Raw genomic sequence first — 115,343 nt, forward strand, 5'->3', positions numbered from 1 at the left:
ATACACCTATACCATGTATTCAAGAAATCCATTATTATATCCATTAAATTGGCTATTTACCAATATTTTTTGGAAAAAATATATGCAACATGTATTGGAAAACATAAGGCAGTTAACAATCAACAATGAACCTTATTTATACGCTTAAAATAGGCTGAAGTTTTACATCCGGTTCTGCTGCAGCACAGCGCTTTACGCTGCAAATCCTCTCCAACGAAGCGGATGCGGGTTTTCTACTGCAATCGCTTTCCCGAGGTTTGTGTGTAAATATGAAGCTACCGCTAAAGAAATTGTCGGAAACTATATTTAAACCTTAATATATTTAATACGTATTTCTAAGGGTAAGTATTAAATTTATTAAACATTACATACTGAAACTTACCCTTGGCATGGCTACTAATAGATACTTAATTTATTTACATAACGAAATTTATCGTTCTGAACAACAATAATATAAATACCGTTTAAAAAAATATCAGCAGAAATTGAAGTGTTAATATTTTCTATTTTGTCGTTGAAAATTAGTTGCCCGGTAATAGCATAAATAGAGATATCGGAATTAATCATTTTATCTGGAATGTTAATCGATATTACATTTCCGCTATATGTCGCAGTAAGTGTAGACACATCGCTTTTAATTTTTCCGGCATAAATACCATGCCCACAATCAGTGTTAAAGGCATAATCTTTAATACTAATAAATTCTACGGAATCAATTATGGCGTACCTCATCCATCCATGGTAATAACAATTATCAATATTTAACCTGAACCCAAGTAGCAAGTCTGCTTCAGTAATTGCAGGCGATTGTGAAGAAAAATGCCAATCTTCAATAATAGATGATGCAAAATCACAATCCACCTCCCGATGTTTTTTAGTAATACCTAAATATTGACCGGAAACAAATTGTGCTGAGGAATTAATTAAATAACCTGAATCTAATCGGTTAGCCCAGCAGGAACCATAAGAAGGGTCCACGCCAACTATAGCATTTCCATCACCCACCGGAATCACACCAAACTGATCAACAGTATAGCAGTGGTCATAACCCAAGGTAGAGTCCCAAAAATGCGATTTAGTAAAGCGGAAATCATTATTGCCATCTAAATCCAAATCAATAAGAATATCATCACCATAAACTAAATCCGGATTAACATCTTCATAAATAATTTGTGCGTTTATATCGTTACTTATTGCCAATAATGCAGTGGCAACGGAAGAATATTGTAACACTGAAAAAGTCTTATTGCTCATTTAAGGTTTGGGGCATTAAACATCAAATATAATATAAATCCGGCTTGCAATACATTGCCTTGGCTTTTTAATGATGTGAGGTAAAGCCTAATTTAAGCATTTTATAAAATTCATTTCTATCTGCACTATCAGGAAGTCCTGATACTTGCCCATCTCCTAGTTCTATAATAATTAACGCTCCAGTTTTTTGTCGGGCTATGTCCATGCTGAAAAAATTACTTTCCACGCCTTTTGCAATTTCCTCAAATTCTATTATATCCGGCTTAGGGAAACTGTATTCACCCTCCTCCCAATAGTTATATATGCCTACCAATTTTTTATTGAAAAAAAATAACCGATATTCTTCTGTTAATGGCATCCCGCTTTTTGAATGAATGGTTAAATCGTTAAGTTCCACAAACTCCCTGATTACGATTCCTTCGTTTAAATATTTGTCGCGGAGTTCTATAAGTTTACGTATCGATTGTTTTAGTTTATTTATGTCAGAAGCATGTTTAACGTAACACGCAGTTTCCCAATGGTGTTTTTCAGATTTCACATAGTCCTTCAATATAACAGCTTTATCTCCAAATATTTTCGATTTTTCTATTAAGGTCTCTATACTACTTTCATCTTCATAGTTTTCAAAAATCGTATGTGGCGTTCTACTTTTAATAAATTTTAAACTATCAGGCAAATAATGGCAATTTTGATATTCTTCAACTGTGTTAATCAGTTTATAATTTTTTGACAATAACTGATTATAAAGTATTTTATATTGCGCTGGAGTCAACATCCAGCCTCTATAAATCACGCTGGCTATTTCTTCATTTTGTTTTATTCGGTTGGTTGCAATTGACCATCTGTCGGCACTTATTAAGTCGTCATAATTAAACAAAAGTGTTTTAAATCCATTTTCACTTGCCGAAACAAATTGGTCATTAAAATCCTCATCAACCAGATTCGATTGAATCGGATTTTCACAAAATAGAATGTGTGGTTGCATTGACATTTTTTTATTCTCTATTTTAAAATTAAAATATTAAATCATGTCCAATAATTTGACTAATGCTCAAACTGTTTTTATTAATGACAATATCCTGAATTTGTGTGTTAATGACAAATGATATTCTGTCTCTGTCCGTAAAACATAGAAAATATGTTGAGGTGCCAAGTGAAAAAACAATACGATTTGTTGTTAGGCTAAAAACTGTTACCTGCAAATCCACCCCAAAAAGAAGGAAATTATGCTCTTTAATATATAAAATTTCCACCTCAATGCTGCTACTTTGCCAACCCAAGTAGTATTTAGAATTGTTTATTTCAACTGAGGCAAATTTATGGTTGTATTCATGGCTAATTAATTTATAAATGCCAGGCGCGTTGTTAAATTCAATTTCATCTATATAAGTTATTTTCGGAATCATTTGGTTTCTCCAAAATTTTAATCTTGTTAAGAATTTATTTCTATTTGCGATGTCCGAAAATTCTGGTTTCGTGTCATTTTTCTAAGATATATGAATTCAACCGCCATTTTAACATACATTTTCTTTGTTATTGCTTGCTTTTAGCATTTAGTATTTTTGTTAAATCTTTTTTAACTTTCAAATGTGTAAATAGTATTGGTACATTTAATTTAAATTGTTCTTTAATAATTGTAAAGAGCACTAAATTGTCTTTTAAAATAAAGATATAATAAATTTTGAAGTTGGAGCTTATATTGAAATCCGCATCTGCAGTGTAAACCATTACACTTTTAAATGCTCTGTATTCAGCAAAATTCTCCTCTCTACTATAATTGCTAACACGTATTTTAATATCCGGAAGTTTAAAATTGCTGATAATTTTTATTAATTTCCTCTCTGTAGCTTTTCTGTATATTACATAAGCTCCAAAAATGGTAATTACAAATAAAAGGTTATAAAAAATTCCAACGTGGCCCTGATTGCGAATTTGTCCAACATATATTAGAAGAGGTGCAATCATAAAACACCCAAATATGAAATAAACTGCTATGGTATCAATTTTATTTAACCAATTTTCTTTATAAACAAGCTTTTCCAGCTTCACGCTTTCTTCTAAGTTTAATTGGTTTAGTATTTTCATTTGATGATAAATTTTGTCTGAGATATGGCTTTATTGGTCTTAAAACTCTTAGTTTGATATGTTGAAAATAATGGGTTCTACAATACTTAATATACTAGAGCTGTCTTTAATGATTAATTATTTGTAGTCTATTACATTGTGTTGTGATTCCTCACTTAATGGCGATTTGAGCTCTTGTTCAGCTTGCGATTTGCTTAACCTTGTTCGTTCGCTGTTAGGTTGTCTGAATGACATTAAAGTGATGAATAAAACTGTAAAGCAACAAACTGATTGGGTTTTTGGCATTGGTCTTATTTTGTATGTATTAGTTTGTTTTTTTATTTAAATTGGCGATACACCACTTCCAAATTTGTATAAATGCATTTTATTTTTACTTTCAACATACAAAAATACAGTTGCTAAGGCAGGGTCATAAAAGTTAAGGTAATACCATGTGTTGGATTCAAATTCTACCGGACAAGTTTCATAATCAGTGTAGGAGTCAATGATTATTGCACTAACAAAATCATCAATACTTTCAGCCGGGGTATCATTAAGGTCGTTTTTATTTTCAATTGAATCAACAATAACTTCTCTGTTATTTCCAACTTGTAAAAAATGTATGGCAACGGTGTCGGCGCTCCATTTATAATGACCATTTGCTTTGTCGAAATATATTTTATCCGGCCAATATTCCTGCACCCCTTCCACACCGGGATTATAACATTCAAATCGCTGTGTAACGATATACTCAGCAGGTAATCCATCTTCGTCTAGTTTTAGTATGGTCAGTTTTTCAAATTTTATACCGTTTGTCATCCCGTTCGAACTTTGAACATAACGGTCGTTGATTTTTAATTTGGCATTGTAAGCCGACATGATAATCATTGCCCCAATAAGTCGGCAACCACTTAAGGTAACTACCAAAGTGGAAATTAGAATGATATTTCTAAATTGTTTTTTCATTGCTTAAAACAGATGTTTATCTCTTTTGCAATACCAATCAGGATCGCAATAGGTAATTTCACATCCTGCATAATAATAGTTTTTTTTATCCAATTTTCCAATTGGGTAGCCATAAACAACAGGAATAACTTTATCTTTTTTACCACAAATCGGGCAATGATTGTTTTTTCGAACTTTATCGTATTTGCAAGGTGGTGGAAACTTTAAATTAACTGTCAGAATTGTATCGGCAGTTACTGTAAGTCCCCTAAAAATAGTATCGCCATAAATAACGTAATTTATCCTTAAATCATATATGCCGTTTGGGATACTGTCAATTTTAAAATTGCCATCAAAATCTGTTGCTGTTCCTATATTTGTGTTTACCAACAACACGTTCGCGTAGGCTAACCCCCTTTTTTCTAACCTGTCGTAAACATGTCCCTTAATCACACCCGTTTGTCCGAAAATGTTGAGGTGGGTTAGGAAGAATATTATTGTTAATGTGAAATGTTGATGTTTCATGGTCCAGCGATAACTTGGCTCATGTTTATTATTGGATTTATTGCTCACTTAATTGTTTTATTTTCGCAGTTATCTGATTATCGTAATCTTCTAATTGGGTTGCATATTGATCAGTATCCTCCGAAATTGCTTTGCAAATTAATTCATAACTCTTTATTCTGAGTTCACAATATTCCCTCAAAATTCTATTCCTTGTTCTAATTTCCAGGGGTAAATCCAATTCGTTAAAGCTATCAATAAGTTTTATGTTTTCTTTCCAGTTGTAAATGCCGTTGTTTTTTAATTCGCTAATTACTTGTTCGTTCGGTGTGTTTGCCGGCAAATTAAAAACTGCTAATGCCTTTGTTTCCATTGTAATGAATTCTTGAATTTTTTTATCATAGATTCCAATGTCGTTTGGCATTTTATTAAAAACTACAAATGAGGAAACCAAAATTATAACAGTCATTAAACCAATGGTAGAAAATTCCAATTTTTTATTATCCGGCTTTTTAACACTTGGAATAAAAACATAACCAATTACCAGCCCGCTGATTAATCCTCCCAAATGCGCTGCATTGTCAATTCCACTGTCCGGCTTCAATCCATTCAGAATATTGTAACCAACAAATATCCCAATACTGGTAAGCAATGCTGCTCTTGCAGATTTTTCAATCAGGTTCGTGGTGAGCATGGCAAGAAAAACGCCATACATGCCAAAAATTGCACCTGATGCACCTGCACTAATCGTCATGTCGTGCCACCATAAACTTGCAATGCTAGCTGCTATTCCTGTTAACAGATAAGCTGCAGTAAACCTGGTTTTACCTAAAATCGGTTCTAAAAGTAAACCGATGTAAAGTAGCGCATACATATTCATTAATAGATGAAGAACTCCAATATGTAGAAAAAAATTAGTAATAATTCTCCAGGGTTGTCCTTCCAAAGTAATTGGTCGAAAGTTGGCTCCCCATTTTATTAAACTTTCATTATCAGGCAACATAAAATTAACACCTGAAATAACCATTAAAATAAAAATTAGGATATTCAGATTTATTAAAATAGGGGTGATGAAATAACCATCGGTGGGCTTAAAGATTGCAAAACCACCCGTTATTTTTTCTTTTGTTGTAGCCGGTGGCTGGTTTAATACATCTTGTTCTTTTGAAACTAAATCCGGTTTCAGGGTTTCGTATTTTTGATTTAGTTCTTCGAGTGAAAATGTGTTTTTTAATTCATTGAATGTCGAAATCAAACTTTCAATATTTTTCTTATTCTTACCAAAGTCAGCCATTTGGTTGCCGGTACATTCACTTTTTAAATTTGCACTTTGGTCTTCAATTTTTACTTTCACTTCTTCGCTCCATGAACTCATTGAGAAGTTTGTAAAGGCAATAAAACCTGTTTCACTGGTGTAGCTGATATTCCACTCCAGTTTCCGGGCCGCTTCAAGCATTATTACTAGAAATTGTTCTGTTGTAAAGTTGTCCAGAGGTAAGTCCTCAATGTGTTTTGGAGAAAGACCGAATGCCATAATTATAAATTCTGGTTATTAATTGTACTGTTTAATAAAGGTGTTTTCTAGAGAGCAGAACAAACTACTCTAATTTTACTGCTATATCAAAACTAACAAAATATTTTCAAAAAAGCTATAGTAGCTATTGGAAAATAGTGAATTGGAATACTGCAACTATTATGTTCTCGCTATGCCGGGTTCAATTATAAATATAAATAATACCCCATAAAGAGGTACAAATACCAAGTAGAAAAATTAAAGTTAATTGTATGCGCACAGAATTGGAATCCGGTTTTTTAGAAATTCTAGACTTGAATCATGATACTATGCCATTCACCTTCTTTGTTTAATACGAACATCTTCAACATACTTTTCAATATCGACTATTTTTTCAAATTCCTCTTTTGGCATTGAAAAACATAAATACTCATTGTTATGTTTACGGTTCATAACAATTTCAAATTCAATTCTATTTCCTTCAATGGCGTTAATTAAATAACCTTTTTTCACTAATTCTAAACTCCTTAAATAATCGTTTTTTTGCTCTGATTCCGGTATTAAATTAAGCTGATTATTTACCAGTGACATTAACTCCGTATCATTTATATAATTTGTTGAAATTATATAAAATGCATTTTCAAAAACTCTGTAACTTTTATCCTGAACTCCAATTTTCAGAATTGCTCTTGAAAAGGTTTTGTTAATAAAAAGCATGCAGATATCTACAATATTTCGCCTTATGATGTATTTCTTTGAGGCCATAAGAGCTAAAAGTCTTTTCGAAATTTCCGGATGTTCAGGCTCTAATAATGCTAAATATTCTCCAACATGTGTAAAATATATTTCAAACCAGTTTTCATGCAAACCTTTTTCAATTATATCCCAATCATCAATAGTAATCTGATTAGTGGTTTGAATTAACTCAAACGTATTTATTATTTTGACTAATTTTTCGCGGTTTATTTTATAAATATAACTTAAATCGCTATTTGAATAATATTGGTCAAGTTTTGATATTACATCAATTGAGGATTTAAATAATTTCATAGGATGATACTTTAATTTAAATACGAAGGCTAAGTTCCAATTTATGGCATTATTTACTTTTTGTGAATGTTGTCTATCTAATTTATATAGAAAATAATTCTGCGCTTGTCATATCGTTAATCTAACTTATTCATTTTGCAATTCGATTTTAAATTAGCAAAAGGGGGATAGCAGAACATAAAAACTTTATCTAAATTTTATTCCTTGTTTTTCAAGTTTGTCTGCCCCGGGTAATACTCCAATACTATCAATTTTTCTTGCAGCTAATTTGTTGTGGATATAATATTTTAATTTTCTTGATGTAACCTGTATTTCAGTCCAATCCCACAAATTTACCAACCCGTTTGTTTTATTAGTGCCTTCCCATTTTAAAGCTCCCTTTTCGTTAAAATGACCAATATGTGATTGATAAAGTTCGCCATTTCTAATTCCACCAAAGTATAGTTGTATTAGTCCCCATCCATCCGTTGAATAACGATAAGTATGCCCATTGCAACGTTTTGGGTCAAGATTGATTTTCCTAAAAATAGGTTTCCCTTTATGCCTCGGTGACCAAAGTTGAAATGTTGTTTCGTATTTGCCCGCATTAACCAAGTCGAATTTTGAAGATATTTCTTCAACTGTTTTGTATTGGCAAATCTGTTGTTCATGTGCTGAACTTAAATCGTAAATATGCAGATCTGTTTCTTTGAAAATGAATTCAAGGATTTCTAGTTTGTCTTCTTTATTTGCGTAAAAGTTGTAATTCATTTTTAGTGAGAACGAATTGTGTAATCTAAAATATCTATTCCAAGTAACCCGAACTGCTTCCTGGATTTTTGATGAAGTTAAATGTTAAAAACTAATATTAAACAATATTCACCATGCAGCGAACTGCTGCATACCGGAATTTCCGGTGCTGATTGGCAATGTTAAATCCCATTATTAAGTGCAGCAATTTCCGTTTTGATATTGTCAGACAAAACCGCACTATAATTGCTTTTTGTTGTCATAATTGCAATGAAATTATCTAACTCGTCTCGTATATAATCCTTTTTCTTAATTTTTAAGTTTTTGGAATTTGAAAATTCAGCAATATATGTCTCGTTAAATCCATCAAAGCGAATCTTGGTTAACGTTTCCAAATTATAAGTTTTAATAAAGAAATCATTAACGACTAATTTGTTGTTGTCAATTAACAATGTTGCTGTGATTTTACCTTTTATTATTAAGTGTTGAACTGATACGGAAAGGAGCATAATTGCAACATAAGTTACCAGAAAATTTGTCGAAAACCATTGGTTAATTAGATTAAGAACTAAATAAAGTAAAATCACAGGAATTGCTAAAATCAAATTTTTTATAGTAAAGGGCGACGTTGCTTTAACAAGTTGTAATTCATTTGAAATTGCCCTATTTGTAATGACATACGTAGCATAAATATTAATGACTTGAATAGCTACAAAAACGATTCCAAAATAAATCGGAAAATTGGGTATGTCTAAAATTATAGCAGAGACAAATGCCCCCAAGTAAATTGTGTTGGTTATGATTTTTGTCGTTGTCATTTTTCTGACTGTTTATGACCGGGCATGCTATTGCTAATAACGTTTTTAAGCCTTACGATGTGACGGCAAGTTAACAATAAAGTTTGTGTTTTGTAAATTTTATAGATAACGATTAATTTTCAGACCTGTGTATCGCCAGCTATTTTGGAAAACTACTATATATAACTTATTCGTAAATCGGTCTGCTCAATGAGCACCCTTTTTCAAATGAGATTCCTTCATGATATATTAACTATTTAATTAAACTTTGCAAATTAATTGATTTAGAATACATACCTGAGAAGCCAAGAAAAATTACCAACCTATGAGAAAATGTACATTTACTACTTATCAAATTACAACCTAAGTAAAAAATCAATTGGGCAGTAAGCTCTCATAGCCCGGACTGTCCCGATAGCTATCGCATAGGCGTCAACCAAAAGTGTTCATTAATTGGTTAAAATGTTCAGTGGCGTTGATTCTCTTACGTTTTTCATGGCAACAGTAATAGATGATTTGTTCTATCGTTTGGAGGCTTAAAACAGCGGTGTAAAATTGGCCATACTGTTTTATAACAAATGATGCGAGTTTTACTTTGCTGATTATTTTTTTATGTTTTTTATAAGCCTCAATCTTAATTGGTAGGTAAATGTGAACCTCAAACCATGCAATATAAAGTAGGATCATGTATAACACAGCTTCGATTCGTATTGTGTTTATTTGATCATTCGGTATTATCGATTCAATCTTAATACCTGTTTTCCAACTTTTAAATAATAGTTCTATCTGCCAGCGAGTACGGTATAAATCTGATATGTCTTGTGCCGTACAATCTGATTTATTAATGTTGGTTATAAAAATTATATACCCTAAAGCAGTATAAAATTCTTTTGAGTGATTTAGCCGTTTATCCCTATCCTGCCTAGCTTTGCGGATTTTTCTTTCTGTTGTTTTGCTATCCAGCTTTATTGCCACCAACCTTATTGGTAACTTATTTGTTTTGCCACAGAGCAAGTTTATATCAACATAATTTTTTCTCTTTATCAATTTCATTACTGATAGCTGTTCCATCGTTTTTGGGTCATACAAATTGGTATTAAAGCGTTGCCTGCTTATAAAGTAAATACCTGTAGCAATCATTTTTTCAAAAACTTGCAGCGAGTAATATCCTAAGTCACGTATTACTAAATCACCTTTTTGGCAATATCCAATATGGTTGCCGATAAACATTGTTCATTTGTTGTAAATCCAGTTATATTAAAATGTATATAGTCCTGTAATTGCATTCATAACAACGTTGATTTTTGCAACTGATTTTTGCTTGCCTTTACTATAATTGCGGAAAAAGGCTATTCATAAAGTCCGAAGTTTAATTGCCGTGCTATCTTGCAAATAAACATTACGAAATAATTTGAACTTTCCCTTTTTAGTTGGTGCACCTAAATGTTTAGTTAAAACGAGTTGGAGCAGTATTTTTAACAAATTAACCCAAGCGGTATTCATCCTTTTGAAAAGGGCCTGTTTGCTTACTGGCTGGCCTATTACACCGGACAAGGCACTTGCCCAACTGGCATAACTTTTTTCACTTTTAGCTACCAATGCGAAAAAAGATGTCAATAAATGATACGCTTTAATTTTACTATTTTGATGCTTTGCAAAACCCGTAAGCCGGGCTTGTCGAGAAATTTCAGCATTACTTATTAAGCCAACTTTAGTATTTTTGGCTTGTGGAAAATGGGTTCGTTTTTTTTACTAGACATATTAATTACGAAACTCGTTTTCCATATTTATTTGTACAAGCTCTAATGTAGACCAATCCACGCTCCTGGCGTTTTTATTGTACAATTTAGTTGACGCCTATGCGATAGCTATCGGGACAGTCCGCATCCCGTTTTTTCAACGGGAGCGGACTTGGAATGGAAGGCCGGAACGAAATGTGATGGCGTGGAGGATGTTGATGCTCCAAATAATAAATAAGCTGAATCAACTAAGCATGATCAGCTTAAGTGAAATTAAATTTATGTGGTACCAGAAAATTATTTAATACGACCCTACAGCTTTTTTCACCACTCGATTCATAAAAGCTTTATTTGCAACTGAATTAAATCATCATAAAAGCCTTCAATTACTGAAGTTTATTTTTTTTTGGGCTTACAATTTTTCCTTTTGTTTGAGGTAATATTTTTTTAGCATTTGTGGAAGAAACCACTTTTTTGCCTGTTTTTGCTTCCAGTTCTTTTAAGGCAACTTTGGCAACATTTCCACCTTGTTTCGCAACTTTTTTACTTGCTTCAAACGTTTCCGGATTTGTAGCTGCTGAAATATCTTTGGTGGAAGCTTCTGCTAACATATTTAATATGAGTTCTGTATTCGTCATATTATCACGTAAGTTTTCTTTTTTTAAACCTTTTAAAATTTTGTATTCTTTTGTCGTTTTATCCGACCAGGTTTTGGTAATTATATCAGTAAGTGTGGCAAAATGTTCACCTTCTTTTAAACCCCTTTTTTTCCACTCATCAGTTAATTCTTTACGGATTTCAATACTTTTTAAACGTTGGTTAATCCAATTTTCAGAATATCCCAGTTCCAGGTAATTCTCCATTGCTCTGTCAATACTTAATTCAGGATCTTGCATTTCATCAAGCCTTTCCGATGCAACTTTAGCCAGCCAAAGTTTGAAGGTTTCTGCTTTAGGCGAAGGAACCGACTGTATGAGTCTGAAAAGCTGTTCTGTGTCCGCTACATCTGTTTTATAAAATTTGCCATCATTGGATTGCATTTTCAGTTGACTACAGTTTGTAGCCAACTGACTTCCCTCTGCTTTCAGCCTGGTTTTTAATACACTCCAATACTTTCGAGGGTTGGGGCTGTCCGTTAAAACACCAATAACATCTACTATTGAAATATACCACTTCTCTTCCTCCTCACTCCAAACCGACCGAACTTGTTTTTGTTCGAATAGGTTAATTGCCGTTTCTTTTTTCATTAGGTTAATATTGCCGTTGTGTTATTTAATAAATAAACAAATTGAATTATCTGTTTATTCAAAAAATCAATAGGCTAAGATAACTTTTAATGATTATATTTATAAGTAAAATAAAGAAATTAAATAGCATACTGTTGGCTAATAAACAAGCTGAATCGGCGCTTTTGCATTGCCCGCAGAATCAAAAGCGCTTAAACTCGAATAATAAATATTTTAAGTTATGCTAACACGTATAACTGAAGAATAGTTACAATATCAAATGCTTACTTCAATACGCCCTTACATCTTTCTTCTCTACCCAATTCATAAATGCCTTGTTTGCAACTTTGTTTCCGCCGGGTGTTGGATAATTGCCCGTGAAATACCAGTCGCCCAAATTTTTAGGGCAGGCTAAATGTAAACTTTCTACCGACTGATAAATTACTTCAACCTCAGCGCGAATATGTTTCGCTTTTACGATTTCGGCAATTTTATTTGAGATTTGATCATCGGTAAACTGATCGTATAATTTTTTTACGGCGTTATATGATTTTTCGTTGCTGAGTTTGGTTACTTCAACACATTCATCATATACTTCCTGAATTAAATGTTCTTTTTTATGTTCTTTCAACAACGCAACCATTGCTCTGAACGCCACAAAATCTCCCATCTTACTCATATCAATTCCATAACAATCGGGATAACGAATTTGTGGTGCCGAAGAAACAATTACAATTTTTTTCGGATTTAAACGGTCGAGAATGGCAATGATACTATCCTTTAATGTTGTGCCACGAACAATACTGTCGTCGATTAAAACTACTGTATCTTTTCCATCATTAACCTGTCCGTACGTTACATCATACACGTGACTCACTAAATCGCCACGGTCAGAATCGTTGGTAATAAATGTGCGCAGTTTTACATCTTTTAATGCGAGTTTTTCTACACGCGGACGTAAATTTAAAATACGTTGCAACTCAGCCGTATCTAATTTTCCGTTGAGTTTTTTTATTTCCTCCGATTTATAATTATTTAAATATTCCTCAATTCCTTTTACCATGCCGTAAAAAGCTGTTTCAGCAGTATTGGGAATAAATGAAAATATGGTATTATCGAAATCGTAATCAACAGATTGTAAAACTCTTGCTGTTAAAAAGCGACCGAGGTTTTTTCTTTCTTCGTAAATTTCTTTGTCGTTGCCTCGCGAAAAATAAATGCGTTCGAAACTGCATGATAATTTTTCTTTCGGCGGAATTACCATTGCTTCTTTAACAGCACCTTTTTTCTTAACGATTAAGGCATGCCCCGGTTTTAATTCATTTACTTTTTCGAACGGCACATTAAACGTTGTCATAATTGCGGGGCGTTCACTTGCTGCAACAACAACTTCGTCATCCTGATAAAAATATAATGGGCGTATACCGTTCGGATCGCGCATTACAAATGCATCGCCGTGGCCAAACATACCGCACATGGCAAAACCACCTTCAAAATCTTTTGAAGCACGTGTTAAAATGCGCTGAATATCTAAGTCGCTGGCAATTAAATTGGTTAATGTTTTATTGTCGTGATATTCTTTTCTTTCGTCAAACAATCGTTGCACTTCATCATCGAGAAAATGCCCGATTTTTTCCATTACGGTTACTGTATCGGTAAATTGTTTTGGGTGCTGGCCAAGTTCCAATAATTGCTGAAACAATTGCTCATTGTTCACCATATTAAAATTGCCGGCTAAAATCAGATTTCTGGTTATCCAGTTATTATCGCGAACAAATGGATGTACACTGTCGATATCGTTGCCGCCAAAAGTGCCGTAACGTAAATGCCCCATTAATACCTCACCGGTAAACGGCACATTTTTGCGCATCCACTCTGTATCGTTATACAATTCAGGGTTTTTGCGTTCAATTTTGCGGGCCTTTTTAAATACTTCTTCGAAAATATCCTTAATAGCCGATGGTGCAACACTGCGTTTGCGGTCCAAAAATTTATAACCCGGCTCGGAATCTATTTTTATGGTGGCAATACCCGCTCCATCCTGACCTCTGTTGTGTTCTTTCTCCATCAACAGGTATAATTTATTCAACCCATACAAAGGAGTGCCATATTTTTTATGGTAGTAGGAGAGTGGCTTTAATAAACGAATGAGGGCTATGCCGCATTCATGCTTGATTTGATCGCTCACAAATAAATGTTTCTGAAATTGAACCGCAAATTTACTCAATTAACGGCTTAAATGTCTCATAAAAACATGAATAAGCAGGATAAGTTCCCCTTAATACGGTAATTACACGCTTCGGGTTGTGTATAAGAAAATTACAAATGGTGTAAAACCTTTGTGCAGTCAATAAACAGCGGAAAAATACGAGTGGCTTTTACAATAAACCTTTTATCAGGTCATCAACGCCAATGCCATCGGCTTCAGCCTTGTAATTGCGCACAATGCGGTGACGTAATACCGGAAGGGCTACTGCTTTAACATCTTCAATATCAGGAGCATATTTGCCTTTTATGGCAGCATGACATTTAGCACCTAAAACGAGATATTGAGATGCCCGCGGACCTGCACCCCAGCTTAAATATTGATTTGCCTTAGGGTCGGCTTTGTCGGTGTTTGGACGTGTTTTGCTCACCAGTGAAACGGCGTAATTCAACACGTTATCGGTAATTGGAATGCGGCGCACCAGATGTTGGTAGCCAATTATTTCTTCAGCACCGATAATTTTATCGAGTGTGATTTTTGTATCGGTTGTGGTAGATTTTACAATGTTTAATTCAGCATCAAAACTTGGGTAATCTAAAATGATGTTGAACATAAAACGGTCGAGCTGGGCTTCCGGTAAAGGATAGGTTCCTTCCTGCTCAATCGGGTTTTGCGTTGCCAATACAAAAAATGGCAATTCAAGTTTATGTAAATGTCCGCCAATGGTAACATTTTTTTCCTGCATGGCTTCCAACAAAGCGGCCTGGGTTTTTGGCGGTGTACGATTTATTTCATCCGCTAAAATAATATTGGCGAAAACGGGACCTTTTAAAAATTTGAAATTGCGGTTATCATCCAGAATTTCACTTCCTGTTATATCACTCGGCATTAAATCCGGTGTAAACTGAATGCGTTTGAACGATAAATGTAAAGCATCGGAAATTGTTTTAATCAATAATGTTTTTGCCAGTCCGGGAACCCCAACCAACAAGCTGTGACCATCAGCAAAAATGCTCATCAAAACATTTTGCACCACTTCATCCTGACCGATAATCACTTTGCCGATTTCCGATTGCAGCTTTTTAAAGTCAGCCGCCAGCGAATCGATAGCTTCCACATCATTTTTAAATTCTTTCATTCTGCTATTTTAATACAAATCAAATTAATATTCAGTCTCTAAAAAAATAATTAACGCTAAATAACATTAATTACCTGCTGTTTCGAGCAACATATTCAAATCTACACAATCGCCGTAAGCAGGGTCAATTTTAATATATTCGGTTGCTGCTTTTTCTGCCACCCATTCGCCCATTATAGCCACTTGTTTTTGAGATAAGGCTGCGTTTTGAATTTTTGCATAATCATCAATTAAATTTAATGCATGCGGATCGGTTTGGTCGTTAAGCATAATAATACGCAATGCTTTTTTACCGTCAGCCGTTGTAAAAGGTACCACTTTTGAAACCTCACCCGGTTTTAAATTTTCGATGGAATAATAATCGTCAGGTGATAATTCGGAAATTTGAAATGTACTTTCTCCGCTTTGTGGATTCATTACAGCACCGCAAGTTTTATTGGTGTTTTCATCATCGCTGTATTTTTTTACGGCATCACAAAATGTAATGGTTCCTGCTATAATATTTGCGCGAATACTATCCAGTTGTTTATTTGCTGCAACAAAATTTAAATTGGTAACAGGTGGCATAATTAAAATATGTCTCAAACAAGCTTTGTCGCCCTGGCGGCTTTCCATTTTAATAATATGATATCCAAATTCTGTTTCTATTACCTCAGATATTTCACCCGGTTGTAATTTAAATGCAGCTGCTGAAAATTCGGTAACAAATTCTTCACGGGTTTTGCATCCTAAATCGCCGCACTGATCTTTTGTTCCATCAGAGGAATAAATACTTGCCAGACTACAAAAATCTTCACCTGCTAAAATACGTTTACGAATATCTTCTGCCTTAGCTTTTGCAATGGCTTTTTGTTCGGCATTGGCCTTGGGAATAATAATTAATTGGGCATATTCAATTTCTGCATTGATGAGTGGCAATGAATCGGAAGGAATGCCATTAAAAAATGCTTTTACTTCGGTAGGGGAAACTGATAAATCGCCAAAAATATTATCCTGCATACGCTGAATTAATAATAAATTGCGAACATCATCTCTGAATTCTTCTTTAATTTCTTGCACCGACTTACCGTAAAATTCTTCCATTTTTTCCTGTGAGCCGAATAATGAAATAAAATAACGGATACGATTTTCAATATTACTTTCCACCTCATCGTCGGTTACTTCAATACTGTCTTTTGCTGCCTGAATTAGCATCAATTTTTGGGTAACTAATTCCTGCATTACCTGGCAGCGGTAATCTTCTGGTACATCACCTTTTTGTAATTGTTCAAAGTAAAACGATTCTACTTCGCTCATTAAAATAATTTTGTCGCCAACCTGACCAACAATTTTATCGATAACAGGTTTATCGGTTCCTGTTTGTGCAAATAAGGTAATTCCGATTACTGTAAGTAAGGTGGTGAAAACCGTTTTTTTCATTGTTCTTTTTTTAAAAATTCTGCGTTGTCGCGTTTTAATCCTTCTGTATAAATATCCTGATATGTTTTATCCAGCAGGTCTTTTTTTCGTTTATTGATAATAATATTTTTTATGCCTTCCTTTAAATAATCGTAAGGGCCGATATCGCCGGCAAGATGAAAATCTTCCACCTTTACAAAATACCTGCTGCTGGTGTCGCTATAGGTAATCGGCGACTTAGTTCTGAACCTGCCGCCACTATACATGTCGTAAGGTAACAGTTTAAACAAATCGTCTTCACTCAGCCAAATCTGTGTGTTTAATGAAAAACGTTCACAGTTAGCCGCACAATAACGTTCAATCGGGTAGCGATATTTTTCCAGCCCTCTCGAAAACCAATATTGTATGGAATCGGCAGTTTTATTGCTGCGGGGTGAAACGGCGTAGGCTAGCTGGTAAATGTCGGTTTTTAGGGTAAAATCTTTTTTGTTGCGCTCGAAATAACTTTTTATGGAATCTTCCACTACAATGGTGTCCAAATTTTCGGCAAGCCATTGGCGCTCATACGCGTAAATAATTAACGATTCTTTATAAGCTTCAGCTTGTTTGTTGATATTGGCGAGGGCAGATTGCAGGTTATCTTCTGCAACGCGTAAAATGAGGTTTTGTCTCACCCAGTTGTCGATGTATTCGCTCACAATCCGGGCACTGTCTTCAGGGGTTGTTTCGTCGTTTATTAAACCTGCGATATCCGAAACATATAAATATTTGTCGTACACTCTTGCCAGTGGCTCTTGGTTTTTTTCAGGCTTATGCTTGTTGCAACCAAGAGCCACTATGCTAATAAAGAGTGCTATGTATACATTTTTAACGTTCAATTGATTTTTATCGAACCATTGAGTTAAATACTTTTTCATTTACAACAACCGGATATTTTTTATGGAGTTCTTCAATCCATTGTTTTTCCAATTGATCCTGATATGCAGAAATTACATATCCTCTTGCTTCATCCAACGTTTTTGGTGTTGGAGGAACAATTTTATTTATTTTCACAAATGTGATAGTGCCATCAGCATTTAAAATATCACTGCCAATACCAGGTGTTTTATTTAATGCATCCACATTGCTGTCCTGACCAGGTAAAATAACCGCTGTTTTAACAGTAACTAATTGTGTGGAGTCAACATTGTATTTATCCATGATTGATTTATCAGAAGCATTTTTGCCGGCCATTTTTCTAACAGCTTTTGCCGTTTTAGCATCAGCAACGGTATAAGTGGTAGCATCAATTCTTTCTTCCCACATATATTCTGTTTTATGTGCTTCATAATAAGCAGCTAAACCAACTGAATCGGTTGAGCCTTTGCTCCAGATTTTACGTTCTAACATGGCAAATAATGGTAAGCCATCGCGGTATTCCTGTAATAAACGTTTGAAGTCGATATTGCGCTCACTTAAATCGTATTCAATTAAAGTTTGCTCCAATGCCTGGGTATATAATTTATTATATTTTTCTTCAATGTTTTTATCGCGGGAAACACGTTGATTGATTTCAATATATGAAGCCATATCAGCCTGTGTAAAGCTGCGGTTGCCGATAGAAAACATTACTTTATTCATGCCTGCAGCAGCATTTAAATTCCAACTGTTTTTTACAAACGATGAATCTAATTTTGCCAGCAATTCTTTTTTGGCATCAACATTTTCAGTAAACGGATATTTTGTTTTTACTTTCTCAACAAAATCGGCGCGCAAGGTTTTGTATTCCGGTGAGCGTTCAATTTTTCCTTTTAATTCGTCTTTTACTTCAGCGAATGTACCATTTGGTTTTCTTTCGATTAAACGAATAATGTGAAATCCGAAAGCTGTTTGAACAGGAGCGGAAATATCACCCTGGTTTTTTAATGCGAAAGCAGCTTCCTGAAATGGTAATACCATTTTACCTGTAGTAAAAGGTTCTAAGCGACCGCCATTAGCAGCACTCACTTTATCTTCAGAATATTTTCCTGCTAATTCTTCAAATTCAGCACCACCTTTTAATAATGCATAAATACTGTCAGCTTTTGCTTTAGCTTTTGCAATTTCAGGTGCTTTTGCATCTTTAGGTGTTTTAATTAAAATATGTCCAACGGTTACCATTCCCGGTGAAGGGCGTTCTTTAACTACTTTAATAATATGGTAGCCGAATTTAGTTTTAATTACGTTGCTGTATGTGCCTACAGGAGTTTCAAATGCAGCATTTTCAAAATTTGCATCCGGAATTTGACCTGCTGTAATCCATCCTACTAAACCCGGATCGTTAGCATTGGTTTTATCGGTAGAAATTTCTGCAGCTACTTTACCAAAATCTTCACCTTTCATTAAACGTTCACGTGCAGCATTCAGTTTTTTAATTGCGCCTGTTGTATCTGCACCCGGTGCATTTGCATCTATGGCAATCATAATATGATACACCAAACGTTCTGTTTGCGAGCGGTTATACATTTTTAATGCGGCTGCTTCCAGTACTTCTTTATCGAAGTTCGATTTGATTAACTGGTCGCCATATTTTTGTAATTCTTCTCTTACTTTTTCGGTTGTGTCGATATGTTCGGCACGTGCTTCGGCAACTTTTAATTTGAAGTTGATGTAGAGGTCAAGATATTCATCCAAACTTGCTTTCGAATAATCGTTTTGTTTGTCGGGATTGTTTTTCTTGTAAACGTAAAGGAATTCCTCTTTTGTAACAGGTTGGCCATCTACGGTAAACAACACTTCATTTCCACCCGGAGTTTGTGCGTTTACTGATGTAATTAATAACATGCCGGCCAGCAGCATTAACGTCTTGAAAATGTTCATTTTCATATGTGGTAAATTATATTTTATAGGTTTGGTTTGCGTAAGGGACTGCAAAGCTAATGATTATTGAGTTTTAAGCAACATTGCGGTAATTATATTGCTTTTGACTGTCAATCACCAGGCCTCCTGACGGTCCCGCACTGCCGCCTAACAGCAAAAATCGTGCGTGATTAACGGCATTTTATACTTACCTTTGGCGCTTTAACAAAATTTAAGTCATGTCAATTTCAAAAAACAAAGTGGTTTCCTTAACGTATGAATTGAGGGAAGATAATGCCAGCGGAGACCTCATAGAAGTGGTAAATGCCGATCAGCCATTTGTGTTTCTTTTCGGCGCAGGCGGCTTACTGCCTGAGTTTGAGTCAAATCTTGAAGGAAAAATTATCGGAAGTAATTTCGAGTTTCAAATTCTTGCAGCCAACGCATACGGCGAATTTGATGATACAGCAATGGAATATGTTCCAAAAGACATTTTTATGATTGATGGCGTTTTAGCCGAAGATCTGCTTGAGGTAGATAAGGTAATAAACCTGCGCGATCAGGGTGGTCACCTTGTGAGAGCTCGTGTTGCAGAGGTTGGTGAAGCTGAGGTTTTACTGGACTTCAATCACCCGCTTGCCGGTGTAAACCTCCATTTTAAAGGTGGAATTCTCGATATCAGAGAAGCTTCTCAGGAGGAAATTGATCACGGCCATGTGCACGGTGCCGGCGGTCATCATCATTGATAATCAATAACTTACATGTAAAAATGCCATTTTGGATATCCGTTTGATATTCGAAATGGCATTCAATTTGTATTAATAACAATACGGCTGAAAAACAGCTGTTTATTTGCGTGTACAGTAGTTTGTACTATAAATTAGCCGTTCTGCCCCCATCTACAGGTAAATTGATACCATTGATATAAGCTGCTGCCGGTGATGCTAAAAAAGCTACGGCATTGGCAATTTCACTTGCCTCCCCAAATCGTTTCATCGGAATTTCGGCTAGCATTTTTTGTGCAATAGCATCTTCAGTGCTTTGGGTTTTAGCGGCATTGTTGCTGATGATGCCGGTTAAGCGTTCAGTTTTGGTGGCTCCCGGTAATACATTGTTTACAGTAATGTTAAATCCACCCAATTCATTTGCCAAGGTTTTACTCCAATTAGCCACGGCAGCCCTAACGGTATTTGATACGCCGAGATTAGGTAATGGTGCTTTTACGGATGTGCTGATGATATTTATGATACGACCGTAACCGGCTGTTTTCATTTCAGGTATTACCGCCATTGCCATAATATGGTTGCAGATGAGATGTGCATTAAAAGCGGAAAGAAACTGGTCCTCCGTTGCTTCACTCACTTTTCCCGCTGCCGGTCCGCCGGTATTATTGATGAGAATATGTATGGTTTTGGTGTATTGCTGTAAAAATGTGTGCACCTGATTTTTTACGTTGTTGGGATCAGCAAAATCGGCGACGATGTATTGGTGGTGCTGACCGTTTTGTGCAGGTAGTTCAGCTATTGCCTGTTGCAATTTATTTTCGTTGCGTGCAACAAGAATTACTTCAGCGCCAAGGGTGGCTAATTCCATAGCACAGGCTTTACCTATTCCCTGCGTGCTGCCGCAAACTATTGCGTTGTAATTGTTCAGACTGATATTCATTATTCTTTATAAATTTACTTCAAAATTAAACAATCAAAGATATGGCAGTAGCAGCACCTTTTAATTTAAAAAAGTGGATAGATGAAAACCGACATTTATTGAAACCACCGGTAGGTAACCAGCAGGTATATAAAGCCAATGAAGATTTTATTGTAATGGTTGTCGGCGGACCGAATTCAAGAAAAGATTATCACTTTGAAGATGGTGAAGAATTATTTTATCAGTTGGAAGGAGATATAACGGTTGCCATTCAGGAAGATGGTAAATCACGTGAAATTGTGATTAAAGAAGGTGATATGTTTTTATTGCCACCAAATGTGCCGCATTCTCCGCGTCGTCCGGCAAATACAATTGGATTAGTGATAGAACGTTATCGCACCGAAAAAGAATTTGATTCCTGTATGTGGTTTTGTGAAAAGTGTAATCATAAATTACATGAAGAAACTTTTCCTTTAAAAGATATCGTAACACAATTACCGGCCATCATGAATTCCTTTTACGCCAACGAACAACTCCGCACCTGCGATAACTGCGGATACGTGATGGAGCCACCGAAGTGAGTGGGATGATGTAAAGGGGAACGCAGAACCTGACAAGCGGGTCGCGGATTTTGGTGGATGCACGCTGATGGGATTTGGAAGTGATGCTCGGTGATTGGATGGTGGGAAAGGGGGAACGCAGAACCCGACAAGCGGGTCGCGGATTTTGTTGGATTAACGCTGATTGGATTTTGGAAATGATGCTCGCTGATGGGATGATTTAAAAAAAGGGAACCTGCCTACCGGCAGGCAGGCGCGGAACCCCGCCAGCGGGTCGCGGATTTTGGCGGATGAACGCTGATTGGATTATGAAAGGGATGCTCGCTGATAGGATAATGTAAAAGGGATACTCGTTGATCGGTTCATTTGAAAGAGATTGTTTGAGCGGATTTGATGGGATTGTTGGAGGGAATAATGGTTCGCGATTAATATATTTGGATTTACGGAAAATGATTTTTAGTGAATTTGTGAGGGCTGAATGAATATTGTGTTGAATGAAAATTTGTGATGATGGAATATTTACACAGCGATATCACGCAAAAAGTGATAAAAGCGTATTACAATGTTTACAATAAACTTGGATACGGATTTTTGGAAAAAGTTTATGAAAATGCCATGGTTATTGAATTAAAATCCATGGGGTTAAAAGTTGAACAACAGGTAAAAATAAAAGTATTCTACAATGGCCAGGAAGTAGGATATTATATAATGGATATTGTTGTTGAAAATATTGTAGGTGTTGAAATAAAAGCATGCGAAGCATTATGTGTAGAACATACCTATCAATTAATAAATTATCTAAAAGCATCACAAATTGAAGTTGGATTATTATTAAATTTTGGAAAAGATCCTGAAATCAAAAGAAAAATTTTCCGAAATAAACTAGACACCAGTTTCTAAAATCAATTAAACATATTCTTCGATTTATCGAAGTCATCAGTTCAAAAAAAATATTACAAAAAAATCAGTTTAAATCAGTTCATATCACCACCCCACATTTCGGATGATTGTTCAAAAATTAATAAACCAAAAAAATCAGTAATAAATCAGTTTATTTCACGCCCGCTTGTCGGGGTTCATCTTTCTAAAACAAATCAATCAAAATCAGTAAGAATCAGCGATCCGCCCGCCGGGTTCCGCGTTCCAAAAAAAATAAACCCAAAAAATCAGTTTAAAATCAGCCAAAATCTGCGACCCGCTTGCCGGGTTCCGCGTTCCAAAATAAAAAAAATCAGTTTAAATCAGCCAAAATCTGCGACCCGCCCCGCCGGGTTCCGCGTTCCAAACTATGCTTAAAATCGACATCCACACCCATATCATCCCTGATAAACTCCCGAAGTGGAGTGAGAAGTTTTTGGATAACAGATATATTCATCTTGATCATCATTGTCCGGGATGTGCGCGGATGATGCAGGGGGATAAGTTTTTTAGAGAAATTCAATCCAATTGTTGGGATGGCGAAGTGCGTATTCACGATTGTGATGCCACGGAAGTTGATGTGCAGGTATTAAGTGCCATTCCGGTAATGTTTCATTACTGGGAAAAAAACGCACAATATGCCTTGGAGACTTCCCGCTTCCAAAATGATTTTATTGCAGAAGTTGTTTCGCGACATCCAAAACGATTTATTGGTTTAGGAACAGTTCCACTCCAAGACCCTGAATTAAGTATTCAGGAAATGACGCGTTGCGTAAAAGAATTAGGATTGGCTGGAATAGAAATTGGTTCGCACGTAAACGATTGGAATTTAAATGCGGAAGAATTATTTCCGTTTTTTAAAGCAGCTGCCGATTTAAACGCCGCCATATTTGTCCACCCATGGGATATGATGGGAAAAGATAAAATGAATAAATACTGGCTGCCCTGGCTGGTGGGTATGCCGGCTGAAACATCACTGGCTATTTGTTCGATGATATTCGGTGGTATTTTTGAAAAACTCCCACACCTGAAAGTTGCATTTGCACATGGTGGTGGTAGTTTCCCGTCTACAATCGGACGTATTGAACACGGTTTTAATGTGCGGCCCGATTTAGTTGCAGTAGACAATCAAGTAAATCCACGCAATTACCTCGATAAATTTTATCTCGATACCCTTGTGCATGATGAAATGATGATGCAATATTTATTGAAATTATTCGGACCAAATCAACTCGCACTTGGCAGCGATTATCCCTTCCCTTTAGGTGAACATCATCCGGGAAAACTTATCGAATCGTTAGGGCTTGATAATTCCATTCAGGAACGTTTGTTAAACGGTACTGCATTGGAATGGCTGGGTGTTAAAAAAGAACAATTTATTTAAGCTGACGACTATCGGAAGTGTAGTTTTTATGCTGAAAATCATACTATTTTATTTCCGGCAACGTTGTAGTGCTGAACCCAATGGTATGTTTAAATACCTTCAAATATTATTTTTAGGATTGAGTTTGATGTTTGGCAATACCGCTTTTTGCCAAACAGGTAATGATTGTGCACGTCAGGATGGTATATACAAGCGCAAGCAAACTGTTGATGACTTCGGTAGATGGCAGCAATATGCATTAACTATTGTAAAAACTGATAGCAGTTTTCAACTAATAATTGATACTAATGCAACAACAAAGTTTCTATATAAAAAAGTAATAAACGATAATTTAAATTTACATGTTTATCAAAAACGTTCTAATAATGATTTGTATTTTAATTTCTTTTTAATTGATGAACTCAATCAGGTCACAGTTTGTCAAACTGAAAATGATGACTATTATCTGGATGTTTATTATGCTTGTGGTAAAATATATATTTGGAAAAACAATGGATTGTCAATTTTAGAAACAAACGATAAATTATTAATACCTACTATTTTTACTAATTGTAGAATCGTTGGGGCCGACAGCAATTCAATTTTTATAAAAAATTTTGGGACAGTTAATGTTGATGGACGTATTTGTTATGGCGAAATCTTATTTAAAATTAGCACAAAAGATGTACGATGTATCGTGACACAGTCCAGCAAAAAACATCAAAGTCGATATAATGCTGAACTTTCTAAACTCGTTTATTTATCTACTGAGTATAATATTAATTTAATCGGAATTACAAGCGGTGAAGTAAATTGTGGGTATCGGAGTTTTTACAATTATTCCATTACTTATAACAACGAAATTACTGACACTTTAGTAATAGAAAGTGAATTACCACTACTAGGATTTAACAAAGTTATAGGGGATACCCTCGTGATTGAAACTTATCAAACAACCTATTCATTTTTACACGGAAAAAAAATTGCTGAAATTTGTATTAATGATACGCTAAAGAACCAACTCAATCATGTTATAGGTGAATTTATTTATTTCTACACTGTAGATAATTACCTTTTAGCCGCAAAAAACTATCGATTTGAAACGATAGACTCCCTTTTGTATAATGCAGAAAATGGTGTAACGATTAATAAATTAAACCCTGTTGATGAAGGACTTGGTTTACAAATTATTTATCTCTTCGACAAAAACACCATGGAATTTTTGGGATATCCGGAAGTGGTATTTCGGTAATTACACCTCATCCATCATCATGCCCAAAACAATTTTGACTTCTGCATAATCAAAACCCTTGCCCAATGCGCCGCGCACAAGTGTTAAATCGGTAGTGTCGAGTTCGCGTGCTATTGCTTTTATTTTATTTATTTTTTCAGATGGTATTATTCCTTCGATAGTAGTTTCACCGGTTTCAACAAATTGTAATAAATGTTTTAAAATAGTGCCGTATGACAAACTTCTTGCAAGCGCAATTTCATCTACTGATAAGCCTTCCTGATACAGATGTAAACTTTCTGCAAAAGTACTGCCCTTTGGGGCCTTAATTTTGCCTGCTGTTTTGGTTGGCAGATTTGGAACATATTGTTTAAAGGTATTAACGCCTCTGTATAAATTTATTTCTCCATAACGCACTTCAAAAATATTTTTAAGATGCATCTCTAAAGTGGAAATTAAATCCAACACATATTCATAATATTTTTTGATTTTTCCCTGTCCGTTTATTTCATGCAAATGATCAACCAAAGGCGCAAATATGCGTTGCTGCATGGTATCACCAAACCAGTCGACAGCCTTGGTTACACGTTCATATAATTCATTTGATTTATTAATGTCGTAATCTGCAATCAATGCGGGTAATTTTTCTCTAAATTTTTCTGCAACCTCACGTTGCTCATAAATAGCCTGAAGCAAACGGGTAGTTAATAATATGGCGCCACGTTTATTTTCGAGTGTGCGGTCAGGTACAAATTCGGCAAAAGCTTCCAGTAATTTTACCGGTTTGTCCCAATTAAATGCATCAAACAATTTTTTTTGCTGATAACGTACTTTTTCGGTTGAAATAATATGTTCTAACCGGTCTTCCTGCATCTCCTTTTCGGCAAAAGCAATTATACGCGGGTCGGTGCCGATAGCAGTACCAAAAATGCGTGATAATAATACCATACCATCTAATGTTGTACATCTGCTCAACGCAACATACACCTGCCCCGCAGCAAACGACTGACCAGCATCTATTACCACTTTGTCAAAAGTTAATCCCTGACTTTTATGAATGGTTATTGCCCATGCCAGTCGGATGGGATATTGGGTATATTTCCCAATAATATCTTCAACTATTGCATTTTTATCTTTATTAAACTGATAACGGATATTTTGCCAGGTTTCTTTTTTTAATTCAAAATCTACACCTTCATCGCGCATGGTAACGGTGATGGTATCTTTATGAATACTTTTTATTACAGCAATTTTTCCATTATAATATTTTCGTTCTTCTCCTGTATCATTTTTAATAAACATAATTTGTGCACCTTCCTTAACTACTAACTGCATGTCGGCCGGCAGCGATTTATCAGAAAATTCACCTTCAATAATTCCCTGAAAAGTAACAGCAGGCGTAGTTAACTTTGCCAGCTCTTCAGTATTAATTTTATCTGCTTTATAATTATGTGAGGCAATGGTAATATAATTTTCATCCGCCGGTGGCCTGAAGCCCGGTTCGTATCGGGTTTGCAGTAATTCAAAATCTACATCCGACATGGTATTATTTCGAACATTATTTAATAAATCAATAAATTGTTGCTCTTTTTGTCGGTATATTTTTTTTAACTCAACGTATACTACCGGTGTGGTTTTAAATACATGTGCATCGAAAAAAAACGGACTGTCATAATGTTCCTTCAAAATTAACCATTCGTTATCCGGTGCTACGGGAGGCAGTTGGTACATATCGCCGATAAATAATATCTGTACACCCCCAAAAGGAATATTTTTTTTGCGCACCCCACGTAAAATAGCATCTATACAATCTAATTTATCGCAGCGCAACATACTTACTTCATCAATAATTAAAAGTTCGAGTTCTTCCATTACCTCGCGCTTTTGTTTATTGAGTTGCACTTTGCTGAATAAATTATGTTTATAGGTAACATTTAAATGTCCGCTAAAAGGTGCATTTACAGGAATAAATACTTCAAATGGCAATTGGAAAAACGAGTGCATAGTAACACCACCTGCATTAATTGCCGCAACACCGGTTGGCGCTACAACAGCACAATTTTTTGTAATGGTATTTTTAATGAAACGCAAAAATGTGGTTTTACCACTGCCTGCCTTGCCCGTTAAAAAGATATGCTGACCGGTATAATTAACCAATTCGGCAGCTAAACGAAATTGTATATTGGAATTGTCAGGATACTCCATTTTAAAATCTGTTTTTAAGGATTAAACAGCAGTAAAGCTATAAAAAATATCTGCAACAGCCCCGTTTTAAAGCGTTTTAAACCCTGCATCCGCTGAATTGGTTATTTGTATTGAGCATAAGCGGTTAATTTTTTTTGAATATTTCCGTTTTGGGATTTTATATGGTTTTTTATTGATTATGAGTTGTTTAACTTTGTGCCATGTTACCTCAGTTTGAATCAACATTAGCTTATGCAGAAAGTTTAGATGCTGCAGATGAATTACAATCGTTTAGAACACAATTTCATATTCCTGCTGTAAATAATAAGGAATTAATTTATTTCTGTGGTAATTCATTGGGATTGCAACCAAAAAGTGTACGTGCATTTTTGGAACAGGAATTAACCGATTGGCAAAATTTAGGTGTGGAAGGACATCTACACGCAAAAAATCCCTGGTTATATTATCATCATTTTTTAACAGAATCAACTGCGCGATTAGTTGGCGCAAAACCACTTGAAGTGGTGGTAATGAATTCGCTAACTGTGAATTTAAATTTATTAATGATCAGTTTTTATCGCCCAACCAAGCAGCGATATAAAATTGTGATGGAATATATGGCATTTCCGAGTGACCAATATGCCGTTGAAAATCAGGTAAAATTTCATGGTTTTGATGCCAATGATGCCATTATTGAATTAATGCCAAGAGAAGGTGAAAATTGTATCAGAACGGAAGATATTTTATCGGTAATTGAACAAAATAAAAATGAAATTGCATTAATTATGATTGGTGGTGTTAATTATTATACCGGTCAATTATTTGATATGCAAAAAATAACTGCTTTCGCAAAAAATTGTTCGCCTGAAATTATGGTGGGATATGATTTAGCGCATGCAGCAGGTAATGTAAATTTACAATTGCACGACTGGCAGGTTGATTTTGCCACTTGGTGTTCATATAAATATTTAAACTCCGGTCCCGGCGGAACGAGTGGTGTTTTTGTGCATGAAAAACATGCTGAAAATGATACCTTACCGCGCCTTAGCGGATGGTGGGGTAATGATGAAAAAACGCGCTTTAAAATGCAAAAGGGATTTTTTCCGCAACCGGGAGCAGCAGGATGGCAAATGAGTAATGCACAAGTATTATCGATGGCTGCACATCGCGCTTCACTGGCAATTTTTGATGAAGCAGGAATGAAAAAATTAACGAATAAAAGTTTAGTGCTTACTGCTTACCTTGAATATTTATTATTAAACGGAAAAAGAAAAGATTTTAAAATAATTACACCATCGGATACTACACAACGTGGTTGTCAGTTATCGATTGTGATGGATAAAGATGGTAAAAAAACATTTGATGCATTAACACAAAATGGAATTATTGCCGACTGGCGTGAACCTGATGTAATTCGTGTTGCACCTGTTCCTTTATACAATTCATTTAAAGATGTATTTCAATTTGCCGAAATATTTCATTCGGTATAAATAAAATAACTTTTGTAAAAAATAAAACCACCGATTCGGTGGTTTTATTTTTTTATAAATATTACATGCCCGGTGGCTGATATGCCGGAACTACGTTATCGATTGGTGGAATTGTTTTTAGGTAAGCATAAACGGCTTTTAAATCTTCATCCGGCCACATGCTTAAACCCTGCCAAGGCATTGGAGGCATAATTGGACGTTGATTATCCATACCTAAATGTTTGCCTTCTTTCATTGCTTTTAAAAAGTTTTCTTCAGTCCATGCACCTAAACCACTTTCGCTTGGCGTAAGGTTGGCGGCATAACTTGTGCCCCAAGGTCCAACAGCAGCAGTTAATTGCGGATGCATCAACACCCAATCAGTTAATACTGCTTTGTCGTAAGTAGGAAGTGCAATCGCAGCCTGATGTCCCGACAACATTTTGCTCATATCAAATGCAGGCCCTTTGTCGGTCATCATTTTTGGAGTATGGCAGTCGTTACATCCCCCAACCCCAACTAAAAATGCTCCGCGTTTAACGGGATCTTCTGCAGGTGTGGTTTCATCGGTTGTGGATTTGTGTTCCGTTTTTACAGAACAGCCGTAAATTGTTGCAATTGTGAGTGCAACAGAAAACAGGTAATAGGTTGTTTTTCTCATTGTATGTGAATTTGTTTGAAATTTACGAACAATTTTCATTTTTGAGTTTTATCATCATTTGAAGTGGTAAATAGGTTTATTTTTGCCAAATTCTATAATTTGTAAGTATGCAACATGTAAAAAGTATAGCCATTATGGGAGCAGGGCTCGTTGGGTCGCTGTTGAGTATGTATTTGAAAAAACGTGGATACGAAGTAACGGTTTATGAACGCAGACCCGATTTGCGTAAAACCGGTGCAGCAGGTGGCAGATCCATCAATTTGGCGATTAGTGAACGCGGCTGGAAAGGCTTAGCCGGCGTGGGTATGGAAGAGGAAATCAGAAAAATTGCCATCCAAATGCCGGGCCGTATGATTCATGATGTGCAGGGAAACCTCAGTTTTCAGCCTTATGGCAAGCCCGGTCAGGCAATTAATTCGGTTTCAAGGGGCGATTTGAATATAGCTTTGGTTGATGCTGCTGAAAAATCGGGCATTACTTATCATTTTAATCAGCGGATAGTTGAAACCGATATGGCAGGCACGTATGCCATAATGGAAAACCTTGAAACCCGCGAAACATATAAATTACAACCGGATTTGATTATTGGTGCCGATGGCGCTTTTAGTCTGGTGCGTTATACCATGCTGAAAACCGAGCGTTTTGACTATAATCAAACCTATGAAGCACACGGATACAAAGAATTAACCATCCCTGCAGGCCTAGGTAATACCTGGCAAATTGAAAAAAACGCCCTGCATATCTGGCCGAGAAAAAACTTCATGCTGATTGCCTTACCCAATATGGACGGCAGTTTTACCTGCACACTGTTTTATAATCTCGATGGTGAACAGTCATTCAAAACCCTTACCACAGAAAAAGAGGTGGAAGTATTTTTCAAAACATACTTTGCCGATGCTATGGAACTGATGCCTACGTTGTATCAGGACTTTTTTGGCAATCCAACCGGTTTATTAATGACCGTAAAATGTTTCCCATGGAGCAACGGAAACACCATGCTGATAGGGGATGCAGCGCATGCTATTATTCCTTTTTACGGACAAGGGATGAATTGCGGTTTTGAGGATTGTACGGTGTTAAATGAGCTCATGGAGCAGTATAACGACGATTGGAGCAAGATAATACCGGCTTACCAAACAGCACGTAAACCCAATAGCGACGGCATTGCAGATTTGGCGAAGCTGAATTTTATAGAAATGCGGGATTTGGTAGCAGACCCTGATTTCCAGTTCAAGAAAAAAATTGCGGCTAAGGTAAGTGAAGTGTATCCGGAGCGGTTTATTCCGGTTTATACCATGGTTTCATTCAGCCATTTGCCATATAGTGAGGCTTTAAAAGAATACAAACGGCAGGATGAAGTGCTTTCGGCTGCCCTCAATTTACCCGAAATCAGGGAAAAATGGGACACTATCTACTTCGAACAGATTGCTAATCAACTCTTTAATCAATAAACTAAAAAACCCGCCATTGGCGGGTTTTTTAGTTATATAAGGTTTCAGAAATTAGTTTCCGCCTGTAGCGCCACCTTTTTTCTTAATGTCAACACCTTTTTTAGTGTCACCAACTTTAGTTCCAACGTCTACTTTTTTGTCAGTAACAACCGGAGTGGTAGTTTTAACAGTCGTAGTTGTAGTTTTTGATGTAGTGTTAGCGCTTACTGCGTTTTTAGCATCTGTAAGCATTGTTTGCATGCTCATAATTGAGTCCATTAACATGGTTTTTTCAGCTAAACAAGCGCTATCAGCAGCTTTCATAGCTTTTTCCATATCAGCAAGTTTAGTTGCCGCTTCTTTGTCTGAACAGCTAGCTAAAACTAAGCCTGCAGCCACAACGAAAAATAACATTTTAATTTTCATATTGTTTTGTTTGTTTTTGATTTTTGGAATAGTATTTGACTACAAAGGTATAAATAATAAATATTCATACCTTAATTTTGCAGAACTTTTTAAAAAAAACAATTTATGAAGACTAAAATTTCAATGTTAAGCATTGCGGTTATTGCTGCCTCAACGATGATTTTTACCGGTTGCGGCACCGAGGACCTTTCAACACCAACTATCGTTTTAGACGGTGATTCACCTATGACTGTCGTATTAGGCGACACTTACACAGATCCGGGTTTTTCGGCTACTGATGATGAAGATGGCGATATTTCTGCTAATGTAGTAGTTGATGATTCTGAAGTAAACACCGATGAAATTGGCGAATACGAAGTATCTTATACAGTTACTGACGAAGCAGGAAATACCGGCACTGAAACACGTATTGTTCGCGTGGTTGTTGGTAAATCTAACTACCTTGGAACTTACCAGGTGCACGAAGTTTGTGACATGGACGGCGACGGAATTAAAGGTGAAGCTGGTGTTCCTTACGAAATTAACGATTACACTGTAACTGTTACTGCTGCTGCAGGAGCAAATACTTTGTTATTCGAAAACTTTGGTGCTTACGGCGATATCGTTGTTGTACCGGTTGATTTCTTAGGTGACCTCGACGAATTACTTTCAGTTGACGATTACAACTTACCTGGAACTACCATCTACTTTAACGCAGATGGCGAAATTACAACTGCTACTACCAGCGCAATCGAGTTTACACTTGATTACACTGCGGAAGACACAGGCGTAATTATTCCTTGTGATGCAACTTTCGAAAAATTGTAATAACAAACCTTACTCAAAAGCCCCGATGTCGCTGATGTCGGGGCTTTTGTATTAATATTATTACCTTAGTTGCACATTTTAACCCTTATATGTTTCAATTGCGTACTTTATTCATACTGTTTACCCTTGCCCTGGTTAGCGCCTGCGCTAAAACCGATACCGATAGCCCCGTGCTGGAACTAAATACCGATGGTTCAATACATTACCGCGGCACAACCTATAATGACGCGGGTTTTACAGTAGCTGATAACCACGACTGCAACGTGCAAAACAATGTGGAGGTACTAAATACCGTGGATGAAAACAGATATGGCTCCTATACCGTCACCTACACCGTTGCCGATAATGCCGGTAATCAAACCGAAGAAATCCGTGTGGTAGATATCGTTTTACCGCTTAGCGACTACTACAACCAAACTTGGAAAGCTTACGATACCTGCACATCCGGCAATTATGATTATTACGGGCTGATTCAGGATTGTGATTGTTATGGCAAAAATGTTACGGTTGGAAATATCAGCAATTTCGGACTTTCAGCAGCGTTTACCTTGCCGGTGAGCGGACAATTTTCGCAATTTTTAACCCTCGATACCACAAAAGCAGCAGTTAACTTTTTCGGGACAGCAACCATGAACCCCACAGCAGATTCATTAAAATGGAGCTATTTGATATCCGATTCAATTTCAACCGACGCCTGCACATCTGTTTGGATTAAAATGTAACCTTTTCAGTCTGCAACTTGTTATGTATTTTTACTAAAGCGATATGCCGATAAAAAAACTATTATATTATTTAACATTTTTGTTCATCACCAATACTTTGGTGGCGCAAACCACTAATCGTATTCCCGGTGAAATAATGGTGCAACTATTTAAAGGCGCTTCACCCGAAAATTTTATTCAGCGCATTAACGAAAAAAATAATTTTAATCTCGAATTAATTTCCCCTGCATCTAAAAGATTTAACATCTGGGTTATAAAATATGATACAAATGTTTTTTTGGGAGATAAAATTATTGCTGCCATTTATACTGACCCTTATGTAGCAAATGTGCAGTATAATCACATTACATCTGAACGCTCCATTCCAAATGATACTGCTTTTGATGAACAATGGAATATGTTTAATGATGGTACTACAGGTGGTATTGAAGATGCCGATATTGATGCCGATTTAGCATGGGAAACTACCACAGGGGGCGTTACCGTGATGGGTGATACAATAGTTGTTGCATTAATTGGTGAAGGCGGAAGTTTAACACATGATGATTTAACCTATTGGGTAAACAGAAATGAAATTCCACTCAATTTAATTGATGACGATGGAAACGGATATGTTGATGATTATAACGGATGGAATGTTACCGATGGAAATGGTGTAATACCTGAGCGATATCATGGCACCCATGTTGGCGGAATTGCCGGCGCAAATGGAAATAATAATTTAGGCGTAACAGGTGTAAACTGGAATTTAAAAATAATGCCGGTTTATAATATTTCGAATGAAGCAGAAGCCGTTGCTTCTTATACTTATGCATTCGAAATGCGCGAATTATACGAAAATACCGATGGTGAAAAAGGTGCTTATATAGTTGCAACAAACTCTTCGTTTGGAATTGATTTTGCAAACCCTGAAGATTATCCGATTTGGTGTGCCATGTATGACTCTTTAGGAAAACTCGGCATACTTAGTGTTGGTTCAACTGCTAATTTCAGTGCGAATATTGATATTGTTTTTGATATGCCTACTTCCTGCAGTTCCGATCATCTGATTACTGTTACCAATACCGATAAGGCAGATAATTTATTAAACGCAGCATACGGTGCAGCAAGCATTGACCTTGGCGCTCCGGGAACTTTGGTTTATTCTACTTTACTTGAAAATTCATACGGATTTTTAACCGGAACAAGTATGTCGGCACCACATGTTACAGGTACAATTGCGTTATTATTTGCTGCTGCATGTCCTAAGTTTTTCCAAGATTACGATTACGATCCTGCTGCAATGTCGCTATTACTAAAACAATATATTTTAAACGGCGTGGATTATGTTCCTGATTTAAATGGTATTACCGTAAGTAACGGACGATTAAATGTAAATAATGCCATTAATAATTTAGTTGAAACAGGATATTGTGCGGTGGGTATTAAAGATGTAGATAATTCAACATTGCAGATACAAGTACATCCAAACCCCGCAAATGCAATGTTGTATATTACAACAAATGATATTACTAACGATGAAGTGATTATTGAAATATATAATCAAACAGCACAGCAGGTTTATAAACAAATAACCGATGATGCTAATTTGATGTTATCCGGAATTAATGTTGCCGATTTTGCAAATGGCTGGTATGCAATTACCATTACCAATGTAAAAACAGGACAACGATTTGCTACCGGATGTATTATTCAACATGATTAAGTGAAAACATTTTGTGATGGAGAAAAGATGGGTGATTAAAGATGCGGATGAGGACAAGGTGAATTCGCTCCAGCAGGAATTAAAAGTGCATCCTGTTATTTGTAAATTATTGGTTCAGCGCGGTATTTATTCTTATGAAGAAGCCAAAAAATTTTTCAGACCCGCAATAACCGACCTGCATGATCCTTTTATTATGAAGGACATGGATAAAGCCATTGACAGAATTGATAAAGCAATAACAAATAATCAGCGCATTTTAATTTATGGCGATTATGATGTTGATGGCACTACTTCTGTTGCACTGGCATTTTCGTTTTTTAACAGCATTTATAAAAATATCGATTATTATATCCCCGATAGATATTTGGAAGGATATGGTATTTCAATTAAAGGTATTGATTACGCTAAGTCAACAAATTGCGATTTGGTAATTGCTTTGGATTGCGGAATAAAAGCAGTTGATAAAATTGAATATGCGAATTCAATTGGTGTAGATTTTGTGATTTGTGATCACCATATTCCGGGTGATACTGTTCCTGCGGCGTATGCAGTGCTCGACCCGCATCAGCCCGACTGTAATTATCCGTATAAAGAATTAAGTGGCTGTGGTATCGGATTTAAATTAATTCAAGCTTATGCCATCCGCCACCAAATTCCGGTGGAACAAATTATTCCTTATCTGGATTTGGTTGTGGTGAGTATTGCAAGTGATATTGTTCCCATTACCGGAGAAAACCGGGTGCTGGCATTTTTTGGAACAGAACAATTAAATAAAAATCCAAGACCGGGATTAAAAGCATTAATTGAAATTGCAGGGTACGAAGGACAATTAAATATTTCAAATATCGTTTTTGGTTTAGGGCCGCGCATTAATGCTGCCGGAAGAATGGATGATGCTAACAAAGCGGTAAAAATGTTAATTGCCGAAACAATAGAACATGCGAAAAATGGTGCGGACGTATTACACGAAAAAAATGTAGGCCGAAAAGAAGTTGATAAAATGATTACTTCAGATGCATTGTATATGTTGCAAAGTAATCCCGATACCGATAAACGTGTTTCTACAGTATTATGCAGCGATAAATGGCATAAAGGTGTTGTGGGTATTGTTGCATCGCGCATGCTGGATCATTATTACAGGCCGACAATTTTGTTAACAGAATCGGCAGGTATGTTGTATGGAAGTGCTCGTTCGGTGAAAAATTTTGACATTTATGAAGCCATAAAAGCCTGTGCCGATTTATTGGAACAATTTGGCGGACATATGTATGCAGCTGGCTTATCACTGAAACCTGAAAATTTTGAATTGTTTAGTCAGCGATTTGATGATGTAGTGCGCGCAAGTATAAAACCGGAACAATTAATTCCTGAAATTGAAATTGACGCTGCTTTACATTTAAAAGATATTACACCAACGTTTAATAATATTATTAAACAATTTGCACCATTTGGTCCGCAAAATATGGACCCGATTTTTATGAGTGCTGAATTATTAAACAATGGAAAATCGCGTATTGTTGGTGATAACCATTTGAAATTAGGTGTAAAAGATAATAACCGTTTTAATGCTGATGCTATTGCATTTCAAAAAGGTGCTTTTTATGAGGCAATTAATAATGGAGCACGGTTCGATATTTGTTATACGATAGAAGAAAATAATTTTCGCGATATGAAAAATTTACAATTGAATGTCCGCGATATTAAATTAAACTAATTTAAATTCAAGATTGTGATTTTACGTTCAGAAAAACTGGTAAAAAAATATAAGCAGCGCACTGTTGTAAATGAAGTGAGTGTTGAAGTAAATCAGGGTGAAATAGTTGGTTTGCTTGGTCCGAATGGTGCCGGAAAAACTACATCGTTTTATATGATTGTAGGTTTAATTAAACCACTGTCGGGCAGTGTATTTCTGGATACAAAAGATATTACCGATTATCCGATGTATAAACGTGCGCAATTGGGAATAGGTTATTTGCCGCAGGAAGCAAGTGTGTTTAGAAAAATGAGTGTGGAAGATAATATTGCGGCGGTATTACAAATGACAAAATTGAAAGCAGCAGACCAAAAGAAAAAGTTGGAATCGCTGATAGGCGAATTTGGTTTAGGCCATATCAGAAAAAGTAATGGTGATGTTTTAAGTGGTGGGGAGAGAAGAAGAACAGAAATTGCGCGTGCACTGGCTACCGACCCGAAATTTATTCTGCTGGATGAGCCTTTTGCAGGTATTGATCCAATTGCAGTGGAAGATATTCAACTGATTGTAGAAAAATTGAAATATAAAAAAATTGGTGTTTTAATTACTGACCATAATGTGCAGGAAACTTTATCGATTACCGACAGAGCGTACTTATTGTTTGAAGGAAAAATTTTAAAGCAGGGCTCAGCAGAAGACCTTGCCGGCGACCCTCAGGTGCGGAAAGTTTACCTCGGCCAGAACTTTGTTTTACGAAAAGGCAGGGTTTCGGCAGTACATTCTGATACAGATGTGGAATAAAAGATATCTTTATATGATACCACAGGCTTAATTTTGCAGCGCGGATGTCCATCATTCACTCTATAACCTCAACCGTTTTTAAAATGCAGATTGCCCGCATACAGCAGGCAGTGCAAGATCCGGCGCGTGCTCAGGAGTCTGTATTTGAAACACTTATGGCAGGTGCTGCCGGTACAGAATGGGGGAAAAAGTACGATTTTAACTCAATTAATAATATAAATGACTTCCGAAACCGCTTTCCGGTTCAGGATTACGAAAGTTTAAAGCCATATATCGACCGGATTATGATGGGTGAGCAATTTGTATTGTGGAATACACCTATCAGTTGGTTCGCAAAATCATCGGGCACCACAAGCGATAAAAGTAAATTTATTCCGGTTAGCAAAATGGCGCTCGACGACTGCCATTTTAAAGGAAGCCGCGATGTGTTGGCCATGTATTTACATAATAATCCGGCCTCCAATTTATTTTCCGGCAAAACACTGCTCATGGGTGGCAGTCACCAAATTAACAAACTGAATCACCACTCAAAATATGGCGATGTAAGTGCCGTTATGATGCAAAATATGCCATTATTGTCGCGTTATGCCATGACTCCACCACTAAAAATTGCATTAATGGACGAATGGGAAAGCAAAATTGAGGCAATGGCTGACCATACCATAAATAAAAATGTAACCAGTATAGCAGGTGTTCCTACATGGACCATCGTTTTAATTCGCAGATTATTTGACCTCACAGGTAAAAAAGATTTGAAAGAAATTTGGCCAAATCTTGAACTTTATATTCACGGTGGTGTAAGTTTTAAACCGTATCGCAATCAGTTTAATGCGTTAATTAATCCCGATAAAATGCATTATGTGGAAACGTATAATGCCAGTGAAGGATTTTTTGCATTTCAGGATAGGCTTAATTCTGATGAAATGTTATTGATGCCTGATTATGGTTTGTTTTATGAATTTATTCCGATGGAAGAGTTTGATAAGGAATATCCTAAAACTATCATGCTCACTGAGGTTGAATTAAATAAAAATTATGCCGTGGTAATTTCTTCCAATGCGGGTTTATGGCGCTATAAAATTGGAGATACCATTCGGTTTACCTCAAAAAATCCGTATCGGATTCAGGTATCTGGCAGGGTGAAACATTTTATTAATGCTTTTGGTGAAGAAGTAATTGTAGATAATACCGATAAAGCAATTGCAGAAGCCTGTGCACAAACCAATGCTACAGTGGTAGAATATTCTGCAGCACCAATTTATATTCAGGGCAACGAAAAAGGTGGTCACGAATGGATTATTGAGTTTGGTCGTGGGCCGGATAACCTGGAGCAGTTTGTAAGTATTCTAGATAAAACATTGCAGTCGATTAATAGCGACTATGAGGCAAAGCGGCATAAGGACATGGCTTTAAAAATGCCGGTTGTGCACGTTGCGCCTAAAGGTGCTTTTTACGAATGGCTTAAGTCGAAAGGCAAGCTGGGCGGGCAGCACAAAATTCCACGCCTGAGCAATGAGCGCATTTACCTTGAAGAAATTTTACGCTTTATCTGAGTCCTGCTACTTTTCGTCAATTTGGTTAACTTTGGTTGTAATAACCACACCCTAAAACCAAAAAATCGTGAATCGTTACACAGCCATTTTAATTGATGACGAAGAACCGGGTCGACGCAATTTATCTGCACTGCTCGAAAAATATTGTCCCGAAATTGAAGTCATAGCCGAAGCCGCCAATGCTGCTGAAGCAAAAGAAAAAATTCTTTCCCTCGGCCCTAATGTTTTATTTCTGGATATTAATATGCCCGAATTAAACGGGTTCGATTTATTGGAATCACTCAATAAAAAAGATTTTGCCGTTGTATTTGTTACTGCACATAAAGATTATGGTATTCAGGCAGTAAAAGCAGGTGCAATTGATTATATCTTGAAACCAATTGTAATAAAAGAATTACAACAGGCCGTAAATAAAATTGTATCGTTCTACGATCAGAAAAAATCGGAATTGGTTACAGAAAATCAAAAACCCGGACGTATAACCTTAAGTCATACCGGCGGATTTAGTGTAATTGAAATGAAAGATATTATTCGCCTCGAAGCTGAAAGTAATTATACACGCGTTTATGTATCTGAAAAACGTTCGTATTTTGTTTCTAAACCGCTTAAAGTTTTTGAAGATAGTTTGAAAGATAATATATTTTTCAGGGTGCACCGTTCTTACATCATAAACCTGAATCATGTAAAAGAATTTTTACGTGAAGATGGTGGTGTAATTGTAATGAATGATGATGCCAGAATTCAATTACCAAAAGCACGATACAACGAATTTATTGAAGCAATGCGGAGATTGAGTATCGCAATTTAAATATTAAATGAAAACACAACTGAGAACTTACCTCATACTCCTGTTATTATTGTGTAGCAGTTTCCCCGCTTTTACACAAATGTTTCCTTCTCGCCAATACACCACTGAAGATGAATTGGCAAACAGCAACGTTTATGATATTTGTCACGACGCACGCGGCTATTTATGGTTTGCTACCGAACGTGGTGTGAGCCGTTTCGACGGATATAAATTCACCAATTATTTATACAAAGAAGGTTTAGGTGGCTCAATTGTTTATGGTTTAACACAAGATGAAGAAGGTGATGTATTTGCAGCCACTAAATACGATGGTATTTATCGTTTGCAAGGCAATTTTGTGAAAGTAATTGATGAGAATAAACAAATTTCGAATGAACAAATTGCTAAATCAGGCGATTATTTTTATTCATTAAGAGATACACGTTATATCAGTGCAATAAAATTAGCAGGTAAGGAAGTTAAAAAAATAATATTCCCTTCAGTAGATATTGTTCCTTATTGCCTTTATAAAGATAGTAATGGCAATGTTTATGCCGGAACCAGCGAAGGTGTTTTCCAATTAAACGGGTTCGAAAAACCGCAACAGGTATTTAACGATATTTCTGTGCCCATTTATAGTATTTGTCTGCAACAAAATATTTGGTATTTGGGCAGCACCGGAAATGTAATTGCCATTGAAGGCGATAAAATTACTGCCATCCCGATAAATAATCCCGGTAATATTAAACGATTGCTGGTGGACAGAAGTAATAATATCTGGGCAGCAACTTTTCCTGAAAATAAATTATTTCTGATATCCAATAATCGGATTCTTGATGTATCGCTTAAATTGGGTTTGGGTGGTGTTTCGGTAAATAAGATAATGGAAGATAATGAAGGAAATATTTGGATTGCCACTTATGGTAAAGGTGTATATTGTTTTCACCACATGTATTGTACTAATTACACTGCCTTCGACGGATTAGAAAATGAATATATTACGGCAATTGAAGCACATGTTGACGGAAATGTTTTTGTTGGCACTTACAATGGGTTATATTATTTAGATGAAAATGGATTACATCCAAAAAAATTATTTCCGGGCTCACTTGAATTTATCAAAGAATTACAGGGAGAAGGAAAAAATTTATATGTTACTATGGCCGGTGTTCCCGACGAAGGAATGTTTATTTCCAGTCAACAAATAAACAAGGCCACAGCATCCTTCTTTTTTAATAGTGCTATCATGATTGATGGTGATGATTTTTATTACAACAGATGGGATAAAAAATTATGGAAAACATCGCTGTCAACAAAATCGCATGCTAACGCAAAAATTGTTTTTTATGATTCAACGGCTTTTTGGCAGCGCACTAATAAAATTTTTAAAGATAAAGAGGACAATATCTGGTTAGGAACCACACGAGGTATTTATATTATTGCACCGGATGGTCAATATCAAAAAATTGATACGGGATTTTATAAAACAAATATTACTGCCTTTTTATATGATGCTGAAGGTACTTTACTGATTGGCAGCGATAAAGGATTAATTAAATATAAAAATGGCAACTGGAGTACGGCAAGGGATGTAAAAGGAAAAAATCTTGAAAATATTACCAGTATCGTCCGTGATAAAAAAAACAGGGTCTGGATAGGCACTTTGAACGGTTTGTTTTTAATGGATAAAAAATCACTTATTCAGTTTGATACACGTAACACTTTACTTTCTGATGAAATTAATGTGCTGGAGTACGATACAAAAAATGATTATATCTGGGTAGGTACTACTTACGGATTATCAAGTATTGATTTAAACATGTTTGATCGCACACCGGTAAGTCCGCCGACTGCCATTTTTAAAACCATTCGCGCAACTGATTCTATTTATCGCGATTTAGATATTCATAATTCGATTACGTTACCGTATACCTCAAAAAATTTCACGGTGCGGTTTTCCGCAGTACACTTTTCATCACCGGAAGGCATTAAATTTTTATACAAATTTGATGATGGTGAATGGGAGCCAACAACAGGTCGCCAAATTGAATTTGCAGGTATGCCATACGGTAAACATACCTTGTTACTTAAATCGTTTGGTGAGCAGGAAATTGAAGGTCCTGTTGCTACATTAACTATAATTGTAGAAACACCAATTTGGGCGACTATTTGGTTTAAAATAATTGTAGGCATTGCCATTGGTGTTGCCGCATATTTAATATTGCGCAAACGTTTTGAAACTGTTCGTAAAAAACAGCAGGAGCGTTTAGAGCTGCAATCTAAAATTGCCGAATTGCGCCATCAGGCCTTGGCAGCGAGTATGAATCCACATTTTATTTTCAATGCATTAAACTCTATTCAGCATTTTATTAATGCACATAATACCGAAGAAGCAACCGATTATCTGGGAAAATTTGCCCGCCTTATTCGTATGATTCTGGATTATGGTGGTAAAACATTTATTCCGCTAAAAGATGAATTGGAGCGATTAAATTATTATCTCGAACTTGAAAAAATTCGTTTTGGCAATAAACTGAATTTTAAAATTGATATTGATCCGATATTATTGAACGAGCAGCCTGAAATTCCGAATATGGTAATTCAGCCTGTTGTTGAAAATGCATTATGGCATGGCATATTACCTGCCAATAGAAACGGTAATCTGCATATCTCTTTCACCAAACTGGACAATGCCATCAGGGTATTGGTTGATGATGATGGTATTGGGGTTCATGAAAGCAAACGACGAAAAAAATCCGGCCACAACTCTTTAGGTATTCAAATGATACGGGAACGCCTCGATTTGCTTAAAAAACTCAGTGGTTATCAGGCAACCATTGCCATTCATGATAAGTCGGACTTTAACCCGCCCGGACAAGGGACCTTGGTTCAAATTAATCTTGATTAGGGTTAGTTCCCTGTAAATCAGCTCCCTAAATCGACATTTGGAAGGGAAAATATGCCATTTCACCCATAAATGTGATGCACTTCGCTAAGTTATAACACCATTTCACACTAAAAAACGGCCATTTCACTCAAAGTGGGTTGTGGGTTCACCCTTATTGTTGTCTATTTGACCCAGAAACACACACAATCCCAAGGAAACATACCAGGAAAACACAAGTTATTTTGCTCCATGCAAACACGCCCATGAAAACCAAATTATTTTTTTGGGGGTGAAAATTTCGGGTTGATGATTCATGTGTAATGATGCACCCCATCGTTACACAAAATAAAAAGGCGGCTCCCTCATGTCGCCTTTTTTTATGCCCCACCCTTCTATCATTGTATTAAAGGTGATCTGCAAACACAATTCTACTAAAAAAACCAGTTTGGGCAAATATTAAAATTATAAAATAAAAAGCTCCTATTTCGTTTCATTTCAATAAATGCCACAGCTCCTATTGTTCCGAATTTGCGGGGCGGGGGGGGGGGGGGGGTGGGAGCGGCGCTCAAATCCACTTCCCGGTTATACCTATTTTAATAACTTGGAGCCTGTTGCTTTGTTAAGTGATATTAATTATTCAATTAAAATAACCTATTCAGGTTCAGCCGTACATTTTGTTGCAGTTTTTATTGATTTCAATCAGGATTTAGATTTTACTGATGCAAATGAAGTGGTAGGTTTTGTTACCGCAAACACACCTGAATTTGAATTTCCTACATCACCAACACAATTTGAATTTACGATTCCTGAAGGTGCAGTTAGTGGTAAAACGGGCGGTATGAAACCTGCCCTCGCATACGCCGTAACGAATTAGATTTGGTGAGGCGAAGATTGATGTAAATATTAATACAACGAGGTAGTGGTTAATGATTTAAATGCGAAAACATATCCCGCTTCAGAAATAATCAATATCAATACAACAACAATAACAATTTATTATGTAGAATTAATTAATGCGTCAGGCGAAATTATACAACGTAATTATCCGAATGATGTAAATGTTGCAATTAGTTTGAACGGGTTTAAACCGGGAATTTATCTTGCACGTGTATACAAACATAATCAGATTATAGAAAAATGTTTTGTAGTGATTTAAGTATGTTAAATTTCATTACAACAATAAATTAAGTCATCTTCCGAATTATAGCCAATAAAAAAACCGGCATCTTTCGATACCGGTTCTATAATTTGGTTTGTTTAATTAAAGTGTACGTTTAACTTCAACTTCTTCGTATCCTTCCAGGATATCGCCAACTTCTATATCGTTGAAATTATGGATTGTTAAACCGCATTCCATACTTGTAGTAACCTCTTTCGCATCATCTTTAAAGCGTTTGAGAGAGCTTAACGTTCCGGTATGAATTACGATGCCATCGCGTAAAACACGAATTTTTGTGTTACGGGTAATTTTACCTTCCGATACATAACATCCGGCAACGGTACCCACTTTCGATATTTTGAATGCTTCACGCACCTCAACGGTACAGGTAACTTTTTCTTCCATTTTAGGAGCAAGCATCCCTTCCATTGCGGCTTTAATTTCCTCAATGGCATTGTAGATAATGCTATACATCCTGATTTCCACACCTTCTTTCTCTGCAAGTTTGCGCACCGGTGTGCTAGGACGAACCTGGAAACCAACAATTACCGCATCAGATGCACTCGCTAACATTACATCGCTTTCGGTAATCTGACCAACACCTTTGAAAATTACGTTTACCTGAACCTCCCCGGTAGTTAATTTTTGTAAGCTGTCTGTTAACGCTTCTGATGAACCATCCACGTCGGCTTTGATAATAATATTCAATTCGCGGAAAGTTCCCAATGCCTTTCTGCGGCCGATTTCCTCGAGAGTAATATGTTTTTTAGTACGAATACCCTGTTCGCGTAAAATCTGACTGCGTTTGTTCGCAACCGCTTTCGCTTCGGCTTCGTCGTCGTAAATTTTGAATTTTTCACCTGCCTGTGGCGCACCGTTTAATCCGAGTACTAATACAGGTGTAGATGGTCCGGCATCATTAACACGTTGATTTCTTTCATCAAACATTGCTTTTACCTTACCATAATATGGTCCGGCCACCATCATATCACCAACATGTAAAGTTCCTTCCTGAACCATGATGTTACATACATATCCTCTTCCTTTATCCAAAGAAGCTTCAATTGTAGAACCAACAGCCGATTTATCCGGATTCGCTTTCAGGTCGAGTAATTCTGATTCTAATAATAATTTTTCGAGCAATGTGTCAACGCCGATACCTGATTTCGCTGAAATTTCCTGGCTTTGGAATTTTCCACCCCAATCTTCAACCAGAATATTCATTTGCGACAATTGCTCTTTTATTTTATCGACATTGGCGCCCGGTTTATCAATTTTATTGATAGCAAATACCATAGGCACGTTTGCAGCCTGCGCGTGACTAATCGCCTCTTTTGTTTGAGGCATCACCTGATCATCGGCAGCAATTACAATAATGGCAATATCGGTAAGTTTGGCACCACGTGCACGCATGGCAGTAAACGCTTCGTGTCCCGGTGTATCTAAAAATGCAATACGTTTTCCGTTAGGTAAATCCACCTCGTAAGCACCAATATGCTGTGTGATACCACCTTTTTCACCTGCAACTACGTTAGTTTCACGAATATAATCGAGCAATGATGTTTTACCGTGGTCAACGTGACCCATAATGGTAACAATTGGCGGGCGCGTTACAAGTGTATCCGGCTCATCAGTTTCATCTTCCTCTTCAATATCATCTTCGTTTACGTTGATGAACTGCACTTTAAATCCGTTTTCTTCGGCTAATAATTCGATAATCTCAGCATCTAAACGCTGGTTAATAGACACCATCATACCGAGGTTAAAACAGCTTTGCACCAAATCGGTAGGTGATGCGTTCATTAAGCTGGCTAATTCAGACAATGATGTAAACTCTGCAACCTGAATTACATTGCTGGTAAGTGCTTCTGCTGCTTCAATTTCGGCAGCTTCACGTTTTTCACGTTTTAACTGTTTCGCTACACGGGCACCTTTACCACGCTGCTGATTGTTTCCGCTCAGTTTGGCGAGGGTATTTCTGATTTGCTCCTGAATTTGGCGTTGAGCAGCTTCCGGGTCAACAATAGCAGGCTTTTTGAGGTTAACCCCAATTGGATTTCTGCTACGGTTTTCGCGGTGTGCATCTTCTTCTTTAACCTTATCAACGTTAATACGCTCGTGCTTTTTAATGCGCTTGCGTTTTTTCTTGTTCGGGTCTTCAGCGCCACCACCGTGTTGGTGCGGACGTTTTTCAGGTTTTTTCTCTTCTTTAATTTCGATTTTACCAATAATTTTCGGCCCTTCGAGCGTCACTTTTTTGGTTTCAATCATTTCGCGCTCCGGCTTTTTCTCCACAACTTCTTCAACAATCGGCGCTTTTACCTCAGGTCGTTTTTCAATTTCCTTATTGGCATCTTTATCGGCTTTCTTTACCTGAAAATCGCGTTTGGCAACTACAGGTTCAGTTTTTTCTACAACCGGTTCTTCAACCTTTTTTACTTTCTTTTTATTGAGGTCAATTTTGCCGATAACCTTCAGGTCTTCAACCTTCTCTTTTCTGGCTTTAATTACCTCAACTTCCTCAACCGGTTTTTCCTGTTCGGCAACAACTTCTTCCACAACCGGCTTTTCAACCTCTTTTTTCTCAACAATTACCTCCGGTTTCACCTCAACTTTTGGTTCAGGTTTAATTTCGGGTTTCACCTCAACCTTAGGTTCAGGTTTCACTTCTACTTCCTTAACCGGTTCAACCGTGTCTTCAGATTTCTCCTTTTCCAGCTTGCGGCCAATACCTATGCTTAACTGATCGGCTTTGCCTTTCAGGTCTTTATCCTTGCCGAATTCTTTCAGCAAAAGGGTATACATTTCTTCCGAGAGCTTTGTTGTAGGCTTTGCATCTACGGAGAAACCCTTTGCAGTGAGTAAATCAACAATGTGCGACATTGCCACGTTGAACTCGCTGGCGGCCTTAGCTAATCTTATAGTTTTTTCTTCTGACATTCAGTTGCTTGGATTACAAAGATAGGATTAACATTTTATCATATACCAAAAACGTATATGAATTAATGTTTATCTCAATCTTCGTCGAATTCTGATTTTAATATTCTGATAATTTCTTTAACAGTTTCTTCTTCAAGATCGGTACGGCGAACCAACTCATCAGCACTTAATTCCAATACGCTTCTTGCCGTATCGCAACCAATTGTTTTGAGTTCGTCAATCATCCATTCGTCAATTTCATCTGCAAATTCATCAAGGTCAATATCCATTTCTTCTTCTTCAGTATCACGGAATACATCAATATCGTATCCGGTTAACTGACAAGCCAATTTGATATTTAAACCACCTTTTCCAATTGCTAATGAAACCTGATCTTGTGCAAGATAAACCGCTGCTTTTTTCTTTTCATTATCTAATTCGATAGATGAAATTTTTGCAGGACTTAATGCACGTTGAATTAATAACTGGTTATTATTTGTGTAATTAATAATATCGATGTTTTCGTTGCGTAACTCACGAACAATACCGTGAATACGGCTACCCTTCATACCAACACAGGCGCCAACCGGGTCAATACGGTCGTCGTATGACTCAACAGCAACTTTGGCTCTTTCACCCGGTGCACGAACAATCTTTTTAATAACAATGAGTCCGTCAAATACCTCAGGAACTTCCTGTTCCAGTAATTTTTCAAGAAACTTAGGGTCAGTTCTTGAAACTATAACAACGGGGTTATTATTACGGAAATCTACTTTTTTAACTACACCTCTCAGGGTTTCGCCTTTTTTGTAGTTATCGGCATGAATTAATTCACTTTTTGGTAAAATCAATTCATTACCATCATCATCCAGTAACAGGATTTCTTTTTTCCAAACCTGATAAACCTCACCGGTTATAATTTCACCTTCGCGGTCTTTATATTTTTTATAAACCTCGTCTTTTTCCAACTCCATAATACGTTGAACCAAAGCCTGGCGTGCAGCTAAAATGGCACGGCGACCAAAACTTTCGATGCTTACGTTTTCATATGTTTCTTCACCAACCGAAAAATCGGGTTCAATTTTTAATGCTTCCGATAATGCGATTTGGGTAACCGGATTTTCAACAGCGCCGTCTTCCACAATTTCGCGGCGATGCCAAATTTCAAGGTCACCTTTTTCGGTGTTTACAATGATGTCGAAGTTTTCGTCGTTTTACTTCTTGCGCAATAAGGTGCGGAAAATGTCTTCCAGCACTTTCATAAGTGTGGGACGGTCGATGTTTTTGACGTCCTTAAACTCCGAAAAGGAATCTACTAGTTCTACGCTGTTCATAGTATTTGATTTTTGTTGGTTTTTCCACCCAAGGCGGATTAACCGATGTTTGTTTGTTATAATTTGTTGATTATCAATTATTTATACTTAAAAAACTATCTTTTTCTTTACACTTTTAATCTCTTCAAAGCCGTATGTTTCCAGCTCCACTTCAGGTTGCATGCCTTTTTTCTTTGGGGGGTGATGTACTTCCAGGTGTAACACTTTACCATCTGCCTTTTTCAGCATCCCTTCCTTTTTAATGCCATTCAGTAAAACTACCTCCACCGTTTTGCCGATGTTTTTGTCGTACTGTTCCTGCACTTTAAACGGATTTTCCATACCCGGACTGGAAACATCTAAACTGTATTTTTCAGAAAAACGTTCGTCGTTATCCATCTGAAACTCAACGTAGCGGCTCACTACCAAACATTGTTCAATAGTTACACCTGTTGGGCTGTCGATAAAAATTTCATACTTATTGACAGATGGATTAATCCTGATATCCACCAAAAAGCAGCCCATTTCTTCCAGTCGGGGCGCCAGCCAGTTTGCTATTATTTCCCGGTTGTTCATGATACAGAAACAAAAGAGGGGACTTTTTACTGTCCCCTCTTCCGAAGTGGTGCAAAGATAGGTAAAGGTTTTGAGATTACAAAGGGGGGTAATCAACCGAAGCTCCTACGGTAGTTTGCTGACACTTGAGCTTGAATGTGCAACTGAACTGGAAGTGGGTAAATAAAAAAGGTAATATACCGGTAAACTATTTTTTAGGCGGAAAATAAGGATGTTCGGGGAGAGGCCGACGATGTTTGTTCTTTGGGTGAAGTAATTCAATTGAATAAAACGACTCATACGATCTATGGTGCGCCTAAATCGGAGGATGGCCTTAATTGGATTTTAACAAGAAACATATGTTTAGTAAGTTAATCAATTTATTTTTAATCGCTATCGTCAAATTGACTTCTTAAATCACCTAACAGTTCAAGAATTTCAATTCTATCAGACTTGTCCGGAATATCTTCAAGGTTTGCTTCTATTTCATCTAAGTGCTCCTGCAACATGTGTGGGTGAATAAATGCTTGAATATAATCATTTGCAAGCGCCGGATCTAAGTCTAAGGGTGTAATATTTCTTATTATTTTGAATAAGCCATTTGAATTTTTGTTGTTTATAAAAAATACAATCAGTTCCTTTATTGCATTGGCTTCCTCTAAAAAATCGAATTTTTCGGAATAAAATATTTTTCGCGCTTTTGAAAACTCTCTTATCTCATAAGTGTAGAGGTGTAATCGCACTGCTTCATTTCTAACTATTTCATAAAGCTGGGTAATAATATTTCCTACTATCTTACCAAAACTTGATTTAATAACCCTGTCATTTTCAGTGAGATTAAAATCAGATTTTATATCAATTAAAAATTTTAATTCTGAGTTTAAATAATTCACAAATACTTCCTTTTCTTTAGTGTAATAATTCTGCTCATTCTCTGAATACCTATCGTATCGCAATGAATTGTAGAAATGAGAAAGTAAATTAATAAATCCTTTATCCTTGGCATTTAAATTAATTATTTTATTTTTTGATATTCTTTTTATTAAATTCTCAATTTTATGAGTTTTAATACTTTCTGTAAATCGTTTGGAATCTGTTGATGAATTATACTCTATAAGAACTATGGCAACCTTACACAAACGCTCTATTCCAACTGACAAGTTGTAAAGCACTTCGAAAATTTCAGATTCGTATATAAAGAATTGAATATCATCAAAGGCTTTAAGACCATTGTAAATAAACGCTCCAGAAATATCTATTTCAGTTCCTAGGCTAAAATTTTTCCAATATTGTGTAGAGTTCATATTACAGGTTATAGGTTCTAAATGTTTGTTGAATAAAATTAATTTCATTTATTGAAAAGGCTTGCCAGGCCCGGTCAATTCTTGAAAAACGACTATTTAATATATCATTTTGATGCCTTTCAATTAATTGGTTAATTAAAATATTAATATCTTTATTAAATTCATCTATAACACTAGTTACAAATAGATTGGTTTGTTCAATTCCATTAATGTTTGGAAACACCCCTTTTAAGTTTGTAGCATATTCATCTTTATAACATAAAATCAACCCATCAATATCTGAACAATAGGTAAGGTATACGTTTATTAATTGATTTTCAGTAATTGAAATTATTAATTCCTTAATGGATTGTTGCGTATAGCAATTTTTAAGATACATTTGACTACCAACGATATATGGTATACTCAGACCTTTTCTTCCTGTTTTTCTCCATTCAATTAATAGTGCCTGCCAATAAAACATTTTCATTTTTATTTGCCCTAAAATTATCTAATTTATAATGAATCTAAAGATGTTAAATACCTTCCAAAGGTTAGATCTCTATGTAAACGATGTTCTCGAGTCTTTAAAATGCATTTTTAATAATTAGACCTGTAAAAATATTTGTTTTCATTAATTTGATTAACGGTTTTCCGTGAATCTATTGCTTTAAATATAATTCACTACCTACTGTCTGCTTGATTTTTTAAATTTGAGAAATGTAAAAGCCTAAATCTGAATCAATCGTTTTCTTCACTTAAATTTCCACAATGAAAAATTCTAATCCCAAATTGGTATTATGTGTATTTTTAGCATTATTTGTCTTTCTAACCTTTACAAACAGAGTTTATGCTCAAATTTTCCCTGATGAAGGGGTTTTTGACACCACTGGATTAATACAAGAAACTTTAACAGATGGTTTGGATACTATCTGGTATTGGGGTACAGATGAGACAACGAAAGAAATTAATTTAAGGACGACAGGAACATACAATTATCATAATTCAAGTGATTATTCACAATACGCTAAAGTCCATGCCGACTCCACAATTTATATAAACTTGGGTAGTAACCAAAAAACAATAAATCAGGGCTTATATGGCTTTCACATTGCAGGAATTTATGGAAGAAAAGTGATTCCTAATGATGGCTCTGCCACAGACCAATGGCAATGGATGAGTGAATTGGCACCTTCAAGCCTGAGATTTCCAGGAGGAGCTGATAGCAAATTTATGCATTTATTAGATGGTCCTGGATATGGTTATGATTTAGTGGAAATTATTCGATTTTATGATAGAACAGATTATGTAATTAATGCCCCCTCCTTTACTGATATTTTAGACAGCGTAGAATTAGATGAAAATAATAGCTCATTTTACTCATGGATTAACGAAGATGAAGTTGGAGATTTTCTAGGGTTTGCAGAAAAATGGATTGACCAACAGCTATTAGCCCCAACTCACTTATTTATTGATGATTTTGTTTATATGGTCAAACAGATTGAGGATGCCAATCCAGGCCACAAAGTTGATGTAATTGTTGACCTAAACATAATGAATGAAACGGCAACTAAAAGCCGTGAAATTGTTGAATATTTACGAAACCATGACTCATGTGCGGTAAATGTTGTATACGTTGAATTGGGAAACGAGATGTACTTTGAATTTTCTGAATCAATGCTTGGTATTTATACATTAGAAGATTATTGGACATACATCAATGGTGGTATCACAGACAGCTTGGATAGTGTTCTAATAGGCGGAGATGTTTGGTTTGATCATGACTATATTAACGAATTTAAGAGTGGCGCTGTTTTCACTTGTAAAGTTGCATTGCCAGTAGAAAACTTAAAAGACCCTTATTATGCATTCCGAACTGCTTCAACATCAGGAAGCAGAGGTTTAGATGAATGGAATGATGAATTATTTGAAAAAAGATTTGAAAAAGTTGAAATTGAAGGCTCTCCTGGCACATTTAGGAGGTCTTATGATGCATATGTTATTCACCCATATTACGACACTCATAATTGGGATTCAATAGCTTTAAATAATTTAGATTCCATTTATGAGTGTATAAGCCCAGATACTTTAGGTTGGGTCTATAACGAAAATGACCCTAGACTTGAAGATGCTTTTGACGAAATGGCAAAGAATTTTAAAAAATTTATAAACACACGTTATTTAGAATCATGGAATGTTCATCGTGATACATTAGGTCTTAATTTATCAGTGGCTTCGGGCGGCAAGGACGTAATAACTTCCGAATATAACTTTAAAGAAACTGGTGGGAAATATTCACCTGGGGAAAGGGACATGTTAGGTGTTTTTGCTCAAACTTTTCTTACGTCGGCTATGCTTCAGGAGTGGTGGTTGAAAAATTTAAAGCTTAATTATAATAATACCTATCGCCAAGGTTTTTTAAAATATACTAACCTGCATAATTTTGCCGGTGCTTCACACAGCACAATGCTAAGCCCTGCATCTACACCGGAATTGGACTCATTAAATAGAGATACTATACCTTATAGTATTAAAATTGATTCTGCTGATGGAAGAAATTATTATATGAAAAGAACTTCATATTATACTATGATGCTATTAAGTGAAATTCCAAAAAATAATTTAAAATACCTACAATCAAATTTCACCATTGCAAAAAACAATATAAATGTTCAGCCAACAGTATTTATTGACCCTGAAAAGGAAAATTTCTATTTCTATTTCAGTAATGTAAGCTCAGATTCCCAGTCTTATTATATAAATTTGACAGGAACATCTGGCATATTCCCACCTGATGGGCATGTTCAAATTACGGATACAGCAACAATATTTTGTGTTAGAGCGCGTCAACCTTATTCAACATCAGGTCGGGGGAAAAATACACTTTTTACTATAAACGAGTGTTATAGTGACGAAGACTTTGAAGTAAATTATGATATTGAGATAGATACCATTAATACAATCACAAACAATCCATCTGTGGGCAGCCCTTTTACTACAATAGAAGTGCCTCCTTACTCTTTTGGTTACTTTAAAATACCGTTTATAGCCGATTACCCACCATATGAAAAAACTGCTCGCGCAGTAATTAATTGCAACTTGTATCCCAATCCTGCAAGCACTGATATCTCACTATACTTAAGTAATTTCGAAATAAGACCAAATGAAATGCTAAAAGTTCAAATTGTAACGATTGAAGGGAAAATATGCTACCAAAATACTCTTACAAATGGAGGAAAGGTAGAAATTTCCAACTTAAGTAATGGTATTTACATTATATTTGTAGAAATGATGGATGGGACTATTTTCAAAGAGAAATTCATAAAGCAATGAAACAACACTTGAAGCTTCAGTTATCGAGTTATTCCACATTCGCTGCTATATTCCTTTTAGGTAATGATAGTTTAGGAAATGCAGTATATACTGACATTGAACCCGATATCGTGCTTGTTTCTGATAATGAACTTTATGATATTGATATGGACAATGATGGGCATCTGGATTTTAGGGTGCAGAAACTTAGCGGGTCATTTTATTCATATTGGAGTGATAATTTATCATATTCAAATTTTATTATAATTTCTCCATTGGAAAGTGGAAATGAGGTTGCAGGAATAAAAAGTGTAATTAATCCATCATATGGTGGGTTTACGTTATATTTTCCTTATGTTATAGAATCTTCCCAATTAATAGATAATGGCTTAAGTTTCCAAAATAATTATTTTCAAATCTTAGCATTAAATATTTCAGGACCTAGCGGGGCTATTGGCGGTTATTGGTATACAGGATTTGATGAAAAGTATATCGGAGTTGGATTCAAGGACTCCCTAAATTGTTTCCATTATGGTTGGATTAGATGCTCTACCACCTCACAAGCCGAAAGCGTCATAATAGATTCTTATACTTATGAAACTAAATGTGAAACCGGTATTTATGCTGGTGACACTATAGGCGATACTACTACTGTAGAAGTAGCAGAATTAAGTTCGCTTGTTCCTACAATATACAGTTTCGCTGGCGTTTTAAATATAAGCCTCAATAAAAAATTAGTGGGAGCTAATTATACAGTTTTTAACTTGGAAGGAAAAATAATTCATACAGGTTACCTGGACGAATTAAACAATAAATTAAATATCAATTGTAATGAAGGAGTTTATTTAGTCATTATCAAAAAAGATGAATATAGTTATTCGAAACAAATTCTTCTGGTTCAATAAACAATCTGATATATTAAAAAGGAGGCGTTGTTATAGCAACGCCTCCTTTGTTTTTTATTATTTCCCGAAATTTTTAAACACTCGCATTGTAGAAAACTACATTATCTGTTGTAATAAATGTATACATTGTTTATGTGTAAACTTCATTTTCAAAAAAGTATCTATTTGTGAGCATCCCGTCGATAATTTCTAATTTATCTTGCTTGGTCGCTACAAATCCATTACCAGAAACATATGTAAAAATATCCAGGTAATCTGTCTAATCTGTTGTCGCAAATTGAACGCCTGGTGAATACTTACCATTTATAAAAGTTCGTTTTAACTGGTCAAATTTTACGTTAGTTATTGGAGCAACACTCAAATATAAAGTTGTTAAATTCGTGGATAAATTAAATTGCTTTGAAAATCCGTTTATTATTAAATAATTGAAAATTAAAAAGTTATTTTTATATGAAAAATATTTAGTAAGAAAGTATTATTTTAATGCCTATATTTCTAATGATTTTATCAACCATTTCACTTAGCACTGCTTAAAGGCATTAGGCCAAGATGCATCAAAATACGTTTCGAGAACAGCTTTTGCGCCGCCAAACCAAGGCACTTTTTCTGTTTCCAATCTTCCCTTAAACCCTTTACCTTTGCGCCATGATTGCCAACGACGCAGAAAAGTTTAAAAAAGTGATAAGCCATGCCAAAGAGTATGGTTATATATTCCAGAGTTCGGAAATTTATGATGGATTAAGTGCGGTTTACGATTACGGTCCGTACGGGGCTTTGCTGAAAAATAATATCAAAGAATACTGGTGGAAAGCTATGGTGCAGATGCATGAAAACATTGTGGGCCTCGATTCGGCTATTTTGATGCACCCGACCACCTGGAAGGCAAGTGGCCACGTGGATGCATTTAGCGACCCGCTTATCGACAATAAAGATTCTAAAAAACGTTACCGCGCTGATGTACTTATTGAAGAATTTTTGGCGAAACAGGATGAAAAGGTTGATAAAGAGGTAGAAAAAGCAAAAAAACGTTTCGAAAATTTCGATGAAACGATGTTCAGAACTACGAATGGTCGTGTGCTCGAAATTGCTGCCAAAAGAGAAGCAGTGCATACGCGTTTTGTTAAAGCATTAAATGATAATAATCTCGACGAGCTCAAACAAATAATTATTGATTGCGAAATTGTTGACCCGATTTCCGGTACGCGCAACTGGACCGATGTACGTCAGTTTAATTTGATGTTTTCAACCAGTTTTGGTGCTGCGTCCGATTCGTCTGATGTTGTTTACCTGCGTCCTGAAACTGCGCAGGGTATTTTTGTTAATTTTTTGAATGTGCAAAAAACTACACGTCAGAAAATTCCTTTCGGTATTGCACAAATTGGAAAAGCATTCAGAAATGAAATTGTTGCCCGTCAGTTTATTTTCCGCATGCGCGAATTCGAACAAATGGAAATGCAATTTTTTGTTCGTCCGGGCGAAGAAATGAATTATTATAATTACTGGAAAAAAACACGCATGCAATGGCACCGCGCTTTAGGTACTGATGCAAGCATGTTACAATTCCACGACCACGATAAAGTTGCACATTATGCAAATGCTGCTGTGGATATTGAATTTAAATTTCCATTTGGTTTTAAAGAACTGGAAGGTATTCACTCACGCACAAATTTTGATTTAAGCCGACATACAGAATTCAGCGGAAAAAAATTACAATATTTTGATGCTGAATTAAATGAAAATTATATTCCTTACGTGGTAGAAACATCCATTGGTTGCGACCGTATGTTTTTAGCTATGTTATGTAATGCTTATGATGAAGAAGTTGTTGGTGAAGAAACACGTGTGGTATTGCGATTACCCGCTATTCTTGCCCCAATTAAAGTGGCAGTATTACCATTAATTAAAAAAGATGGTTTACCTGAAAAAGCAATGGAAATATTTAATACACTGAAATTTAATCACCAGTGTTATTACGAAGAAAAAGACAGTATCGGAAAACGTTACCGTCGTATGGATGCTATTGGTACACCTTATTGTATTACCGTTGACCATCAAACATTAGAAGATAATACAGTGACCATCCGCGAACGCGACAGCATGCAACAAGAACGTATTGCTATTGCTGATGTATTACAAATTGTAAATGCAAAAGTGGATATTAATACTGTATTAAAACAATTAGCAGATTAAATGAAAAAACTTGTTTTTATTTTTCTGTTTTTAGTTTCGTTTCAATCGAAAGCACAGTTTGAAAATATTTATGGAACCTTATTGGCATATATGACAGGTTCGTTTTCGAGTGAAGCCCAAAGCAAAGCTGATTCCAATTTTTATGATATCCGTTTGCACATGGTTGAAATTCAAATGGGTAATGAACCCGGCAATTGGCTGTATGTGGAACAAGCGTTAGGTAGTGCGCAAGATAAACCATATCGCCAAAGAGTATATCAGGTAGTAGAAATTACATTGGGTATTTATGAAAGTCGTGTATATGAATTTGAAAATCCATTACAATATGCAGGAGGATGGAAGGATGCCTCAAAATTAAATTCGCTCACATTTGATAAATTGATTTTACGCGATGGTTGTTCTATTACTTTAAAATACGAACACGAGTTAGTAGGAGATATCAATATCAATCGTTTTGTTGGTTCCACGGGTGCTACATCTTGCCCGAGTAGTTTGCGTGGCGCCAGTTATGCAACCAGCGAAGTTATTATCACCGAAGATCAGTTGTTAAGCTGGGATCGCGGATGGGATGTTAATGGGAAACAGGTTTGGGGAGCAGAAACAGGTGGCTATATTTTTGTAAAAACAACAGAATAATTGTTTGCTGCGATTAATCATTAGATAATTACTTGCTTGTAAAAAATTACGTTGGAATTACAATAGTATTATCTCATTCAGTGAATTAACGCTAATTTTATTACATGAAGTTTTTGGCGAAATATTGTTTACAGGTAATTCTACTTTATTTCATCCTATTCAGTTTTTATGCATGTAATGAAACAGCTATTCCTGAAGATAATTTTAATGCCAGCGAAAACTTTAACAGAACAATTATTTTTGATGTGTATCGGGTTTATAGTATTTCACCACTATTAGACAGCACGGTACAAGATGTTACCATCGATATTTTTTCCAGCTACGAAGATTTGGTGTATGATTATTATCCTGACGCCACCCGTTTAACCGATTCTGTTGGTCATGCCGTAATTAATGGTTTAGAAAAAGATTATTATTATATCAGAGCCAGTCACCCGACCTTGGGTAATGTAATCGACTCAGTGAGCACACCTGCAAATACAACCTCATTTGTTGAGTTGTATTATTAAAATAAAAAACCACCGCTTGGGTGGTTTTAAATATTGTTGTAAAAATATCTTTAGTTAGAAAAAGGACAATCTATTTGCAATTTTTCCCAGTTCAAACGAATAATTCCTGTGTTCGGTTGAGCATCAGCAACAACAGTAAAGGTTAAATTTTCAGTTAACACTTCGGTTGCAACTGGTGTTACCTGAATACGCAAAGCATCATCACTTTGGTCGTATTTAAAAGCACCCCATTGTGTTTCTTCGTTATTAAAAATTAGTGTCCAGGTTGAATCAGTTGGGATAGTAAAAAATGAATACGTAGCTGCAGATAAGGTTTGGCCCTGAATGGTAACATCCTGGGTAAAGGTTACTGTTGTAGCCTCATTTGCCCCTGTGCGCCATACTTCTCCATAAGGCACTAATGCTCCCCAAATTGGGCGACCTTTTACGGCAGGTGAACTATAGTTTACGGTAATGGTATTGGTGCCAATTGTTGCAGTAGCAGTGGCTTGCGGACTCACACGGTTTTCTTTGTTGGTCATTTCATCTTTCCGCTTTTCTTTAACTGCTTCCTGTGCTGAATTTTTACAGGCACTCATAAAAGTAATTGCTGCAATAAACAGCATCATAATGGTTGATTTACGCATAATTTTAATCTTAATAAGTTGCAAAGGTAGGGAGTTAACTCATAATTTGATAAATCGGTTCACAAACCAGCCTAAAATACAGGCTAAAACCACGATAATACCGGTTACATAGATTGGCCAGTTAATTGCACTGAAAATAATGAGTACAATTAGCATAAAAACAATAATGAGTCCTCCAACCTGTATCCAGTCTCCCTTATTCAATGTGGTATTTTGTAGTTATAAAAAGGTTTGATTGGCAAGATAATCATTTAAGTTTATCCCGCACAAAAAAAGTGGAGCAACAAATTTGTTACTCCACTTTTAAGTTGATTGAATGAGTTAATTACAACACTCGGTACCGCAACCACAATCTTTAGGTTTTTCTCCGAAAACGGTGATACTAAAAATTCCGGTTCCACTGTTTTTAAATGCCGCTATTTGTTCAGCACTTAAATAATTCGATAAAATATCATCCGGCAAAATAATTTCTTTCTCTTTATTAATGGTAATATTACTAAAACCATTTTGCTGAATGATTTGTAAATAATCATTTTTTTGAATGGCTCCACTCACACAACCTGCATACATTTCTGCTTCTTTAATTATTTCATTTGGCAATGTGCCGGATAAAACAATATCTGAAACACTAAAATGCCCACCCGGTTTTAAAATGCGATACATTTCAGAAAATGCTTTTACTTTATCGGGAACCAGATTTAATACACAATTGCTTACAACCACATCAGCTTTATTTGATGTAATGGGAATATTTTCAATATCACCTAAACGAAATTCTACATTTTGTAATTGTAATTTAGTTGCATTGTTACGTGAAAGTTCAATCATTTTTTCGGTCATGTCAATACCGATTACACGTCCATCTTCACCAACAATACTGCGTGCTACAAAGGCATCGTTACCTGCTCCGGAGCCAAGGTCTACAACGGTATCACCTTTTTTAATTTGTGCAAATTCCGTAGGAATTCCGCAGCCTAAACCCAAATCGGCATCAGCAAAATAACCTTCCAGTGAAGTATAATTTTCACTCATAATTTCGAGGTCAATGGTTGAACATCCTCCTGCACCACAGCAAGATGAAGCATTAGTGGTTTTTGATTGCAGTGCAATTTCACTGTATTTTTCTTTAACCAGTTCTTTTACATTTTGATTGTTTTCCATAATCGTATTTTTAATTGTTATTCGAATTTAATTTATACATAACCAATGCTGACGAAGGACAAATTGTAGAAAATTCTGTTGTTTGTTGAATTTCTACCGGAACGTTTTCGCGCTGCACCGGCATAAAACCTAATTTTGTAAAAAATGAGGCTGCTGTTTCAGTAAGTAAATAAAAACCCTTGTAATTTTCAGGATATAATTTATCCATAAGCGCATGTATCAGTTGATTGCCAATTTGTTTATTTCTAAATGTTGGATCAATAACAACTGAGCGAATTAACATATAAGGAAAATGTTTTTCAACTCCTGCGGCGCCAATAATTTTATTATCTACCAAAGCAATTTCAAAATCGGAAATCAAATTATCAATATCTTCAAATGGAAGTGCACTTGCGGCAAGCAGTTTTTTTACTTCCAGTAAATCTTCATCAACAGCCGTTCTGAAATGTATCATATCAGCAACATTTTATTTCGTTAAATAACTGTTTGAAAAACCCCAGTGCATTATTACAAACCGATTCGTTTAAGCAATAACAAACTCTGGGTCCGTCAATTTCCCCTTTTATGAGCCCGACTGCTTTTAATTCTTTAAGATGTTGTGAAACGGTGCTTTGCGAAAGTGGCAATTGTTCAACAATATCACCACAAACACATTGTCCGTTCGAGAGCACTTTTAGTATTTCAATGCGCGCCGGATGGCCCAAAGCCTTAGCAATATCGGCAATTCGGACGCTGTCGGGGTCAAATTCATGTTTTTTTGAGTAGGCCATATCTGATTGTATATCGCAAATATACGATGAATAAAATTCCCACCAAATTTTTTAACATTTTTTTTATCTTTATAAGAAATCAATTATCCTATGAAAAGGCTCCTCCTTTCGTTTGCAATAATTTGTGTGTCTTCAACCTGGGTAAAAGCGGTACATATTATTGGCGGTGAATTAACCTACCGGGATTTGGGTTCCGATTTATATGAAGTTCAATTGATAATTTACCGCGATTGCAACGGACTTACCAATTTTGATAATCCTGCTTATCTGGATGTATATACTGCATTGGACAATGTATTGACACTAGAATTCACACTTTCTGACCCAATTGTTACTTCAATAGATGATGTTACTTTTGAATGCGCAGGACCGTTTGTTTCAACCTGCATTGAAAAAGGTGTATACCTTGATACAATCAGTCTGCCGGGTGTCGTTGGTGGTTACAATATCGTTTACAACCGCTGCTGCCTATCAGCAGCATATGTCAATTTATCTGAGCCCGATGAAGACGGTTTTGCCGTATTTGCGCATATTCCGGGTACAGATATTACCACAATTAACAGTTCACCGGTTTTTAGTCCGATAGAAACATTTTTAGTGTGTTTAGACGAACCAATATCTACAATTTTTACAGCTACCGACCCGGATGGCGATGCCTTGGTATATACTTTTTATGAACCATTTCTTGGAGGTAATCCTGCAAATCCGGCACCGGTTCCTGCGCTTCCTCCTCCGTATGCAACTGTAAATTATGAAGCCGGATTTTCCGGTATTCATCCCTTAAATGCTTCCCCCGAATTGGCAATTAATCCCGCAACCGGAGAAATTACCGGAACGCCATTAAATGAAGGTTTTTATTTAATTGGGATTGCAGTATCTGAATTTCGTGATGGGGTTTTATTGAACACTACTTATCTGCAAACTGAATTTATTGTTGCAAATTGTACTCCTGTTTTTCCTACAATTAGTGTAGATACGGAAATTAATACGTGTAATACTTTTGAAATAGATTTCAATAACGCCACTGATTTTTGGGCTACCTCTTTTTGGGATTTTGGTGATGGCGATACATCTAATTTATATAGTCCAAGTCATACGTACACTGCTGAAGGAACTTACAACGCAACCTACATCGCTAACAAAGGATTATTTTGCAGCGATACGGCTAATATTACTATTCATGTATTACCAATTAGCCCAACAACCATAGATTTTGATTATTCACCTGATCTGGATGTTTGTTTTAGTGACACATTATTATTTTACACCGATGCTGACCCTGATTATAATTGGATAAACACATTAACCGGAGCAATAATTGGCGAAAATGATACACTGGATTTATCAGGAGATATCGGTGCTCATTCAATTACATTATTTACTACTGATGATGATTTTTGTTATTTGTCGGATACCGTTGAAGCAACTGTGCATGCTCCATTGGGAATGGCCCTGATTCCATCAGTATGGTTCGATGGACAAGTAATATTGATATGTCTCGCTTTAGAATCACCGGATGTGGATACTTATCAATGGTACTTAAATGGAAATCCAATTGCGGGTGAAGCTGACAGCGAAATTATTTTTATCGATACCTGCGGATATTACAGCATTACGATAACCGATATATATGGATGTGTATACACTTCGGAAGCTGAATTTTTATGTCCGACAGCAATTGAAAATTATGCCACCACATTGTTTGAAATAATGCCAAATCCTTCAGATGGAATAATTACCATTAATTCCGATAAAATAAACGGATTGGCTGATATCAAATTATTTAATGTGTTGGGAGAAACAGTGTTGACGCAACAAATTAATTTTGATAAATCGCAAACGCTACATATTGAAACGGGTCCCGGAATTTATTTCCTGGAAATTAGTAACAACAATCAGCGTTGTATACAACAATTGATAATTAAATAGTTTCCATCTGCTCTGTAAGAATTTCCCACTCGGCCATTTTTTTGGTGTGGGCGTCTTTCAGGCTGTTGTATTTATTAAAAATATCGGTCGTATTTGGCTTTTCGTAAAAAGCAGGATCATTCATTTGTTTTTCGATGGTTACAATTTCCGCTTCCATTGTTGCTATTTCTTTTTCCGCTTTTTCAATTTCTTTTTTTATGCGGTTAAGTTCGCGGTCGCGATTTTTTTTGTCGTCGGGATTTTCTTTTTTTATGGGAGATGATTCGGTTTCTTTTTTAACTTTTACCGGTTTTGGAGCTAACTCGAGTTCAGCCAGTGTACTTATTTTTTAGCTTCCAGATAATCATAAATGTCTCCGATATGTTCTTTAATTTTTTTATCCTTAAATTCAAACACACGGTTGGTAATTCCCTTTAAAAAATCACGATCGTGAGAAACCACAATTACTGTTCCTTCAAAATTATTTAATGCATTTTTTAATACATCTTTACTGCGCATGTCCAAGTGGTTGGTAGGCTCATCGAGTACCAATAAATTATATGGCTCAAGCAATAATTTACACATTGCCAGTCGCGATTTTTCACCACCCGATAATACTTTTACTTTTTTAAACGAAGCTTCACCACCAAATAAAAACGCACCCAATAAAGTTCTGATATGCGAACGCATTTCACCTGCCGCAACCTTATCGATGGTGTCAAATACAGTATCATCACCACTCAGTGTTTCCGCCTGATTTTGGGCGTAATAACCAAGGTTTACATTGTGACCTAATTCCATTTCGCCGGTGTATTTTTCCAGCCCTGCAATTATTTTTGAGAGGGTAGATTTACCTTCACCGTTTTTACCTACAAATGCAATTTTATCGCCGCGATTTATTTCAAAATCAATTTCATCTAAAATTAATTTTACATCGTACGTTTTAGAAACTTTTTTACCGGTTACAACAGTTTTTCCTGAACGTTGTGGTTTTGGAAAATAGAAGTGAATGGTTGCAGTTTCTTCATCATCAACTTCAATTTCTTCAATCTTATCCAATTTTTTAATGAGCGATTGTGCAAATTTTGCCTTGTTGGCTTTTGCTCTGAATTTATCAATCAGTTTTTCAGTATGCTCAATATATTTTTCCTGATTTTTTTGTGCGGCGCGTTGTTGATCAATACGCTCTTTTCTCAATTCAACAAACGTGGAATAATTGGCAGGATAGTCATATATTTTCTGACTAACAATTTCGATAGTGCGTTTTGTTACATTATCTAAAAATGTTCTATCGTGGGACACAATCATAATTGCACCGGGATAAGTTTCCAAATAAGTTTCCAGCCATTGAATACTTTCAATATCCAGGTGATTCGTAGGCTCATCGAGTAAAACCAATTCCGGTTTACTTAATAATATTTTTGCCAGCTCAATACGCATTTGCCATCCACCGCTGAACGTTTCAACCGGTTTATCAAAATCTTCGCGCATAAAACCCAAACCCATCAATACCAATTCAATTTGTTTTTCGATGGTGGCCACATTTATTATTTCCAGGCGATGCGAAATTTCCTGAATTTCATTAATGATATCATGGTAAGAATCACTTTCGTAATCGGTTCTTACCGTGAGTTCATGTTCAATTTCGTGCATCCGCTGGTCAAGCTGTAAGGCTTCGTTAAAGGCAGTTTGTGTTTCTTCAAACACGGTTTTACCTTTCATTTTACTCAAATCCTGATGTAAAAATCCGATTAAGCTGTCTTTTGGTAATACAACCTGTCCTGAATCCGGTTTTTGTAATCCGCTCATTATTTTCATGAGGGTGGACTTACCGGCACCGTTTTTACCAACTAAACCAACACGGTCGTTCTCTTTTAAGGCAAAGGAAACATCTTCAAATAAAAAAATACCGCCAAAGTGAATGGACAGGTTCTGCACTGAAATCATGGCGCAAAGGTAAGCAGATGCTTTGAAAAAGCGGTGGAATTCTTAAAAATAGCGGGTAACAGCCGATTCTATCAATTTTTCTTATAAACCAATTCACGTGTTTTTCGGACACTTGTAATGGTTTCTTTCACATAAATACCGTTAACTGCAGCGTTATATTCAATTATTTGACCCAACATGTTGTAATAATTGATGCTGATAATAGTTTCGTCAATATTACATGTAATGATATCAGACAATGAATAAGAAAAATCGCCATTCACCTGTTTTAAGCGGTAATAGTTTTGTTCAAAAGGTTGAGTATCCTGAAAGTTATAATATTTATCTGAAGTGGAATTTCCGGCGGCATCTACCAACCCAATCATTTCAAAGTTGACACCATCCGACGAACGTTCAATTTCGAAAAACCGCGAATCTTCTTCTGAAGCAGTGCTCCAGTTCAAAATAATAGTATTATTACTTGCGTAACAGGTAAAAGCGGTTAGTTCTATTGGGAGTGGAGCAGCATAAACAACATAAGGACACCAATTGCTGAAACCGGCTGTTGGACCGCCTCCGATACATTTAATATCTACACACCATGTATAACAGGTACCTATAGTAAGGCCCGTATATGTAATACCTGTGCCAAATAATGTACAAGCAGGAGCGCAGGTATAAAGATTAAAATTTGTAAATGTAACTGCTACACAACCCGTGGTGCTAAATCCGGCATTTATGTCTATATCAGTGCCCGGTGCTGTAAATGTGTAACAAACAGTAGCATTTTTTTTAACAGGTGCATAGGCAAAACAATATCCATTTGCAGTTAGGTAGGCATAATCGGGCGGGTACGCTGCCATTGAGGGCCCTAAAAATGCACCATCAGGCGATGCACAACTTCCGGCTCTCGAGCCCTCACCAGGTTCAATTTGATCCTTTCGAATAAAGGATCCTTCGCAGGATTGCGCCTTGACGACAATTCCGTACACCAGGATTAATACAATCAAAATAAATTTCTTCATGTGTGCCTGATTTTATAAATGAACCGAAGGAAGTCCATTCCATAGTAAATATAACCCTTTATGACAAGATACTTTTTTTCAAGTAAGGAAAAGTAGCTTGTTAATTGACAAACTTGCCTTCCATATTAGTATCGGCTAATTGCAAATTAATTAAATAAGCTCCTTTGGCAAGTTCAGGTAAAGTTGTTTTAACAACTGTAGTTCCTTGTGACAGCGCAATTGAATTAGTAAATACTATTTTGCCGGAAAGGTCGTAAACAGTCATAACTGCTGATCCATTGTTTGTAGAATTAACACTAACGTGCAGGGTATTACTTTCAGCATCAAAAATTGTTGAAGTTATTTCATTACCCGGTTGATATGAAGTTTTAATTGCAATCACATCTGAATACATAACTTCATTATTTGAATTTGTTTGTTTCAGTCTGTAATAAATAATCTGACTTTCGGGACTCAAATCAACGAAGGTATAATTTTGAAATCCGGAATTATTTTTAGATTCTACGGTACCGATTGAATAGAAGTCGTTACCGGTAGTTGAACGTTCGATAATATAATTTGTGCCAATTTCAGATTGGGTGCTCCAACTTAAGTAGTTATTTTTTTCAAGATGATAGCCACTAAATTCAGTTAAAGGTAATGGCAATAATAAACAATTGTTTGTAACAGTAACAACATCGGTAGCGGTATTTCCGCACGCGTCTGTAATTGTCAAAGTATATGATGTTGTACCTAGAGGAAAAGTTACATACACGCTATCGCTTGTTGCACCAATTGGTGACCATGAATAAGTATAACCTGGTACCCCATAAATTGGAGTTGTTGGAGCTAGCCAATCTGATTGATCAGCGCAATTTAAAATCGTGTAAGAAGTTCCTCCGGCAGCAGTTGCTGTTGCCTCTACTGTTTTTCCTTTTATAGTAACATCAAAATCATCTAATTGAATACAAGGCACATCACAAAGCGGATCGGTATTAACACAAGCCAATCGTTGTAAGTGCACATTAAATGGAATTGTAAATGATGCGCAACTTGGTGTAAAACATCCGGATACTAAATGTGGCATACTGGTAGTTGCTAAAACTAAATGTCCCGCAATTAAACAAGTTCCACCGCCAACACAAGTGTAAATAATTCCGGGAGCTCCAATAGGATCAACTCCGCAACTTGTCGATATATAGACTACTGTGAAATTTTTTGCGCAATTTCCGCTTGGCGTACAACCGCCATTTTTTGCTTCAACATCTAACGAAACGTTTGCTGTAGTTAACGTTGCATTTGCAGGAGTAGAAACGTTCATGGTGTGAATACAATATTCCGGCCAATAGCGCGACCCAAGTGGTGTTCCGGCTATGGATGCAGGCGTGCCGCTAACGGTTGGGTCAATTACAATAGGGAAAGTTCTTTCCGGGTTTGTTAACCAGCTATTATCTAAATACAATGAAACAGTCACTTGATTTCCAACTTGCTCAACAGCATATTCACCAATTAAATTGTTTGCAGCCATTTCTTCATCAACAGGATTTTCCATGTAGGTAAATACACGATCAAAACGTGCAAATTCATTTCCAAATGCATCAACTAAAATTAAATCGCCACTCCAACGGCCACTCGGGGTTTCTTCACCTTCATAAATATCGCGAATAATGGAAAATCCTTCGGGTAAAGTAATTGTTTCTTTAAAAATACTGTAATCGCTACCTGCATCAATTGCATTTAAATTATGTAAAATAAAATCAGTTTTAATTTTACCTTTTGAAAATGTATGGCGAATATCAATACCATTCCAAGCGTTATATAAAATTGCGCCATCGTTGCCAACAGTATGATTTGAAGGTTGCATTAATTTAGTTATTTCCGGTGTGTTGCTCCCACTTAATAACCAACTTTTATTAAAAATAAAACTGAACGCTTCTGTCAATTGGATAGAAGTAGCATTTGTATTAAAATTTATTGCAGTAGGCTGTTCTTGTTTTATTGCACTGTAAATATTTTCATTGTCTGTGGGATGCAATCTGTAATCAATAGTTATCCAATCGCCGTTTGCATTTTTATAATGTAAATCGTTTAAAGATGTTTGCGCATAAACATCCCTTTCGCTTGGATCATTACCAACATAATATCTTGTATTTACCGTACGCTGATCAATTATTTCACTGCAGTCTTCGCAACCGGCATTAAAAGGTAAAATACCATATTCTTCATGCGATTTTGCATAAGCACTTGAATTTTTTTCAAGTTCTCCATTTATTAAAACCCGGGAATTACTAAAAGTTGTGTAATTATATTCTTTTGAAAACAAAGGCTTATTTCCTTGCTGTGCATAGGTGCTTTGCAAGCAAAACGATACAAGTAAATAAACAATAAATAAATACTGCTTTTTCATAAAATAGTTCGACGTTATGTGTGTTTGAATGAAGGATTACACCCCAATTCAGCCAATAAAAATACTGGTTTTCTTACACTTCAGCAAAATTTTTGAAGATTCCGGAGCCTCTTTTTAGAAAAAACAGCTAAGATTGACCCGGATAGAAAGTTATTTAACCACCAACTGATAGACACAATTTTCGTTACAAGAAGATTTCAACAATAAAACTCCACTCATAACTGATTCATAATCAATTAATTGCCCGCTAAGCGTAAAATAATTTACAACTACGGGCAATTGGTCAAAATTGCAGGATATTACCTCCGAATTTACTGTATTACCTCCAAAATCGGTTTGCTGCAAATAGTAGTAATTTATTCCGGCAACCGGATTCTTATCTTCAAAATAGTATGTTTTTTCAATAGTTGTTGTCCCTGAACCACTAATACTGCCTAAGCTTTGAAATAAAATTCCATCATTTGACCTGTAAATTGTATAGCTGTCACAATTTGACTCAGAAATTGTAGTCCATTTGAGTAAAATTTTATCTATTTCAGCTGATGCCGTAAAATCCGTCAGTTCTATTGGAAGCGGCGCAGTATAAATAAAATACGGGCACATTGAAGTAAATCCGGCCCCGCCGCCACCGCCTGTAAAATGGGTGTCGAAACACCAGGTATAACACTGCCCGGGAGTTAATCCGGTAAACACCAGGCCCGTCCCAAACAACACACAACCCGGCGCGCAGGTAAATAATTCGAAGTCGGAAAACCACAACGAAAATCCGCCGCCATAAGTAAATGTGAAAGCTGCATCGAGCGTTGCAGTTGTGCCCGGACTGGTAAACGTATAGCAGTAAGTGGCATTTTTTACTGCAGGATTGATCGTATAGCAACACCCGGCATCGAATACCTCAGTATAGGTTGGATAATCGGGTAATTCGGTACATACAATTGGCCCGTTTGGTGAGGCGCAACTGCCAGCTCTATTGTTTTCATCTGCTAAAACAAATCCTTCCGGTATGCGGCTATATGAAACTTCCTGGCCGCTGCAAATTCCGACAAATGAAAACAACATAATTGTGAGATGTTGTTTCATATATCTAATTTTGGTTTTACAATACGAAGAGGAGCAAGTATTGTTGATTCATAACTATAAAATTGAATATTTCATGTCACAAATCCAAAAAAATTCGCTAAAATTTTTAAAACAGCTTGCAGCAAATAACAATAAAGCCTGGTTTGATGCCAACCGACCTGATTATGAAGCGGCAAAAGCCAATTTTATTGAATTTATTGGCGAATTAATTACCAAAATGGGCGCTATCGATTCAGGTGTTGCCGGATTGGAAGCTAAAAAAACAATATTTCGAATCAACCGTGACGTGCGATTTTCGAAGGATAAAAGTCCTTACAAAAACAATTTCGGGGCTACGCTTAGTATGGGTGGAAAAAACATGCAAACGGCAGGATATTATTTCCAGATTCAGCCCGGTAATAAAAGTTTTGCCGCCGCCGGTTCCTACATGCCGATTCCTGAAAATCTCGCAAAAATCAGACAGGAAATCGATTATAATTTTAAAGATTTCAAAAAAATAGTGGAATCCGCTGCATTCAAAAAACAGTTTGAAACTTTAGATGAAATTGAAAAATTAAAAACGGTGCCGAAGGGCTACAATGCTGATAATGCGGCTTTGGAATATCTGAAACATAAAAGTTTTGTAGTGTCACACACCTTTACTGATGCGGAGGTTACCGACCCTGCTTTCATTAAAACTGTAGTTGCTACATTTAAAACCGCATTTCCATTGGTAAAATTTATAAATAATGCTTTAGAATAAGTAAATTTGAGTTGCCAACTTCCAATAATTATATAGGCGATGCGAAAACTCCTCCTCATCCCGGTTATTTTTTTGTTTAATCATGTGTTAAACGCTCAGGGCATCGTAGCTTATCCCGATACCACCATTTGCAGTGCCCAGCCGGTTTGGCTGCATGCCGATGTAGATGGCAGTTTCGGAACAGCAACCTACGAATATCAATCTATCCCATACGCCCCCGAACCCGTTGGTGGCACTGTGCATAATATGGTAGATGATACCCACGTTGGCCCGTTTTCCATCGGCTTCGATTTTTGTTATTTCGGTCAGATATATGATAAATTTTATATCGCTTCCAATGGATGGATTAGTTTTTTAGCGCCCTCCGGCGGAATGGATGTAAACTGGACACCCGACGGGCCTATTCCGGATGCGGCAGCAGATGTGCCAAAAGCTGCAATTTTTGCGCCCTGGACCGACTGGCATTCGGGTTTATGTACAAATTGTATTTATCACGAAGTAGTTGGTGTGGCGCCAAATCGTAAATTGATTGTGAGTTATGATGATGTGCCGCTGTTTTCATGCACCGGTTTTCTTGGTTCGTTTCAGATTGTGCTTTACGAAACTTCCAATAAAATAGAAAATCACCTGACACATGTTGATGTTTGTCCGGGATGGGATTTAGGTATCGCCACCCAGGGCATTTTAAATGAAGATGGCACTCAGGGGTATGCTGTTGTGGGCAGAAATGCAACCGACTGGTCGGCAGATGATGAAAGTTGGGTATGGTTGCCAAGTGCAATTACCTGGTATGAAACTGCAACCGGCACTGTAATCGGAACGGGTGACAGTATTGAAGTGAATCCCGCGTCCACAACTAGTTATACAGCAGAGGTTACCTTATGCGATGGCACTACATACAGCGATGAAGTTATTGTAACCATTTCCACCCCTTATGATGTTGGCGTGGATATTCAGAATATAGTTTGTAACGGAGATAATAATGCCTGGATAGATGTTGATGTAACCGGAAATACTAATCCGGTAAGTTACATTTGGTCAACAGGATCGGTTGAAGACAGTATTTATGACTTAGGTCCGGGTGTTTACACAATTACCATTCAGGAAGTAGACGGATGTGCTTATGTGCAGGAAATTACCCTGACGGAACCACCATTATTAACGCTTGACACGGTTGCAACAGTTGATGTTACTTGTTTTGGGGGTAGTGATGGTCAGGATAGCTCAACGGCGGCGGCGGTGTTACACCATATATATTTACGTATGATGGTACTAACTGGCAAACAGACAGCAATTTTCTTGCGATGGAAGCCGGTTTATATACATTTACCGTAAAGGATGCTAATGGTTGTACACAAACATTTGACAACATTATTGTATCTCAACCTGAACCAACGGTTGTAGATGCAGGCCCGAATTTTACTATTGAATACGGCAGTTCGGTTATTATTCAGGCAGCTACTGCCATTAACCCGATTATAAGTATTGTATGGGAACCCGCTGAAGGATTGTCGTGCACCGATTGTATGCAACCCACAGCACAGCCAACTTTTAATACCGTTTATTATATTACGATTACGGATGAAAATGGATGCGAAGCGGTAGATTCAATGTATGTTTGGGTAAATATTGATTTTAATGTGCCCAACGCTTTTACACCAAACGGTGATGGTTTAAACGATATGTTTAATATTCAAACCGATTTACTGATTTCTTACCATATTACAATATATAACCGCTGGGGCGAATTAGTATTTACTTCTGATGATATCGGCAAGGGTTGGGACGGCAATGTAAATGACAAACCACAGGAAATTGGCACCTATATATATTATATAGAATCGGTAACAACGCTGAACACGCCGCTTAAAAAACCGCACCATAACCTTACTCCGGTAGGCTATAAGGCCTGAAAAAGGGCTTTCAATGTTGAAATTTTAAGTTTGGTTGCATCATTTCTAAAAAAAAATCATTTTTTTTTTGGTTTTTACATTTTGTACCATAGCTTTGTTTCAATCTAGCACGCAATGCTAGTGCCATAAGATCTATAACACACATTTCCACGTATGTAAGGTTGTGTTATATTCCGTCAGGCTTGACTGTTTTCCGTGAATTTGAGGAAAAATTCCACAAATTGCGGTAAAACACTTGCATAAGCGGACTAAGGGTTATAGCTTTGCGGCATAAACATATTTGAAAAATTATATTTTAATAACCGATTATATTGTAAACATTAATTAATACGTCATGATTAGTAGAAAACTCACGTTAGCGGTATTGATGCTTTTTAAGCATTGCTACCTTCACCAACGCTCAATCGAGCTCATTTCCTCCAAAACCAGCCAACAAATGGCAAATTGGATTAAACTTAGGTCTTCCTGCAATCCAGGGTGATATTAAGTCAGAACCATTCGGCGGTAGCCACTCACCTGCATTTGGTGTTGGTTTAAATATCCGTAAAGGTCTTGGATATGTTACATCACTCCGTTTACACGGTATGTATGCAAATGCTTATGGACAAGATTTCATTGAAAGTTCATATGCTTACAACAAAACTTTAAATGGTGCCTTTTCAAACAGCCCTACAACGAATTACTCGGAAGGTGCTGACTATACAGGTAACGTTTGGGTTCCTAACTACAAAACTCAGATTGCTCACGGTTCATTAGACCTGTTAGTTAATCTTAACAACATCAACTTCCACAAAGCTGATCCTAAATTTTTAGTGTATGCTTTCGTAGGTGTTGGTGGTTTAATGTTTAATACATCTTACGATGCTTTGGATGCTGCAGGTAATCCTTACGATTTCCAAACTATCCTTAGCGGTTTTGGTTCTCAGAACACATCTGAAAAAGAACGTATCGACGCTATTCACGGTATATTAGACGGTGAATATGAAACTCAGGCTGAGGTAGCCAACCCTGCAGCTCGTGACGCCGGTGAAGTTCGTGCAACTTGGGTACGTAACCCTTCATTATCAGGTGGTCTTGGTATCTCTTACAAAATTGGTACTAAATTAGAAATAGGCCTTGAAGAAAGAGCTACTCACTATTTTGATGACTTAGCTGACGGTCAGCGTTGGCAGTTTGACGGTTCTTATACCGCTCACTATGACTTATTCCAATATACAAGCTTAAACGTAGGTATCAGCTTAGGTGGCGACGAATCTGTTGACCCACTTTGGATGGTTAACCCGTTAACTTACTTGTATGATAAAGTAAATGAAATTGACCCTGACAACTTATTAAAAGATTCAGATAACGATGGTGTTATCGATCGTTTAGATAAAGAACCAAGCACTCGGAAGGAACTCCAGTAGATACTCACGGTGTTAGCTTAGACAGCGATAAAGATGGTTGCCCTGACTCTGAAGATCCAGAACCATTCTCATCTCCAGTATTACCTATGGAAAACTGTCAGAACGTTCACTTAACTCAAGATTGGGTTGAAAACTATGTTGACCAAAGATTGAAAGATTATCAAAAAGGTGGAAACGGTGCAGCTTCTGACTGGATTCTTCCTTATATCTTCTTCGACTTAAACAGTGCATCTATTCGTCCTGATGCGGTTCCTGAATTAAATCAGGTTGCTGATATCATGAAACGTTACACTTCTATCAACGTTGAAGTTGTTGGTCACACTGATACTCGCGCATCTGAAGATTATAACTTAAAATTATCTGAAAATCGCGCAAGAGCTGCTATCACTTACTTAACTGGTAAAGGTGTTGCAGAAAGCCGTTTGAAAATCGTTTACAAAGGTGAATCTGATGTAATGATTAAAGACGCTAACACAGAAGCGGAACACCAAATGAACCGTCGTGTTGAATTCCATATAATTAAGAACTGATATATACATATAATCATGACAGCCAAAGGGGTGGAGCAATCCACCCCTTTTTTTATGTACTTGAGTTTCCCAAAATGTTTATTTCGCAGTATATTCGTAAAGCATGAAACAATTCAGTCTGCTGTGTTTTTTACTCCTTACAGCTTCATTGCTTTTAGCTCGATCTGTACCTAACGATACCATTAAAACAAAACGCTCATTCTTTAAGCATAAAAAACATAAACAGGAAGCTACCTGGACACCTTATTGCAGCAGTTGCGAAATCACTCAATTTGATCCGGAAACATATTTTAAAGATGATGATGCAGATGGTGTATTTAATGTTTTTGATTTACAATTAAATACACCGGCATTTGCACCCGTTGATTCAAATGGTGTGGCTGTTGATAGTGATGGAGATGGGGTTTTGGATTGTTTCGATAATGATGGAGTTCTACCTATTGACACGCTATCAAATAAAATGATGGATTCAATAATTCGCGAAAGTGGTTATCCTTGCAAATCTATGTTAGGAAGCAATTATGATGAATGGATTTTGCCAATAATATTTTTGATTTTAATTCAAATATTCCGGATTCAGTAAGTTTAGATTTCTTGAACAGAACAGCTGACTTATTGATCCATAACCCAAATCTAACTATTGAAATAGATGGTAATTATGACTATGATATAGAAAACAGTGATTTAGGAATTATTAGAATGTATTATGTTGCTAACTTTTTGATAGGTGAGGGAGTTGATTCAAATAAAATCAGATTAAAATATGATGATTTTCAAAATTCTGGCAATAAATTGCTTTTGCATCCGAATGAAAAAGACTTAAGTGTTTTTTATAGGGCGCTTTTATTAAATATAAATTAATCTATACTATTTTTTTTAAAAGCCGCTGCGAATTTAAAATCCCGGTCCTAACTACATACCAAAATTTTAATTCAATATTTTTCCGGCCTTTTTTGTAATTTAAATACTTCATACAAACAAAAACCGATTACAACTAAATACTCCATCACCACCACAAAATAATTTTCCGGGTAGGTGATATCGACATAGGTAATGTAAGTGAAATAAATAAGCAGCGACCACAAAATTGCATATCGGTAACCGGAAAATACACTCAACATAATTAGTGGCGTAATATACCATGGATGCATGGTTGTGGCGAATAAACAGTAAATAGAAAAAGCTAATTGAAGTGCAGTAATGAACTTATCTTTTTGGTAGAAATAACTTAAAACACTTATGGCAATTATAGTTACAAATGGCAGCAATTGCCGCATGAGGGTAAACGTTTCAAAATTTTCATCTTTATTAATAATCCAACGTAATAAATAATATACTGAAGCATTAAATTCAAATTGCTGGAAGTATAAATTTAAACTGGAAAAAATATTAGCATACTGCAGCAGCATAGGGAATAAAATAATGATGCTCACTACACCGCTAATAATTGAATAAATAATTGTTTGTTTAAAGCCCAATCGTTTAAATAATAAAGGCATCAGCATAATGGGCCACAACTTTGCACCAATGGCAAATCCGAATGCAATTGCAGAAAAGGTTAGTTTTTGTTTATTGAGAAAATAAATAGCCAGCAATAAAAAGAATATCATAATACCTTCAAAATGTAAATTGCCGGTCAGCTCTAAAATTACAAGCGGATTTAAGGTGTATAATAATTGTAAATTGGAATTGAGATTAAGCTGTTTTAATATTTTAGGAATGAGTAAAATGCTGCCTATTTCAAAAAAAAAATAAAGATTTTTAGAATAATCTGATTCCACAATAAATTGCCACCTGAAAGATGTGCTGATACAGAAAACAGGAATTGACTTAAGGGCGGGTAAATTGTAAAATACGGTTTTGAATTGAGTGCGTTGTATAAACTGTCATTCAGTACCATATTATCTGCACCCAAATAATGTTGTGCTTTCACCATATCAGGTGTATAGGCATAAGGGTTAATATGATTTATGGTGAGATGTCCATCCCAAATAAAACGATAAAAATCGTCAGTTAAATTGGGCATGCTGAATAAAATGCTAAATCGGATAAGTATACCCAACCATTTTCCTTCATCAGCAAGGGCAGGGGTTATCCAGTTTTACATATAACAATGTATAACAAAAATGCACAGCAATACAGGCTGATGAGTTGAATGAATTCGGTTCGTTGAGTGCTGTAGTTAATCAGCAAAAACAAACCTGCAAACAACACATAAACAACAAATCTCCATGGTCCGGTGATTGTTGTTTTGTTCATTTTCTAAGAGTTAAACCTTGAATGTTTAAGCGAAAAGTAGAAAATAATTGCGAAACCGGAGAATGCGAGCATGTGGAAAGGTAATAAACCATAGTCTTCATAATAAAAGCCCATGATGATACCGCTCAAAAAATACAAACTAAAAAGGCCTTCCAAATAAGTAATCGGGCTGATTTTAGATGCTGTATATTTTTTATTTTTCCAGATATCTTTTCCGTTTACGATATTAAATTTCGGAGTGCGCACAAATGCGGTTTGTTGACCTAACCAGCCTCTGAATACAGCCCAGGCATTGTGGAGGCTCATACCCATTGTAATAGCGAGGAACACAGGGAAACGTGTAATATACACGCTCAGTGTTTTACGCATTGTTTTTTCGCGCTGTAAAGTTGAAATATAATAGGCATACGCAATAGCAATAGAACCCATTAAAAAGATACTGGCGTATTTGAAATAGTTAAAATCGATAACCTGATTTTTAATGAATAACAGGGGAACACTTAAAATTGCAGTGATGAGAATAAAGATATAGTTGGTGGTATTAAATAAATGCGCAACTGCATGTAATTTGATACGCAGTGGTAATTCGGCATTAATAACACGTAAACCAATTTTTTTAGCTGTTTCAGCGCCACCTTTGTTCCAACGGAATTGTTGCGATTTAAGTGCATTCATATCTGTTGGTAATTCTGCAGGAGCCACAACATTTTCTACATATTTAAATTTCCAGCCGCGTAATTGCGCACGATAACTTAAATCGAGGTCTTCGGTAAGGGTATCGGCTTTCCATCCACCTGCATCTTCAATAGTTGCTTTACGCCAAACACCGGCAGTGCCGTTAAAATTGATGAAATAACCGGCAGCATTTCGGCCTTGTTGCTCGATAGTAAAATGCATATCTAAAGCAAAAGCCTGCATTTTGGTGAGTATGCTGTAATCTTTATTGAGGTGATCCCATTTGGCCTGAACTACGCCAATTTTATCATCCAATAAAAAATGTGGTATTGTTTTTTTGAGGAAATCGGGAAAAGGAACGAAGTCGGCATCAAAAATGGCTACGTATTCGCCTTTTGCTTCTCTCAAACCATATTCGAGGGCGCCGGCTTTGAAACCTTTGCGTTCAGGGCGGCGAATTTGTTTGATATCGATACCTTTTTGGTGATAGAAATCCACTTTTTTGCGGGCAATCTCAAAACTTTCGTCGGTTGAGTCGTCGAGCAACTGGATTTCTAACTTATCGGCAGGATAGTCGAATGCTGCGATAGCGTCGATTAAACGTTCCACAACATACAATTCGTTGAAAACCGGCAGTTGCACGGTAACATGCGGGTATTCTGATTCAGGAATGGTAAAAATTGTTTCTTCCTTCTTCAGGTTCCGCTTGAACTTGATGTAATGAATGGCTAAACTCAACTGCATTATGCAGTAAAAGAACAGCAGGGTAATGGCTATGGTATAAATTACTATTATAGTGATTGACATGTCAATCGGTTAGGTTCAATAATATTTAAAAATGGTAGTTATAATTGTATAACCGGCCATAATCGTGCCTTTAACGGTGCCTGTAATTTTGGAAACGCCAATTCTTGGTCTGTAATCTACGGCTATTTCGGTAAATCTCAGTTTCTTTTTGGCTGCTTTAATTTGCATTTCCACCGTCCACCCGTAATTGGTATCTTTCATTTCAAGCGCCAGCAGGGCTGTCCAGGTTATGGCTCTGAACGGACCGAGGTCGCTAAAACGGGCGCCAAACAGCAATTTGATCAGCGTGGTTGCGAGCCAGTTGCCAAAAATTTGTTGTGGAGCCATAGACCCTTTGATGCGTTTACCTTTTGCGCGGCTGCCAATAACCATATCAGCATTACCTGATACTATTTGCTGACAAGTTCCCGCATCTGTTCGGGGTAGTCGGAATAATCACCGTCAATGAACACTACTATTTCAGGTTGCTTTTCTGCGGGAAGCTGTTTTAAGTAGGCTATACCTTTCAAACAAGCGGACCCGTAGCCCTTTCTTTCTTCCAGCAACACGGTGGCTCCCATTGATCGGGCTATTTCAGCAGTATTATCGGTTGAACCATTGTTCACTACGATAACTTCTGTAACCAAATCAGCGGGTATGTCCTTCAAAACATGCCCAATCGATCCGCTTTCATTAAAAACCGGAATTATTACTACGATTTTCTGCATGTTCATCTTTGAGGTGCAACCCTGAAAAAGTGCACAAAATTACGTGAATTGTAAATGATATTTAAATATTGTTAAGATAGAATTTTCAAATCTTCGGAAGTAAACAAAATTTCGGTGCGTTTTTATTGTCGGAGCCGTTTTCCAGCTTCAAAACACCACGCGGACAAACGGCAGCACAAACACCACAGCCAACGCAACTTGCGCGCACTATATTCTGGCCTTTTTGGGCGTAAGAACGCACGTCGATTCCCATTTCACAATAGGTGGAGCAATTGCCGCAAGATATACACTGTGAGCCGTTTGTAGTGATTCTAAACCTTGATTTAAATCGCTGAATCAAGCCCATATACGCTGCCATTGGGCAACCAAAACGGCACCATACTCTGCTGCCCATTAAAGGATAAAAACCAACTCCGATTACACCACTGAATACCATCCCAATCACAAAACTGTATCCTTTAGCCATTGTTTTTGCAGAATCGCCTAAAAGTTGATTTTTAAAACTATTATCTACCAATAATAAAACGGTAATGATAATAATGGCAGCCAAAACGCTGTGAATCAGCCATCTTTCAATTTTCCAGGCTTTTAAAGATTTATCGCTGAGGTGACGAAAAGGGTCTCCGGCTGTTTCTGCCAATCCACCACATCCGCAAACCCAACTGCAATACCAGCGTTTGCCAAAAAAATAGGTAAGTATCGGTGTTGCAACAAATGTCATCACCAAACCCCAAAAAATGAAAAACTGACCAAAAGCGCCCTGTGTTTGGAAATAACTTAAAGTGCTTGGAAAAATGGCATCATAATCAAGCGGCCAGAAATAGGTGAGATAAGGTTCATAATTATAAAGCGACTTCATAATTCCCGGTAACAGCCAGGCAAAACCTAACTGAAAAAACATGACAGATGAAGTTCGGATAATTTGATAGCTACTATGGCGGTATTTATAAATGAACTTGAATCCCATTACCAAAACAGCAATGGTATATAATGAACCGTAAACAAACCATTGGTCGGCTTTTGTGTTGCGCAAAGCCATACTCAGCGGGTTAAATAAATTTACGAGCCCAACAAATAAATCGGCTCCGAATAAATTTTTCCAGTAGTCGCGCCAGTAGAGTAAAATGTAAAAACCGGTAATGGTGATGCCGCTAATCCAGGCTAATGCACCGCGTGCCGACATCGATGTAAACATGGTGCGGTTATTTTTTATGCCCGGGGGCAGATGTCCATAAGTGCCGATGGTATAAATAATTCCGCCTGCGAAAAAACAAAGCAGGGTGATAATTAAAAATATGAGTGGCTGATGGTTGGCAGCACCCGCCCAGGCCATAAAAAATGCCAATAAACCAATGCCGGTTATTGCCAAACCTGCTTTTTGGGTATTGTTAAAATTTGCAGGATGCGGATTAGATAACGATAAACTTGAATTTGCCTGTGCCATTTTATATATGTTTAGCGAACAGTGATTTAATTTTTTTTAAATTTAATTGCCAAAAATCAATTTTTTGAAAGCTGATTTTGGTTTTAATTGAACGCGAAGTTGCGGATGTTGTGTATTCCATGCCTCGATAATTTCAGCTTCAAATGTTTTGAAAAACTCAGGGTCGAAATTTGCCACACTTAAATGTGCCATGATATGTTCCACATTTCGTTTTTCCAGTAACCAGCGATTAAATATTTCGTGTCGCATTCTGATACCGAATACATTAATACCGATAAATAAATGGTCTGCTTCGCGATAAACTACGTGCACACATTTTTGATGATCGGCACTTTCCCAATAAAATTCTGCTTCGCCTTCGCGTAAGGTATTAAGTACAGTTCCATAGGTTTGATATTCGATATCTAAAAATTTAGCACTGTTGAACCAATAGCCGGGTTCATAAACGCGTGGATGCCCCATCATGTTAAATGCTGCGGTTTCACCCTGTAATTTACCGGTATACCAAACCTGTTCAATTACACGCCTGTCGGGCAATGCATGTTGAAACTGTGCACAGTCGCCGGCGGCAAAAATATCATCTATACTAGTATGCATATGTTGGTTGATAACCACACCGCGATCGGTTTTGATACCACTGTCTTTTAAAAATTGAATATTTGGAGAAACACCTGCTGTAAGGCCAACGATCTGACAAGGAATTTCTTCGTCGTTACCTGTTATGATGCTGCTAACGCGGCCATTTGCATCACCTTTTATTTCTTTTAATGTTTCATTTAATCGCAAATCGAAACCATGTTCACGAATATGGCTGGTAATCATTTGCGATTCCTGTTCGGGCAGAATATTATTCCAATAATTACTTTCACGCACTAATAATGTTACCGGATAATGCCTTGAATGTAGCATTTCTGCCATTTCTATTCCGATTAAACCTCCCCCCACAATAACTGCGCGATTAATACCATTGGCTGTGTTGGCTTCGAGCGATTCGAGGTCCTGGGAGGAATATAATCCCTGAACACCAATTAAATCTTGCCCCGGCCAACCGAATTTATTTGGTTTAGCGCCTGATGCAATTAATAATTTATCGTAAGAAAGCCTTTCAGCGTTGTCGAATACAACTTGTTTTGTTTGAATGTCGATAGTTTGCACCCAACCTTTTTTGAGATTGATTCTATTTTTTTCCCAGAACCAATTTTCATAAGGCTGAATATCTTTAAATTTCATGTGGCCCATGTAAACATACATGAGGGCAGTTCTGCTGAAAAAATAATCTGTTTCTCCTGAAATCACAGTTATTTCGTGATCCGAATGTTTTCGGATAGTTCTTGCGGCTGTGATACCTGTTATTCCATTTCCAATTATTACAATATGCATAAGCGAGTGGCGGCGAAGGTAAAATGATTGCGGTATGAAATTAAGAACAAAAAACGAATAGTTCCGTTCTTTTAACTGAAAAATAACCTTACGTTATATTTTGTCAGTATCGTTTATTGTTTGTTCAAATTCCAGTTGTAATCCATAAACTCCACTTCGGTTGATTCGGTAAGTTTAATTTTACTGTATTGGTTCAAAAAATCTTTCAAAGAACCATCTTTTGTAAAATCGCTGGTAAACCAGTTAAATATGCTGCTTACCGTTGCTTTTTCAGCTGTAATTTTATTACGGGTAGGGTCGTTGATAAAATCTTCGGCTTGCTGTTGCAGTTGTTTATCTATTTTTTTTGCTTCGTAGGCTTCGTTTAATAATTTCGGACAAGAGTAACTTGCGCAGTTTACGGCAAAGTGAATTCTTGGTTCATCCATTTTCCGTAAAATATTATGTTCGATATTATTTAAATCGAGTTCCTGACCCTGAATGGTAATAAATTTTATATCCCAAACCGAATTTACAAATGCAACACCGGGTTTTATATCTTTAATACTTACAACAGGATAGTTGCGAATAATTAATTGAACGGTATACGCATTATAAGCATTTATCCAATAAGCAAGAATTTCTTCACGACTCCAGGTTTTTTCATTAGGATAATTTGCTTCAATTAATTGGAGATAATTATTGAGTTTAATACTATCGGCCATAAATCCTTCATAATTAACCCATCCGTCGGCATTTACATTTTTTTGCAGTAAATCGGTCCATAATTCATGTGTAAATGGTTTGGCATCGGTTTGAATTCCGTTTAATGTTCGGCACGACGGGAGGGTGCACGAGGTGCAAAGTGCAATTAAACTTACAAGTATCAGGTTTCGCATAGTATGTCTGTTATGGATAAATATACGAAATTGAATCAATTCCGGTTCCCTTGGCGGGGGATTCTAATACTTATAAACAGGTATTAGGTTTCTCCAATACAAAAAGCAGAAAGGCAATTAAAATTTAACAAAATGTTTATTGGAAACGCTGCCATCAAGTTGAGTAAGTTTAATAAAGTAAATTCCTGCGGGTGCATTTTCGATATTGATATAAATTTCTCCATTTTCTCCCGTGCTATTGGAGTTAAAATAATTTACACCGGTAATACTAAATATTGAAACTACAACACCACCTTTAAATGTGTTTTTATAATTTATAATTAATTCTCCGTTTGTTGGATTTGGATAAATATTCCATTCGAAAAGCGGTTTGTTTTGAGGGATTAAAGCAGGAAGAATATTTATGGTGTAATCTTCTACTTCGCCTGATGCAAAATTTTCGCATGGTGATGCATATGCACCATATTTAGCACTTACTCTTAATCTTGTAGTTCCGGGTATTGCAGAAATTGGAATGGTAATGTTTTTATTCAAATTCGCAGCACTTGTTACTTTTTTTTGAATTAATTTTTCTCCGGCATCCGTAAAATCGCCATCCCCATTAAAATCAATCCATGCGCGCCAAAATAATTGTTCTGCAATACCGGTAAATCCGGCACTGTAGGTAAAGGTATAGGTTGTTCCCTGTGTCAAATTTGTTGAAGTGGCTGTTCCGTCATAATATCCGCCATCACTGGCTGATACTCTTGATATTTCATTTAGTTTTATATTATCAATATATCGGTTGGTAGCATCTAAACCTGAAGAAGTGCAATAAATTACAGGTGTATCAAATGAAATAGTATAATCTTCAGCTTCTCCAAAAAATATATCACAGGGCGTAGTAATTGGACCCCCATATTTTAATAAAATGCGCATGCGGGTTGTTCCACTTAAGCCGGTTGGGCAAAAAAATACAGCAGTTAATGTTGATGTTATTGCTGCGCTATTTACAATTTCTTCTCCCGCATCAAAAAAGTCACCATCTTTATTAAAATCAATCCACGCACCAATTGAAACATCAATAGGTGTACCCGGATAACCCGGTGTTATTTTAATTGTATTATTAATTCCCTGTGTTAAATTAAATGTTGTTCCAATAAAATTGCCGAATCCTCCATTGTTGCCTGTAATTGATGCAACGCCGGCCATTTTTACCGATTGAATCCATTCATTATCTGTATTAAATGGAAATGGATAACAATATGGATTATAATTATAAATACCGCAAGCATCAATACAATAAGCGGCAGCAATTGTGTTTCTAATTGCATCACCGGGTTGTGGTCCAAAGCCATTTGCAAAATTTACACCGTAAGCGGTAACGTGACAATAGCTCATAATTGTTCCACCGTCTATAGGCTCAGGGCCAAGGGGACAACCACCTTCTGTAGTATAACAATTATCAAGTGCTCCGCCAACCCACGCAAAACAACTTTGTGTATGAGCACTTCCAAATAAATGCCCTATTTCATGTGTCACTACAAATACCGGCCAACTATATGTTGGATAGTCGGAATATGTTCCGCTTATCCAGCTAACACTATATCCATATCCGTTGCATAATCCGTTAACGGTACTGGCTAAACCACCACCACCGCCATAAATTGCTAATAATTGGGCTATATCACCTGTAAATGAAGGTCGGTATGCACTAAATGATGCCAATTTATCACCGGAAGATAAATCAGAATAAATATCCGGTGTAGTCCAAATAAAAATTGTTTGAATTTCGGTAGAAACAAATTCATTGGTAAATATTGCATTCGAATTATTAAATAAATTGGTAACATAATCTGCTGTTCCCGATACTGTTCCTAAGCCGTAATTTAAATAAATATCATAATCGGCTTCAAAATAAATTTTAGGGCATTTTACATCGCGACTACCTTCAACATTTTGCATTATTTCGTTGTAAGCTTCAAGATAATCCGGATCAAAAGTTGTTTCACAAGTCCCAAGTTGAGGGTCAACTAATATATCAGCATCAGAATAAATTAAATAATCATCAATAAAGCCCTTTTTATATCGCCCGATATTAATGTTACCGGAATTTAATTTTGAAACGGTTCCCATCATTTCATCTTCAAATATTGAAATGGCGACTAAAGACGTTGGGTCATCTTTAATTATTCCCTGGTAATAAATTCCCGGATGATAATCAACCGGCGATTCCTGACCACTGGTATACACTTTAAAATCTTCTGCAAATAAATCAACTCTTACTAAATCTAAAATTAAATTTTCATTCTTAAAGGGTAAAGTCAGTGAAATAGCATTGTGCTTTGAATTATATAAATTTTGAATCTCGTCCACATTTAATTTTGCATATGTAATGTTGTTGGCAAAAGGTGATGATGTAGATTTATATGTTGCATCAGTTTGAACATTAAATGGGCTGGTTGTTTTAAAGTCAAATCCCTCGCTTCGCGATTCAACAATTTTTTGAGCGACAGGTTTTGTTCCGTTAACCTGACAGTACAAATGGAGTGAACAAACAGAAAATATTAAAACCAGAGCAGATCGTGTATTTGCCATATTAAAAAATTACCAAATAAATAAATGCGAGTCTGCCTGACTATAAATTCAAAGGTAACGTACAAAACGGTGCTAAATACATTATTGTAAGTATTTCTGCATTGTGGTTTATGTCATAAAAAAAGCGGGTTGTTTGGTCAACAACCCGCTTTTTCGACTATTTAAGATTTTTATTGTTTAACAATCTGTTTCACCGCTGTTGTTCCATCGGCCTGAGTAGTTTTTACGAAGTATAAGCCAGGAGCTGCATTCGTAATATCCAGTACAATCATACCATTTTCACTTTCAATATTTTCGGAACTGATTATTTTTCCTGTAATATCAAATACATCTAATTGGACACCGCCTGAAATGGCATTTAAAAATTCAATATTAAATACGCCTGATCCAGGATTAGGGAAAACAGTCAGACTAAACGGTATTACTTCACCTGAAGGTAATGCCGGCATAATATTAACCGTATAATCTTCAACCTCGCCATTGGCAAATGTTTCACATGCTGTAGGATATGCACCGTATTTAGCACTAATGCGTAAACGAGTAGTTCCTGTACTTGCAGTTGTAGGCACTAAAATATTTTTGGTTAAAGAAGCGGCTGTTGTTGCTTTTTTCTGAAAAACTTGTTCGCCTGCATCGCTAAAATCACCATCACGATTATAATCAATCCATCCTCTCCAATACATTTGATAAATGGTGCCTGAAAATCCCGCACTGTAAGTTAACGTATAGGTAGTTCCTTTTACAATATTGGTTAATGTTCCTGTGCCGTTGTAATATCCGCCATCGCTGCCGGAGGTCCGGTTAATGGTATTTAATTTTACATAATCGATATAACGTGTAGTTGATGATGTACCTGCGCTGCTGCAATAAGTAATTACCGGATTAAATGAAACAGTATAATCTTCAACTTCACCGTAATCAAAAGTTTCGCATGATGTAGCCAATGCATTATATTTCATTGATACACGCATTCTTGTTGTGCCTGTCATGCCTGCAGTTACCACAAAACTTCCTGAAACTGCCGCAGTAGCTGCACCTGAATTATATACATTTTCACCTGCATCATTAAAATCAAGATCTTTATTATAATCTATCCAAATAGAAAAATATTCAGGATATACAGTCCCGGTATAACCAGGTGTTAATGTAAATCCTGCTGATACACCGGGCGTTAAATTAATTGTAGTTGCAGTAAAATCGGCATAACCTGAATTATTACCGGAATTTTTTGTGGTGCCGTTCATTGTAACAGTTTGCAACCATTCATCGGCAGTACTTAATCCTTTAGATAAACAATATGCAGGAACACCACCGCAAGAAGTAACACAACCTGCTGCAGAAATGGTATTTCGAATTGCATTTCCCGGTTGAACACCAAATCCGTTTGCTAAATTAATTCCGTATCCGGTTAAATGGCAATAACTCATAATTGTTCCGCCGCCAACCGGTGCAGGACCTGCCGGGCAACCGCCTTCTGTTGTATAACAATTATCTAAAGCACCACCAACCCATGCGCCACAATTTTGTGTATGATAACTTCCGAATAAATGGCCCATTTCATGTGTTACAACCATAACCGTCCAGCTATAAGTTGGAAAATCATTATATGTTGCATCAATATCGCTGTAACAATATTTGTATGAATTACACAAGCCATTTATTGTAGCTGCAACTCCACCAAGTCCGCCTGGATCCAATGCAACTAAATGTGCAATATCGCCGGTAAATGATGTGCGAAATGCCATAAATGAATTTAATGCATCATACGATGAACCACTTGCATAACCATCAGCAGTACTCCAAACAAAAATGGTTGAAATTTGTGTTGGTACACTTTCATTGGTATAAATTACTGCTGAGTTATTATAAATACCGGTAATATAATTTGCTGTTGCAGTTACACTTCCTTTATTTTGATATAACTGATAATCTGCTTCGAAATAAATTTTCGGACAATTGGTAATACGTGAACTGCCTTCAATTTCCATGAGCTGATGAAATTCATCGAGGTAATCAGGATTATCTGCTGTTGCACATCCTAAACTTGCAGGATTTACAATTACATCCCAATCGGAATAAATCATATAATCTGATTTTAATCCTTTACCATATCGACCGACATTAATATTGCCTTTATCGGAAGAAGAAATTACACCCATAATTTCATCTTCAAAAATACTGATGGCAACAATAGATGAAGGATCATCTTTAATTGTTCCCTGATAATAAACACCGGGATTAAAATTTTCTACTTTACCACCGTCAGCACTAGAAAGTACTTCGAAACCATCAGCAAAAATATTTACCTGCACTAAATCAAGTGTTATTGCACTTTCTTTATAAGGAATAGATAATTCTATTGCTTCACTTTTATTGGTAAAAAGTGTTTTAACAGATTCGCTACTCAAACTTGCAAACGTGATATCCTTTGCAAATGTTGAAGTGCTTATTTTGTAAGGTGAATTAATTTGTGGTGTGAACGGTTCAGCTTTTTTAAATGGTATACCTGCATTTCTGGTTTCTGCTACCATTTTTGCTACCGGTTTTAATGCAGCATCCTGACCAAAAACACCTAGGGTGATCATCAGCAAGCCGGTAGTAAATAAAAATTGTTTGTAAAACTTTTTCATAATTCAATTTATTTAGGGTTAAATAACTTGTGTATGCCTGTGGAGAGAATTAAGCATAAAAGTGCAAAAAAATCTATGTTTATACAAATATTTCGGATAAGTGCTATACACAAAATTATAAGTGCTTATTCGCCAAAGCCTTAACAGGTAAGGGTTTGGTTTTTTGGGGGAGATAAAACAACCTTTTTTGCAGGTCACTAATCGAGTCCCTGTGTCATTTTTCTTACAATTTTAGCCTCGCTGAAAAACTCCTTGGCGATTATCCTAAAGAAGGCATAAACCGGCATAGCGGCAATCATTCCCGGCACACCGGCCAGATTACCAAATACCAATACCACAAAAAATACTTCTAAAGGATGGGCTTTTATGGAGTTGGAATAGATAATAGGTTGTGAAACAAAATTATCGATGAGTTGCACACCCTGAAATAAAATAAAGAGTTGAATTAACATTGGTGTAATATCAAAACCCGGATCTACACTTAAATTGGTTGTAATGCCAATCAGCATTCCAAACAACATTCCGATAATTGGACCGATATAAGGAATGATATTTATAATTCCGGCGAATAAGGCAATTAACCAACTGTTGGCACCAAAGCCTAAAATGAGTAAGCCGGATGCAATCAGAATAAATACCACTAATGACTGAATAATTAATCCCACAAAATACCGCGTCAGATAAATTTTACTCGAATGTAAAATACGCCTGGCATTCGCTTCAAATTTTGTTGGGGTTAAGGTCATAACGATATTGTAAAATAATTTATCATCTCTAAGAAAAAAGAAGGTGATAAATGTAATAGAAAACAGGGCAACCAAAATATTTCCCAAGCCACCCATAATGTTATTAAAAATATGGGTTATAGATGTAACATTTATCCAATTACGTAAATTTTCATTTATAACCTGTTCAACAGATTGTGCCGGTGCTTCAGGGTCCTGAAATTGAATAATCATGGAATCGAGTACAACAATTTGGTTTTGTAAACTTTCTGCTACTCGTTCGGTGTCGATATGCGATATGTTATTTGTTTGCTCAACAACCAGTGGGGTAAATATTTTTACAATGCCGAAAAGTGCGCCAAAAAGAATAATAATTGTAAGGAGTGCTGCAAGTGAATCGGGAATTGCAAATTTTCCTATCTTAAATTTTTGAATAAAATCACAAATTGGTTTTCCGACAATGGAAATTATTGCTGCAATGATAAAATAAAACAGGATGGTAGTAATTTGTAATAATAACCAAACCACACCAAATACAACAGCTAGTGTAATTAAAATGAGTATGGTAGATTTTATGATACTATTATTAGACCAGTTTTTGTTCATATTGGTGTTCGTGATTTTTAAAAATACAAACGTAAATATACAGGATGCTTTTCAGGTTTTGGCATAAAAAAAGCCCCTCATTGCTGAGAGGCGATTATAAATTTTATTTGATTAGCAGCATCCGCCGCCATCATAAAACCAGCTTGAGCCGGAAATAAAGATGTCGTTTCTGCCCAAATCGGCTAAATTGCCACCGGTTTTATCACAAACGGCAAGTGGTTGATTCGGCATCAGTACATGGCCTTTATGGTCGTCGAAAAACTCTTCATTACCATAATAAATTGCGGTTTTACCTGTAAACACACAAGGACCGTCTGCAGGCATAGGGTCTTTAATAGCGCAAACTTCAGCGCTTTCGATAAATATTAATTCAGGTGTATCATAATTCACCGGGTCTAAAATTCGGTAAGGGCGACGCGCACGCACTTCAATAGTGCCGAATCCGATATCGGTAATTCTGTTGATGTATTCCTGCAGTGGTAATGAGCCGCTTAAACATAAAGCACGCAGTTTTTCATCATCACGTAAATTTTCCGGAATTTCTTGTTCGCAGGTAGGGTCGCTCATTACAAGTCGGCCGTGTTTTTTTAATGTGCGATACATTTCAGTCAATGCAAGTTTTAAATCGGCATCTCTGAAAATATTAAATAAACAATTTTGTGCTGCAATATCGATACTATTATCTTCAACAGGTAAGTTAAAGGCATCACCTTTTCTTAAATCAATAAAATCGCGTTTAAACCAAGGATTTAATTTTTCTGCTTCCAATAAGTTTTCATTACAAGCTTCCAACATTTCATCTACAACATCTACACCAATTACGCCACCTACTTTGCGTGAAAAATACGCAAATTGCAATAATTCCATTCCGCCGCCAACACCAACATATAATATATTCGGATTATTAACCAAATCGCGTGGATTAACGGTTGAGCCACAACCATAATTCATTTCCAGCATTTTTTGTGGGATTACCAACCCTGGCAATTGCCATACGGGAGTAGTTGTGCAGCATAAACCTTTCTGTGGATTTTCTGCTGCTTCTTTGTAAACGTTTTTTGTAGTTTCTAAATAAGTAGTTGACATTTTGTATTAATTTATAATTTTAAATAATATTGGAAACAATGTAAAATAATAATCCTGATAAAACTGCTGCGATTGGTAATGTTAATACCCATGAACCTGCAATTTTACCAATGGTTTTATAATCTGCTTTTTTATTTACTACACCTATACCAAAAATACCACCCACTGAAACGTGCGTAGTAGATACCGGTAAACCGCTTGAACTGGCAGTCCAAACTAAAACAGCAGTAATTAAATTTGAAGTAAATCCTTGCCCGGGATTCATATAAGTGATTTTTTTACTCATGGTTTGAGCTACTTTTTTTGCATTGAGTAATCCACCCACAGCCATAATAACAGCAACCATAATAATCATCCATGGCACTGTTAAAAAATTAACCAGTAATAATAAACCTGCAATTTTTGGTGCATCATTCATACCTCTTGCAAATCCTACAGCTCCTGCACTGATATAGTGTAATACATCTAATATTTTTTGTGCGCTGATACCGATTATTTTTCCGGAATAACTTTCGCGATAATTGTTGGTTAAACTAATTCCTGAAGCAGCAATATTATTGTTAGCACCAGGAGCATCAACAACCAAATGGGTTTTTTTGTCAATTTTTAATAATAACCGGAGTTGTTTAAAAATGAAATATAAAACAATTGCCGAACCGCAGGCGATAAACGGACTTAATAATAATGGTTTAAGAAATACTTCACCTAACTGATTAAAATTTAATTCACTGCCTACAGAAATAAATCCGGCTCCAACCAACGCGCCAACAATAGCATGTGTTGTGGAAATTGGTATTCCGATTTTAGTTGCTAAAAAAACAGTGCTGGCTGAACCTAACGCTACTGCAATTGCTAAAGCAGGATCTTTAAGTGCTTCATCGGGAATTAATCCTTTTCCGGAAAAGTTTTTCATTAAACCTTGAGCAATAAAGATGGCAAAAATACATCCAGCCAGTGTGGTAATGGTTCCCCAGTTTAGGGCTGATTTATAGCCGGTTGTGCCGCTTCCAAATAAGGTTGATACACCTTTAAAATTGTCGTTTGCTCCATTCGAAAATGCGAGAAAGCAGGCGGCAAGAATTATAACTATTTCTATCATAAATTTAACAGGATTGAGTGTGACTGAATATCGTTTATTGTATCTATATCTGAAAGCGTTTCGAGCTCAAATAACTTACCGTTTCTGCCGGAAATATCATTTTTTGTTTCTGTAAATAATGTTGCTGTGCTCCAGTTTTTATTTTCTAAAACCCAGCGATTCCATTTTTTCATACCAATTAAATAATAACCGCCATCGGTAGCCGGGCCTAATACAAAATCGTTTTGATTATTTAATGCTTCAAAGGCCTGTTCAATATGATTTGCGGTTAAATCATAACAATCGGCGCCAATCATTACTACGTCTTTATATTCATTTTTAAACGGAATGGAAAAAGCATAATCCATTCTAACACCTAAGTCGCCACTGCATTGTGTATATTTTTTATAAATAACATTATCAAACTGATCGTTGCGTTCAACGGTGTCGGAATAAAAAATAAATTTATCGGCGGAGCAATTTTTAGTGATATTGTGGGTGTGATTTAAAAGCTCCTGATACACCAATAATGCTTTCTGTTCCCCAATATCCGCGGCAAGCCTGGTTTTTACTTTACCGGCTATCGGATTTTTGAGCATAATAACAAGCGCTTTTTTATTTTCCATTTTTATGATTGAAGAAGTTTATCAATGTTGAAACGTTTATTAAGCAACACTTCCGCCGCAACTGCTTCCGCTTCCTGCTGTGCAACCGAAACAATGTTGATTTAAAACGATTTCACGAGTATTTAATGCGTTTAAATCCCAATTGGTTATATGATTTGGCGCACCGTGGTTTACTTTTAAACCAAGCATTTGATTAAAATCGCAATCATATAAATTACCATCCCAGCCAATTGAAATTGTATTGCGACACATTACATTTTGTGCAGCAACAGGATTAAATGCTTCAATTAATTTTTGCATATACTCCTCATAATTTCCGCTTTCAATCAGGTAATCTAAAAATCTGGAAATTGGCATATTGGTAATGGCAAATAAACTGTTGAATTCAATATTGAAATTCCGTTTGAGTTCTTTTTTAAATTGTTGCTCCAAACTGTTTTGAGAGCCGGGTAAAAATGCGCCATTTGGATTGTAAACTAAATTTAAAATTAATCCACTGCCGGGCATGCCGTAACCAACTGCGTTCAACATTTGTAATGCTTTGATACTATCTTCAAACACACCATCACCACGTTGAGCATCAGTTCTCGACTTATTGTAAAATGGGAGTGAAGAAACAACTTCAATTTTGTGTTCAGCAAAAAACTGTGGCAAATCGTGATATTTTTTATTTGCCAAAATAATGGTCAGGTTACAACGTACAATTGTTTTTCTGCCCAGCTTCGTAATTTCCTCAACAAACCATCTGAAATCAGGATTCATTTCAGGTGCACCACCGGTCAAATCTACCGTGGGTATTGAGGTTGAGGCCAATGCATCTAAACATTGCTGCATGGTTGCTCTTGTCATTATTTCCTTGCGGTCAGGACCTGCATCCACGTGGCAGTGGCCGCAGGTTTGATTACACATATAACCTAAATTCACCTGAAATATTTCAGTGTTTGTAGGTTTTAATGGAAATAATCCGATGCCATTTAATTTATCATCGAATCGTTCAAAATCAACGGTTGTTACTTCATGCGTTTCCAATACTTTTAACTGATAATCGTTATCAGCTAATTTGTGATGCATGGCATGTAATGATTTTTTAGAAGCCATTATATTTTACTTTTCTTAAGTATAATTTTTAAAAAAATGTGCCAACCTGAAATTGGCACATTATAATTACATCGATAAATCTTTAAATTTATTCATCATTTGAGTTCCGTGAACTAATGATGCACCACCGCGAATTGCTGCAGCCACATGAATAGCCTCCATCATTTGTTCTTCATCGCATCCTTTCGCCATTGTGTCTTGAGTGTATGCATCGATACAATAAGGACATTGAATCGCATGAGCAACTGCTAATGCAATTAAACTTTTTTCGCGTTCTGTTAATGCACCTTCTGCAAATACTTTTCCGTAATAGTCAAAAAATGCTTTTCCTAATTCTGCATCCCAATCTGAAATTGAGCCAAATTTTTTAAGGTCTTTCGGGTCGTAATAAGTAGTTCTTTCCATTGTTGTTTGTTATTAAGCAATTAAATAAATAAAAAGTAGTATGCACACCACCTGCGATGCAAGTGCTGTGAAATAAAAAAATTACCGGAAAATTAAACTGCCGGTGGCGCCCGTAATGAAGTGTATATACGATGATTTTTTAGGGATAGATTTTGGCGTATTAATTTGAAATTAAGGCCAATAGACGCCAGTATACTGCGAATGAGCACGCGCAACTGATATGGGATATTATAGTTGTGTAAAAGCGGATAAAATTCTCCGCTATAGTCGATATCAGTTTTTTCTTCACCAACCAGAAAATTTATCCGATTTTCGGTTAGATAACGCTGCATCATCCTGTTCACATTTGCTGTTTCCCAGGGCAAATTGGCAAATTGTTGTGGCAGGAAGGCATTTTTATGTAACCCAATCAAGTACAAACCCCCATCTGAAGCAGGTCCGAGAATGGCATTATTGTCGGATAATTGCGCGGCAGCCTGCAAAAGGTCATTTTGACTAAGTGTTGGACAATCGTTTCCAATGGCAATAACCTGATGGTAACCCAAATTAAAAATCTGACTAAAAGCATCACTCAATCGTTCGCCAAATGTGTTACCATGTTGTTGCGATGAGTTGATCACAAAACAGGGTAAACCGGTAGCACGTGCAGTTTTTTCTGCATGGCTGATTAAATGGGAAGCGATGATACTGTTGGAACGCAGGCTGTGTACATCAGAAAAATCCTTTACCAGCGCTTCCTCCTTCGGAGTGCGGGTAAATAGCAATAAAGCAGTAGATTTTGCCTGAGCCTGAACCATACGTTTTGAACGTTAAATGCCTGATTTGGTTCGGCTAAAATAGAAAACTATTGGTAAATGAAAACATTTTAACAATAGTTTAAGGAATTCAAAAGTTTTTAGCAGCCAAGAAATTATGCCGGATTCAGGTCGACATATTGTTTGATTTTATCCATCCTGATTGCCAAATGCGAGGTATGATAAACACATTTACCTTCTTTTATAATCAAAATTTGCGGAGATTCGTGATGTACATGAAAATGTGCAGCAACTTTATTGGATAAACTGCGATGTGCCAAAAGGTCTAAATAATGAAAATCCATTCCTTCCGGAACTTCGGCTTCTTCCAGCATTGTTTTAACATGAAAACTTGTTCCGCAACTGGTGCTGTGTTTATATATAGCCTGTGGCGTTTCAAATGAATTTTCAATAAGCTGATCTAATTCCGTTTCTGATGTTAATTCAATCCAATCCATAATAGCTTTTCTTATAAAATGTATTTTTTTGCTAAAAAGTTCAATGTTTTTTTAAACTTGCTTCTAACCAAATTACTGCTTTTTTAATGTAATATTCTTTATCCCCTTTATGCTGATCTACCATTTCCTGAATGGTTTTATGTAAATGTGGTTGTTTGCAAAAATCTTCCAATAAAACCATCGATAATCTCCGTTGCCACATCAATTTTGATTTGGATAAAGATTTTGACAAGTCGAAAATTGCTGCAGCTCTTATTTTATTAATTGCTTTTAAGCTTTGCATGCCCAGCGTGTCACATAATGCCCAATTGTCTATTTCCTCCGAATATTTTTTTACCAGTTGTATTGCTTTATCGGGATCCGTTTTAGCGACTTTATGCAATAATTTTGCGGCTAACATTCTTTCTTCGTAAGCACCTGCATCCCATAGTTGTTGAACCAGCTCAAAGCCGCCCTGCTTGGCAGTTTTGGCAATTTCATTTAAAACCGGCATGCGCACACCATAAATACGTTTCGCACCCGGGGCAACTGTTTTCATTTTTTCCGCAAATTCAGGCTCTGCATTGTCTAATAAGGTTTGTTGAATATCACTCAGCATAATGCAAACAGTATTGTTCAAAACGTTTAATTAATTCAATTGTATTACTTCCGGGTTTACCATTACCAATTATTCGGTCTTCTATTTGTACGATTGGCATAATATTTCTCGTTGTGCTGGTAATAAATATTTCATCTGCAGCAAATAATTCACCTACCGAAATATCTTTTTCTATTACCATGGTAATTTCTTTGGCACACAACATAACATGATTGCGCGTTACACCTTTGAGCATATTTTTTTCGGGCGTGTAAATCAATCCGTTTTTTACAATAAAAATATTACATCGTGCACATTCCCGAACTGCATCATTAAAATAAAACAACACATCTTCACTATTATTATTTTTCATTCTTGTTTGTGCTCTGAATGAACCTAAATAAAAAGTTGTTTTGTATTGCGGAAAGGGTTTATCATATTCTTCAAAAATGAGTGAAACACCCTCGCTGTACATTTCGGCAGGATATGGTTTCCATACATCCTGATAAATAGTAATTATTGGTTCAAGAATTTGATTATTAAATCGTGCGGTGATCAAAATTTTAAAATAGGCATCCTGTAACCCATTTTTCTGCTGCAATTCGAGTACAATGGAACGAATTTTTTCCATTTCAACGGGATTGTTAAACTGTAACACTTCCTGCGAATGGTTTAAACGACTGAGGTGGTCGTTCAAAAAAGTGATTTTGCCATTTCTTACCCGGCAATAATCAAACACCCCAAATCCCCGCTCAAAACCCAAGTCGTCGAGCCCGATGCGGATATCAGATTTTTGCAGAAATTGATTGTCGCGGAAAGCTAAACTGCTGTTCATACTACAAAGCTACTGGTTTAAAATGACTGATTTTTCTGAAAATTTGTGCTCAAAGTCGATTGAGCGGCTCTGTGTTTTCCATTCAATTCAGGCCGCCAAAATGGCATTTTTCGGGTGTAAACCGTATAATTCCCCTCAAAAACCCCGATATTTGCACTCCAAACCAAAGTGTAAAAAACTTTGTTAAACAGGCAAAGAACCGTAGAGAATGGATCAGTTTTCGTATATCGCAAATGCAGAACCGGCTTATATTGAGTCGCTTTATAATAATTATAAGGTTAATCCTCAGGCAGTTGATGCTGAATGGAAGAAATTTTTTGAGGGATTTGATTTCGCTCAGATGAATTTTTCATCCAATGGCCATGCTGCTGCAACAGAGGGTAATGTTAACGGTCAGCAAATTGCTGATGAATTAAAAGTATACAATCTTATTTTGGCTTATCGTGAAAAAGGCCATTTGATTGCCATAACAAATCCTCTGAAACCCAGAAAAGACCGGCATGCCAATTTATCACTTGCGCAACTTGGTTTTACTGAAGCAGATTTAAACAAAACATTTGCAACAGGCAGTATTTTGGGTTTAACCGGAGCATCATTACAGTCAATAATTAATTTTCTTGAAGCAGCTTATTGCAAAAGTTTAGGTTTTGAATATGATTATATTATTGAGCCGGTTGAAAAACAATGGTTTCAGGATAAAATTGAAAAAAATGCTGTAGCTATTCAGTTTAATACTCAACAAAAACAACGTATTCTAAAAAAATTAAATGAAACCGTTGTATTTGAACAATTTTTGGATAAAAAATTTATCGGACAAAAACGATTTTCTTTAGAAGGTGGTGAGTCTACGATTGCAGGATTAGATGCAATAATAAATCGCGGTGCCGACCTGGGTATTGAAGAATTTGTTTTTGGGATGGCGCATCGCGGACGTTTAAATGTACTCGCAAATATTCTTGGAAAAACATACGAGCAAATATTTAACGAGTTTGAAGGAAATACTATTCCGGATACTACCATGGGTGACGGTGATGTAAAATATCATCTTGGATATTCATCACAAATTAAAACTACCGGCGATAAAATGGTGCATTTGAAACTCACGCCGAATCCTTCACATTTGGAAGCAGTAAATCCTGTAATGCAAGGTTTTGTTCGTGCAAAAACAGATGTTTTATATGCTGAAGATTGGGATAAAGTATTGCCCATAACAATTCACGGTGATGCAGCAGTGGCTGGCCAGGGTGTTGTTTACGAAGTATTACAGATGAGTAACCTGAAAGGCTACCGCGTTGGAGGGACAATACATTTTGTGATAAATAATCAGATTGGATTTACTACCGATTTTGATGATGCACGCACTAGTAATTATTGCACCAGTTATGCTTCAACTGTTCAGGCGCCAGTGATTCACGTAAACGGCGACGATGCTGAAGCAGTAGTTTTTGCCAGCGAATTAGCTGTTGATTATCGTCAGGAATTTAATAAAGATATTTTTGTTGACATGGTGTGTTATCGCAAACACGGACATAACGAAGGTGATGATCCAAAATACACACAACCAACATTATATAAGCTGATTGAAAATAAAAAAAATCCGCGTGAAATTTATGTTCAGAAATTATTGGCGAGCCACGATATTGATAAAGGACTTGCTGCTGATATGGAAAAAGATTTCTGGAATGAATTACAACAACGTTTGGATCAGATAAAACAACAACCATTAACGTATCAATATCAAGCTCCCGAAGAAGCATGGCGCAAGCTGAAAAAAATTATTGATATACCGGTTGATTTCGCCAATTTACCCGAAACAAAAATTCCTAAACAACATGTTCAACAAATGATTGACAACATGTTTAAGGTGCCGGAAGGATTTGTGAAGTTGAAAAAAATTGAAAAATTATTTGAAACAAATAAAAAATTAATAGCGGAAAATAAAGTTGACTGGGCAATAGCAGAATTAATGGCTTATGGTTCAATTTTGTTGGATGGGAAAGATGTGCGTATGAGTGGTCAGGATGTTCGCCGAGGAACATTTAGTCACCGTCATGCAGTTTTACGTGAAGAAAATACAAATGAAGAATATATCCGGTTAAATCATCTTGCAGAAAAACAAGGAAAATTCAGGATTTATAATTCATTGTTAAGTGAATTTGGTGTATTGGGATTTGAATTCGGATATAGTTTAGCTTCACCTGATCATCTGGTTATTTGGGAAGCACAATTTGGCGATTTTAATAACGGTGCTCAAACAATAATCGACCAGTTTATTGCTGCAAGTGTAAGTAAATGGCAACGTATGAGTGGTTTGGTAATGTTATTACCACATGGTTATGAAGGTCAGGGCCCTGAACATTCAAGCGCGCGACTGGAACGATTTTTACAGTTATGTGCAGAAGGCAATATGATTGTTGCCAATCTAACTACACCTGCAAATTTTTTCCATGCAATGCGTCGTCAGTTAGCATTTGATTTCAGACGACCGCTGGTAATTATGAGTCCGAAAAGTTTATTGCGTCATCCTTTAGTACAATCAAATATTCTGGAATTATCGGAAGGTAAATTTCATGAATTAATTGGCGACAATTATGCTGAACAGGCGAAAGTAAAACGTATAATTTTGTGCAGCGGTAAAGTATATTTTGATTTATTGGAATATCAGCAAAAAAATAATCGTACTGATATTGCTTTATTGCGACTGGAACAATTATATCCATTTCCAATGACACAATTAAATGCACAAATAGAAAAATATAAAGGTGCGGAACTCATGTGGGTTCAGGAAGAACCACGTAATATGGGAGCGTGGTTTTATATCTGGAATTTATTAGGTACTAAAATAAATAAGAAAGTGAGCAGGAAATCGAGTGCATCGCCTGCAACAGGTTTTGCAAAAATTCATGCTAAAGAACAACAGGAAATAGTGGAACAGGCATTTGCCGATTAATTAATTTAAAGTAGACCTTAAATATATGATTATCGAATTAAAAGTGCCAACAATTGGCGAATCAATAAACGAAGTTACCTTGTCGAAATGGCTGGTGAAAGATGGTGATGTAGTTGCCCTTGACCAATCGTTGTGCGAATTTGAGAGTGATAAGGCAACATTAGAATTTCCAGCTGAACAATCAGGGAAAATAACGTTAAAGGTTGAAGAAGGCAAAGAATTAAAAATTGGAGATGTAATTGCAACACTGGATACTTCCGTTGCAGTGGAAGCAGCACCGAAAACTTCTGATGCGCCAAAAGAAGAAAAACCTGTAGATAAGGCCGCAGAAAAAGAAACCGTTACAACAGAAAAACCAGTTGCTCAATCTGAAGAAAAACCTGTTAATACAGCAGAAAAACATATAACCCCATTAGCTGAAAATATTGCTAAAGAAAATAAGGTTGATATTAATAAAGTACCGGGAACAGGTGCAGGTGGAAGAATTACGAAAGATGATGTTTTGCAATTTTTGCAACAGGGTGCCGGTGGAAAAGAAATTGTTGCTGCTTTAAAACGTGGTTCCAGAAATCAGCGGGAAGAAAAAGTGAGCAAGCTGCGTAAAACAATTGCCAAACGATTGGTTGGTGTTAAAAATGAAACCGCCATGCTCACCACATTTAATGAAGTGGATATGAGTGCCATTATGGCCATTCGTGAAAAATATAAAGCAACATTCGAAAAGAAACACGGTGTTGGTTTAGGATTTATGAGCTTTTTTGTAAAAGCCTGTTGTAATGCACTACAACAATTTCCTGCAGTGAATGCCTACTTTAATGAAGATTCGGTTTTATACAATGATTTTTGTGATATTTCAATTGCTGTTTCAACACCAAAAGGATTAGTTGTTCCGGTTGTGCGTAATGCTGAAAGTATGAGCATGGCTGCAGTTGAATTAAAAATAAAAGAATTAGCCGTTAAAGGGCGCGATGGTGTTTTGAGTTTGGAAGAAATGCAGGGTGGAACATTTACGATCACAAATGGTGGTGTTTTTGGTTCGCTAATGAGCACACCAATTATTAATGCACCACAAAGTGCAATTTTAGGTATGCATAAAATTCAAGATCGCCCGGTTGCACTAAATGGTCAAGTGGTAATAAGGCCAATGATGTACCTCGCACTTAGTTATGATCACCGCATCATTGATGGTAAAGAATCGGTTAGTTTTTTAGTGAAGGTAAAAGAACAATTAGAAAAACCGGAGCAATTATTATTCGGCATGGATGTAACGGAATTATTATTGGAATTATAATTTTATATCAATTAATAAGTATGCTGATTTATTAATTGGCAATGCTTGTATTTTTACAATTTGCAAATCAATTTTTTAATGAAATATCAATTATTAATTACAGGAGTATTAATTATTAATTTATCCTGTTCTGCCCAAACGTCTGAAATGCCTGCTGCTGAAGGTTTTGGTGTTATGTTTTACAATCTCGAAAACTTATATGATACTATCAACGACCCGGCAAAAGATGATGAAGTATTTCTACCTAATGCCGACCGTCAGTGGAATGCTTCAAAATATGATAAGAAATTAGAAAATTTATCGAAAGTAATTGCTACCGGCGCTGATATGTTGCCAACTTTGGTTGGATTATGCGAAGTTGAAAACGAAAAAGTGGTTAAGGATTTAGCAAACACAACAAACCTGAAACCGGGAAATTACAAATACGTGCATTACGATTCACCCGATGAGCGTGGAATTGATGTGGCATTATTATATAATGAAAAATTATTCAAAGTAAAATCTTCAAAAGCAATTCATGTTACCATTCCGGGTGATACAATTGATTACACCCGAGATATTTTAATGGTAAATGGAGAAATTTCCATTCAGGGAAAAAAAGAACAATTATTTGTTTTTGTAAATCACTGGCCAAGCAGATCTGAAGGTGAGGAACAAAGTGCACCAAAACGTGCTGCTGCTGCTGAAACATTAAAACGTGCAGTTGATTCAATAAATGCCAAGTTTGATGATGCGAATATTATTATCATGGGCGATTTTAATGATACGCCGGTTGATATTAGCATTCAACGTATTTTAATGGCAAAAGGTGTAAGCGATAATTATGCAGATGAAAGTCTGGTTGATTTAATGACTAATATGCAGGCAATGGGACTTGGCTCTTATAATTATAAAGGCAACTGGCAGGCTTTGGATCAAATTATTGTATCGGAAAGTTTACTTGATGGCACGGGTTTGCAGGTAAATCCTGCTTCAACAATTTTTGTGAAAAAAGATTGGATGTTATATCATAACGATAAATATGGTGATTCTCCTGACCGGACATTCGCAGGAAATAAATACATTGGCGGATACTCCGATCACTTACCGGTATTTGTTGGGTTTGTTGTGAAATAAGAGAAATTTGTTTGGATGATTATTTAATTGCTGGATAGATTAAACCCAATTAAAAATCCACCACCACCGGCGCCACATAATTTCATGATTTCGGTATTATTTTCGAGACCGGATTTCCAGCGGTTACGCATGTCTGCCGGAATGGCAAATTCAAAATAATTTAATTGCAGATACGATAATAGTTTTAATTGTGCTGCTAATGTTTCCTCATCATTATTTAACCAGGCTGAAATACAATTGTTGGAGAGATAGGCATAATCTTCAACAATATTTTTAAAATCAGCATCCAGCATTTTATCTTTAAAAACAGTCACCAATTGTTGTGTAGATCTGGCATTTCCACAATCAATCAAGTGAAAGTTAATGTTTTTCAAGATGTTCATATCGGCAACAACATGTACTGCACCGTTTTTTATATGCACACCTTTATTGAGGTAACAAACCAATGGATCCAAACCACTACTGGTGGAATGGAAATAATTTTCCATTGATGCTAATTCAGATTTTAATTCATTTAAATCGGAAGGAACCTGCTTGTGGTATTTATCAAAAACGGCAGCTACAACAACACCTGAACTGCCTACACCGTAACCGATTGGCACGTTAGACTCAATGTCCCAACCTTGCGCCAAATCATGCTCAAATGCATTTAAATTTAATTTATCTTCAAAATGATTTTCCTTTAGCCAATTTAAAAAAAGAATTAAATGCGATTTAAATGTGGATGGAGATTCAATATTTATTACCCAGGAGGCAGAAAATTCGGGATAGGGAATTGCCAGTCATTCACCGCCGGCAATAACGGCATATTCGCCAAACAACATCAATTTTGAAGGATATGCTACAGACATAAATTATTCGTCGATTCTCAATTGTGGGCCATTACCCATGCTGTCGTAAATTACTTTTTTCTTTGTGCAAAATTCGAGTAATTCTTCCTGTATAAAATTGCGCACTTTTTTCTTTTCGAAGTAGGGATAAATCACATGCACATTTGGTCCTGCATCTAATGTAAAACATACCGGAATTTTTGTTTCGTCTCTGAACCTTCTGATGCGTTCAATTATTTCTAAGGTGCCCGGTTTCATTAAAATGAATGAAGGATTACTGGTCATCATTAATGCATGTAATTCCAGGGCTTCAGTCTCAACCGTAGCGCAAAATAATTCCCAATCGCCTTTTGCAAGTGCCGTTAACAATGATTTCATTCTTGTTTCAGCATTTTTATATCGTTGCGTTGCCATCGGATGGTTTTGCATTAATGCGTGGCCTGCGCGACTGCTTACAGATTTTTCTTTTTCATTTACAATTAAAATACTATCCTGCAATTCATTAAAATCGCTGTTAAATTTATCGGGATATTGAATTGCATATTTATCGTTGGCATTTTTAATATGTGTTGATTTACCCCAAACAGCAAAATCAGGGTAAACACTGCGTGAAGCACTTCCGCTACCAATGCGCGCGTAGTGGGAAGCTTTTTGATAAAATTCTTCCGGCTTGTATTCTTTTTTATCGGCAATCATTGATTGTGATAATAAACACAATGCTAAAGCACTCATGGAAGAAGCACTGCTGGCAATTCCTGCTGAATGCGGAAAACTATTTTCTGAATTAATAATCAGTTTATTTTCTGTGATAAACGGAAAATCTGCTTTAATACCATCGAGATAGGTAATAATTTTTTCTGCAAATTTTTCATTTTTTTCACCTTCAAAAGTAAAATCAATTTCGATAACTGACTTTTTCCTTTTCTTTTTTAAAGATAATGAAGTGGTTGTGGTAGCCTGACTTAAGGTTAGGGATAAAGATGCATTATTTGGCAATTGATTGCCATGTTTACCCCAGTATTTAATTAAAGCGATATTTGAAGGACTTTGCCAGGTGATTGTTGTATTGCTCATTATGCTGTTTAAAGTATAAAGATACAACTGCTTAGGGAATGTGGAGGCTGAAATGCCCGAAATTCAAGTAATTACAAGGTTATAGGGCCATATCCGAAAAAGGAATGGCTGTCGACAGGCCTTTGTTTTTAAAGTATGCGGTGATATAGTCCGGTCCCTGCGCAGATACTGCCAAAACAAAATCGCCACCCCAGGCGCCGAGTGATTTTATTACGCCATCAAAATCGTCAAACAATCTCGTTTTAATTTTTTCTTCCTGCAAAACATATTGCATCACTTCCTCGTGCTCATCTAATAATTGCATAAAGTCGGGAAAATCGTCACAAAACAAAAGTGCTTCTGAAATTTCTGAAATAATTTCAATTTCGTTGGCAAACTTTTTTGTGATATCACCTGCTAGCAAAAACGTTTCTACTGCAGTTTTTGAATCCTGTTTATTACCTAAATGCACAAACATAAAATTTTCAGGCTGCGGTGGATCAAAATGTACGGTATCAAACACAATTCCTTCTTCATCAATTTTATAAAAAATAGCCTGAGGCGATTGAGCACAGGCAATATCATAACCACTGCCTTTAAAAATTTCAGTATTTAAAGCAAAGGCATCTGTATTTGCGTATTTAGCCAGATTGGCGAGCAGGGTAGAACTGCTTCCCAGTCCCCATGAACGATCAAATTCGAGGTGATTGGTGATAGTTGTTTTTCCTGGATTACGTAAAAAACTGCTGTGTTTAGTTCTTATTACAGCGAGTATTTTCTGTAATGTATTTAATGTTTTATCATCGATGTTTTTTACACTTCCTCTGAATGGTAATAAATCAGTTTTAGAAAAAATTACCTCGGCCCAAATCTGATTATTTACATCGAAACTTTGCCAGTGTAAAATATTTTCGCCTGAAGCATCATCACTTACCTCCATGCGTTGCCCAAATTTTGTTGGTATGGCCAATGCCATTGCACCTTTTAATACAAGATATTCTCCGCTAATGAGCAATTTGCCGTGCGCATAAAATTGTTGCATAGCACAAAGATATAATCTTAATTGCAAGCAATTTGGTTATTGTGTTATATCTGTGGTAATGGAAGTGTAATCCATTGGAGCCAAGCCATGAGCAGTAATAATGCTAAAATGAAAATAATTAAACCTAAATACGCGGCTACAATACTTAATGCTAACCCTACCCTTGCTTTACCAAGACCTTTAATATTTTCGGGGTCAGCTTTTATTTGCCTGATAGCCTTAATACTTTTCGTAATTCCAATTAGTCCAAAAACCAAACCTAAAGGGAACAATACTAATGCAAGAATGCCCCAAAATAAGGCCCAATTTGCGCTTTTGCGGGGTTTTCAGGTTCAATTGTGTTTTCATCATCAGTTGAAGCCTTAATTGTTTCAGGCGTACTCGTTTTTTCAATAATTATTACCGGTGCTTGTTTTTCGTTAACATATACCTCGATATCGTTTTCAGTTGAAACATAATAATCAGGTGCACTTGTTGTTTCAACAACTTCAGTTAACCCCGAAGCTGAGGTTGATGTATAGGTTTCACAATTGCCAGTGTTATAAATTGTTTCGGCAGTTGGATGTATTACCCTTGAACAAGAGTAAAATGTGAAAAGCAGGATAAATATGCTACAGGTTTTCAAACAGGTAATCATAATAATGATGGGTTTTAAACTTTACCAATCCCTCAGCACCACGTTGATTTCTATTTAAAGATAATTTTAATTGTCAAAATTTCAAATACTTATTAAATTAAATTATTATTTACATATTTATAAATATTTAAATTAAATAATAAAGAGACAATTAATTGGACTCAAAAATATTTTGTGAAGAATTGCATTAAAATGAAATGCAATACAAAGGCAAAGTAATAAAGCACTCCTAAAGAAAGAGCACCTATAAATAAAATATTTTCTGAAATAATTAAGCTTTATCTACCGCAAGTTTACCATCGCGTAAATCGCCTAAAAACGCTCTCACACTGCTGAAGGAAACGGTTTTGTCGGTAAAATACGTTGCGGCTAATTGTATTTCGTTGTCCGTAGCGCCAAAGTGGCGTAAAATATTGGTGAGGTGCATTTTCATATGCCCTTTTTGAATACCGGAAGTAACCAATGCTTTAATAGCAGAAAAGTTTTGTGCGAGCCCAACGCAAGCAATAATTTTCATTAATTCTTTTGCACTTGGGTTGCCCAACATTTCGAGTGAACGTTTGCTGAGTGGATGTAATTTTGTTAATCCACCAACGGTTCCAACTGCTAAAGGAATTTCGAGTGAAAAAATAAATTTATTGCCTTTTATTTCGCAACTGGATAAACTTTCATATTTACCATTTCGGCTGGCATAAGCATGACCGCAGGCTTCAATTGCACGGAAGTCGTTTCCTGTTGCAAGAATTACTGCATCGATTCCGTTAAAAATACCTTTATTATGCGTAGTTGCACGATACATATCGTGTTTTGCAATACGTATTGCCGTGCTGAATTTCCGTGCAAATTGTTGTGCATTTAAATGACCTTCATCAAAAACACCTAATTCGTTTACATCACATTCAACCCAGGCTTTAACAACACATTCAGGTGTGTAATTACTTAAAATACTCATTACCACTTCAACCGTTTTTTCGGCTCCGGTAAATGTTGTATTTGATTTTACTTCTTCAGTTAAGCATGCGGCAAATTCTTCTAAAACAGAATTAATAAAATTCGCACCCATGGCATCCACGGTTTCGAATGTGGCTTTTAACTGATAATATAATGGTTCTAAATGTGTACAATCTATTAATTCAATATCTTTTAATCCACCACCTCTTGCTGCCATATTTTCGGTGAGGTGTTGTACATCAGCAATTAATATTTGTTTTAATTCAGCATTAAAAAATTCAAATAATTTTTCGCTGTTGCCTCTCCATAAAAAATGTACATGGCCAACTTTTGTTGTAGAAATAACTTCGGCATGAAATCCACCACGTTCGCTCCAGAATTTAGCTCCTGCGCTGGCTGCAGCCACTACTGAACTTTCTTCAATAACCATTGGCACTACATAAGTGCGGCCGTTAATTACAAAATTTGGTGCAACACCGTATGGCAAATAAAAATTGGTAAGCGTATTTTCAGAAATGCCATCAAACACTTTTTGCATTTCAGCATTCGAGTGCATATAACTGGAAAATTCCCTTGCTATATCCAACGGATTGCTGGTAAGAAAATGTTTCGCCAACCAGGCGATTTTTTCTGTTTTACTGAGTTTCGAAAAACCTTTAATTTTTGCCATCTTATAAAAGCAAATCAGCAAAAAGCCAATTTGCAAAAGTTGTATTTTTTAAATTTATTACACTTGCGTGTTTTTCATTCTTACTTCACTTTCAAATACGCTGAACACAAAGCTAACCCTTCCCGCTGACTTTCAACATATGTTTTCAACGCATTATAGTCCTGCTGTGCAGGTTTCAGGAATGCTGACCCTTGACCATACACACTGTTTAGTTGCAATTTTTGCATGTGATAATACCCATCCAAAAAGTTGCCTATTCCGCCACTGATAATCACTTCAGCACATTTTCGCTCATTACCCAACTCGCGCGATGCCACATTCACAAATTCGGTCATTTCAGTTGCTGTATGTCCTATATACGCTAAATTTTTATATAAGGATGCATGCCCCTCACTGGAACGTAACAATTCTAAACGGGAAAAGTTGGTACCGCCATAAGCACCAAAGTCTAAAGCCGCGATTGGCAGTCTGAGCAGCGCCTTTATACTTTCAGGGCCCATTCCCTGACCAACTTCCTTCACAATTACTTGAAAATCAACAAGTTCGAGTAAATTTTGGATGGTTTCGAGCGGTGGTTTGTTAAAATGGTCGCCTTCGGGCTGCAGCCACTCCTGGAAAGGGTTAACATGGACAATCAGTCCATCTGCACCCAATTTTGCCACCAAGTGGTTTATTTTGTCAACTGCGCCATTTTCGAGTAAGGTTTCTATCTGTGCGATGCCGAGATTTGCGAAAAAGGGCTGTTTTTCGCCGATTATAGGCCTCAGGTTAAAATCTTCAAAATACGTATCATCATCGAGCAAACGGCGACAACTGCCCAGCCCCATGCCCATTCCGAACTCGTTACAAGCTTGCGCCAGGTGTCGGTTGATGCGACCTGCATGCTCGGTTCCACCTGTCATACTGCTGATCCAGATGGGTGTTTGCAGGGTTTTGCCCAAAAATTGTTTCGACAGGTCACGCGCGCCAGCATGCCCTTGCAGCAAGGGTTCGTAATAAAACCGGGTATCGTTTTGCAATGCAGAGGTCTGACTTTCGAAGGCCAGCTCAATATGGTCTTTTTTTCTTGAAGCTGAATTTGGGTCGTTCACCAGTTGTTGATTGAGCTGCAAAGATAGTGAGGTAATGTGCTAATGTGCTAATGTGCTGATGTGCTAATGGAACAGCCGATTTTGAGTGAGAATTTCATTCGGAGTTTTAGATAATGTGCGAATGTACCGATGTACCAATGGAACAGCCGATTTTGAGTAATCATTTCATTCGGAGCACCCGTTGGGGCTAATCAATATTAGCCCGGCTCAGGATTACCTATATAATCACTCGATTTTGAGTAAGAATTTCATTCGGAGCTCCCGTAGGGGCTGACCCATGTGTCAGCCCAATGTGCTGCCAACCACTGAACCCCATTTGCTAATCCCATTTGAGCATCATAGAATCGATACAGTAAATCCTAGCCCGGATTGCAGCGGAAACAAACAACCAATGTGCTAATGCGGTAATGTGCTAATGTGCTAATTGAACAGCCGGTTTGGAGCGAGATTTACATTTATAGGTGATTAATAACATACGGAGATGTATTACAACTTGGAAAAAATGAAATTAATGAGGTTTGTTGCAGCGGAAAGCCGGAACGATGTTGCCGGTGTGGGGGATGTACTTGCTCCAAAAAAATAATTTTATACGGAGAGTTATTACGTAATAATTAACAAGCATGTACCTTAATTTTGCAGGAGATGAAATTTTCAGCATACCCATATAGCAGGCCTGATATTGCGCAGTTGCAGCTTGAATTTAAAGATTTAATCAATCAGTTTACAGGAGCGGAAACGCCGGAAGCGCAACTGGATTTGATGCATAAAATAAATGTTTTACGCAGTGGTTTTGATACGATGTATCAAATTTGTTCGATTCGGCATTCGATTGACACGCGTGATGTTTTTTATGCGGAAGAACAAACTTTTTTTGATGAAAATTCGCCTTCGTTTGAAGCATTGTCGAGCGATTATTATGCGGCATTAATTCAGGCGAAATTCAGACCTGAAATTGAAGCAAAATTCGGCAAACAATTATTTAAAATTGCGGAAATGCAATTGCGTGCATTTAAGCCGGAAATTATAGAAGATTTAATTACTGAAAATAAATTAAGCACTGAATATCAGGAATTAATTGCAAGTGCGGCAATACCATTTGACGGTGAAGAAAAAACGCTTGCAGAAATGGTTCCTTATTTGAGAAGTACGGATAGAAATATTCGTGAACGTGCATCGAATTCGCGCTGGCAGTTTTTTGTTGAACATGCAGATGCGCTGGACCGGATTTTTGATGAGTTGGTAAAAACGCGTCAGCGAATTGCAATAAAATTAGGGTTTGAAAATTTTATTCCTGTGGGTTATTTGCGGATGATGCGCAGTGATTATAATGCAGAAATGGTTGCAAATTTTCGCGAACAGGTGCGTGCACAAATTGTGCCCATGGCTATTGCGTTAAAACATAAACAAGCGAAACGTCTCGGGTTGCCTGCATTAAAATATTACGATGAACCATTATCATTTAAAAGCGGCAACGCAACACCAAAAGGTACGCCTGAATGGATAATTGAAAATGGAAAAAAAATGTATTCTGAATTATCAGATGAAACAGCAACATTTTTCAACTTTATGCTCGATAATGAGCTGATGGATTTGGTTGCAAAAAAAGGTAAAGCAGGTGGTGGTTATTGCACTTATATTTCTGGATTTAAAGCACCATTTATTTTTTCGAATTTTAATGGCACGAGCGCTGATATTGATGTGCTTACACATGAAGTGGGTCATGCATTTCAGGTGTATATGAGTCGCGGATTTGAAACTGCAGAATATTATTGGCCAACCAGCGATGGTGCAGAAATTCATTCGATGAGTATGGAATATTTTGCGTATCCGTGGATGGATAATTTTTTTAATGGTGAAGCAGATAAATATCGCTATTCACATTTAGTGGATTCATTATTATTTTTACCATATGGTGTTGCTGTTGATGAATTTCAACATGGCATATACGCACATCCTGAATGGACGCCCGATGAAAGAAAAACATTTTGGAGCGACCTTGAAAAAAAATATCAGCCTTACAAAGATTATGATGGAAATAAATTTTTAATGCAGGGCGGATTTTGGCAAACTCAAGCGCACATATATCAGTCGCCATTTTATTATATCGATTATACGCTCGCACAAATTTGTGCATTTCAATTCTGGCTCAAAGCGCGTCAGGATAATAAATCTGCTTTTAACGATTATGTAAAATTATGTAAAGCCGGTGGCAGCAAATCGTTTTTGGAATTAGTTGAATATGCAGGTTTACAATCACCGTTTCAGCGTGAAACTGTTTCGGAAATTGTAGATGAAATAAATCGCTATCTCAGCGAGGTTGATGATTCGCGGTGGAATTAATTAGCTAATTAGCTGATGGGGTGAATTCCAAGATTGGCATTTTTTGGATTAATTGACATGTTAGGTGATTAGTAAATTCGGTGATGGGTGGGTTCGTCAATTGAATGACAAAAGTGCTTCGAAATTTGCTGTAATAATTATTGGAATAATCAATTGGCTGCGCGTTGGGCTGACACGTGGGTCAGCCCCTACGGTTGCTCCGAATGAAATTCTCACTCGAAATCGGCTGTTAATTAGTGATTAATTAAATAATCGCGAGTCGGGCTAATATTGATTAGCCCCAACGGGAGCTCCGAATGAAATTCCGGCTCAAAATCGGCTGTTAATTAGCACATCAGCACATTCTCAATTCACCTCTTCGGTGTTCAATCTAAATCCGTTACCATGAATATTTACAATTTCGAGGGTTGGGTCGTCTTTGAGGTATTTGCGCAATTTGGTTACGAAAACGTCCATGCTGCGGGCGGTAAAATAATCGTCGCGGCCCCAGATTTGTTTCAGGGCTTCTTCGCGATAAACGATGTCGTTTACTTTGAGGCAGAATAAACGCAGCAACTCAGCTTCTTTTGGTGATAATTTGGCATCTGTTGTGCCATTTTTGAGCATACGGGTTTTATAATTGAAATGATATTTACCAATTTCAAATTCTTTTTGCTGATTGTTGGTGCGCAGTTTACCACCACGTTTTAAAATGGCAGCAATGCGGTATAATAATTCTTCGCTGTTAAATGGTTTGGTGATATAATCATCTGCGCCAACTTTAAATCCTTCCAATACATCGTCCTGTAATGTTTTTGCCGTGAGGAAAATGACAGGCATTTCAGGATTGATACGTTTTATTTGAGCAGCTAATGTGAAGCCGTCTTTTTTAGGCATCATCACATCGAGTACACATAAATTAAATTCTTCTTTAAAGAAAAGGTCTTCGCCTTTTTCTCCGTCGGTAGCTAATTTTACATCGTAGCCACTCATCGATAAATAATCTTTTAAAACGGCTCCGAAATTCGGGTCGTCTTCAACAAGCAGGATTTTAGTTTTAATTTCGTCCATAAAATAATTTTAATCAGGTTATTGGTAAAAATAATTTGAATTGACTTCCTTTTTTGGGCTGACTTTTTACATCGATTGTCCCTTTATGTGCTTCTATAATTGCTTTAACATAAGTTAATCCTAAGCCAAAGCCTTTAATATTGTGTACGTTGCCGGTAGGCACGCGATAAAATTTTTCGAAAATCATTTTTACATCATCGTTGCTCATGCCAATACCGTGGTCGGCAACGGTGATGTAAATACCTTTGTCATCACTTTCGGTGGTAATTTTTATTTCCGGTTTTTCAGGTGAATATTTATTGGCATTGTCGAGCAAATTGCTGATAACATTACTCAAATGTACTTCATCTCCTGTTAACTCATAACGCTCTGCAGCCAGCTCCATGTCTATCTTTCCGTCTTTTTCTTCTACCTGAACACTAATGTTTTCAACGGCGCGGTAAATAATATCGTGAATATCGATATCATCAGTACTCAAACTAATTTCATTTTTATCGAGCAAGGCCATCTGCAACACTTTTTCTACCTGCGCATTCATGCGTTTATTTTCTTCTTTAATAATATGTGTGTAGTGTTTTATTTTACTTTCATCTTTCAAAATCATTGGATTATTTACTGCATCCACTGCGAGTGAAATGGTTGCCAATGGTGTTTTGAATTCATGTGTCATATTATTGATGAAATCATTTTTTATTTCCGATAATTTTTTCTGTCTCAATAAAATTACCACCGTATAATAAAATACACCGATAATAATTGAAGTAAATAATAAAGAACCAATTAACAGCGACCAGATACTGCTTAAGATAAAACTTTTTTGATGCGGGAAATTTACCAGCAACACGTCGTTATTAAAAAACATATCATCCGGAAATAAACTTACTTTATGTGTTGTGGATGCCAATTCTTTTACTGCTTCTCTGCTGCCGGCGTTGGTAATAAAAAATTCATCATCCATTAATACACCGTAATTAAAATCGGTAGTAATTCCTCTGTTGCTTAATTCATGAAAAAGGGTATTTTTTAAAAATACGGTATCAATTGTTTGCTCCGGTTTAATACCACGCTGCATCATTTGAAACATCATTTGTTCCATGGCTTTTTTGATACGCTGCGAATTAATGCGTAATTGCCTGTCGATATCCGTTAAAATATCTGTAATCAACGCATCATCCGCCGATTTAAAATCACCTTTATACTCCAGCGGTTCTAAAATCATGGTTGGGCGGTCGCCACCTAAAGGCATTGGTGAAATATCGTGACCAAAGGGTTCAATTTTGCTTGCTTCAGCACGGAAATAATCAACCCCGGCAGCACTTGCCGACTCCAATGCAATGGCCATCATGCTGTCGCTCATCATGCCATCATAAATAGTAAGTGAATCAGGGCCAACGCTCCAATAAGTGGAATCAGAAAAAAAGAGGTTCATCTGACTGCTCACCACCGATGCTGCAATATTGGTTTCCACCTTGTCTGCCACCTTGTTAAGCGCCTCATTTACATGGAAGCTGAACACCTGTTCTTTTTGGGCAATGGTATTTCTAATCCAGTAAACCTGAACTAAAATGATCCCCAGCAAAGCCGTGCTCATTAGTATTACAATCAACCATATTCGGTTTCTTAACATCTTTCACAAATTTACAAGTGTTAAAATCGGGGAAAAAGTTGTTTAACGCAACATTAACATCTTTTAATTGACATTTAACTACTTCGCTTTGCTAAGGTCGCTAAATTTGTCATGTCTTAGTCATAACAAGGCTTTTAGCCACTTAATACCAAAAAAACTCAAGTTGTCATGAAACGGTTCCTGCTTACATTTTCCTTTATTTGTTTCGCTGCGGTGCAGTTTTTTGCCTTCGGACAGAATCCGGACAACCAGATTCGTATCAAAATTGATGCTAATGTGGACGGTAAAACAGTGAAGATAGACACAAATATTAATGGATTGGAGGATTTTGATTTGGATGCTTTGCTTAAAGAATTAGGGGTGGAAGAAGAACTGAATCAATTGAATATTGATATCAATACCGGTTTTCAGTTTAATTGGGATGAGGCTGCTTTTGAAGATATGATGGAAGGGTTACAGAATATTGAAATGCCGGAACTTCCAGAACTACCGGAACTGAGCATTAGCGGTTTGGATGAAATGTCGTTCATTTCCCCAAATAAAGCCGTATTAGGTGTGTACACAGATAAAAATGTTGAAGGGGCTCAAATTACAGGATTGGTTGAAGAAGGCGCTGCGGTTGAAGCAGGACTTAAGGAAGGCGATATTATAATCGGAGTCGACAAACGAACAATTGAATCGCCATCGAACCTTACTGAAGTTATCGGTATGTATGAACCCGGTGTTTCGGTAAAAGTTACATACCTGCGCGATGGCAAAGAGCAAACCGTAAATGCCATCTTAAAAGAAAATAAAAATGCAATAAGTGCATGGTCGAACGAATGGAATAATAATCTCGATTCATTCCAATTTGATTTTGATAATATCAGTCCCGATAATTTATTTCAAATGAGTACACCCGATCGTGGATATTTAGGTGTGTATTTGCAAGATGAAGAAAATGAAGTAATTATTACCGGTGTCGAAAAAAATTCGCCGGCAGAAAAAGCCGGATTACAAGAAGGTGATATTATTACAGAATTAAACGGAAATAATGTGGTGAGTTATGATGCATTAATGGAAATTATGAATACCACAAAACCCGGTGAAAAAATCAGTATTAAATATAAACGCGCGGGCAAAATTCAAAAAACTGATGCTGTATTAGATGAAGTAAAAAATCAATTTTATATTGATGGTGATGAAGAAGGATATGAGCCCGGAATTATTATTGATCATGTAGCACCAGTAACGCCGGGATGCGCGTACAGCTACAGTTCTACGGATGGCAAACGCAATGTTTCTATTTGTATAACTGCAATAAAAGATCAGCCGGAATCAACAAAAGAAAATACTGCTACCAATGGTTTACACCCATTAATGGACCCGCAAAATTTAATTGTTTATTCCAACCCAAGTGCAGGTTCGTTTAATATAAAATTTAATTTAAATCAGGAAGGTGATACCAGAGTGGTAGTTACCGATGTGAATGGGAAAGAAGTATATAGTGAAACATTAAAAAATTTTAGTGGTGCTTACGATAAAACAATTTCATTGGAATCGGCACCAAAAGGTACTTACTTTATTAAAGTTACACAAAATGGGTATTCCGGAACTAAATCGGTTATACTGCAATAATTTTTGTTTAAGGGTTAAATATTTTCAGAGCAAAGTCGGTCGCAAGGCCGGCTTTTTTTATGTACTGATTTTTTGATATCACTATAGTTTATTCGGCTATATAATTGAACATCAGCGATATACAATGTTTACAATGATTATGTACAGGTTAAAAAAATATTTAGATTAGCATTATAATAAACCAAAATCTATGAAGAATAACCTTTACCTATTCACCTTTTTAATGCTGATTTCGGCGGCCACATTCGCCCAAACGCAGATAAAGGGCAACATTTCAGACTTCAATGGTGGTGCATTACCGGGCGCAACTGTTGTTGAAAAAGGGACCAATAACGGAACCATTTCTGACCTGGATGGCAATTTTACCATTACTATGAAAACCGTTCCCGGAACCCTGGTTTTCACTTTTGTGGGTTATGCCACTCAGGAAATTGAAGTTAGTGCACAAACTACCTTACGCGTAATTATGGAAGCTGAATCGTACAACCTTTCAGGTGTTGAAGTGGTTGGTACACGTAGCTTAAACCGCTCAGCCACCGAAAGTATGGTGCCTGTCGATTTAATTGATGTTAAATCGGTAACCGCTGCAAACGGACAATTAGATGTTAACCAGTTGCTGCAATATGCTGCTCCTTCGTTTAACTCCAACCGTCAGAGTGGTTCAGATGGTGCCGACCATATTGACCCGGCAACTTTGCGCGGTTTAGGCCCTGACCAAACATTGGTTTTAATTAATGGTAAACGTTATCACCAAAGTTCACTCATCAATATTTTTGGAACACGCGGTCGCGGAAATACCGGTAGCGATTTAAATACCATTCCTGCCGCTGCAATTGAACGCATCGAAATTTTACGCGATGGTGCTTCTGCACAATATGGTTCAGATGCCATTGCAGGTGTTATTAATATCGTATTAAAAGATGATGTAAATGAATTTACCGGAAATGTAAATACAGGTGCTTATATGGCACAAGATAATTTTAATCAGGGCTCACTCGACGGACAAAATTTGCAGTTAAATGGAAATTACGGATTTAAAATTGGCGATGGCGGATTTATAAATGTAACATCCGATTATCATTATCGCGGACATACAAACCGTGCTGAATTTACCGGCGATTTTCCTGATAATACCGATGTGCGTAATCAATACGGTGATGCAGAAGTTACCGATTTTACGGCATGGTTTAATATGAAATTACCTTTAAATGCAAACACACATTTTTATGCATTCGGTGGAACAAACAGTCGCGATGTTGAATCGTATGCTTATACACGTGGAGCAGGTGAAAACAGAAATATTGATTCTATTTATCCAAAAGGATTTGACCCAATTATTGCTTCGGTTGTGAATGATCATTCATTATCTGCAGGTATTCGTGGTGATATCAGCGGATGGGATGTAGATTTTAATACCACAATGGGAAAAAATAAAATGCATTATTATGGTCGTAACACCTTAAATGCATCAATGGGTGAAGCATCACCAACAGAATTTGATGATGGTGGATTTTCATTAGCACAAGCAACAACAAGTCTCGATTTTTCACGTTATTTTGATAATGCTTTACACGGTTTAAATATTGCCTACGGTGCTGAATACCGAATAGATAATTATATCATTTTTGCCGGCGAACAGGCTTCATGGGATAATTATGGTGAAGTATTTATTGATGGTGGTGATACTACGACCCGTCCCGGCGGAGCTCAGGGTTTCCCTGGTTTTCAGCCCGGTGATGAAACAGATGAGTTCAGAACCAATATTGGTGTTTATGCTGATGTGGAAGCAGATTTTACAGAAAACTTTTCCATGAGCGGTGCATTACGTTTTGAAGATTATTCTGATTTTGGAAATACCATTAACGGAAAAATAGCTGCACGTTTAGCATTAGGAAAAAATTATGCTTTGAGAGGTTCATTTAGTACCGGGTTCAGAGCACCATCGCTTGCGCAAGTTTATTTCTCTTCAACGTATACCAATGTTGAAAATGGTGTTATTGTGGATGAATTAATTGCAGATAATAAAAGTACCATTACCCGCGAATTGGGTATTCCAAGTTTAACGGAAGAAAAAAGTGTAAACGCCAGTTTTGGTATTACCGCTAAACCAACAGCATCACTTTCATTTACTTTAGATGGTTATTATGTTACCATTACCGACCGTATCGTATTAACAGATGGTTTTGGTACCGATGATGATCAAATTGGTTCAACACTGGAAGATTTAAATGTTGGTTACGCAAGATTTTTTACCAATGCCGTAGATACAAAAACAATGGGTTTAGATGCCATTATATCTTATAAAATATATATGGAAGATAATACCCTTACATTTACCTACGCAGGTAACTTTAATCAAATGGAAGTTACTGCAATTCATACCAACGAATTGCTTGCCGGAAAAGAAGATAATTACTTCAGCGATCGCGAAGAATATTTTTTATTGGCGAGTGCGCCTCCGGTAAAAATGCATATTAATGCAGAATATGCTACACCAAAATTAAATGTGAATTTACGTGCTAATTATTTCGGCGCAATTACATTAATTAATTACAGTGGTTTAGAATATACTTATTCTGCTAAAACAACTATAGATGCCAGCGTTGGTTACGATATTACCAGCAACATGCATTTAACTGTTGGTGCTGCTAACTTGTTAAACACTTATCCTGACCCAACCGACCCTTATGAAACAGAAACAGGTGGTGCCTGGGATGCAGTTCAAATGGGCTTTGGCGGAACATTCCTGTTTACTAAACTCGGATTTAAATTCTGATAATATAAAATTGTAAAAACGCCCGCCTGCGCTGTAATATGCCGGGCGGGCGTTCTTTTTAGCAGACTTGTTTCAAATTTTTCAGACAAATGAACCAATAAATGGCTAATTTTGTTCGGCAGAAAAGATAACCAGATGAGCAACTTTATAGTAAGTATATACACTGAGGCAACTCCCAATCC

General features: G+C 36.5%; 100 protein-coding genes and 1 pseudogene (2 of these 101 running past the window's edge). 38 read left to right on the plus strand and 63 right to left on the minus strand.

The window, feature by feature from the left end; translation table 11 throughout:
- Nucleotides 1–148, plus strand: the final stretch of a protein-coding gene (locus IPI65_09680) for a hypothetical protein (protein MBK7441780.1). The gene continues 356 nt to the left of window position 1, outside the view; 148 of the gene's 504 nt are visible here — the last part of the coding sequence; its start codon lies beyond the left edge, outside the window; it ends in the stop codon at nucleotides 146–148.
- A gap of 248 nt (nucleotides 149–396) precedes the next feature.
- On the opposite strand, the gene IPI65_09685 is transcribed toward IPI65_09680, so the two are convergent.
- From IPI65_09685 to IPI65_09765, 17 genes are all read right to left on the minus strand, one after another.
- Nucleotides 397–1,254 (minus strand): T9SS type A sorting domain-containing protein, encoded by an 858-nt coding sequence (locus IPI65_09685; protein ID MBK7441781.1) that lies wholly within the window; start codon nucleotides 1,252–1,254, stop codon nucleotides 397–399.
- A gap of 67 nt (nucleotides 1,255–1,321) precedes the next feature.
- Complete coding sequence (locus IPI65_09690; protein MBK7441782.1) at nucleotides 1,322–2,245, minus strand: ATP-grasp domain-containing protein; 924 nt, start codon at nucleotides 2,243–2,245, stop codon at nucleotides 1,322–1,324.
- Between the two features lie 22 nt (nucleotides 2,246–2,267).
- Nucleotides 2,268–2,660, minus strand: a complete 393-nt coding sequence (locus IPI65_09695; GenBank protein MBK7441783.1) for a hypothetical protein — start codon at nucleotides 2,658–2,660, stop codon at nucleotides 2,268–2,270.
- A 127-nt stretch (nucleotides 2,661–2,787) separates the two neighbouring features.
- Nucleotides 2,788–3,339: a hypothetical protein gene (locus tag IPI65_09700; protein MBK7441784.1), complete on the minus strand. Its 552-nt coding sequence runs from the start codon at nucleotides 3,337–3,339 to the stop codon at nucleotides 2,788–2,790.
- Between the two features lie 321 nt (nucleotides 3,340–3,660).
- The gene (locus tag IPI65_09705) at nucleotides 3,661–4,284 is read right to left on the minus strand and encodes a hypothetical protein (protein MBK7441785.1); all 624 of its coding nucleotides are present in this window, start codon (nucleotides 4,282–4,284) and stop codon (nucleotides 3,661–3,663) included.
- 3 nt (nucleotides 4,285–4,287) lie between these two features.
- Nucleotides 4,288–4,836 (minus strand): carboxypeptidase-like regulatory domain-containing protein, encoded by a 549-nt coding sequence (locus tag IPI65_09710; GenBank protein MBK7441786.1) that lies wholly within the window; start codon nucleotides 4,834–4,836, stop codon nucleotides 4,288–4,290.
- Nucleotides 4,826–6,301, minus strand: a complete 1,476-nt coding sequence (locus IPI65_09715; GenBank protein ID MBK7441787.1) for a rhomboid family intramembrane serine protease — start codon at nucleotides 6,299–6,301, stop codon at nucleotides 4,826–4,828. Before IPI65_09715 ends, IPI65_09710 begins: the two co-directional genes overlap by 11 nt.
- Before the next feature lie 315 nt (nucleotides 6,302–6,616).
- Nucleotides 6,617–7,330 (minus strand): hypothetical protein, encoded by a 714-nt coding sequence (locus tag IPI65_09720; protein MBK7441788.1) that lies wholly within the window; start codon nucleotides 7,328–7,330, stop codon nucleotides 6,617–6,619.
- 186 nt (nucleotides 7,331–7,516) lie between these two features.
- A complete protein-coding gene (locus tag IPI65_09725) occupies nucleotides 7,517–8,080 on the minus strand; it encodes a hypothetical protein (protein ID MBK7441789.1) in 564 nt (187 codons plus the stop codon).
- 161 nt (nucleotides 8,081–8,241) lie between these two features.
- The gene (locus IPI65_09730) at nucleotides 8,242–8,877 is read right to left on the minus strand and encodes a hypothetical protein (protein MBK7441790.1); all 636 of its coding nucleotides are present in this window, start codon (nucleotides 8,875–8,877) and stop codon (nucleotides 8,242–8,244) included.
- 411 nt (nucleotides 8,878–9,288) lie between these two features.
- Nucleotides 9,289–10,086, minus strand: coding sequence for a transposase (locus tag IPI65_09735; protein ID MBK7441791.1), 798 nt, complete (start codon nucleotides 10,084–10,086; stop codon nucleotides 9,289–9,291).
- An 895-nt stretch (nucleotides 10,087–10,981) separates the two neighbouring features.
- On the minus strand, nucleotides 10,982–11,842 hold the full coding sequence (locus IPI65_09740; GenBank protein ID MBK7441792.1) for a Bro-N domain-containing protein: 861 nt from the start codon (nucleotides 11,840–11,842) through the stop codon (nucleotides 10,982–10,984).
- 268 nt (nucleotides 11,843–12,110) lie between these two features.
- A complete protein-coding gene (locus IPI65_09745; GenBank protein ID MBK7441793.1) occupies nucleotides 12,111–14,009 on the minus strand; it encodes an amidophosphoribosyltransferase in 1,899 nt (632 codons plus the stop codon).
- 190 nt (nucleotides 14,010–14,199) lie between these two features.
- Nucleotides 14,200–15,165, minus strand: coding sequence for an AAA family ATPase (locus tag IPI65_09750; GenBank protein ID MBK7441794.1), 966 nt, complete (start codon nucleotides 15,163–15,165; stop codon nucleotides 14,200–14,202).
- Nucleotides 15,166–15,231: 66 nt separating this feature from the next.
- Entirely contained in the window at nucleotides 15,232–16,584 is a 1,353-nt protein-coding gene (locus tag IPI65_09755) for a peptidylprolyl isomerase (protein MBK7441795.1), read from the minus strand.
- Nucleotides 16,581–17,480 carry a hypothetical protein gene (locus tag IPI65_09760; protein ID MBK7441796.1) on the minus strand — a complete coding sequence of 300 codons (900 nt, stop codon included), beginning with the start codon at nucleotides 17,478–17,480 and terminating at the stop codon, nucleotides 16,581–16,583. The genes IPI65_09755 and IPI65_09760 overlap by 4 nt, the downstream gene beginning before the upstream one ends.
- Nucleotides 17,449–19,407, minus strand: coding sequence for a peptidylprolyl isomerase (locus IPI65_09765; GenBank protein ID MBK7441797.1), 1,959 nt, complete (start codon nucleotides 19,405–19,407; stop codon nucleotides 17,449–17,451). The genes IPI65_09760 and IPI65_09765 overlap by 32 nt, the downstream gene beginning before the upstream one ends.
- Nucleotides 19,408–19,619: 212 nt before the next feature.
- Between IPI65_09765 and IPI65_09770 the strand changes: the two genes are divergently transcribed.
- Nucleotides 19,620–20,126 (plus strand): peptidylprolyl isomerase, encoded by a 507-nt coding sequence (locus tag IPI65_09770; GenBank protein MBK7441798.1) that lies wholly within the window; start codon nucleotides 19,620–19,622, stop codon nucleotides 20,124–20,126.
- Nucleotides 20,127–20,253: 127 nt separating this feature from the next.
- Here IPI65_09770 and IPI65_09775 read toward each other — a convergent pair whose 3' ends face one another.
- The gene (locus IPI65_09775; GenBank protein MBK7441799.1) at nucleotides 20,254–21,045 is read right to left on the minus strand and encodes an SDR family oxidoreductase; all 792 of its coding nucleotides are present in this window, start codon (nucleotides 21,043–21,045) and stop codon (nucleotides 20,254–20,256) included.
- Nucleotides 21,046–21,086: 41 nt separating this feature from the next.
- On the opposite strand from IPI65_09775, the gene IPI65_09780 reads away from it, so the two are divergent.
- The 4 genes from IPI65_09780 (at nucleotide 21,087) to IPI65_09795 (ending at nucleotide 25,117) form a co-directional block, all read left to right on the plus strand.
- Complete coding sequence (locus IPI65_09780) at nucleotides 21,087–21,605, plus strand: 3-hydroxyanthranilate 3,4-dioxygenase (GenBank protein MBK7441800.1); 519 nt, start codon at nucleotides 21,087–21,089, stop codon at nucleotides 21,603–21,605.
- Nucleotides 21,606–22,094: 489 nt separating this feature from the next.
- The gene (locus tag IPI65_09785) at nucleotides 22,095–22,484 is read left to right on the plus strand and encodes a GxxExxY protein (GenBank protein MBK7441801.1); all 390 of its coding nucleotides are present in this window, start codon (nucleotides 22,095–22,097) and stop codon (nucleotides 22,482–22,484) included.
- 388 nt (nucleotides 22,485–22,872) lie between these two features.
- Nucleotides 22,873–23,886 (plus strand): amidohydrolase, encoded by a 1,014-nt coding sequence (locus IPI65_09790; protein ID MBK7441802.1) that lies wholly within the window; start codon nucleotides 22,873–22,875, stop codon nucleotides 23,884–23,886.
- Between the two features lie 85 nt (nucleotides 23,887–23,971).
- Nucleotides 23,972–25,117, plus strand: a complete 1,146-nt coding sequence (locus IPI65_09795; protein MBK7441803.1) for a hypothetical protein — start codon at nucleotides 23,972–23,974, stop codon at nucleotides 25,115–25,117.
- On the opposite strand, the gene IPI65_09800 is transcribed toward IPI65_09795, so the two are convergent.
- Nucleotides 25,118–27,301, minus strand: a complete 2,184-nt coding sequence (locus IPI65_09800; protein MBK7441804.1) for an AAA family ATPase — start codon at nucleotides 27,299–27,301, stop codon at nucleotides 25,118–25,120.
- A gap of 200 nt (nucleotides 27,302–27,501) precedes the next feature.
- On the opposite strand from IPI65_09800, the gene kynU reads away from it, so the two are divergent.
- On the plus strand, nucleotides 27,502–28,770 hold the full coding sequence (kynU, locus tag IPI65_09805; protein MBK7441805.1) for a kynureninase: 1,269 nt from the start codon (nucleotides 27,502–27,504) through the stop codon (nucleotides 28,768–28,770).
- Between the two features lie 61 nt (nucleotides 28,771–28,831).
- Here the strand turns inward: kynU and IPI65_09810 are convergent, their stop codons facing one another.
- Nucleotides 28,832–29,410, minus strand: a complete 579-nt coding sequence (locus IPI65_09810; GenBank protein MBK7441806.1) for a diheme cytochrome c-553 — start codon at nucleotides 29,408–29,410, stop codon at nucleotides 28,832–28,834.
- Between the two features lie 107 nt (nucleotides 29,411–29,517).
- On the opposite strand from IPI65_09810, the gene IPI65_09815 reads away from it, so the two are divergent.
- Nucleotides 29,518–30,861 (plus strand): FAD-dependent monooxygenase, encoded by a 1,344-nt coding sequence (locus IPI65_09815; GenBank protein ID MBK7441807.1) that lies wholly within the window; start codon nucleotides 29,518–29,520, stop codon nucleotides 30,859–30,861.
- Nucleotides 30,862–30,912: 51 nt separating this feature from the next.
- Here the strand turns inward: IPI65_09815 and IPI65_09820 are convergent, their stop codons facing one another.
- The gene (locus IPI65_09820) at nucleotides 30,913–31,266 is read right to left on the minus strand and encodes a hypothetical protein (protein ID MBK7441808.1); all 354 of its coding nucleotides are present in this window, start codon (nucleotides 31,264–31,266) and stop codon (nucleotides 30,913–30,915) included.
- 105 nt (nucleotides 31,267–31,371) lie between these two features.
- Between IPI65_09820 and IPI65_09825 the strand changes: the two genes are divergently transcribed.
- The 10 genes from IPI65_09825 to IPI65_09870 all read left to right on the plus strand — a co-directional run bounded on the left by IPI65_09825 (nucleotide 31,372) and on the right by IPI65_09870 (nucleotide 43,377).
- Nucleotides 31,372–32,073 (plus strand): DUF5011 domain-containing protein, encoded by a 702-nt coding sequence (locus IPI65_09825; GenBank protein MBK7441809.1) that lies wholly within the window; start codon nucleotides 31,372–31,374, stop codon nucleotides 32,071–32,073.
- 98 nt (nucleotides 32,074–32,171) lie between these two features.
- Nucleotides 32,172–32,795 carry a DUF5011 domain-containing protein gene (locus tag IPI65_09830; GenBank protein ID MBK7441810.1) on the plus strand — a complete coding sequence of 208 codons (624 nt, stop codon included), beginning with the start codon at nucleotides 32,172–32,174 and terminating at the stop codon, nucleotides 32,793–32,795.
- A gap of 43 nt (nucleotides 32,796–32,838) precedes the next feature.
- Nucleotides 32,839–34,500 (plus strand): S8 family peptidase, encoded by a 1,662-nt coding sequence (locus IPI65_09835; protein MBK7441811.1) that lies wholly within the window; start codon nucleotides 32,839–32,841, stop codon nucleotides 34,498–34,500.
- A gap of 16 nt (nucleotides 34,501–34,516) precedes the next feature.
- The gene (recJ, locus tag IPI65_09840; protein ID MBK7441812.1) at nucleotides 34,517–36,214 is read left to right on the plus strand and encodes a single-stranded-DNA-specific exonuclease RecJ; all 1,698 of its coding nucleotides are present in this window, start codon (nucleotides 34,517–34,519) and stop codon (nucleotides 36,212–36,214) included.
- A 15-nt stretch (nucleotides 36,215–36,229) separates the two neighbouring features.
- Nucleotides 36,230–36,994: an LPS export ABC transporter ATP-binding protein gene (lptB, locus tag IPI65_09845; GenBank protein MBK7441813.1), complete on the plus strand. Its 765-nt coding sequence runs from the start codon at nucleotides 36,230–36,232 to the stop codon at nucleotides 36,992–36,994.
- Between the two features lie 44 nt (nucleotides 36,995–37,038).
- On the plus strand, nucleotides 37,039–38,547 hold the full coding sequence (locus IPI65_09850; GenBank protein ID MBK7441814.1) for a GH3 auxin-responsive promoter family protein: 1,509 nt from the start codon (nucleotides 37,039–37,041) through the stop codon (nucleotides 38,545–38,547).
- A gap of 67 nt (nucleotides 38,548–38,614) precedes the next feature.
- Entirely contained in the window at nucleotides 38,615–39,355 is a 741-nt protein-coding gene (locus IPI65_09855) for a response regulator transcription factor (GenBank protein ID MBK7441815.1), read from the plus strand.
- A 7-nt stretch (nucleotides 39,356–39,362) separates the two neighbouring features.
- Nucleotides 39,363–42,242, plus strand: a complete 2,880-nt coding sequence (locus tag IPI65_09860) for a histidine kinase (GenBank protein ID MBK7441816.1) — start codon at nucleotides 39,363–39,365, stop codon at nucleotides 42,240–42,242.
- A 580-nt stretch (nucleotides 42,243–42,822) separates the two neighbouring features.
- Complete coding sequence (locus IPI65_09865) at nucleotides 42,823–43,095, plus strand: hypothetical protein (GenBank protein MBK7441817.1); 273 nt, start codon at nucleotides 42,823–42,825, stop codon at nucleotides 43,093–43,095.
- Nucleotides 43,096–43,140: 45 nt separating this feature from the next.
- Nucleotides 43,141–43,377, plus strand: a complete 237-nt coding sequence (locus IPI65_09870) for a T9SS type A sorting domain-containing protein (protein MBK7441818.1) — start codon at nucleotides 43,141–43,143, stop codon at nucleotides 43,375–43,377.
- Nucleotides 43,378–43,482: 105 nt separating this feature from the next.
- Here the strand turns inward: IPI65_09870 and infB are convergent, their stop codons facing one another.
- From infB to IPI65_09895, 5 genes and pseudogenes are all read right to left on the minus strand, one after another.
- Nucleotides 43,483–46,320, minus strand: a complete 2,838-nt coding sequence (infB, locus tag IPI65_09875; protein ID MBK7441819.1) for a translation initiation factor IF-2 — start codon at nucleotides 46,318–46,320, stop codon at nucleotides 43,483–43,485.
- A gap of 74 nt (nucleotides 46,321–46,394) precedes the next feature.
- A pseudogene (gene nusA, locus IPI65_09880) lies at nucleotides 46,395–47,633 on the minus strand (transcription termination/antitermination protein NusA).
- Nucleotides 47,634–47,720: 87 nt separating this feature from the next.
- Nucleotides 47,721–48,188, minus strand: coding sequence for a hypothetical protein (locus IPI65_09885; protein MBK7441820.1), 468 nt, complete (start codon nucleotides 48,186–48,188; stop codon nucleotides 47,721–47,723).
- Between the two features lie 365 nt (nucleotides 48,189–48,553).
- Nucleotides 48,554–49,471 carry a hypothetical protein gene (locus IPI65_09890; protein MBK7441821.1) on the minus strand — a complete coding sequence of 306 codons (918 nt, stop codon included), beginning with the start codon at nucleotides 49,469–49,471 and terminating at the stop codon, nucleotides 48,554–48,556.
- Nucleotide 49,472: 1 nt separating this feature from the next.
- Nucleotides 49,473–49,940: a hypothetical protein gene (locus IPI65_09895; GenBank protein MBK7441822.1), complete on the minus strand. Its 468-nt coding sequence runs from the start codon at nucleotides 49,938–49,940 to the stop codon at nucleotides 49,473–49,475.
- Between the two features lie 281 nt (nucleotides 49,941–50,221).
- Between IPI65_09895 and IPI65_09900 the strand changes: the two genes are divergently transcribed.
- The 5 genes from IPI65_09900 (at nucleotide 50,222) to IPI65_09920 (ending at nucleotide 57,002) form a co-directional block, all read left to right on the plus strand.
- Nucleotides 50,222–52,783: a T9SS type A sorting domain-containing protein gene (locus tag IPI65_09900; protein ID MBK7441823.1), complete on the plus strand. Its 2,562-nt coding sequence runs from the start codon at nucleotides 50,222–50,224 to the stop codon at nucleotides 52,781–52,783.
- Complete coding sequence (locus IPI65_09905) at nucleotides 52,780–53,667, plus strand: T9SS type A sorting domain-containing protein (protein MBK7441824.1); 888 nt, start codon at nucleotides 52,780–52,782, stop codon at nucleotides 53,665–53,667. Before IPI65_09900 ends, IPI65_09905 begins: the two co-directional genes overlap by 4 nt.
- A gap of 645 nt (nucleotides 53,668–54,312) precedes the next feature.
- A complete protein-coding gene (locus IPI65_09910) occupies nucleotides 54,313–55,857 on the plus strand; it encodes a glycine--tRNA ligase (protein MBK7441825.1) in 1,545 nt (514 codons plus the stop codon).
- Nucleotides 55,858–56,493, plus strand: coding sequence for a chromophore lyase CpcT/CpeT (locus IPI65_09915; protein MBK7441826.1), 636 nt, complete (start codon nucleotides 55,858–55,860; stop codon nucleotides 56,491–56,493).
- 104 nt (nucleotides 56,494–56,597) lie between these two features.
- Nucleotides 56,598–57,002, plus strand: a complete 405-nt coding sequence (locus IPI65_09920; GenBank protein ID MBK7441827.1) for a hypothetical protein — start codon at nucleotides 56,598–56,600, stop codon at nucleotides 57,000–57,002.
- A gap of 50 nt (nucleotides 57,003–57,052) precedes the next feature.
- Here IPI65_09920 and IPI65_09925 read toward each other — a convergent pair whose 3' ends face one another.
- The 4 genes from IPI65_09925 to IPI65_09940 all read right to left on the minus strand — a co-directional run bounded on the left by IPI65_09925 (nucleotide 57,053) and on the right by IPI65_09940 (nucleotide 59,559).
- Nucleotides 57,053–57,580 (minus strand): DUF2911 domain-containing protein, encoded by a 528-nt coding sequence (locus IPI65_09925; GenBank protein ID MBK7441828.1) that lies wholly within the window; start codon nucleotides 57,578–57,580, stop codon nucleotides 57,053–57,055.
- A 369-nt stretch (nucleotides 57,581–57,949) separates the two neighbouring features.
- On the minus strand, nucleotides 57,950–58,789 hold the full coding sequence (locus IPI65_09930) for an arsenite methyltransferase (GenBank protein ID MBK7441829.1): 840 nt from the start codon (nucleotides 58,787–58,789) through the stop codon (nucleotides 57,950–57,952).
- 10 nt (nucleotides 58,790–58,799) lie between these two features.
- The gene (locus tag IPI65_09935) at nucleotides 58,800–59,243 is read right to left on the minus strand and encodes a GNAT family N-acetyltransferase (protein ID MBK7441830.1); all 444 of its coding nucleotides are present in this window, start codon (nucleotides 59,241–59,243) and stop codon (nucleotides 58,800–58,802) included.
- A gap of 1 nt (nucleotide 59,244) precedes the next feature.
- The gene (locus IPI65_09940) at nucleotides 59,245–59,559 is read right to left on the minus strand and encodes a winged helix-turn-helix transcriptional regulator (protein ID MBK7441831.1); all 315 of its coding nucleotides are present in this window, start codon (nucleotides 59,557–59,559) and stop codon (nucleotides 59,245–59,247) included.
- Between the two features lie 90 nt (nucleotides 59,560–59,649).
- Here IPI65_09940 and IPI65_09945 point away from each other — a divergent pair, with 90 nt between their 5' ends.
- A complete protein-coding gene (locus tag IPI65_09945; protein ID MBK7441832.1) occupies nucleotides 59,650–61,488 on the plus strand; it encodes a T9SS type A sorting domain-containing protein in 1,839 nt (612 codons plus the stop codon).
- On the opposite strand, the gene IPI65_09950 is transcribed toward IPI65_09945, so the two are convergent.
- The 5 genes from IPI65_09950 to IPI65_09970 all read right to left on the minus strand — a co-directional run bounded on the left by IPI65_09950 (nucleotide 61,481) and on the right by IPI65_09970 (nucleotide 67,884).
- Nucleotides 61,481–61,645 (minus strand): hypothetical protein, encoded by a 165-nt coding sequence (locus IPI65_09950; GenBank protein ID MBK7441833.1) that lies wholly within the window; start codon nucleotides 61,643–61,645, stop codon nucleotides 61,481–61,483. The genes IPI65_09945 and IPI65_09950 overlap by 8 nt on opposite strands.
- A gap of 164 nt (nucleotides 61,646–61,809) precedes the next feature.
- Nucleotides 61,810–63,414 carry an ABC-F family ATP-binding cassette domain-containing protein gene (locus IPI65_09955; protein MBK7441834.1) on the minus strand — a complete coding sequence of 535 codons (1,605 nt, stop codon included), beginning with the start codon at nucleotides 63,412–63,414 and terminating at the stop codon, nucleotides 61,810–61,812.
- A 71-nt stretch (nucleotides 63,415–63,485) separates the two neighbouring features.
- On the minus strand, nucleotides 63,486–64,418 hold the full coding sequence (locus tag IPI65_09960) for a hypothetical protein (protein ID MBK7441835.1): 933 nt from the start codon (nucleotides 64,416–64,418) through the stop codon (nucleotides 63,486–63,488).
- 100 nt (nucleotides 64,419–64,518) lie between these two features.
- Nucleotides 64,519–66,804 (minus strand): T9SS type A sorting domain-containing protein, encoded by a 2,286-nt coding sequence (locus IPI65_09965; protein ID MBK7441836.1) that lies wholly within the window; start codon nucleotides 66,802–66,804, stop codon nucleotides 64,519–64,521.
- A gap of 150 nt (nucleotides 66,805–66,954) precedes the next feature.
- The gene (locus IPI65_09970; GenBank protein MBK7441837.1) at nucleotides 66,955–67,884 is read right to left on the minus strand and encodes a hypothetical protein; all 930 of its coding nucleotides are present in this window, start codon (nucleotides 67,882–67,884) and stop codon (nucleotides 66,955–66,957) included.
- A gap of 73 nt (nucleotides 67,885–67,957) precedes the next feature.
- On the opposite strand from IPI65_09970, the gene IPI65_09975 reads away from it, so the two are divergent.
- The 7 genes from IPI65_09975 to IPI65_10005 all read left to right on the plus strand — a co-directional run bounded on the left by IPI65_09975 (nucleotide 67,958) and on the right by IPI65_10005 (nucleotide 73,336).
- The gene (locus IPI65_09975) at nucleotides 67,958–68,626 is read left to right on the plus strand and encodes a DUF2461 domain-containing protein (protein MBK7441838.1); all 669 of its coding nucleotides are present in this window, start codon (nucleotides 67,958–67,960) and stop codon (nucleotides 68,624–68,626) included.
- Between the two features lie 39 nt (nucleotides 68,627–68,665).
- Nucleotides 68,666–69,961 carry a SprB repeat-containing protein gene (locus IPI65_09980; GenBank protein MBK7441839.1) on the plus strand — a complete coding sequence of 432 codons (1,296 nt, stop codon included), beginning with the start codon at nucleotides 68,666–68,668 and terminating at the stop codon, nucleotides 69,959–69,961.
- On the plus strand, nucleotides 69,931–70,539 hold the full coding sequence (locus tag IPI65_09985; protein ID MBK7441840.1) for a gliding motility-associated C-terminal domain-containing protein: 609 nt from the start codon (nucleotides 69,931–69,933) through the stop codon (nucleotides 70,537–70,539). The genes IPI65_09980 and IPI65_09985 overlap by 31 nt, the downstream gene beginning before the upstream one ends.
- A gap of 812 nt (nucleotides 70,540–71,351) precedes the next feature.
- A complete protein-coding gene (locus tag IPI65_09990) occupies nucleotides 71,352–71,945 on the plus strand; it encodes a hypothetical protein (GenBank protein MBK7441841.1) in 594 nt (197 codons plus the stop codon).
- 86 nt (nucleotides 71,946–72,031) lie between these two features.
- Nucleotides 72,032–72,475 (plus strand): OmpA family protein, encoded by a 444-nt coding sequence (locus IPI65_09995; GenBank protein ID MBK7441842.1) that lies wholly within the window; start codon nucleotides 72,032–72,034, stop codon nucleotides 72,473–72,475.
- Nucleotides 72,476–72,578: 103 nt separating this feature from the next.
- On the plus strand, nucleotides 72,579–73,058 hold the full coding sequence (locus tag IPI65_10000) for a hypothetical protein (GenBank protein MBK7441843.1): 480 nt from the start codon (nucleotides 72,579–72,581) through the stop codon (nucleotides 73,056–73,058).
- 11 nt (nucleotides 73,059–73,069) lie between these two features.
- Entirely contained in the window at nucleotides 73,070–73,336 is a 267-nt protein-coding gene (locus tag IPI65_10005; protein MBK7441844.1) for a hypothetical protein, read from the plus strand.
- A gap of 71 nt (nucleotides 73,337–73,407) precedes the next feature.
- Here IPI65_10005 and IPI65_10010 read toward each other — a convergent pair whose 3' ends face one another.
- The 20 genes from IPI65_10010 to IPI65_10105 all read right to left on the minus strand — a co-directional run bounded on the left by IPI65_10010 (nucleotide 73,408) and on the right by IPI65_10105 (nucleotide 94,120).
- Entirely contained in the window at nucleotides 73,408–74,256 is an 849-nt protein-coding gene (locus IPI65_10010) for a hypothetical protein (protein ID MBK7441845.1), read from the minus strand.
- Complete coding sequence (locus IPI65_10015; protein MBK7441846.1) at nucleotides 74,211–74,501, minus strand: hypothetical protein; 291 nt, start codon at nucleotides 74,499–74,501, stop codon at nucleotides 74,211–74,213. Before IPI65_10015 ends, IPI65_10010 begins: the two co-directional genes overlap by 46 nt.
- 236 nt (nucleotides 74,502–74,737) lie before the next feature.
- Nucleotides 74,738–76,216 carry a glycosyltransferase gene (locus IPI65_10020; protein MBK7441847.1) on the minus strand — a complete coding sequence of 493 codons (1,479 nt, stop codon included), beginning with the start codon at nucleotides 76,214–76,216 and terminating at the stop codon, nucleotides 74,738–74,740.
- 15 nt (nucleotides 76,217–76,231) lie between these two features.
- Nucleotides 76,232–76,543, minus strand: a complete 312-nt coding sequence (locus IPI65_10025) for a hypothetical protein (protein MBK7441848.1) — start codon at nucleotides 76,541–76,543, stop codon at nucleotides 76,232–76,234.
- 62 nt (nucleotides 76,544–76,605) lie between these two features.
- Nucleotides 76,606–76,923: a glycosyltransferase family 2 protein gene (locus IPI65_10030; protein MBK7441849.1), complete on the minus strand. Its 318-nt coding sequence runs from the start codon at nucleotides 76,921–76,923 to the stop codon at nucleotides 76,606–76,608.
- Between the two features lie 85 nt (nucleotides 76,924–77,008).
- Nucleotides 77,009–78,256: a 4Fe-4S binding protein gene (locus tag IPI65_10035; protein ID MBK7441850.1), complete on the minus strand. Its 1,248-nt coding sequence runs from the start codon at nucleotides 78,254–78,256 to the stop codon at nucleotides 77,009–77,011.
- Nucleotides 78,257–78,409: 153 nt separating this feature from the next.
- Nucleotides 78,410–79,747: an NAD(P)/FAD-dependent oxidoreductase gene (locus tag IPI65_10040; GenBank protein ID MBK7441851.1), complete on the minus strand. Its 1,338-nt coding sequence runs from the start codon at nucleotides 79,745–79,747 to the stop codon at nucleotides 78,410–78,412.
- Between the two features lie 113 nt (nucleotides 79,748–79,860).
- Nucleotides 79,861–80,625, minus strand: a complete 765-nt coding sequence (locus IPI65_10045) for a DUF547 domain-containing protein (GenBank protein ID MBK7441852.1) — start codon at nucleotides 80,623–80,625, stop codon at nucleotides 79,861–79,863.
- Between the two features lie 117 nt (nucleotides 80,626–80,742).
- Complete coding sequence (locus IPI65_10050; protein MBK7441853.1) at nucleotides 80,743–83,202, minus strand: T9SS type A sorting domain-containing protein; 2,460 nt, start codon at nucleotides 83,200–83,202, stop codon at nucleotides 80,743–80,745.
- A gap of 170 nt (nucleotides 83,203–83,372) precedes the next feature.
- Nucleotides 83,373–85,832 (minus strand): T9SS type A sorting domain-containing protein, encoded by a 2,460-nt coding sequence (locus tag IPI65_10055; protein MBK7441854.1) that lies wholly within the window; start codon nucleotides 85,830–85,832, stop codon nucleotides 83,373–83,375.
- Nucleotides 85,833–86,029: 197 nt separating this feature from the next.
- On the minus strand, nucleotides 86,030–87,163 hold the full coding sequence (locus IPI65_10060; protein MBK7441855.1) for an AI-2E family transporter: 1,134 nt from the start codon (nucleotides 87,161–87,163) through the stop codon (nucleotides 86,030–86,032).
- Nucleotides 87,164–87,274: 111 nt separating this feature from the next.
- Nucleotides 87,275–88,249: an arsenosugar biosynthesis arsenite methyltransferase ArsM gene (gene arsM, locus IPI65_10065; protein ID MBK7441856.1), complete on the minus strand. Its 975-nt coding sequence runs from the start codon at nucleotides 88,247–88,249 to the stop codon at nucleotides 87,275–87,277.
- Nucleotides 88,250–88,268: 19 nt separating this feature from the next.
- On the minus strand, nucleotides 88,269–89,348 hold the full coding sequence (locus tag IPI65_10070) for an anion permease (protein MBK7441857.1): 1,080 nt from the start codon (nucleotides 89,346–89,348) through the stop codon (nucleotides 88,269–88,271).
- Nucleotides 89,345–89,953, minus strand: a complete 609-nt coding sequence (locus IPI65_10075) for a TIGR04282 family arsenosugar biosynthesis glycosyltransferase (GenBank protein ID MBK7441858.1) — start codon at nucleotides 89,951–89,953, stop codon at nucleotides 89,345–89,347. The genes IPI65_10070 and IPI65_10075 overlap by 4 nt, the downstream gene beginning before the upstream one ends.
- A 39-nt stretch (nucleotides 89,954–89,992) precedes the next feature.
- Complete coding sequence (gene arsS / locus IPI65_10080) at nucleotides 89,993–91,051, minus strand: arsenosugar biosynthesis radical SAM protein ArsS (GenBank protein MBK7441859.1); 1,059 nt, start codon at nucleotides 91,049–91,051, stop codon at nucleotides 89,993–89,995.
- A 66-nt stretch (nucleotides 91,052–91,117) separates the two neighbouring features.
- Nucleotides 91,118–91,456 carry a carboxymuconolactone decarboxylase family protein gene (locus tag IPI65_10085; GenBank protein ID MBK7441860.1) on the minus strand — a complete coding sequence of 113 codons (339 nt, stop codon included), beginning with the start codon at nucleotides 91,454–91,456 and terminating at the stop codon, nucleotides 91,118–91,120.
- 92 nt (nucleotides 91,457–91,548) lie between these two features.
- Entirely contained in the window at nucleotides 91,549–92,253 is a 705-nt protein-coding gene (locus IPI65_10090; GenBank protein ID MBK7441861.1) for a DUF2064 domain-containing protein, read from the minus strand.
- A gap of 113 nt (nucleotides 92,254–92,366) precedes the next feature.
- The gene (gene ytxJ, locus IPI65_10095; GenBank protein ID MBK7441862.1) at nucleotides 92,367–92,708 is read right to left on the minus strand and encodes a bacillithiol system redox-active protein YtxJ; all 342 of its coding nucleotides are present in this window, start codon (nucleotides 92,706–92,708) and stop codon (nucleotides 92,367–92,369) included.
- Nucleotides 92,709–92,748: 40 nt separating this feature from the next.
- Nucleotides 92,749–93,327: a DNA alkylation repair protein gene (locus tag IPI65_10100; GenBank protein ID MBK7441863.1), complete on the minus strand. Its 579-nt coding sequence runs from the start codon at nucleotides 93,325–93,327 to the stop codon at nucleotides 92,749–92,751.
- Nucleotides 93,296–94,120, minus strand: coding sequence for an aminotransferase class IV (locus tag IPI65_10105; protein ID MBK7441864.1), 825 nt, complete (start codon nucleotides 94,118–94,120; stop codon nucleotides 93,296–93,298). Before IPI65_10105 ends, IPI65_10100 begins: the two co-directional genes overlap by 32 nt.
- Nucleotides 94,121–94,328: 208 nt before the next feature.
- Here IPI65_10105 and IPI65_10110 point away from each other — a divergent pair, with 208 nt between their 5' ends.
- The 3 genes from IPI65_10110 to IPI65_10120 all read left to right on the plus strand — a co-directional run bounded on the left by IPI65_10110 (nucleotide 94,329) and on the right by IPI65_10120 (nucleotide 99,477).
- Complete coding sequence (locus tag IPI65_10110; protein ID MBK7441865.1) at nucleotides 94,329–97,070, plus strand: 2-oxoglutarate dehydrogenase E1 component; 2,742 nt, start codon at nucleotides 94,329–94,331, stop codon at nucleotides 97,068–97,070.
- A gap of 25 nt (nucleotides 97,071–97,095) precedes the next feature.
- On the plus strand, nucleotides 97,096–98,361 hold the full coding sequence (odhB, locus tag IPI65_10115) for a 2-oxoglutarate dehydrogenase complex dihydrolipoyllysine-residue succinyltransferase (protein MBK7441866.1): 1,266 nt from the start codon (nucleotides 97,096–97,098) through the stop codon (nucleotides 98,359–98,361).
- Between the two features lie 78 nt (nucleotides 98,362–98,439).
- Nucleotides 98,440–99,477: a hypothetical protein gene (locus tag IPI65_10120; protein ID MBK7441867.1), complete on the plus strand. Its 1,038-nt coding sequence runs from the start codon at nucleotides 98,440–98,442 to the stop codon at nucleotides 99,475–99,477.
- Between the two features lie 23 nt (nucleotides 99,478–99,500).
- Here the strand turns inward: IPI65_10120 and IPI65_10125 are convergent, their stop codons facing one another.
- The 6 genes from IPI65_10125 to IPI65_10150 form a co-directional block, all read right to left on the minus strand.
- On the minus strand, nucleotides 99,501–100,109 hold the full coding sequence (locus IPI65_10125; GenBank protein MBK7441868.1) for a hypothetical protein: 609 nt from the start codon (nucleotides 100,107–100,109) through the stop codon (nucleotides 99,501–99,503).
- A 222-nt stretch (nucleotides 100,110–100,331) separates the two neighbouring features.
- The gene (gene mvaD / locus IPI65_10130) at nucleotides 100,332–101,381 is read right to left on the minus strand and encodes a diphosphomevalonate decarboxylase (GenBank protein ID MBK7441869.1); all 1,050 of its coding nucleotides are present in this window, start codon (nucleotides 101,379–101,381) and stop codon (nucleotides 100,332–100,334) included.
- Between the two features lie 79 nt (nucleotides 101,382–101,460).
- Nucleotides 101,461–102,402: a GHMP kinase gene (locus IPI65_10135; protein ID MBK7441870.1), complete on the minus strand. Its 942-nt coding sequence runs from the start codon at nucleotides 102,400–102,402 to the stop codon at nucleotides 101,461–101,463.
- Nucleotides 102,403–102,676: 274 nt separating this feature from the next.
- Nucleotides 102,677–103,039: a hypothetical protein gene (locus IPI65_10140; protein ID MBK7441871.1), complete on the minus strand. Its 363-nt coding sequence runs from the start codon at nucleotides 103,037–103,039 to the stop codon at nucleotides 102,677–102,679.
- 271 nt (nucleotides 103,040–103,310) lie between these two features.
- A complete protein-coding gene (locus IPI65_10145; protein MBK7441872.1) occupies nucleotides 103,311–104,660 on the minus strand; it encodes a hydroxymethylglutaryl-CoA reductase, degradative in 1,350 nt (449 codons plus the stop codon).
- Between the two features lie 80 nt (nucleotides 104,661–104,740).
- Complete coding sequence (locus IPI65_10150) at nucleotides 104,741–105,754, minus strand: type 2 isopentenyl-diphosphate Delta-isomerase (GenBank protein ID MBK7441873.1); 1,014 nt, start codon at nucleotides 105,752–105,754, stop codon at nucleotides 104,741–104,743.
- Between the two features lie 639 nt (nucleotides 105,755–106,393).
- On the opposite strand from IPI65_10150, the gene IPI65_10155 reads away from it, so the two are divergent.
- A complete protein-coding gene (locus tag IPI65_10155) occupies nucleotides 106,394–108,091 on the plus strand; it encodes a M3 family oligoendopeptidase (protein MBK7441874.1) in 1,698 nt (565 codons plus the stop codon).
- A 345-nt stretch (nucleotides 108,092–108,436) separates the two neighbouring features.
- Here the strand turns inward: IPI65_10155 and IPI65_10160 are convergent, their stop codons facing one another.
- Both IPI65_10160 and IPI65_10165 read right to left on the minus strand, forming a co-directional pair.
- Nucleotides 108,437–109,141 carry a response regulator transcription factor gene (locus IPI65_10160; protein MBK7441875.1) on the minus strand — a complete coding sequence of 235 codons (705 nt, stop codon included), beginning with the start codon at nucleotides 109,139–109,141 and terminating at the stop codon, nucleotides 108,437–108,439.
- Between the two features lie 13 nt (nucleotides 109,142–109,154).
- The gene (locus IPI65_10165; GenBank protein ID MBK7441876.1) at nucleotides 109,155–110,747 is read right to left on the minus strand and encodes a HAMP domain-containing histidine kinase; all 1,593 of its coding nucleotides are present in this window, start codon (nucleotides 110,745–110,747) and stop codon (nucleotides 109,155–109,157) included.
- 189 nt (nucleotides 110,748–110,936) lie between these two features.
- On the opposite strand from IPI65_10165, the gene IPI65_10170 reads away from it, so the two are divergent.
- The 3 genes from IPI65_10170 to IPI65_10180 all read left to right on the plus strand — a co-directional run.
- On the plus strand, nucleotides 110,937–112,385 hold the full coding sequence (locus tag IPI65_10170) for a PDZ domain-containing protein (protein MBK7441877.1): 1,449 nt from the start codon (nucleotides 110,937–110,939) through the stop codon (nucleotides 112,383–112,385).
- A 190-nt stretch (nucleotides 112,386–112,575) separates the two neighbouring features.
- Nucleotides 112,576–115,161 carry a TonB-dependent receptor gene (locus IPI65_10175; GenBank protein ID MBK7441878.1) on the plus strand — a complete coding sequence of 862 codons (2,586 nt, stop codon included), beginning with the start codon at nucleotides 112,576–112,578 and terminating at the stop codon, nucleotides 115,159–115,161.
- A gap of 135 nt (nucleotides 115,162–115,296) precedes the next feature.
- Nucleotides 115,297–115,343, plus strand: the 5' portion of a protein-coding gene (locus IPI65_10180; protein MBK7441879.1) for a NifU family protein. Its footprint extends 535 nt past the window's final position; 47 of the gene's 582 nt are visible here — the first part of the coding sequence; the start codon lies at nucleotides 115,297–115,299; its stop codon lies beyond the right edge, outside the window.

The organism is Bacteroidota bacterium, from assembly GCA_016706255.1.
Lineage (GTDB): Bacteria > Bacteroidota > Bacteroidia > Chitinophagales > BACL12 > UBA7236.

What these genes read in the sequence shown, in the direction of transcription:
- IPI65_09685 (MBK7441781.1), bottom strand. Translation starts at nt 1,254, where the DNA reads ATGAGCAATAAGACTTTTTCAGTGTTACAATATTCTTCCGTTGCCACT.
- IPI65_09690 (MBK7441782.1), bottom strand. Translation starts at nt 2,245, where the DNA reads ATGTCAATGCAACCACACATTCTATTTTGTGAAAATCCGATTCAATCG.
- IPI65_09695 (MBK7441783.1), bottom strand. Translation starts at nt 2,660, where the DNA reads ATGATTCCGAAAATAACTTATATAGATGAAATTGAATTTAACAACGCG.
- IPI65_09700 (MBK7441784.1), bottom strand. Translation starts at nt 3,339, where the DNA reads ATGAAAATACTAAACCAATTAAACTTAGAAGAAAGCGTGAAGCTGGAA.
- IPI65_09705 (MBK7441785.1), bottom strand. Translation starts at nt 4,284, where the DNA reads ATGAAAAAACAATTTAGAAATATCATTCTAATTTCCACTTTGGTAGTT.
- IPI65_09715 (MBK7441787.1), bottom strand. Translation starts at nt 6,301, where the DNA reads ATGGCATTCGGTCTTTCTCCAAAACACATTGAGGACTTACCTCTGGAC.
- IPI65_09720 (MBK7441788.1), bottom strand. Translation starts at nt 7,330, where the DNA reads ATGAAATTATTTAAATCCTCAATTGATGTAATATCAAAACTTGACCAA.
- IPI65_09725 (MBK7441789.1), bottom strand. Translation starts at nt 8,080, where the DNA reads ATGAATTACAACTTTTACGCAAATAAAGAAGACAAACTAGAAATCCTT.
- IPI65_09730 (MBK7441790.1), bottom strand. Translation starts at nt 8,877, where the DNA reads ATGACAACGACAAAAATCATAACCAACACAATTTACTTGGGGGCATTT.
- IPI65_09735 (MBK7441791.1), bottom strand. Translation starts at nt 10,086, where the DNA reads ATGTTTATCGGCAACCATATTGGATATTGCCAAAAAGGTGATTTAGTA.
- IPI65_09740 (MBK7441792.1), bottom strand. Translation starts at nt 11,842, where the DNA reads ATGAAAAAAGAAACGGCAATTAACCTATTCGAACAAAAACAAGTTCGG.
- IPI65_09750 (MBK7441794.1), bottom strand. Translation starts at nt 15,165, where the DNA reads ATGAAAGAATTTAAAAATGATGTGGAAGCTATCGATTCGCTGGCGGCT.
- IPI65_09755 (MBK7441795.1), bottom strand. Translation starts at nt 16,584, where the DNA reads ATGAAAAAAACGGTTTTCACCACCTTACTTACAGTAATCGGAATTACC.
- IPI65_09760 (MBK7441796.1), bottom strand. Translation starts at nt 17,480, where the DNA reads ATGAAAAAGTATTTAACTCAATGGTTCGATAAAAATCAATTGAACGTT.
- IPI65_09765 (MBK7441797.1), bottom strand. Translation starts at nt 19,407, where the DNA reads ATGAAAATGAACATTTTCAAGACGTTAATGCTGCTGGCCGGCATGTTA.
- IPI65_09770 (MBK7441798.1), top strand. Translation starts at nt 19,620, where the DNA reads ATGTCAATTTCAAAAAACAAAGTGGTTTCCTTAACGTATGAATTGAGG.
- IPI65_09775 (MBK7441799.1), bottom strand. Translation starts at nt 21,045, where the DNA reads ATGAATATCAGTCTGAACAATTACAACGCAATAGTTTGCGGCAGCACG.
- IPI65_09780 (MBK7441800.1), top strand. Translation starts at nt 21,087, where the DNA reads ATGGCAGTAGCAGCACCTTTTAATTTAAAAAAGTGGATAGATGAAAAC.
- IPI65_09785 (MBK7441801.1), top strand. Translation starts at nt 22,095, where the DNA reads ATGGAATATTTACACAGCGATATCACGCAAAAAGTGATAAAAGCGTAT.
- IPI65_09790 (MBK7441802.1), top strand. Translation starts at nt 22,873, where the DNA reads ATGCTTAAAATCGACATCCACACCCATATCATCCCTGATAAACTCCCG.
- IPI65_09795 (MBK7441803.1), top strand. Translation starts at nt 23,972, where the DNA reads ATGTTTAAATACCTTCAAATATTATTTTTAGGATTGAGTTTGATGTTT.
- IPI65_09800 (MBK7441804.1), bottom strand. Translation starts at nt 27,301, where the DNA reads ATGGAGTATCCTGACAATTCCAATATACAATTTCGTTTAGCTGCCGAA.
- kynU (MBK7441805.1), top strand. Translation starts at nt 27,502, where the DNA reads ATGTTACCTCAGTTTGAATCAACATTAGCTTATGCAGAAAGTTTAGAT.
- IPI65_09810 (MBK7441806.1), bottom strand. Translation starts at nt 29,410, where the DNA reads ATGAGAAAAACAACCTATTACCTGTTTTCTGTTGCACTCACAATTGCA.
- IPI65_09815 (MBK7441807.1), top strand. Translation starts at nt 29,518, where the DNA reads ATGCAACATGTAAAAAGTATAGCCATTATGGGAGCAGGGCTCGTTGGG.
- IPI65_09820 (MBK7441808.1), bottom strand. Translation starts at nt 31,266, where the DNA reads ATGAAAATTAAAATGTTATTTTTCGTTGTGGCTGCAGGCTTAGTTTTA.
- IPI65_09825 (MBK7441809.1), top strand. Translation starts at nt 31,372, where the DNA reads ATGAAGACTAAAATTTCAATGTTAAGCATTGCGGTTATTGCTGCCTCA.
- IPI65_09835 (MBK7441811.1), top strand. Translation starts at nt 32,839, where the DNA reads ATGCCGATAAAAAAACTATTATATTATTTAACATTTTTGTTCATCACC.
- recJ (MBK7441812.1), top strand. Translation starts at nt 34,517, where the DNA reads ATGGAGAAAAGATGGGTGATTAAAGATGCGGATGAGGACAAGGTGAAT.
- IPI65_09850 (MBK7441814.1), top strand. Translation starts at nt 37,039, where the DNA reads ATGTCCATCATTCACTCTATAACCTCAACCGTTTTTAAAATGCAGATT.
- IPI65_09860 (MBK7441816.1), top strand. Translation starts at nt 39,363, where the DNA reads ATGAAAACACAACTGAGAACTTACCTCATACTCCTGTTATTATTGTGT.
- infB (MBK7441819.1), bottom strand. Translation starts at nt 46,320, where the DNA reads ATGTCAGAAGAAAAAACTATAAGATTAGCTAAGGCCGCCAGCGAGTTC.
- IPI65_09885 (MBK7441820.1), bottom strand. Translation starts at nt 48,188, where the DNA reads ATGAACAACCGGGAAATAATAGCAAACTGGCTGGCGCCCCGACTGGAA.
- IPI65_09890 (MBK7441821.1), bottom strand. Translation starts at nt 49,471, where the DNA reads ATGAACTCTACACAATATTGGAAAAATTTTAGCCTAGGAACTGAAATA.
- IPI65_09895 (MBK7441822.1), bottom strand. Translation starts at nt 49,940, where the DNA reads ATGAAAATGTTTTATTGGCAGGCACTATTAATTGAATGGAGAAAAACA.
- IPI65_09900 (MBK7441823.1), top strand. Translation starts at nt 50,222, where the DNA reads ATGAAAAATTCTAATCCCAAATTGGTATTATGTGTATTTTTAGCATTA.
- IPI65_09905 (MBK7441824.1), top strand. Translation starts at nt 52,780, where the DNA reads ATGAAACAACACTTGAAGCTTCAGTTATCGAGTTATTCCACATTCGCT.
- IPI65_09910 (MBK7441825.1), top strand. Translation starts at nt 54,313, where the DNA reads ATGATTGCCAACGACGCAGAAAAGTTTAAAAAAGTGATAAGCCATGCC.
- IPI65_09915 (MBK7441826.1), top strand. Translation starts at nt 55,858, where the DNA reads ATGAAAAAACTTGTTTTTATTTTTCTGTTTTTAGTTTCGTTTCAATCG.
- IPI65_09920 (MBK7441827.1), top strand. Translation starts at nt 56,598, where the DNA reads ATGAAGTTTTTGGCGAAATATTGTTTACAGGTAATTCTACTTTATTTC.
- IPI65_09925 (MBK7441828.1), bottom strand. Translation starts at nt 57,580, where the DNA reads ATGAGTGCCTGTAAAAATTCAGCACAGGAAGCAGTTAAAGAAAAGCGG.
- IPI65_09930 (MBK7441829.1), bottom strand. Translation starts at nt 58,789, where the DNA reads ATGGAAAACAATCAAAATGTAAAAGAACTGGTTAAAGAAAAATACAGT.
- IPI65_09935 (MBK7441830.1), bottom strand. Translation starts at nt 59,243, where the DNA reads ATGATACATTTCAGAACGGCTGTTGATGAAGATTTACTGGAAGTAAAA.
- IPI65_09940 (MBK7441831.1), bottom strand. Translation starts at nt 59,559, where the DNA reads ATGGCCTACTCAAAAAAACATGAATTTGACCCCGACAGCGTCCGAATT.
- IPI65_09945 (MBK7441832.1), top strand. Translation starts at nt 59,650, where the DNA reads ATGAAAAGGCTCCTCCTTTCGTTTGCAATAATTTGTGTGTCTTCAACC.
- IPI65_09950 (MBK7441833.1), bottom strand. Translation starts at nt 61,645, where the DNA reads ATGGAAGCGGAAATTGTAACCATCGAAAAACAAATGAATGATCCTGCT.
- IPI65_09955 (MBK7441834.1), bottom strand. Translation starts at nt 63,414, where the DNA reads ATGATTTCAGTGCAGAACCTGTCCATTCACTTTGGCGGTATTTTTTTA.
- IPI65_09960 (MBK7441835.1), bottom strand. Translation starts at nt 64,418, where the DNA reads ATGAAGAAATTTATTTTGATTGTATTAATCCTGGTGTACGGAATTGTC.
- IPI65_09965 (MBK7441836.1), bottom strand. Translation starts at nt 66,804, where the DNA reads ATGAAAAAGCAGTATTTATTTATTGTTTATTTACTTGTATCGTTTTGC.
- IPI65_09970 (MBK7441837.1), bottom strand. Translation starts at nt 67,884, where the DNA reads ATGAAACAACATCTCACAATTATGTTGTTTTCATTTGTCGGAATTTGC.
- IPI65_09975 (MBK7441838.1), top strand. Translation starts at nt 67,958, where the DNA reads ATGTCACAAATCCAAAAAAATTCGCTAAAATTTTTAAAACAGCTTGCA.
- IPI65_09980 (MBK7441839.1), top strand. Translation starts at nt 68,666, where the DNA reads ATGCGAAAACTCCTCCTCATCCCGGTTATTTTTTTGTTTAATCATGTG.
- IPI65_09985 (MBK7441840.1), top strand. Translation starts at nt 69,931, where the DNA reads ATGGAAGCCGGTTTATATACATTTACCGTAAAGGATGCTAATGGTTGT.
- IPI65_09995 (MBK7441842.1), top strand. Translation starts at nt 72,032, where the DNA reads ATGGAAAACTGTCAGAACGTTCACTTAACTCAAGATTGGGTTGAAAAC.
- IPI65_10000 (MBK7441843.1), top strand. Translation starts at nt 72,579, where the DNA reads ATGAAACAATTCAGTCTGCTGTGTTTTTTACTCCTTACAGCTTCATTG.
- IPI65_10015 (MBK7441846.1), bottom strand. Translation starts at nt 74,501, where the DNA reads ATGCCCAATTTAACTGACGATTTTTATCGTTTTATTTGGGATGGACAT.
- IPI65_10020 (MBK7441847.1), bottom strand. Translation starts at nt 76,216, where the DNA reads ATGTCAATCACTATAATAGTAATTTATACCATAGCCATTACCCTGCTG.
- IPI65_10025 (MBK7441848.1), bottom strand. Translation starts at nt 76,543, where the DNA reads ATGGCTCCACAACAAATTTTTGGCAACTGGCTCGCAACCACGCTGATC.
- IPI65_10030 (MBK7441849.1), bottom strand. Translation starts at nt 76,923, where the DNA reads ATGCAGAAAATCGTAGTAATAATTCCGGTTTTTAATGAAAGCGGATCG.
- IPI65_10035 (MBK7441850.1), bottom strand. Translation starts at nt 78,256, where the DNA reads ATGGCCTGGGCGGGTGCTGCCAACCATCAGCCACTCATATTTTTAATT.
- IPI65_10040 (MBK7441851.1), bottom strand. Translation starts at nt 79,747, where the DNA reads ATGCATATTGTAATAATTGGAAATGGAATAACAGGTATCACAGCCGCA.
- IPI65_10045 (MBK7441852.1), bottom strand. Translation starts at nt 80,625, where the DNA reads ATGCGAAACCTGATACTTGTAAGTTTAATTGCACTTTGCACCTCGTGC.
- IPI65_10050 (MBK7441853.1), bottom strand. Translation starts at nt 83,202, where the DNA reads ATGGCAAATACACGATCTGCTCTGGTTTTAATATTTTCTGTTTGTTCA.
- IPI65_10055 (MBK7441854.1), bottom strand. Translation starts at nt 85,832, where the DNA reads ATGAAAAAGTTTTACAAACAATTTTTATTTACTACCGGCTTGCTGATG.
- IPI65_10060 (MBK7441855.1), bottom strand. Translation starts at nt 87,163, where the DNA reads ATGAACAAAAACTGGTCTAATAATAGTATCATAAAATCTACCATACTC.
- arsM (MBK7441856.1), bottom strand. Translation starts at nt 88,249, where the DNA reads ATGTCAACTACTTATTTAGAAACTACAAAAAACGTTTACAAAGAAGCA.
- IPI65_10070 (MBK7441857.1), bottom strand. Translation starts at nt 89,348, where the DNA reads ATGATAGAAATAGTTATAATTCTTGCCGCCTGCTTTCTCGCATTTTCG.
- IPI65_10075 (MBK7441858.1), bottom strand. Translation starts at nt 89,953, where the DNA reads ATGGAAAATAAAAAAGCGCTTGTTATTATGCTCAAAAATCCGATAGCC.
- arsS (MBK7441859.1), bottom strand. Translation starts at nt 91,051, where the DNA reads ATGGCTTCTAAAAAATCATTACATGCCATGCATCACAAATTAGCTGAT.
- IPI65_10085 (MBK7441860.1), bottom strand. Translation starts at nt 91,456, where the DNA reads ATGGAAAGAACTACTTATTACGACCCGAAAGACCTTAAAAAATTTGGC.
- IPI65_10090 (MBK7441861.1), bottom strand. Translation starts at nt 92,253, where the DNA reads ATGGTTCAGGCTCAGGCAAAATCTACTGCTTTATTGCTATTTACCCGC.
- ytxJ (MBK7441862.1), bottom strand. Translation starts at nt 92,708, where the DNA reads ATGGATTGGATTGAATTAACATCAGAAACGGAATTAGATCAGCTTATT.
- IPI65_10105 (MBK7441864.1), bottom strand. Translation starts at nt 94,120, where the DNA reads ATGAACAGCAGTTTAGCTTTCCGCGACAATCAATTTCTGCAAAAATCT.
- IPI65_10110 (MBK7441865.1), top strand. Translation starts at nt 94,329, where the DNA reads ATGGATCAGTTTTCGTATATCGCAAATGCAGAACCGGCTTATATTGAG.
- odhB (MBK7441866.1), top strand. Translation starts at nt 97,096, where the DNA reads ATGATTATCGAATTAAAAGTGCCAACAATTGGCGAATCAATAAACGAA.
- IPI65_10120 (MBK7441867.1), top strand. Translation starts at nt 98,440, where the DNA reads ATGAAATATCAATTATTAATTACAGGAGTATTAATTATTAATTTATCC.
- mvaD (MBK7441869.1), bottom strand. Translation starts at nt 101,381, where the DNA reads ATGAGCAATACAACAATCACCTGGCAAAGTCCTTCAAATATCGCTTTA.
- IPI65_10135 (MBK7441870.1), bottom strand. Translation starts at nt 102,402, where the DNA reads ATGCAACAATTTTATGCGCACGGCAAATTGCTCATTAGCGGAGAATAT.
- IPI65_10140 (MBK7441871.1), bottom strand. Translation starts at nt 103,039, where the DNA reads ATGATTACCTGTTTGAAAACCTGTAGCATATTTATCCTGCTTTTCACA.
- IPI65_10145 (MBK7441872.1), bottom strand. Translation starts at nt 104,660, where the DNA reads ATGGCAAAAATTAAAGGTTTTTCGAAACTCAGTAAAACAGAAAAAATC.
- IPI65_10155 (MBK7441874.1), top strand. Translation starts at nt 106,394, where the DNA reads ATGAAATTTTCAGCATACCCATATAGCAGGCCTGATATTGCGCAGTTG.
- IPI65_10160 (MBK7441875.1), bottom strand. Translation starts at nt 109,141, where the DNA reads ATGGACGAAATTAAAACTAAAATCCTGCTTGTTGAAGACGACCCGAAT.
- IPI65_10170 (MBK7441877.1), top strand. Translation starts at nt 110,937, where the DNA reads ATGAAACGGTTCCTGCTTACATTTTCCTTTATTTGTTTCGCTGCGGTG.
- IPI65_10175 (MBK7441878.1), top strand. Translation starts at nt 112,576, where the DNA reads ATGAAGAATAACCTTTACCTATTCACCTTTTTAATGCTGATTTCGGCG.